This is a genomic window from Novosphingobium sp. SG751A (assembly GCF_013149295.1).
In the GTDB taxonomy this organism is placed as follows: domain Bacteria; phylum Pseudomonadota; class Alphaproteobacteria; order Sphingomonadales; family Sphingomonadaceae; genus Novosphingobium.
The window spans coordinates 57,672-173,014 of sequence record NZ_JABGCB010000008.1; the positions used below are offsets into that span (position 1 = coordinate 57,672).

Annotated in this window: 102 protein-coding genes and 1 pseudogene (2 of these 103 cut by a window edge); 52 read left to right on the top strand and 51 right to left on the bottom strand. The window is 63.1% G+C overall.

Translation table 11 applies throughout. The annotated features are described in order from the left end of the window. A protein-coding gene (locus FHW96_RS12220) for a LacI family DNA-binding transcriptional regulator (protein WP_172340859.1) crosses the window boundary here: on the top strand, positions 1-657 show its 3' portion. It extends 345 nt beyond the left edge of the window; only the last 657 of its 1,002 coding nucleotides appear in the window; its start codon lies beyond the left edge, outside the window; it ends in the stop codon at positions 655-657. Here FHW96_RS12220 and FHW96_RS12225 read toward each other — a convergent pair. From FHW96_RS12225 to FHW96_RS12255, 7 genes are all read right to left on the bottom strand, one after another. Further along, positions 654-1,040: a VOC family protein gene (locus FHW96_RS12225; RefSeq protein WP_172340860.1), complete on the bottom strand. Its 387-nt coding sequence runs from the start codon at positions 1,038-1,040 to the stop codon at positions 654-656. The genes FHW96_RS12220 and FHW96_RS12225 overlap by 4 nt on opposite strands. A gap of 20 nt (positions 1,041-1,060) precedes the next feature. Further along, entirely contained in the window at positions 1,061-2,710 is a 1,650-nt protein-coding gene (locus tag FHW96_RS12230; RefSeq protein WP_172340861.1) for a carboxylesterase/lipase family protein, read from the bottom strand. Positions 2,711-2,748: 38 nt separating this feature from the next. Further along, positions 2,749-4,614, bottom strand: coding sequence for a bifunctional sugar phosphate isomerase/epimerase/4-hydroxyphenylpyruvate dioxygenase family protein (locus FHW96_RS12235; RefSeq protein ID WP_172340862.1), 1,866 nt, complete (start codon positions 4,612-4,614; stop codon positions 2,749-2,751). Positions 4,615-4,627: 13 nt separating this feature from the next. Continuing rightward, complete coding sequence (locus FHW96_RS12240) at positions 4,628-5,536, bottom strand: shikimate dehydrogenase (RefSeq protein WP_253950914.1); 909 nt, start codon at positions 5,534-5,536, stop codon at positions 4,628-4,630. A 57-nt stretch (positions 5,537-5,593) separates the two neighbouring features. Further along, positions 5,594-8,380 carry a TonB-dependent receptor domain-containing protein gene (locus tag FHW96_RS12245; protein WP_172340863.1) on the bottom strand — a complete coding sequence of 929 codons (2,787 nt, stop codon included), beginning with the start codon at positions 8,378-8,380 and terminating at the stop codon, positions 5,594-5,596. A gap of 98 nt (positions 8,381-8,478) precedes the next feature. Beyond that, a complete protein-coding gene (locus FHW96_RS12250; protein WP_172340864.1) occupies positions 8,479-9,753 on the bottom strand; it encodes an MFS transporter in 1,275 nt (424 codons plus the stop codon). Continuing rightward, a complete protein-coding gene (locus FHW96_RS12255) occupies positions 9,750-10,199 on the bottom strand; it encodes a type II 3-dehydroquinate dehydratase (protein ID WP_172340865.1) in 450 nt (149 codons plus the stop codon). Before FHW96_RS12255 ends, FHW96_RS12250 begins: the two co-directional genes overlap by 4 nt. A gap of 100 nt (positions 10,200-10,299) precedes the next feature. On the opposite strand from FHW96_RS12255, the gene FHW96_RS12260 reads away from it, so the two are divergent. Then, on the top strand, positions 10,300-12,267 hold the full coding sequence (locus tag FHW96_RS12260) for a pyrroloquinoline quinone-dependent dehydrogenase (RefSeq protein ID WP_172340866.1): 1,968 nt from the start codon (positions 10,300-10,302) through the stop codon (positions 12,265-12,267). Continuing rightward, positions 12,264-13,175: a ThuA domain-containing protein gene (locus tag FHW96_RS12265; RefSeq protein WP_172340867.1), complete on the top strand. Its 912-nt coding sequence runs from the start codon at positions 12,264-12,266 to the stop codon at positions 13,173-13,175. The genes FHW96_RS12260 and FHW96_RS12265 overlap by 4 nt, the downstream gene beginning before the upstream one ends. Before the next feature lie 246 nt (positions 13,176-13,421). Here the strand turns inward: FHW96_RS12265 and FHW96_RS12270 are convergent, their stop codons facing one another. The 3 genes from FHW96_RS12270 to FHW96_RS12280 form a co-directional block, all read right to left on the bottom strand. Beyond that, positions 13,422-13,691, bottom strand: a complete 270-nt coding sequence (locus tag FHW96_RS12270) for a hypothetical protein (protein WP_172340868.1) — start codon at positions 13,689-13,691, stop codon at positions 13,422-13,424. Between the two features lie 11 nt (positions 13,692-13,702). Further along, positions 13,703-14,713, bottom strand: a complete 1,011-nt coding sequence (locus FHW96_RS12275) for an alpha/beta hydrolase (RefSeq protein ID WP_253950915.1) — start codon at positions 14,711-14,713, stop codon at positions 13,703-13,705. A gap of 102 nt (positions 14,714-14,815) precedes the next feature. Then, positions 14,816-15,481, bottom strand: coding sequence for a TetR/AcrR family transcriptional regulator (locus FHW96_RS12280; RefSeq protein WP_371815701.1), 666 nt, complete (start codon positions 15,479-15,481; stop codon positions 14,816-14,818). Between the two features lie 153 nt (positions 15,482-15,634). On the opposite strand from FHW96_RS12280, the gene FHW96_RS12285 reads away from it, so the two are divergent. Further along, on the top strand, positions 15,635-17,386 hold the full coding sequence (locus FHW96_RS12285; RefSeq protein WP_172340869.1) for a cation:proton antiporter: 1,752 nt from the start codon (positions 15,635-15,637) through the stop codon (positions 17,384-17,386). Positions 17,387-17,477: 91 nt separating this feature from the next. Continuing rightward, positions 17,478-18,659, top strand: a complete 1,182-nt coding sequence (locus FHW96_RS12290; protein WP_172340870.1) for a cytochrome P450 — start codon at positions 17,478-17,480, stop codon at positions 18,657-18,659. Here FHW96_RS12290 and FHW96_RS12295 read toward each other — a convergent pair. Together FHW96_RS12295 and FHW96_RS12300 are read right to left on the bottom strand one after the other, a co-directional pair. Further along, a complete protein-coding gene (locus tag FHW96_RS12295; RefSeq protein ID WP_172340871.1) occupies positions 18,656-19,252 on the bottom strand; it encodes a DUF938 domain-containing protein in 597 nt (198 codons plus the stop codon). The two genes, FHW96_RS12290 and FHW96_RS12295, sit on opposite strands and share 4 nt — an antisense overlap. A gap of 40 nt (positions 19,253-19,292) precedes the next feature. Beyond that, positions 19,293-20,492 (bottom strand): LysR family transcriptional regulator, encoded by a 1,200-nt coding sequence (locus tag FHW96_RS12300; protein WP_172340872.1) that lies wholly within the window; start codon positions 20,490-20,492, stop codon positions 19,293-19,295. 251 nt (positions 20,493-20,743) lie between these two features. Between FHW96_RS12300 and FHW96_RS12305 the strand changes: the two genes are divergently transcribed. Next, a complete protein-coding gene (locus tag FHW96_RS12305) occupies positions 20,744-21,352 on the top strand; it encodes a hypothetical protein (RefSeq protein WP_172340873.1) in 609 nt (202 codons plus the stop codon). A 43-nt stretch (positions 21,353-21,395) separates the two neighbouring features. On the opposite strand, the gene FHW96_RS12310 is transcribed toward FHW96_RS12305, so the two are convergent. Together FHW96_RS12310 and FHW96_RS12315 are read right to left on the bottom strand one after the other, a co-directional pair. Continuing rightward, positions 21,396-23,585, bottom strand: coding sequence for a carboxylesterase family protein (locus FHW96_RS12310; RefSeq protein ID WP_172340874.1), 2,190 nt, complete (start codon positions 23,583-23,585; stop codon positions 21,396-21,398). Between the two features lie 113 nt (positions 23,586-23,698). Beyond that, complete coding sequence (locus FHW96_RS12315; protein ID WP_172340875.1) at positions 23,699-25,021, bottom strand: acetyl-CoA hydrolase/transferase family protein; 1,323 nt, start codon at positions 25,019-25,021, stop codon at positions 23,699-23,701. A gap of 204 nt (positions 25,022-25,225) precedes the next feature. On the opposite strand from FHW96_RS12315, the gene FHW96_RS12320 reads away from it, so the two are divergent. Continuing rightward, on the top strand, positions 25,226-26,227 hold the full coding sequence (locus FHW96_RS12320; protein ID WP_172340876.1) for a LacI family DNA-binding transcriptional regulator: 1,002 nt from the start codon (positions 25,226-25,228) through the stop codon (positions 26,225-26,227). 4 nt (positions 26,228-26,231) lie between these two features. On the opposite strand, the gene FHW96_RS12325 is transcribed toward FHW96_RS12320, so the two are convergent. From FHW96_RS12325 to FHW96_RS12340, 4 genes are all read right to left on the bottom strand, one after another. After that, positions 26,232-27,095, bottom strand: a complete 864-nt coding sequence (locus tag FHW96_RS12325) for an ROK family protein (protein ID WP_172340877.1) — start codon at positions 27,093-27,095, stop codon at positions 26,232-26,234. Position 27,096: 1 nt separating this feature from the next. Continuing rightward, positions 27,097-28,266 carry a glycoside hydrolase family 68 protein gene (locus FHW96_RS12330; protein ID WP_371815702.1) on the bottom strand — a complete coding sequence of 390 codons (1,170 nt, stop codon included), beginning with the start codon at positions 28,264-28,266 and terminating at the stop codon, positions 27,097-27,099. A gap of 94 nt (positions 28,267-28,360) precedes the next feature. After that, positions 28,361-30,409, bottom strand: a complete 2,049-nt coding sequence (locus FHW96_RS12335) for an alpha-galactosidase (protein ID WP_371815703.1) — start codon at positions 30,407-30,409, stop codon at positions 28,361-28,363. After that, on the bottom strand, positions 30,399-31,826 hold the full coding sequence (locus FHW96_RS12340; protein ID WP_253950916.1) for an MFS transporter: 1,428 nt from the start codon (positions 31,824-31,826) through the stop codon (positions 30,399-30,401). Before FHW96_RS12340 ends, FHW96_RS12335 begins: the two co-directional genes overlap by 11 nt. Positions 31,827-32,280: 454 nt before the next feature. Here FHW96_RS12340 and FHW96_RS12345 point away from each other — a divergent pair, with 454 nt between their 5' ends. From FHW96_RS12345 to FHW96_RS26740, 3 genes are all read left to right on the top strand, one after another. Further along, positions 32,281-34,812, top strand: a complete 2,532-nt coding sequence (locus FHW96_RS12345; RefSeq protein WP_172340878.1) for a TonB-dependent receptor domain-containing protein — start codon at positions 32,281-32,283, stop codon at positions 34,810-34,812. Positions 34,813-34,911: 99 nt separating this feature from the next. After that, complete coding sequence (locus FHW96_RS12350; RefSeq protein ID WP_172340879.1) at positions 34,912-36,426, top strand: tryptophan halogenase family protein; 1,515 nt, start codon at positions 34,912-34,914, stop codon at positions 36,424-36,426. After that, on the top strand, positions 36,423-37,799 hold the full coding sequence (locus tag FHW96_RS26740; protein WP_172340880.1) for a putative 2OG-Fe(II) oxygenase: 1,377 nt from the start codon (positions 36,423-36,425) through the stop codon (positions 37,797-37,799). Before FHW96_RS12350 ends, FHW96_RS26740 begins: the two co-directional genes overlap by 4 nt. Here the strand turns inward: FHW96_RS26740 and FHW96_RS12360 are convergent. Then, positions 37,790-38,638, bottom strand: coding sequence for an aldose 1-epimerase (locus tag FHW96_RS12360; RefSeq protein ID WP_172340881.1), 849 nt, complete (start codon positions 38,636-38,638; stop codon positions 37,790-37,792). The genes FHW96_RS26740 and FHW96_RS12360 overlap by 10 nt on opposite strands. Positions 38,639-38,831: 193 nt before the next feature. Here FHW96_RS12360 and FHW96_RS12365 point away from each other — a divergent pair, with 193 nt between their 5' ends. Both FHW96_RS12365 and FHW96_RS12370 read left to right on the top strand, forming a co-directional pair. Further along, a complete protein-coding gene (locus FHW96_RS12365) occupies positions 38,832-39,293 on the top strand; it encodes a (2Fe-2S)-binding protein (RefSeq protein ID WP_172340882.1) in 462 nt (153 codons plus the stop codon). Beyond that, entirely contained in the window at positions 39,290-41,497 is a 2,208-nt protein-coding gene (locus FHW96_RS12370) for a xanthine dehydrogenase family protein molybdopterin-binding subunit (RefSeq protein WP_172340883.1), read from the top strand. The genes FHW96_RS12365 and FHW96_RS12370 overlap by 4 nt, the downstream gene beginning before the upstream one ends. Before the next feature lie 36 nt (positions 41,498-41,533). On the opposite strand, the gene copD is transcribed toward FHW96_RS12370, so the two are convergent. Continuing rightward, positions 41,534-42,442, bottom strand: a complete 909-nt coding sequence (gene copD / locus FHW96_RS12375; protein WP_172340884.1) for a copper homeostasis membrane protein CopD — start codon at positions 42,440-42,442, stop codon at positions 41,534-41,536. Beyond that, on the bottom strand, positions 42,439-42,825 hold the full coding sequence (gene copC, locus FHW96_RS12380; RefSeq protein ID WP_172340885.1) for a copper homeostasis periplasmic binding protein CopC: 387 nt from the start codon (positions 42,823-42,825) through the stop codon (positions 42,439-42,441). The genes copD and copC overlap by 4 nt, the downstream gene beginning before the upstream one ends. A gap of 308 nt (positions 42,826-43,133) precedes the next feature. Between copC and FHW96_RS12385 the strand changes: the two genes are divergently transcribed. After that, positions 43,134-44,426 carry an MFS transporter gene (locus FHW96_RS12385; RefSeq protein ID WP_172340886.1) on the top strand — a complete coding sequence of 431 codons (1,293 nt, stop codon included), beginning with the start codon at positions 43,134-43,136 and terminating at the stop codon, positions 44,424-44,426. 29 nt (positions 44,427-44,455) lie between these two features. Here the strand turns inward: FHW96_RS12385 and FHW96_RS12390 are convergent, their stop codons facing one another. Beyond that, the gene (locus FHW96_RS12390; RefSeq protein WP_172340887.1) at positions 44,456-45,445 is read right to left on the bottom strand and encodes an aromatic ring-hydroxylating dioxygenase subunit alpha; all 990 of its coding nucleotides are present in this window, start codon (positions 45,443-45,445) and stop codon (positions 44,456-44,458) included. 216 nt (positions 45,446-45,661) lie between these two features. Next, on the bottom strand, positions 45,662-46,087 hold the full coding sequence (locus tag FHW96_RS12395; RefSeq protein ID WP_172340888.1) for an Rrf2 family transcriptional regulator: 426 nt from the start codon (positions 46,085-46,087) through the stop codon (positions 45,662-45,664). An 88-nt stretch (positions 46,088-46,175) separates the two neighbouring features. On the opposite strand from FHW96_RS12395, the gene FHW96_RS12400 reads away from it, so the two are divergent. Next, positions 46,176-46,601 (top strand): group III truncated hemoglobin, encoded by a 426-nt coding sequence (locus FHW96_RS12400; RefSeq protein ID WP_172340889.1) that lies wholly within the window; start codon positions 46,176-46,178, stop codon positions 46,599-46,601. Positions 46,602-46,622: 21 nt separating this feature from the next. After that, positions 46,623-47,789 carry an NO-inducible flavohemoprotein gene (gene hmpA, locus FHW96_RS12405; RefSeq protein WP_172340890.1) on the top strand — a complete coding sequence of 389 codons (1,167 nt, stop codon included), beginning with the start codon at positions 46,623-46,625 and terminating at the stop codon, positions 47,787-47,789. 3 nt (positions 47,790-47,792) lie between these two features. Here hmpA and FHW96_RS12410 read toward each other — a convergent pair whose 3' ends face one another. After that, positions 47,793-48,569, bottom strand: a complete 777-nt coding sequence (locus FHW96_RS12410; RefSeq protein ID WP_172340891.1) for a helix-turn-helix domain-containing protein — start codon at positions 48,567-48,569, stop codon at positions 47,793-47,795. 95 nt (positions 48,570-48,664) lie between these two features. On the opposite strand from FHW96_RS12410, the gene FHW96_RS12415 reads away from it, so the two are divergent. Beyond that, positions 48,665-49,858, top strand: a complete 1,194-nt coding sequence (locus tag FHW96_RS12415; RefSeq protein WP_216650877.1) for an MFS transporter — start codon at positions 48,665-48,667, stop codon at positions 49,856-49,858. Here FHW96_RS12415 and FHW96_RS12420 read toward each other — a convergent pair whose 3' ends face one another. Further along, on the bottom strand, positions 49,859-51,964 hold the full coding sequence (locus FHW96_RS12420) for a methyl-accepting chemotaxis protein (RefSeq protein WP_172340893.1): 2,106 nt from the start codon (positions 51,962-51,964) through the stop codon (positions 49,859-49,861). Between the two features lie 245 nt (positions 51,965-52,209). On the opposite strand from FHW96_RS12420, the gene FHW96_RS12425 reads away from it, so the two are divergent. From FHW96_RS12425 to FHW96_RS12440, 4 genes are read left to right on the top strand one after another with little or no spacing between them, the layout of a single operon-like run. Then, positions 52,210-52,767, top strand: coding sequence for a peroxiredoxin (locus FHW96_RS12425; protein ID WP_172340894.1), 558 nt, complete (start codon positions 52,210-52,212; stop codon positions 52,765-52,767). Between the two features lie 39 nt (positions 52,768-52,806). After that, on the top strand, positions 52,807-54,036 hold the full coding sequence (locus FHW96_RS12430) for a protein-disulfide reductase DsbD (protein ID WP_172340895.1): 1,230 nt from the start codon (positions 52,807-52,809) through the stop codon (positions 54,034-54,036). 41 nt (positions 54,037-54,077) lie between these two features. Next, positions 54,078-54,635, top strand: coding sequence for a sigma-70 family RNA polymerase sigma factor (locus FHW96_RS12435; RefSeq protein ID WP_216650878.1), 558 nt, complete (start codon positions 54,078-54,080; stop codon positions 54,633-54,635). Position 54,636: 1 nt separating this feature from the next. After that, positions 54,637-55,269: an NrsF family protein gene (locus FHW96_RS12440; protein WP_172340896.1), complete on the top strand. Its 633-nt coding sequence runs from the start codon at positions 54,637-54,639 to the stop codon at positions 55,267-55,269. Here FHW96_RS12440 and FHW96_RS12445 read toward each other — a convergent pair. From FHW96_RS12445 to FHW96_RS12470, 6 genes are all read right to left on the bottom strand, one after another. Then, positions 55,266-56,645, bottom strand: a complete 1,380-nt coding sequence (locus tag FHW96_RS12445; protein WP_371815704.1) for a trehalose-6-phosphate synthase — start codon at positions 56,643-56,645, stop codon at positions 55,266-55,268. The genes FHW96_RS12440 and FHW96_RS12445 overlap by 4 nt on opposite strands. Continuing rightward, positions 56,642-58,432 (bottom strand): glycoside hydrolase family 15 protein, encoded by a 1,791-nt coding sequence (locus FHW96_RS12450; protein ID WP_172340898.1) that lies wholly within the window; start codon positions 58,430-58,432, stop codon positions 56,642-56,644. Before FHW96_RS12450 ends, FHW96_RS12445 begins: the two co-directional genes overlap by 4 nt. A gap of 8 nt (positions 58,433-58,440) precedes the next feature. Beyond that, entirely contained in the window at positions 58,441-59,196 is a 756-nt protein-coding gene (gene otsB, locus FHW96_RS12455) for a trehalose-phosphatase (protein ID WP_172340899.1), read from the bottom strand. A 134-nt stretch (positions 59,197-59,330) separates the two neighbouring features. Then, positions 59,331-59,756, bottom strand: a complete 426-nt coding sequence (locus FHW96_RS12460; protein ID WP_172340900.1) for a hypothetical protein — start codon at positions 59,754-59,756, stop codon at positions 59,331-59,333. A gap of 148 nt (positions 59,757-59,904) precedes the next feature. Beyond that, entirely contained in the window at positions 59,905-60,210 is a 306-nt protein-coding gene (locus FHW96_RS12465; RefSeq protein WP_172340901.1) for a plasmid stabilization protein, read from the bottom strand. Positions 60,211-60,222: 12 nt separating this feature from the next. After that, a complete protein-coding gene (locus FHW96_RS12470; protein ID WP_172340902.1) occupies positions 60,223-62,331 on the bottom strand; it encodes a catalase in 2,109 nt (702 codons plus the stop codon). A 473-nt stretch (positions 62,332-62,804) separates the two neighbouring features. On the opposite strand from FHW96_RS12470, the gene FHW96_RS12475 reads away from it, so the two are divergent. After that, positions 62,805-63,245 (top strand): response regulator, encoded by a 441-nt coding sequence (locus tag FHW96_RS12475; protein WP_172340903.1) that lies wholly within the window; start codon positions 62,805-62,807, stop codon positions 63,243-63,245. A 157-nt stretch (positions 63,246-63,402) separates the two neighbouring features. Here the strand turns inward: FHW96_RS12475 and FHW96_RS12480 are convergent, their stop codons facing one another. Next, on the bottom strand, positions 63,403-64,062 hold the full coding sequence (locus tag FHW96_RS12480) for a sigma-70 family RNA polymerase sigma factor (RefSeq protein WP_172340904.1): 660 nt from the start codon (positions 64,060-64,062) through the stop codon (positions 63,403-63,405). Positions 64,063-64,378: 316 nt separating this feature from the next. Continuing rightward, positions 64,379-64,645, bottom strand: a complete 267-nt coding sequence (locus FHW96_RS12485; RefSeq protein WP_172340905.1) for a hypothetical protein — start codon at positions 64,643-64,645, stop codon at positions 64,379-64,381. 36 nt (positions 64,646-64,681) lie between these two features. Between FHW96_RS12485 and FHW96_RS12490 the strand changes: the two genes are divergently transcribed. Next, a complete protein-coding gene (locus tag FHW96_RS12490) occupies positions 64,682-66,076 on the top strand; it encodes a lyase family protein (RefSeq protein WP_172340906.1) in 1,395 nt (464 codons plus the stop codon). 21 nt (positions 66,077-66,097) lie between these two features. Here the strand turns inward: FHW96_RS12490 and FHW96_RS12495 are convergent, their stop codons facing one another. The 3 genes from FHW96_RS12495 to FHW96_RS12505 all read right to left on the bottom strand — a co-directional run bounded on the left by FHW96_RS12495 (position 66,098) and on the right by FHW96_RS12505 (position 68,807). After that, positions 66,098-66,949, bottom strand: coding sequence for an SDR family oxidoreductase (locus tag FHW96_RS12495; protein WP_172340907.1), 852 nt, complete (start codon positions 66,947-66,949; stop codon positions 66,098-66,100). Between the two features lie 79 nt (positions 66,950-67,028). After that, the gene (locus tag FHW96_RS12500; RefSeq protein ID WP_172340908.1) at positions 67,029-68,279 is read right to left on the bottom strand and encodes an NRAMP family divalent metal transporter; all 1,251 of its coding nucleotides are present in this window, start codon (positions 68,277-68,279) and stop codon (positions 67,029-67,031) included. Between the two features lie 162 nt (positions 68,280-68,441). Further along, the gene (locus FHW96_RS12505; RefSeq protein WP_172340909.1) at positions 68,442-68,807 is read right to left on the bottom strand and encodes a PRC-barrel domain-containing protein; all 366 of its coding nucleotides are present in this window, start codon (positions 68,805-68,807) and stop codon (positions 68,442-68,444) included. A 238-nt stretch (positions 68,808-69,045) separates the two neighbouring features. Here FHW96_RS12505 and FHW96_RS12510 point away from each other — a divergent pair, with 238 nt between their 5' ends. The 5 genes and pseudogenes from FHW96_RS12510 to FHW96_RS12530 all read left to right on the top strand — a co-directional run bounded on the left by FHW96_RS12510 (position 69,046) and on the right by FHW96_RS12530 (position 72,647). Further along, positions 69,046-70,230: a zinc-dependent alcohol dehydrogenase gene (locus tag FHW96_RS12510; protein ID WP_172340910.1), complete on the top strand. Its 1,185-nt coding sequence runs from the start codon at positions 69,046-69,048 to the stop codon at positions 70,228-70,230. A gap of 107 nt (positions 70,231-70,337) precedes the next feature. Next, positions 70,338-70,931, top strand: coding sequence for a DUF4142 domain-containing protein (locus tag FHW96_RS12515; RefSeq protein ID WP_172340911.1), 594 nt, complete (start codon positions 70,338-70,340; stop codon positions 70,929-70,931). Next, positions 70,931-71,491: an SRPBCC family protein gene (locus FHW96_RS12520; protein ID WP_172340912.1), complete on the top strand. Its 561-nt coding sequence runs from the start codon at positions 70,931-70,933 to the stop codon at positions 71,489-71,491. The genes FHW96_RS12515 and FHW96_RS12520 overlap by 1 nt, the downstream gene beginning before the upstream one ends. 11 nt (positions 71,492-71,502) lie before the next feature. Beyond that, a pseudogene (locus tag FHW96_RS12525) lies at positions 71,503-71,772 on the top strand (DUF2171 domain-containing protein); the annotation flags it as partial. A gap of 209 nt (positions 71,773-71,981) precedes the next feature. After that, positions 71,982-72,647 carry a Crp/Fnr family transcriptional regulator gene (locus FHW96_RS12530; protein WP_172340914.1) on the top strand — a complete coding sequence of 222 codons (666 nt, stop codon included), beginning with the start codon at positions 71,982-71,984 and terminating at the stop codon, positions 72,645-72,647. Between the two features lie 23 nt (positions 72,648-72,670). On the opposite strand, the gene FHW96_RS12535 is transcribed toward FHW96_RS12530, so the two are convergent. After that, on the bottom strand, positions 72,671-73,309 hold the full coding sequence (locus FHW96_RS12535; RefSeq protein ID WP_172340915.1) for a Crp/Fnr family transcriptional regulator: 639 nt from the start codon (positions 73,307-73,309) through the stop codon (positions 72,671-72,673). A gap of 442 nt (positions 73,310-73,751) precedes the next feature. Between FHW96_RS12535 and FHW96_RS12540 the strand changes: the two genes are divergently transcribed. Then, a complete protein-coding gene (locus tag FHW96_RS12540; protein ID WP_172340916.1) occupies positions 73,752-75,215 on the top strand; it encodes a hemerythrin domain-containing protein in 1,464 nt (487 codons plus the stop codon). A 176-nt stretch (positions 75,216-75,391) separates the two neighbouring features. On the opposite strand, the gene FHW96_RS12545 is transcribed toward FHW96_RS12540, so the two are convergent. After that, on the bottom strand, positions 75,392-75,631 hold the full coding sequence (locus FHW96_RS12545) for a hypothetical protein (RefSeq protein ID WP_172340917.1): 240 nt from the start codon (positions 75,629-75,631) through the stop codon (positions 75,392-75,394). A 179-nt stretch (positions 75,632-75,810) separates the two neighbouring features. Between FHW96_RS12545 and FHW96_RS12550 the strand changes: the two genes are divergently transcribed. The 3 genes from FHW96_RS12550 to FHW96_RS12560 all read left to right on the top strand — a co-directional run bounded on the left by FHW96_RS12550 (position 75,811) and on the right by FHW96_RS12560 (position 79,730). Continuing rightward, the gene (locus FHW96_RS12550) at positions 75,811-75,957 is read left to right on the top strand and encodes a hypothetical protein (RefSeq protein ID WP_172340918.1); all 147 of its coding nucleotides are present in this window, start codon (positions 75,811-75,813) and stop codon (positions 75,955-75,957) included. Between the two features lie 145 nt (positions 75,958-76,102). Beyond that, on the top strand, positions 76,103-78,430 hold the full coding sequence (locus FHW96_RS12555) for a glycosyltransferase family 4 protein (RefSeq protein ID WP_172341031.1): 2,328 nt from the start codon (positions 76,103-76,105) through the stop codon (positions 78,428-78,430). A gap of 61 nt (positions 78,431-78,491) precedes the next feature. Next, positions 78,492-79,730: a glycoside hydrolase family 130 protein gene (locus FHW96_RS12560; protein WP_371815705.1), complete on the top strand. Its 1,239-nt coding sequence runs from the start codon at positions 78,492-78,494 to the stop codon at positions 79,728-79,730. 42 nt (positions 79,731-79,772) lie between these two features. On the opposite strand, the gene FHW96_RS12565 is transcribed toward FHW96_RS12560, so the two are convergent. From FHW96_RS12565 to FHW96_RS12575, 3 genes are all read right to left on the bottom strand, one after another. Further along, positions 79,773-80,735 carry a hypothetical protein gene (locus FHW96_RS12565; protein ID WP_216650879.1) on the bottom strand — a complete coding sequence of 321 codons (963 nt, stop codon included), beginning with the start codon at positions 80,733-80,735 and terminating at the stop codon, positions 79,773-79,775. 607 nt (positions 80,736-81,342) lie between these two features. Further along, positions 81,343-81,519, bottom strand: a complete 177-nt coding sequence (locus FHW96_RS12570; RefSeq protein ID WP_172340920.1) for a CsbD family protein — start codon at positions 81,517-81,519, stop codon at positions 81,343-81,345. A gap of 129 nt (positions 81,520-81,648) precedes the next feature. Continuing rightward, the gene (locus tag FHW96_RS12575) at positions 81,649-82,221 is read right to left on the bottom strand and encodes an NADPH-dependent FMN reductase (RefSeq protein ID WP_172340921.1); all 573 of its coding nucleotides are present in this window, start codon (positions 82,219-82,221) and stop codon (positions 81,649-81,651) included. Positions 82,222-82,470: 249 nt separating this feature from the next. On the opposite strand from FHW96_RS12575, the gene FHW96_RS12580 reads away from it, so the two are divergent. From FHW96_RS12580 to FHW96_RS12605, 6 genes are all read left to right on the top strand, one after another. Then, positions 82,471-82,803 carry a PepSY domain-containing protein gene (locus tag FHW96_RS12580; protein ID WP_172340922.1) on the top strand — a complete coding sequence of 111 codons (333 nt, stop codon included), beginning with the start codon at positions 82,471-82,473 and terminating at the stop codon, positions 82,801-82,803. A gap of 35 nt (positions 82,804-82,838) precedes the next feature. Continuing rightward, positions 82,839-83,483, top strand: a complete 645-nt coding sequence (locus FHW96_RS12585) for a hypothetical protein (protein ID WP_172340923.1) — start codon at positions 82,839-82,841, stop codon at positions 83,481-83,483. 350 nt (positions 83,484-83,833) lie between these two features. After that, positions 83,834-84,214 carry a glycine zipper 2TM domain-containing protein gene (locus FHW96_RS12590; protein WP_172340924.1) on the top strand — a complete coding sequence of 127 codons (381 nt, stop codon included), beginning with the start codon at positions 83,834-83,836 and terminating at the stop codon, positions 84,212-84,214. A gap of 907 nt (positions 84,215-85,121) precedes the next feature. Beyond that, positions 85,122-85,667, top strand: coding sequence for a DNA-3-methyladenine glycosylase I (locus FHW96_RS12595; protein WP_172340925.1), 546 nt, complete (start codon positions 85,122-85,124; stop codon positions 85,665-85,667). Between the two features lie 198 nt (positions 85,668-85,865). Then, positions 85,866-86,498 (top strand): LuxR C-terminal-related transcriptional regulator, encoded by a 633-nt coding sequence (locus FHW96_RS12600; protein ID WP_172340926.1) that lies wholly within the window; start codon positions 85,866-85,868, stop codon positions 86,496-86,498. Positions 86,499-86,517: 19 nt separating this feature from the next. After that, a complete protein-coding gene (locus FHW96_RS12605; RefSeq protein ID WP_172340927.1) occupies positions 86,518-86,958 on the top strand; it encodes a BLUF domain-containing protein in 441 nt (146 codons plus the stop codon). 21 nt (positions 86,959-86,979) lie between these two features. On the opposite strand, the gene FHW96_RS12610 is transcribed toward FHW96_RS12605, so the two are convergent. Then, a complete protein-coding gene (locus tag FHW96_RS12610) occupies positions 86,980-87,315 on the bottom strand; it encodes a DUF1153 domain-containing protein (protein ID WP_172340928.1) in 336 nt (111 codons plus the stop codon). Positions 87,316-87,692: 377 nt separating this feature from the next. On the opposite strand from FHW96_RS12610, the gene FHW96_RS12615 reads away from it, so the two are divergent. Genes FHW96_RS12615 through FHW96_RS12645 form a run of 7 tightly spaced genes read left to right on the top strand, consistent with a single transcriptional unit; the run spans position 87,693 to position 97,540 of the window. Further along, entirely contained in the window at positions 87,693-90,602 is a 2,910-nt protein-coding gene (locus FHW96_RS12615; RefSeq protein ID WP_172340929.1) for a TonB-dependent receptor domain-containing protein, read from the top strand. A gap of 35 nt (positions 90,603-90,637) precedes the next feature. Further along, positions 90,638-91,933, top strand: coding sequence for an FAD-dependent oxidoreductase (locus tag FHW96_RS12620; protein ID WP_172340930.1), 1,296 nt, complete (start codon positions 90,638-90,640; stop codon positions 91,931-91,933). A gap of 39 nt (positions 91,934-91,972) precedes the next feature. After that, complete coding sequence (locus FHW96_RS12625) at positions 91,973-93,340, top strand: MFS transporter (protein ID WP_172340931.1); 1,368 nt, start codon at positions 91,973-91,975, stop codon at positions 93,338-93,340. An 11-nt stretch (positions 93,341-93,351) separates the two neighbouring features. After that, positions 93,352-95,028, top strand: a complete 1,677-nt coding sequence (locus FHW96_RS12630; protein ID WP_172340932.1) for a dihydroxy-acid dehydratase — start codon at positions 93,352-93,354, stop codon at positions 95,026-95,028. Between the two features lie 7 nt (positions 95,029-95,035). Beyond that, positions 95,036-95,743, top strand: coding sequence for a MarR family winged helix-turn-helix transcriptional regulator (locus tag FHW96_RS12635; RefSeq protein WP_172340933.1), 708 nt, complete (start codon positions 95,036-95,038; stop codon positions 95,741-95,743). A gap of 55 nt (positions 95,744-95,798) precedes the next feature. Continuing rightward, a complete protein-coding gene (locus FHW96_RS12640) occupies positions 95,799-97,088 on the top strand; it encodes an aconitase X (protein ID WP_371815706.1) in 1,290 nt (429 codons plus the stop codon). Further along, entirely contained in the window at positions 97,085-97,540 is a 456-nt protein-coding gene (locus FHW96_RS12645; RefSeq protein ID WP_253950917.1) for an aconitase X swivel domain-containing protein, read from the top strand. Before FHW96_RS12640 ends, FHW96_RS12645 begins: the two co-directional genes overlap by 4 nt. Positions 97,541-97,546: 6 nt before the next feature. Here the strand turns inward: FHW96_RS12645 and FHW96_RS12650 are convergent, their stop codons facing one another. From FHW96_RS12650 to FHW96_RS12660, 3 genes are read right to left on the bottom strand one after another with little or no spacing between them, the layout of a single operon-like run. Next, positions 97,547-98,125, bottom strand: a complete 579-nt coding sequence (locus FHW96_RS12650; RefSeq protein ID WP_172340934.1) for a TetR/AcrR family transcriptional regulator — start codon at positions 98,123-98,125, stop codon at positions 97,547-97,549. Continuing rightward, positions 98,118-99,464: an efflux transporter outer membrane subunit gene (locus FHW96_RS12655; protein ID WP_172340935.1), complete on the bottom strand. Its 1,347-nt coding sequence runs from the start codon at positions 99,462-99,464 to the stop codon at positions 98,118-98,120. The genes FHW96_RS12650 and FHW96_RS12655 overlap by 8 nt, the downstream gene beginning before the upstream one ends. Positions 99,465-99,476: 12 nt before the next feature. Continuing rightward, positions 99,477-101,075: a DHA2 family efflux MFS transporter permease subunit gene (locus tag FHW96_RS12660; RefSeq protein WP_172340936.1), complete on the bottom strand. Its 1,599-nt coding sequence runs from the start codon at positions 101,073-101,075 to the stop codon at positions 99,477-99,479. Positions 101,076-101,151: 76 nt separating this feature from the next. On the opposite strand from FHW96_RS12660, the gene FHW96_RS12665 reads away from it, so the two are divergent. Together FHW96_RS12665 and FHW96_RS12670 are read left to right on the top strand one after the other, a co-directional pair. Beyond that, positions 101,152-102,267, top strand: a complete 1,116-nt coding sequence (locus FHW96_RS12665) for an HlyD family secretion protein (RefSeq protein ID WP_172340937.1) — start codon at positions 101,152-101,154, stop codon at positions 102,265-102,267. Positions 102,268-102,296: 29 nt separating this feature from the next. Next, positions 102,297-103,094, top strand: coding sequence for an SDR family oxidoreductase (locus FHW96_RS12670; protein WP_172340938.1), 798 nt, complete (start codon positions 102,297-102,299; stop codon positions 103,092-103,094). On the opposite strand, the gene FHW96_RS12675 is transcribed toward FHW96_RS12670, so the two are convergent. The 6 genes from FHW96_RS12675 to FHW96_RS12700 all read right to left on the bottom strand — a co-directional run bounded on the left by FHW96_RS12675 (position 103,079) and on the right by FHW96_RS12700 (position 109,580). Then, complete coding sequence (locus FHW96_RS12675) at positions 103,079-103,978, bottom strand: PHB depolymerase family esterase (RefSeq protein ID WP_253950918.1); 900 nt, start codon at positions 103,976-103,978, stop codon at positions 103,079-103,081. The two genes, FHW96_RS12670 and FHW96_RS12675, sit on opposite strands and share 16 nt — an antisense overlap. Before the next feature lie 218 nt (positions 103,979-104,196). Continuing rightward, positions 104,197-105,045 carry an HAD-IIA family hydrolase gene (locus FHW96_RS12680; RefSeq protein ID WP_172340940.1) on the bottom strand — a complete coding sequence of 283 codons (849 nt, stop codon included), beginning with the start codon at positions 105,043-105,045 and terminating at the stop codon, positions 104,197-104,199. Next, a complete protein-coding gene (locus tag FHW96_RS12685) occupies positions 105,032-106,513 on the bottom strand; it encodes a biotin carboxyl carrier protein (protein ID WP_172340941.1) in 1,482 nt (493 codons plus the stop codon). Before FHW96_RS12685 ends, FHW96_RS12680 begins: the two co-directional genes overlap by 14 nt. A gap of 3 nt (positions 106,514-106,516) precedes the next feature. After that, complete coding sequence (locus FHW96_RS12690; RefSeq protein WP_172340942.1) at positions 106,517-107,845, bottom strand: acetyl/propionyl/methylcrotonyl-CoA carboxylase subunit alpha; 1,329 nt, start codon at positions 107,843-107,845, stop codon at positions 106,517-106,519. A gap of 11 nt (positions 107,846-107,856) precedes the next feature. Further along, positions 107,857-108,324 carry a biotin/lipoyl-containing protein gene (locus FHW96_RS12695; protein WP_172340943.1) on the bottom strand — a complete coding sequence of 156 codons (468 nt, stop codon included), beginning with the start codon at positions 108,322-108,324 and terminating at the stop codon, positions 107,857-107,859. Then, positions 108,321-109,580 carry a Tm-1-like ATP-binding domain-containing protein gene (locus FHW96_RS12700; protein ID WP_253950919.1) on the bottom strand — a complete coding sequence of 420 codons (1,260 nt, stop codon included), beginning with the start codon at positions 109,578-109,580 and terminating at the stop codon, positions 108,321-108,323. Before FHW96_RS12700 ends, FHW96_RS12695 begins: the two co-directional genes overlap by 4 nt. Positions 109,581-109,725: 145 nt before the next feature. On the opposite strand from FHW96_RS12700, the gene FHW96_RS12705 reads away from it, so the two are divergent. From FHW96_RS12705 to FHW96_RS12730, 6 genes are all read left to right on the top strand, one after another. Continuing rightward, positions 109,726-110,541 (top strand): helix-turn-helix domain-containing protein, encoded by an 816-nt coding sequence (locus tag FHW96_RS12705; RefSeq protein ID WP_253950920.1) that lies wholly within the window; start codon positions 109,726-109,728, stop codon positions 110,539-110,541. 174 nt (positions 110,542-110,715) lie between these two features. Further along, positions 110,716-111,687 (top strand): NAD(P)-dependent alcohol dehydrogenase, encoded by a 972-nt coding sequence (locus tag FHW96_RS12710; RefSeq protein ID WP_253950921.1) that lies wholly within the window; start codon positions 110,716-110,718, stop codon positions 111,685-111,687. A gap of 66 nt (positions 111,688-111,753) precedes the next feature. Beyond that, positions 111,754-112,308 carry a VOC family protein gene (locus tag FHW96_RS12715; protein ID WP_172340945.1) on the top strand — a complete coding sequence of 185 codons (555 nt, stop codon included), beginning with the start codon at positions 111,754-111,756 and terminating at the stop codon, positions 112,306-112,308. Continuing rightward, positions 112,305-113,543, top strand: coding sequence for an MFS transporter (locus tag FHW96_RS12720; RefSeq protein ID WP_371815707.1), 1,239 nt, complete (start codon positions 112,305-112,307; stop codon positions 113,541-113,543). Before FHW96_RS12715 ends, FHW96_RS12720 begins: the two co-directional genes overlap by 4 nt. Positions 113,544-113,562: 19 nt before the next feature. After that, positions 113,563-114,486: a helix-turn-helix domain-containing protein gene (locus tag FHW96_RS12725; protein WP_172340946.1), complete on the top strand. Its 924-nt coding sequence runs from the start codon at positions 113,563-113,565 to the stop codon at positions 114,484-114,486. Positions 114,487-114,617: 131 nt separating this feature from the next. Continuing rightward, on the top strand, positions 114,618-115,343 hold the beginning of the coding sequence (locus FHW96_RS12730; RefSeq protein WP_172340947.1) for a TonB-dependent receptor. 1,815 nt of this gene lie beyond the right edge of the window; only the first 726 of its 2,541 coding nucleotides appear in the window; the start codon lies at positions 114,618-114,620; its stop codon lies off the right edge, out of view.

The following is a 115,343-nucleotide window of genomic DNA, read 5'->3' on the forward strand; positions in this document are numbered from 1 at the left end:
TTGGCGGCGATGGGGCGACGGGTCGATGCGATCATTTCGACCGCGCCGCTGGGGCCGCAGACGCGCGAACTGGTCGAGCGCTTTCCCGGCCTGTTCATCCAGATCTGGGAATTGCCCGAAGACCCGCCGGGGATCGCGGTGGGCTTTTCGCACCGCGATGTAGGGCGCGATGTGGCGCGGTTTCTGCAAACGCGGGGCTATCGCCGCCCCTTGCTGGTGACGGCGGAGGGGACGCGGGCACGCATCCGTTCCGATGGTTTCGTCGAGGAATGGCAAGCCCTTGGCGGCGGCGATGTGGCGCAGGCGCAGGTCGATATCCCCTCGCGCTTTGGCCATGCGCGGCGGATCTTTGCCGATATGCGGCGGATGGCCGAATTGCCCGATGTGGTGGTCTGCGGCTCAGACTATCTGGCGCAGGGGCTGATTGTCGAGGCGCAGGCGGCGGGGCTGCGCGTGCCGGATCAACTGGCGGTGATGGGCTTTGGCAATTCTGCGCTGGCAGGCGCGATGCGGCCCACGATCACCACGGTGGACATTGACGGATCACGCATCGCCCGCGAGGCGATTGCCGCGATCCGCCATCATGCCACCGGAGCGCCTCCGCTGGCCCGCAGCATCGACGTCGGCTTCCGCCTGATCGAGCGGGAAAGCGCTTAAACCTCCGCGAATTGCAGCTCGATCTTCACCCCATTGGGGTCGAACAGGTTGAGCTGCGTCACCTCGCGTCCTTGCAAGCGCGCCTCGCGAAAATCCACGCCTTGCGCGTTCAGATGCGCGCGCCATTGCGCCAGCCCGGCGCAGGACAGCGCGAAATGGTCGAGGCGGCTTTTGACACCCACCTCGGCCACGATCTCATCGCCTGTTGGCCCGTTCACATGGATCATCGGCACGCCGTCGGCATAGAGCCAAAGGTTTTGGGGCCGCCCATGGACCGAGCCTGCCGGGCCGCGCTGCATGCCGAGGCAGTCCTCGTAAAAGCGCAGAGTTTCCTCGAACAGGGGCGTGCGGATGTTGATATGGTCGATCTTCAAAATCCGCATCGCCATCATGTCCTTATGCTTTAATCGCGGGGCCGCGACAGTCGGGGGGGCTGGGCCGAGGCGGCAGGCTTATGCGCGGCCAACCAGGTCTGTCCAGCCACATTGAGCTTTACACTCTCCACCTTGTCACCAAACCAGACCAGCGTGTCGTTCTTTGCGCTCCATGGCTTCCACGGCATGGCGGGTGTATCGGGCGATCCGGTGTTGGCCAGCGCCAGCAGCGCCTCCATCATCTGTTTCGACAGGGTGCGGTCCCATTCGGTCCACTGGCGGGTGGGGCGGATGGAATTATAGGCGTCCTGGGTGCCGAACCAATAGGGGATGTCGGCGGTGTGATAGGCGCCAACGGTGGCGGTATCCTGATCGGCCAGTTTGACACCCGGAATATAGGGGTGGCGGCGGGCATATTCGTCGATGAAGACATTCACGCCCTGAGCCGCAGTGTCGACCGCGCAGGCGCGGGCCGAGGAGGCCAGATTGGCGTCCTGCGCGGCGCGGCGGGCGGCGGCGCGCACATCAGCGTCGGTCTTGGCGGGATAGAGTTTCAGAAAAGCCGCAGCATCGGCGCCAAACAGCTTTTGCGCGCCTGCCTGATAATCGGCCACGGTTTTGGCCCCGGTGATCGCGTCAAAGCCAAACGCCATGTCATCCTCGTTGAACGAGGCGATCATCGGCACCTTGGCAAAATTGCCGCCGGCCACAGCATCGGCGGCCTGTTGCGGCAGGACCCGGCCATCGACGATCGGCCCGTTGATCCGCACGCCCGACACCGACAGGCCCAGTTGCGATTCCGACTGCGTGGCCAGAATGCGGTCGGCCGCCATGGCGCGCATTTCGCTCAGGCTTTTCGCGCCCAGCTTTTCCTGAAACGCCAGACCGATCTTTTCTGCATCCGCCAACGTGGGCTTGGCCCCGCGCAGGTTGCAGCCCGAGGACATGACCGCCGCGCGGAACAGCCCGCGTGCCGCAGGCGCCAGCACCTGCGCCGCCACCGAGCCTGCGCCCGCCGACTGGCCCATGATGACCACTTTGTCCGGGTCGCCGCCGAATTTGGCGATATTGTCGCGCACCCATTGCAGGGCAAGCGTCTGATCCATCAGGCCATAATTGCCCGATGCGCCGCCCTGTTCCTTGGTCAGTTCGGGATGGGCAAGGAAGCCCAAAGCCCCCACGCGATAGTTGAAATTGACGAAAACCGCGCCTGCCTTGGCCATGGCCTCGCCATCATAATTGGCCATGCCGGACGAACCGATGGTAAAGCCGCCGCCATAGAGAAATACGACCACGGGGCGCTTGTCACCCGCCTTGGCATTGGTCCACAGGTTGAGCGTCAGGCAATCCTCGCCGGTCGCTTCCTCGCCGAAATAGTGGTTGATGTCATGCGGGCGCAGCACTTGGATGCAGGCGGGGCCTTTGCGGTCGGCGTTGAAAATGCCGGTCCAGTGCGACGGCTTGGGCGGGGCCCAGCGGAGGTCGCCGGTGGGCGCCTGTGCAAAGGGCACGCCCAGATAGGCCTTGACCCCCGATGCCAGTGCGGTGCCCGCCACGCGGCCGCTGCTGGTTTCGACGGGGTCCGAGGCGATGGGCTGCATCGACCTGTCAGCGGCCTGCAAGGCGCCGGTTCCCAATGCAATCGCTATCATGCTCGCGGCAAAGGCATTGCCCTTCATCACACTCTCTCCTCAGTAGGGGGAAGTCCGCGCCCGTTTCAGACGAGCGGGTCGCGGTATTTGGCCTGTGCGTTCAATCGGATCGGGGCGTTGACGGCGCCATAGCCATCATAACCGCGCCGCTCGACCACCTCGAAAAACACGCGCTTGGCCACGGCGCGGGTGTAGAACTGAAAATATTCAGCATCCCCGTCGCGGTCATAGAGGATGTTCAATCGCTCCATCCGCGCGAGGAGTTCGGGATCAAGGGCATATTTTGCCTCCAGGTCCTCGTAATAATTGGGGCCGATATCCAGCATCGGCAGACCCGCATCCGCCGCCGCCTGGGCTGCGGCAAAAACGTCCTCGCTGGCAAAGGCGATATGCTGGACGCCCGCGCCGAAATAGGCCTGAATGAAGCGTGAGGAGAGCGATTGCACCGCCATCGAGCCGTTGAGGGTGAAGCGCAAAGCGCCGTCAGCCGTTTCCACCGCTTGGCTATAGACCAGCCCCATCGGATCGGCGATTTCCAGTTGAGGCGTCTTTTTGACATCCAGCAGCGCGTGGTAATAGAGCAGCCAGCTCAGCATTTCCTCATATTGCATCGTTTGGGCAATATGATCGACGCGTGTCAGCAGGGGCTTGGCGGGCGCAGCCTCAGCCGCGCGGGGGAATTCATCGGCCCACATCGCATCGCGCGTCTCGGCGTCCACCAGATAGAGCAAACTGCCCCCTACGCCGCGCAGCGAGGGGATTTCCCATTCCTCCGGCCCCACGGGCTGAGCAAAGCGTGGAATGTCCAGAGCCTGCGCCCGGTCAAGCGCCGCCTTCTGATCCGGCACCGCCAGACCAATCGCGCAGACCGATCCGCCGTGGACCATGTCGAAACTATGCGCCAGACCTTCGGGTTCGGAATTGACCACCAGATTGATCTGCCCCTGCGCCCAGCGGGTCACGTCCTTGGACCGATGCTGGCCCACGGGCGCAAAGCCCAGTGCGCGGAATACGCGGGCGAAATCCTCGGCTTCCTCGTGGGATGCGGCAAATTCGATGAATTCCACGCCCTTGGGCGCGATGCGCGGCGGCATGGGCGAGGGGCGTTTGAGCAAACGCGCCGCCTGATCCTCCAGCAAGCGCAGGGATCGATGCCCGTCCCGCGCCACCTGATGCGCGCTGCCTGCGCGGAACCGGTCGTTGAAGATCTCAAGGCTCCACCAGCCGTCATAGCCGGTGCGCGCAATCGCGGCGGCCCATTCGGCCAGCGGAAAGTCGCCTTGCCCCGGCATACAGCGGAAATGGCGCGACCAATTGAGGTAATCCATATCCAGCATCGGCGCATCGGCCACCTGGACGATGAACAGCTTTTCGGGCCGGATGTCGCCAATGCTGGCCGAAGGGATGCGCCGGGCCAGCGAATGGAATCCGTCCAGCACAAGACCGATGGCCGGGTGATCACAATCGCGAACCAGCGCCCAACTGTCGCGGTGATCAGCCACATGGCGCCCCCACGCCAGCGCCTCATAGCCCACGCGCTTGCCATGGGCGGCGGCCATCTCGCCCAGTTCGTGGAGATCATCGAGCATCCGCCCCCGATCATCCATCGCGTGGGGCGAACAATTTGAACACAGCAGCACCAGATCGGTGCCCAATTGCTCCATCACCTCAAACTTGCGCTTCATCCGCTCAAAAGCGCGGGTGCGCATATCGTCGGGCAGGCCCTCCAGATCGCGAAAAGGCTGGAACATCGTGCAGGCCAGATCAAGCTCACGCATCAGCGCGCCGATTTCCCGCGCGCTTTCGGGGGCCGATAGCAGGTCGTTCTCGAAAATCTCCGCCCCGCCATAGCCCGCCTCGGCAATCGCGCGCAACTTGTCGGAGAGGGCCCCGCTGATCGAGACGGTGGCGATAGAAGTCTTGAATGTCATCGCCTTGCCTCCCTCAATTCGCGTTTTGCTCAAACTTCGAGAAACTGTCCCACATCCTTTGCCGGTCGGGGGTCAGGCCGGTGAAGATGCGGAAAGCGTCCACCGCCTGACCCACCGCCATGCCCCGTCCCGTCATGGTGCGACACCCGAGGGCTTTTGCCGTTTTCAGCAATTGTGTCTCGAGCGGGAAATAGATGATTTCGGAAACCCAGTGATGGGGCTGCAAAGCCTCCGCCACGATGGGCATGCCGGGGAACTTGGCCATGCCGATGGGGGTGGCGTTGACAATTCCATCCACGTCGGCGGCGGCCTGCGCCGCATCGGGGGCCACGCTGGCGCGCCCTTCGCCATAGGCGGCGGTCAATTGCGCGCGCAGGGCCTCGGCCCGCACCGGATCAGTATCGGTCAGCACCAGATGCGCCACGCCATTCAACGAGAGCAGCGCATGGGCCGTAGCCGACCCCGCCCCGCCGCAGCCCAGTTGCAGCACGCGCTCCAGCTTCTCACCGCCCATCCTGTCGCCAAAGGCATGGGCAAAGCCGGTGACATCGGTGTTATAGCCAATCCGCCGCCCATCGCGAAACGCCACCGTATTGACCGCCCCGATCGCGGCGGCCTGGGGCGAGAGTTCGTCGAGCAGCGGCACCACCGCTTGCTTGAACGGAAAGGTTACATTGACCCCGGCAAAGCCGACCCGCTGAACCGCATCAAGCGCGTCGCCCAGCGCATCATCGCCCCATCCGCGATCGGAAAAATCCAGCAGGGAATAGACCATATGCAGACCCTGCGCCTGCGCCTCGCATTCCTGCATCCACGGCGTGCGGCTTTCCAGAATGCCGCGCCCCAGCAGTCCGGCCAGAACCCGTCCCTTGCCAATGCCGACCATTGCGGAAGGAGAAAGGGAAGGGGCGGGCTGTGTCATTGTATTTCCTATCAAAAAGACCCGCCCCGGAGCGATCCGGGGCGGGGCAGGGGAGGATCAGAATTTGGTCCGCAGACCGATATTGATAACGCGGCCCAGCGGGTTGGCGTTAAGCCCGTCATAGCCGACTGCGCCATTGACCGTGTAGGTGTTCACAAAAGGCGGCGCCTGATCGAGCAGGTTGTTCACGTCCAGATAGAATTGCGCTTCCTTGATCACGCTCAGGTTCTTGAACGTATAGGCAAGGTGCAGGTCCACCGTGGTGAAGGGCTTGACATAGTCGCCGCCGCCGGTGGGCACGCCATTGGTGCGGATGATCGGGTTGACCACCGAGGAGCCCCAATAGGTGTAGCTGCCCAGATAATTGACGAAGACATCGGCGCTGAGAGGGCCCTTGTCATAGCCGATATTGGCGCGGCCTTCCATCTTCACGCTGGGGAAGGTGGTGTTGAAGCCCGAAGTGCCCAGCACGCTGAACTTGGTGCCGTTGGTGCCGAAATACTGCTCGAACTGGAGCTTGCGGGTGAAGGCGGCGCCGATGTTGAAGCGGCCGACCGGCGTGTCGAACCGGTAATTGGCCGAAACGTCCAGACCCGCGACATTGAGGTTGAGCGCATTCTGCTGCTGGAAGTTATAGCTGTAATATACCGGGTTGGTGATGACGCCGGTCTGGGGCAGGCCCGCGCCCAGCGCCGCGATCTGGGCCGTGGTGGCGCCGGTGGGATAGAGTTGCAGCAGATAGGACAGATCCGCCGAGCCCAGCGCCAACGGGGCCTGAGGCGCGGTGATGCCGCCGCGCAACTGGTTCTTCCAATAGGTCACGCTGATGCGCAGGCCCGGCACCTGAACCGGGGTGAGGTCGACGCCCACGCTCCATGCGGTGCCCTTTTGCGGCTTCAGATTGCCATTGCCGCCCGTTACCAGCACGCCGTTGGTGCTGCTGCCCAGCGTACAAGCCGTGGCCGAGCAGGTCACGCCCGGAACCGAAGTGATCGAGGGGAAATTGGCGATCGAGATCGTGGGCGAACCGCCCGGAATGCCGCTGGGCACAATGCCCGAATAGCCCGATTCACCCGTCAGACCCGTCCCGTTCGACCCGATCGAGGTCAGCGCCGGGGCCACAAAGCTCTTGGCCCAGTTGGCGCGGAACTTGATGCCGCGAACGGGTTCAAAGTTCATTGCCAGCTTGGGGTTGGTCGTGCTGCCGAAGTCGCTGTAATGGTCGTAACGGCCCGAGATATTGAGGTCGAGCAGCTTTATGACGCTGTCCTTGATGATCGGCACATACAGCTCGCCATAGGCCGATTGGACGTTGCGGTTGTAATGGGTGTTGAACGCCTGCGAAGCCTGGCTGGCAATGCCCAGATTGTTGGCGCGGATGTTATACTGATCCATCTCATAGCCCATCAGCTCGCCGCCGATGGCGATCTTGGCCGGGCCTGCAGGCAGATCGAACAGGTCGCCTGAAACCTTCACATAGGCATTGCGCATGAGCTGACGCGCATATTGGAACTGGCGATTGTCGACCAGCGCGGACTTGGTGGCCGCCGACGTGCCGTTGGCCCACAGGTCGATGGCATTGGCCGTGGTCAGCGCCTGCGACACCGATTGCGAGACACCGTTGATGGCCGCCGAGGTGAAGCCGTTGAGCGCGAGGTTGAACACCGAAGCGTTCAACTGACCCACGTTGACCTGCGTCGAGCTGTCCGAACCATAGACGCCGCCTACGTTGATCTGCCACTTGGGGGACAGGTCATAGATCGCATCGGCGCGGATCGAGATGTCCTCGGCGGTGCCGGTGATGGTCGCGCCGGGGCCGAACATGCCGTCGGCGTTCCAGTTCGCCGTCGTGGTGGTGCCGCTGTAGAACGGGTTGATTGAACGACCAGCGGGCAGGACGCCGGTGTAGGCGGTGCCATAGACCGTGCCGCTGGCGCTGCCGCGCGTCACGTTCTGGACGTTGCGGCGGTTCGAATAGATGAAGTCGGCATAGAGATGCAGCTTTTCGCCCACTTCCTTGGTGATCTGGGCATAGACGTTATGGCGCTTTTCCGAAGGCAGCAGATCCCACGATTTCACCGGATCGCAGCCCGTGGCCGTGGTGATGTCATTGCAGCGGGTGGGGGTGAAATTGGTGCCGCCGCGGCTGCGCAGGTCGGCGCTGCTGGCATAAGAGCGCGAGGAGGCGGCGAGGTTGGAACGGTCTGAATAATTATACGAGACCAGCACGCTGCCCGTGTCATAGGTCTGGCCCCAGAGCAGGCCTGCGGTCAGCGAATTGTAACCGCTGGCAAAGCCCTTCTGGACGTTGGCCTCAAAGCCGTTGACCTTTTTGCGGGTGATGAAGTTGATCACGCCCGCCACCGCGTCCGAACCGTAAACCGAGGAGGCGCCATCGGCCAGCACCTCGACCCGCTCCAGCGCCATGGGGGCCAGAATATTGGGATCGGCCAGCACGTGGTTGATGCCGCTGGTGGGCAGGCGGTGGCCGTTGATCAGCACCAGCGTCGAGTTCGAGGCCGAAGCGCCAAGGCCGTGGATGGTGGGTGCGTTGGTGCCCGAACCGTCCGCCGAACCGAAGGCGCCTTGCCCCGCGCTTTGCAGGCCGACGACCGAGGGGACGGTCTTCAAGACCTGCTGCACGGTCTGCGCGCCGGTTGCTTCCAGATCGGTGCGGGTGACGGTGACGAGGTTGGAGCCGACCGGGGCGACACCCTTGATGCTGGAGCCGGTGACGATGATTTCGGCTTCGGGCTTGGCCTCCTGAGCATAGGCCGACTGGGCGCAGGCCAGAGCCACCGCAAGCACAGAGCTTTGCGCGATGAAACGCATCTTGAATTGCATGATTGTCCCCTCCCAAGGGCGTTGTAATCTGTTTGTGAACTAACTGGTACATACATGAATGGCAGGCGTCAATAGGCCTTGACACCCGCCATCGTTCTTCAGTCGATTTTCACCCGCTCGACCGGGCCCAGCACGATCAGATAGGCCAGCGTACCGATAATCCCCAGCGCGCCGATATAGGCCAGCGCGCCATAGAAGCTGCCCGTGGCACCCACGGCAAAACCGACCACCAGCGGGGTGATGATGCCAGCCATATTGGTAAAAAAGTTGAACAGGCCCGCCGTCAGCCCCATCATCTCCTTGGGCGCGACATCGGACAAAAGTGTCCAACCGAGCCCGGCCAGACCCTGACCGAAAAATGCCAGACTCATGACGGCGATCACGGCATTGTTGCTGTCCATGTAATTGGCCGAAACCATGCTGGCGCACAGCAGGAGGCCCGCGATGATCGGCACCTTGCGCCCGATGGTGGGCGAGCCGGTGGCGCGAATCAGCCAGTCGGAGAACACGCCCCCCAGCATCACTCCCGCCGCCGCCGCAATATAGGGCAGCGAGACCAGCCAGCCCGACTTGATGAAGGTCATCCCGCGTTCCTCGGCCAGATAGGACGGGAACCATGTCAGGAAGAAAACCAGCGTGGAATTCGAGCAGAATTGCCCGATCGAGGCGCCCGCGATCTGGCGCGTGGTGACCAGTCGGCGGACATTCGCCCAGCTGAAGGCGATGGGCCCTGAGCTGCTGGAGATGCCGCCCGAAAAGCCGCCGCCGGCCGCGATCAGGTCGATTTCGGCTTGATTTGCATTGCTATCCTGCGGCTCGCGATAGAGACGGTGGAACAGGAAAGCAAAAGCGATGCCCAGCGCGCCGACCACGAAGAACAGCGAGCGCCAGCCATAATGCGCCAACATCCAGCCCAGCACCGGGATCAGCAGGCCAAGCCCGATATATTCGCCTACGGTGTAAACGCCCGTCGCCTTGGCGCGTTCGTTCTGCGGAAACCATGTGGACAGCACGCGGCTGTTAGCGGGGAAGCAGGGCGCCTCGGCCAGACCCAGCGCGAGGCGGGCGGAAACCAGACCGGCCACGCCCGTCGCCAGCCCGTGCAGCGCCGTCATCGCCGACCACAGGCCCAGCGAAAGCGCATAGGTCAGGCGCGTGCCAAGGCGGTCAAGCACATAGCCGCCGGGGATCTGCGCCAGCGCATAGGTCCATGAAAAGGCGGAAAAGATCAGGCCCATAACCTCGGGCGTGATATGCAGTTCCCTGACCAGTTCGGGCTTGGCCACGCCCATCACCGAACGGTCGAGATAATTGATCAGCGTGGCCGTGGAGATCAGCGCAAGGACGGTAAGGCGCTTGGTGGTCGGCTTCATTTCGCGCGCTCCCGCGCCCACATCACATGGCGCACGCCCAGCGGATAGCCGTTGATGCCCAGGCCCGAGATGATGCCCGTGACCACTTGCGTCATGATCGAGTGGCTGCGCCATTCGGCCTCGCGGCGGTGGATGTTGCTGATGTGGACTTCGACCACCGGGCAGTCGACCATCTTGAGCGCGTCTAGGATGGGATAGGCGGCATAGGTGAAGGCGGCGGGGTTGAAGACGATCCCGGCATGGCCCTTGCGCGCGGCCTGAATCCAATCGACCGCTTCATGTTCCGCATTGGTTTGTCGAAAGTCGATTTGATAGCCCGTTCCGGCCACTTCAGCCTCACACATAGCCTGCACATCGGCCAGCGTTTCATGGCCATAAATATGCGGCTCGCGCTCGCCCAGCAAATTGAGGTTCGGCCCGTTGAGGACCAGAATCGTGCCACCCATGGCATGTCTCTCCCTTGTTTGGCCTCGGCATAATCGAAACCGCTTGCCATGGGAAGAATTATGTACGAACCAGTTCATAAATGAAAATAGGGAGAATGTGATGCGTTGGGGATTCGCCGGAATCGCGACTGCGCTCTTGTCGGGCGTTGCCTTCGCGCAAGCGCCGGGCGACTGGGCCACCTATGGCCATGACAAGGGCGGCCAGCGTCACTCGCCGTTAAAGGCCATTACGCCGGCCAATGCGGGCCAATTGGCCCCGGCATGGGTCTATCACATGCGGCCCGCGACGCCCGCGACCACCACCGACGCAAACGCCGATGCACAGCGCCGCGCCGAGGGTCTTCCTGATATGACCGCAGGCGGCGCGCCCGCAGGTCCGCGCGCGCGCCGCAGCCGTTTTGCCGGGTCCGAGGTCACGCCGCTGGTGGTGAACGGGCGGATGTTCGTTTCAACCCCCTATGGCCGCGTGGTTGCGCTCAACCCCGACACCGGCGCGGAACTCTGGGCCACCACCATTCCGGGCCCCGGCCAGCCGAGCTTGCGCGGCGTTGAATATTGGGCAGGGGACGCGCAAACGCCCCCGCGCATTGTGTTCGGCACGCGCGACGGCCGCCTGATCGCGCTGGACGCGGCGACCGGCGCCTTCGCAGAGGGCTTTGGCGATCATGGCGTGGTCGAGATGAAAACGCCCGAGATCCTGAACGGCGGCGAGGCGCGCTTTTACGGCATGACCAGCCCGCCCATCGTTTACGGCAATCTGATCATCACCGGCAGCGCGGTGCAGGAATTTCCCGCCAAGGGCGCGGCGGGCGATGTGCGCGCATGGGACGCGCGCGATGGTCATCTGGTCTGGACGTTTCATTCCGTGCCGCGCAAGGGCGAGAAGGGCTATGACACATGGGCGCCGGGCAGCGCGGAAGGGCGCAGCGGGGTCAATGCATGGGGCTTTCTGAGCGTCGATGAGAAGCGCGGCATTGTGTACATGCCCTTTGGCGCGCCCACCTTTGACCGCTATGGCGGCGACCGGGCGGGCGACAATCTTTTCGGCACATCCTTGGTCGCGGCGGATGCCAAGACCGGAAAATATCTCTGGCATTTCCAGGTGGTTCATCATGACATCTGGGATGGTGACTTAGAAGCCGCGCCGCTGTTGTTTGATGCCACGGTCAAGGGGCGCAAGGTTCCCGCCGTCGCGGTGATCTCGAAATCCGCGCTGCTTTTTGTACTGAACCGCGAAACGGGCAAGCCGATCTTCCCCATCGCCGAGCGCCGCGTTCCGGCGAGCGACGTGCCGGGCGAAAAGGCCTCGGCCACCCAGCCTTTCCCGCTGGTGACGCCGCCGCTGGGGCGCACAAGTTTTTCCATCAAAAATGACATCACCGACCTGACGCCGGAACTGCGCGACACCTGCGCCAAATGGATTGCCGACAATCAGATGGTCGAGGGTACGATCTACACCCCGATCCATCTGAACAAGGTCACGATCAGCTTCCCCGGCCTGCTCGGCGGGGGCAATTGGGGCGGGGCGACTTATGATCCGGGGCAGCACCTGCTGGTGGTCAACACGCATGATCTGGGGCAGGTGACGAAAATGGTGCCTTCCAAAGGCCCTCTGCCTTTTGAGCGCGGCCAGCCTTCGGGCCGGTTCCGCCCGGATAACAGCCGCCTGCTGTGTCAGAAAGGGCCATGGGGCCGCCTGTGGGGCGTAGATATGACCACCGGCAAGATCCGCTGGCAGGTGCCTTTGGGTATCTCCGACGAGGCGCCTGAGGGCAAGAAGCTCACCGGGCGGCCCAACATGGGCGGGGCGATCACCACGGCGGGCGGGCTGACCTTTGTCGGCGCGACCGATGACAACCGCTTCCGCGCCTTTGCCACGGCCACGGGCAAGATGGTTTGGGAGGTGAAACTGGACGCCGCCGCCCATGCCACGCCGATGACCTATACGGGGCGGGATGGGCGCCAATATGTGGCTATTGCCGCCACAGGCGGAACCTTCCTCGACAGCCCGCTGACTTCGGACACGATTACCGCCTTTGCGCTGCCTAAGAAGGATGCCGGACAATGAAAATCGCGCTTCGTTTTGCCGCCTGCGCCGGTCTGGCGCTGATGCTCTCGGGCCAGACGCCGCTGCCTGCCGCGCCCAATGGCCCGCCGCGCACCCCGCCGCCCGGCTATCAGGATGCCTATGCGGGCAAGAAGCGCCTGCTGGTGATCGCCGACCTGTCCACCGGCAATCAGAGCGCCCATATGGCCGTCAGCCACGCCGTCTCCGTCATCGAGCAGATCGGGCGCGAGAGCGGGGCCTATGTCACCTTTATCCGCACCGACATGGACTGGATCACCAAGGGCGAGACATGGGGCAAGTTTGACTATGCCAAGGGTGGGCCGAAGCAGGCGAGGGGCAAGAACCTCGACTATTTCGACGCTGTGCTGTTCTACACCAATGGCGACACCACGCTTTCACCGCAGCAGAAGCAGGATCTGCTTGATTACGTGGCCAAGGATGGCAAGGGCTTTATCGGCATCCATACCGCCACGGCCACAGCCACCAACTGGCCCGAATATGGCGAGATGCTGGGCGGGGTTTTCGATAACCACCCATGGATGATTTCGGACGCCAAGATCATCGTCGAGCGGCCCGGTTTCCCGGCCATGAAGGGGCTGAAAACCGGCATGGTGCTGAAGGACGAGCATTACCAGATGCTGCCCAACCCCTATTCGCGTGACAAGGTGGATGTGCTGGCCCGCATCGACACGTCCAGCGTCAACATGGCTGCGCCGATGGTCCATCGCAAGGATGGCGATTTCCCCGTCGCGTGGATCAAGTCCTATGGGCAGGGGCGCGTGTTCTATTCCGGCCTCGGGCACACGGACGCCAGTTGGGACGATCCGCGTATCCGCACTATGGTTCTGGAGGCAGTGAAGTGGGCGGTTAATGGGGGCGAGAAGCCGGTGCCGCATGGGATGAAGTGAGGGGTTTTATGCCTCTGGCGGGCAAAGGGACTTGTCCCTTTGCAATCCCGTTATGGGGTTGCGTCTAATACGCTAATAGGGTGATGAGCCGATAAAGTTAAAGCCTGCGGCGCGGCGATGTTGCGCTGATAAGCGCCGCAGGCTTTAAAATTTCCAACGGCGCGTCCGACACATTTGACCGAACCCATGGCGCAACAAAGACAGTAACGGGAGCGCGAGGGTCTAGACCCTCGCATCTTTAAACCCTTACTTCCCCACCCCATAATTCTTCGCCAGATAGGCCACGATCACATCATAATCAGCATCCGAAACTTTGGCGCCTTTGCCGATCATCTGATCGACCACTTCGGCCCATTTGTCGGCGTCATAGCGCTTGCTGGCGACGATGGCGGGGGGGTGGCATGCGGCGCAGGCGGTTTGCACCGCGGCCTGGCCCTCTCCGGCGGGAAAGGAGGGCGCGGTATCCTGCGCCCTCAGTCCGCCCGCCAAAAATGCCGCCAACACTGGCAGCATCATCCACAGTGGCTTCATTTCGCCGCGCTCTTCTTGTCAAGGCGGGCGTGGAAGAAGTCGAAGGTGGCGTTCATCGCGCGCAGGCTGGCCTCGCGGGTTTGCGCGGGGGTCTTGCCGATGAAGCTGTGATCGACGCCTTCGATATAGATGCTTTCGACCGGCACGCCTGCTGCTTTCAGCTTCTCCTCGGCCAGATGCGATTGGGCGACGGGAACGGTCTTGTCCTCGACGCCGTGGATCAGCAGGAAGGGCGGGTCCTTGGCGTCAATATAGGTGTTGGGACTGGCGGCGGCGAATTTTTCCGCTGTGCAGGGGCCATCGCAGCCCAGCAGCTTGCCCGCTGCGCCATCCTGTCCGCCGGGTCGGCCTGCGGAGAGGGCGGCGAAATCGAACACGCCGTACCAGATCGCGGCGGCCTGCACGCATTCGCTGCCCGGCGCGGCCTTGGTGCCTGCGGCGTCAAGCGAGGCGTCGCCGCAGCTCAGCGCCGTCAGCGCCGAAAGGTGGCCGCCCGCCGATCCGCCCCAGATGCCGGTGCGGGTGGGGTCGATGCCAAAACGGGTCGCATTGCCCTTCAGGAAGCGCAGCGCCGCGCGGGCGTCCTGCACCTGTGCCGGGAAGGGCGCTTCGGCGGCGAGGCGATATTCGAGGCTGGCCACCACAAAGCCTTCGCTCGCCAGACGCGCCAGCGCGGCGGGGAAATTGGCCAGCGCGCCCGAATGGCGCGTATGCCCCGCCACCCAGCCGCCGCCATGGATATAGAGCACCAGCGGCTTTGGCCCCACGGTCTTGGGCGGCATATAGATATCGACGATCATCGGGCGATAGCCGGGGATGGTGGAATAGGTGACATCGGCAAGGCTGGTCACGCCGCCGGGCCATTGGGTAACATGCACCGGATAGTGATCTTCCAGCACCGGCTGGGCCGCCACGGGGAACACGCGCGGGGCGGCTTTTGCGGCCCCTGCTTGCGCCACGCCCGGCAGCGCCATGGCCAGCGCCAGGGTAAGAAGATATTTGCTCATGAGGCCCTCTCAGACTGTGTTATGTGAACCGGATAGTACACATCAGTCGCGAGGGCGCAACGGGGCGCTTGGCACAAATTGTATCAAGGGTGGATAATCGCCTTATCCGGCCTTTACCCAGCGCAGAACGCAATCGATGATCTGCACCCGGCGCCGTGCCTTTTGCGCGGATTCGGCAAAGTCCACGCCAAAGTTCTGGCGGAATGTGTACCGGTTGGATACGTTGTAGAAAGACAGCGCCGAAATCGTCATGTGCAGATCGACCGGGTCGATCCCTTCGCGAAACACACCCTGATCCACGCCCTTTTTCAGGATCGCGCCCAGCGCCGCGATCACGGTGCGGTTGCGTTCCTGCATGCCGGGGATCTGGGCGATATGCTCGCCCTTGTGAACGTTTTCATTCATGACAAGACGGACGAAATCGGGATGTTCGAAGTGATAGTCGAAATTGTGCCCGATGATCGCGCGCAAAGCCTGTTCGGGCGAGAGATCCTCGAACCGCGCGGCCTGTTCCTGATTACGGATCGTTTCATAGGCGCGTTGCAAAACCGCCTGATACAGCCCATCCTTGCTGCCGAAATGATAATAGATCATCCGCTTGGAGGTCTGCGTCTTTTCCGCGATCTCGTCGATCCGCGCGCCCGCCAGCCCTTTTTCGGAAAATTCGTGGCCCGCAACCTCGAGAATATCCTCGCGCGTGCGCAGCGCGGTCAACTGGCGCTTGGAAAGGCCCGTATTTTCAGATTGGGCTATGCTGTCTTGCGTCACCTTGCTTGCAACTCCCGCGGGTCAGGGCAATCCCGTGCCTGATCCGTAATCGGCCTAGCCCAAGCATTGCCGCTTGTCATCCCCGTCGGGGTGGCAGGCGCCGGGCGGATGTGCCACAAGGCGACAAACTCTATCTGAAAGCCCGGTTAATTCATGGAAAATAGCTCGTCCCTGTTGCATGACGGATTTCTGCTGCTGGGTTTTGCCATGGTCTTTGTGCTGGTGTTCCGGCGGCTGGGGCTGGGGGCCACCTTGGGCTATCTGCTGGCGGGCGCGGTGGTGGGGCCGCATGTGCTGGGCCTTGTGGGCGAGGCCGAACAGAAGATGGGCTTTGCCGAACTCGGCATCACGCTGCTGTTGTTTCTGGTCGGGCTGGAATTGAACCCGGCGCGCCTGTGGAAGATGCGGCGCGATATTCTGGGGCTGGGGGCGATACAGGTGGTGGCCTGCGGGGCGGCGCTGGCGGGCTTTATCTTTGCGGCCACGATGCTCTCGCCCACGGCGGCGCTGGCGCTGGGGATGCCGCTGGCTTTGTCCTCGACCGCGCAGGTCTTGCCGATGCTTCAGGCGGCGGGGCGTCTGCGCACCCCCTTTGGCGAGCGCACCTTTGCCATCCTGCTGTTTCAGGATCTCTCGATCATCCCGATGATCACGATCATCGCCACGATGAGCCGCAATCCGGCCGATGCCAATGGGCCTCCGGGCTGGCAATTGGGGCTGTATACGGTGCTGGCGATTGCGGGGCTGATCCTTGCCGGGCGCTATCTGATCCGCCCGTTGTTCCGCCTGATCGGCAATCTGGGCGAGCGCGAAATGTTCATTGTCGCCGCGCTCTTCACGGTGATGGCCAGCGCGGCGGTGATGGAGCTGCTGGGGCTCTCCACGGCGCTGGGGGCGTTTATCGCGGGGGTGATGCTGGCGGATTCGCCCTATCGGCATGAGCTGGAGGCTGATGTCGAGCCGTTCCGTTCGATCCTGCTGGGCCTTTTCTTCCTTGCCGTGGGCATGATGCTCGATCTGCACACCATTGCCGAAAGGCCATTTTTCGTCCTCGGCATGGCGCTGGGTCTGGTGGCGATCAAGACGCTGGCGATTTTTGCCATCGGCAAGATGTTCGGCATGAAATGGCGCGGCGCTCTGGCGCTGGGCATGTTGCTCAGCCAAGGCGGCGAATTCGGCTTCGTGCTGTTTACGCAGGCCCAACACGCGCTGCTGATTGCGCCGGAGGCGGCCAGCCTGTTCGGCGCGATCGTCACCGTTTCGATGGCCACTACGCCTTTCCTGATGAAGGCCACCAAGCGGATGCGCGAAGAGCCGGCCATGGCGCTGGGCGAGCGCGCGGGGCCGGAAAATGCCGACCGCGCCGCCGCCATCGTCGTGGGCTATGGCCGCTTTGGCCAGAGCGTGGCGCAGATGCTGAACGCCAGCGACATTTCGGTGACCATGATCGACACCGATATCGAAATGATCGACATCGCCAGCAGCTTTGGCGCCAAGGTCTATTTCGGCGATGGCACGCGGCTCGACCTGCTGCGTCTGGCGGGGGCTGAGGATGCCAGTATGATCCTGTTCTGCATGGATGGCGATCAGCTTTCGGCCGATGCGGTCGAGGCGGTGCACCATGCTTTCCCCGAGGCCAGCATCTATGTGCGCGCTTATGACCGGCGCGCGGTGATCCGGCTGAAGAAATCGCCCGCCGCGCGGATCGTGCGCGAGGTGATGGAATCGGCGGTCAAGATGGCGCGTCTGGCGCTGGAGGACAGCGGGGTCAGTATCGAGGCGATCAACCGAGCCGAGGAAATGTACCGCGCCAATGATCGCGAGCGGTTGAAGATCCAGATCGAGGCGGGCGACGTGCGCGCCGCGCGCGGCATGATGATCGTGCGGCCATCGGGCGAGGAGTAAGCGCAGCGATCGATGCGTTTATGCAATCCTTTATGCAAGGGGTTATGATAGCGCTTGCATAGATGGCGCGCGCGCCATATCCATGGGCGCTATGAAACAGACTCGCGCCGATTTTGATCCTGCCGCCCCCGAAGATTTCGATAGCGCACATGCTGAATATGCCCGCCTGCGCGCGCAATGCCCGGTGGCCCATGCCACGGAACTGGGCGGTTTTTGGGCGCTGACCAAATATGAGGATGTGAAGAAGGCGGCCTCTGATTATGCCGCCTTCACCACCACGGTGCAGAATGTGATTCCCAAGGTGGCGTTTACCGGGCGACGGCCTCCGCTGCATCTCGACCCGCCCGAACACACGCCCTATCGCAAGGCGCTCAACCCCTTGCTTTCGCGTGAAAGATCCGACGATCTTGAGCCGCGGGCACGCGAATTGACCCGCGCCGCGCTGGCCTCGTTGGTGGCGCGGGGCGGGGGCGATATCTGTATCGAGTTTTCCTCGCATCTGCCGGTGCAGATCTTTGGCGAATGGATGCGGATGCCGGGCGAATGGCTCGAAACGCTCCACCGGCAGGGGCGCGAATTCGTGCTGGCGGTGCATCTGAATGATCCGGACAAGATGAAGGAGACCAGCCTGCGCCTCTATGACATGGCGCGCGCATTGATCGCCATTCGACGCGAACATCCCGAAGACCCCGCGCTCGACCCCACCTCCGCCTTGCTGGAGGCGCGGCATGAGGGGCAAGGGTTGCCCGACGAACTGATCGTGGGTTCGGTGCGGCAGATCCTGCTGGTGGGCATTGTCGCGCCGCTGGTGATGGTGGGCAATATGGCGGTGCATCTGTGCCGCGACCGCGCGTTGCAGGACCAGTTGCGCGCACATCCCGACCAGATCCCGGCGGCGGTCGAGGAATTCCTGCGCCTCTATACGCCTTATCGAGGCTTTGCCCGGACGGCGGTGCAGGACGTTGAAATTCGCGGCGAAAAAATCTGCGCAGGCGAGGCGGTGGCCCTGCTCTACGGTTCGGCCAACCGCGATGAGGAGGTGTTTCCCGATGGCGATCAGTTCATCCTCAACCGCCCCAATATTGCCGAGCATCTCGCTTTTGGCCGGGGGCCGCATAACTGTCCCGGCCTGCATCTGGGGCGGATGGAATTGAAGGTCGCGCTGGAGGAGATCCTTGCCGCAACCCCCAACGGTTTTGAACTGGCGGGCGAGATTGCGATGAGCCGCTGGCCCGAAATCGGCGCGCTCTCGGTGCCGTTGCGCTTCCTCTAACGGCGCAGCAGGACCGAGAGATTGTTGGCGGGCATGGGCAGAACCGTCTCGACGCGCAGTCCATGCTGCGCCGCGCAAGCGCTGACATCATCGAGATCGCGCAGGCCCCATTCCGGGTTGCGTGCCCGCAGATCCGCGTCAAACGCCGCATTGCTCGGCTCCAGCGCCACCCCCGCGCGGCGATAGGGACCATAGAGATAGAGCAGCCCGCCCACCGGCAGGATTGCGCCCGCGCCGCGCATCAATCCCTCCGTGGCCGCCCATGGGCTGATATGGATCATGTTGATGCACAAGATGGCATCGGCCTGCGCAATCGGCCATTCCCCCGCCGCATCCAGCGCCAAGGGCGGGGCGACATTATCCAGCCCTTGCGCCCATGCCGCAATCGAGGCGCGGGCATCGGGCGAGGGATCGGAAGGCTGCCAATGCAGTTCGGGCAGGGCGCGGGCGAAATGGACGATATGTTCGCCCGACCCGCTGGCCAGTTCCAGCACCACGCCCGAGGGCGGCAGCGCCCCGCGCAGCACATCGAGGATAGGATCGCGATTGCGCGCGGCGGCGGGCGCTGTGCGGCGCTGGTCTTGGTTGGTCATGGCGCAGGATTAGGCGCCAATCCCCCGCGCTGCCAAGCCATTACCGCGCGTGGCGATTGGCGAAATAATGGCTGGCGCGCTGCAACAGGTCGGCCTGCGCGGTATCCGGCTGCCAGTCGGTCCGCCGCGCCACCGCGATCCGCATCATCAGTCCCGGCGGCGAACAGGGCAGCGCGATCAGCCTGTCGCGGCGCTGGGCCAGTTCGTAGTCGGTCATCAGCCCCAGCGCCGTACTGCCCGCGATCACCTGTGCGATCAGCGGCGGCGCCTTGGTAATCAGCCGCAGTCGGGGCAGGCCGCGCCCGGCAAACAGCGCCATCAAAGCTGCGTGACGCTGGGAATCGCCCGATGAGTCCACCCAGTCATAACGCGCCAGATCGGCCGGCCCGGCATCCGCGCGGGCTGCCAGCGGATGATCGAGCGCGGCCGCAATGCGAAATTCCGCCGCGTCCAGATGATCCCACACGATCCCCTCAGGCGTTGGCAGGTCGGTATAGCCAAAGATCAGATCGACCTGACCGATCACCAACCGCGTCAGCAATTCGGGCGCGGCGGCTTCCTCCACCTGAAGGCAGGCATTGGGGTGGCGCCCCAAATGCTCGCGCGCGACCGTGCCGATGGCGGCAAGACCGGGGTCGGCGGTTACGGCCACGACAAAGGTGGCCTCGCTGTTGTCCTGAATATCGCGCGCCTTGCGGATCGCCCATTCCAGTTCGGTCAGGAAACGCGCGCATTTCTCGGCCAGCGCCGCGCCTTGGGCGGTAGGCTTCTGCTGGGCGGCGGCGCCTTGCAGCAAGGGCTGAGCCGTCCTTTCTTCCAGCGCCTGAACCCCGCGCACGATCGATCGCATCGTCACGCCCAGCGTGGCCGCCGCCTTGTCCAGCGAGCCGCGTTGGTGAATGCAGACCAGCGCGCGCATATACCGCGCCGAAATCCGCCACAGGTCAATCGGCTCCTCTATCCCCAGCGCTTCGGCCAGATGATCGAGCAGACCCGCCACATCGCGATGAAAACTCTTGCCCGCCGCGCTCAGCACCGCCCCTTTATTGCCGCGCTCGAACAGGGTGAGGCCGGTATGCTCCTGCAATTGCTGAAGCGCCTGAGTGGCGGCGGGTTGCGACAGGCCGCATTGCGCCGCCGCATCGGTGATAAAGCCCAGCCGCCCGGTCGCCTCGAACAACACAAGTTGTCGCGGGCTGATCGCGTTGATGCTCTCGTGGGACCGAACTATGTGAACCATGGGAAATACTGGTGCATCCGATACTTTCCTTGCGGTCTAACCGTATTTGGCGGGTTGGCAAGGGTGGGGGGCGCTTAAAATGCAGTCGATTGTGATCGGAATTGTTATCACAGATGTGCGGTTTTGCACCTTCAATCATTCAATGGATGGAGACAGGAAATCGATGCTTCCTGCCCAGGGGTCTCGGTCATCCTGCCCTTTCTGAACAGGCCGGGTGGCAAATCCGGCGATAGTGGAGAGGGGGAAGGGATATGCTGGAGCATCTGTTACTGGCGGGGGCCTTATCGGTCTGTACAGCGGGGCCGGATCGCGCGGCGGAGCAGGCACGGCCCGCACCGCCAAAAGGGGTGGCAGGCGTGATCGTCGCGGTGGGCGATGATCGGGTCGAATTGCGCCAGAAGGACGGCGCGCAGGTCACCGTGGCGATGGTTCCGGGCTGGACCCTGTCCTATCCGGCCGATGCAGGGGTGGATGCGCTGCGGGTGGGGCAATTCATCGGTTCGGCCAATCGGCCTCTGGGCGATGGGCATGGCGCGGCCAATGAGGTTCGCGTGTTTGAGCCGGGCTACCTTCCCGAATATGGCACGCATACGCTCAATGCGCCCGGTTCAATCGAGGGTACGATGATGACCCATGGCTTTGTGTTTGGCGCAGAAAAATCGGGCGGCAAGCTGGCGTTGCAGGTGTTCTATCCGGGCGGATGCCGGGTGATTGATGTGGATGAGGGGATGAAGGTCCATGTTTCGGTTCCCCTTGAACGCTCGCTGGCCAAGCCGGGGCTGGCGGTCTCGGCGGTGATGCGTCCGGGTGCGGATGGAGTGATGCGGGCGGCGCGATTGACGGTTCCGGCGCGGCCCTGAAACAGAAAGGGCGGCGGGAGGATCAGCTCCGCCGCCCTTTCTTTTACCACTGAGGCTGGCTGGTGAAGAACTTCTGCCAGAAAGCGATCTTGTCTGGTGCCGCCACCGGGATCGGGCCGAAATTCTCGCCCAGTTCCATCACCTGCGGCTTGGCCGGATCATACCGCGGCCATTCGGGCAGAGGCTTTCCATCAGATCCGGGGCCATTGGGGTCCCCCTTGGCGATGATATTGGCCCAATAGGAGGACATGGTCTCGCCAATCTTGCGGTCCTGATCGCTCCACGGCAGGTTCACCGCGTCCAGACTGTTGAACGCATAGGGAATTTCTGAGCCGTGGAAGGCCCCGCGCATGTCATGGCTCGGCCCCGGCTGAGCATGGGTCCAGAAATAGGTGTAGACCGGCAGGGGCGAACCCTTGCTCCACAACCGCCCCCACAGGAAGGTGGACACGCGCGAGCAGTCGCGTGCGGCGGCGTCGTTCTGGGTCGCCGCCTCGGCATCATCGGTGGCCGGATAGAGGCGCAGGAATTCCTGCGCCATCGCCCCGAATTTACGCCGCGCCGATGCGGTATAGGCCGCCAGCGTCACATTGGTCTGGGGCATCCCCGCGCGCGGCGGCGGCGGATTGGCGCGCAGCCGCTCAAAGGCAGTTTCGGGCACCGCGCCCGTCTCGTCTTTGTTATTGCCCGAAATATAGGTGACGTGATTCTGCGTTCCGGCGGCATAGGTGGCCGCATAGCCCTTGGGGATGACATAGCCATCGACCACCGGGCGGAACAGGGGCGGCTTGCCGTCGCTGCCGGTTTCCACCTCCATATCGACGGTGTTGCTGCCCTCGATGATCTTTTGCCACGGCATCGCGCGAAGGGTTGCCGGGTCTGTGCTGCCATGGGCTTCGGCATAGGCCTGCCCCGCCTTTTCCGCCGCATCGCGGGTGCGATAGGAAACGGAAAGATAGCGCAATTCGGTGTCGCCGGGGTGGCGGGTGTGGCTCTCGCTGATGCTGGCGCGGAACAGGCCTTTGGTCAGCGGCGACATCGACAGGAAGCCCACCGAACCGGCCCCTGCCGATTGCCCGCCGATGGTCACGCGCGCCGGATCGCCGCCAAAGGCGGTGATGTTGCGCTGAACCCAGCGCAACAGGGCGATCTGGTCCATCAGGCCATAATTGCCCGAGGCCCCCTGCGCGCTCTCGCGGCTGAGCGCGGGGGTGGACAGGAAGCCGAGCGCGCCCACGCGATAGTTGAAGGTGACGACGACGATGCCCTTCTTGGCCAGACCTTCGCCGTCGAATTCGGGGTTGGCGCCGGTGCCGCCGATAAAACCGCCGCCATAGATCCAGACATAGACCGGGCGGCGTTCATCGGTGCCCGGCTTGGCGGTGGTCCAGATATTGGCGCTCAGACAATCCTCGCTTTGGGCCATGCCGCGCGCCATCTCGGGGCCGGGTTGGGGACAGAGCGGGCCAAAGGTCGAGGCATCGCGGACGCCCTGCCACGCCGGGGCAGGGGCAGGCGCGCGCCAGCGCAGATCGCCCACCGGCGCCGCTGCAAAAGGCACGCCTTTATATACCGCCACCGAGGCATCGCGCCCCGTGGTTCCTTTCAAAGCGCCGCTCTCCACGCGCACCGTGCCGTCGCCGACGGTCTGGGCAGGGCGGGCAAACTGGCCGATCGCCTCGCCGCTGGCCAGCACATGGCCTGCCATGGCCGCCTTCATCGCGGCATAATCGCCGGTTTCAGGCAGGCGGATGTCGAGCGCAAAGACTTGCAGATGATAGGCATGGGAGGCTGCGTCATGGGGATGTGGCCCGGCATAGGGCGCGCTGGCGCCATGCACATTGGGCCCATAGGCCGCGCCCTTGGGCAGATCGGTCATGCCCGGCGCCAGCGAGCGCGCATCGGCAGGCAGGTTATAGGCGACCAGATGCAGGCTGGTATTGTTGGTAAGCTCGCCCTGTACCACCACAAGGATGGAGCGCGTACCCTTGGGCGCCGCGCTCCATGTCAGGCCGGGAAAGCGGTTCGCGCCATATTGCGTGGCATCGGGCGAGAGCACGCCCTTGGCGTCAATCTGCGGACTGCTGACTGTAAGGCGTGCAGGGGCGGCAAGGGCGCTGATCAGGATCTGGCTGTCATGGCCGATGCGCGCTTCCTGCCCCTGCGCATGGGCGGCCCAGAGCAGGCCCGCCGAAAGCGCCGCCAGACGCCACCTTGTCTTGTTGTTGGCCATCACGGTCATCCCCATCTGTTATGCGATTTGTCTGAGGCGACATAGCGGCGGGGGCGCCAAGCGATACCTATAGGATTTTGGGCAGGATAGATCGAATTTCCGCCCGATCAGTCCTAGCCCGCCAATCGCATCGCATGGGCCTCGCGGTAAAGCTCCTCGCGGAAATCAGGATGGGCGATAGCGATCAGGGCGTCTGCACGCTGGCTCAGCGTCTTGCCCTTCATATCGGCCACGCCATATTCAGTGATCACCAGATGCGTATCATTGCGCCCCGTGGTCACCGGCCCGGAAAGGCGCGGCGTGATGCGCGAAATCGTGCCGCCCGCCGCCGTCGAGTGGCACGCGATGATCGACTTGCCCCCCGCCGACATATAGGCCCCGCGCACGAAATCGACCTGTCCGCCGGTGCCGGAAAATTGCCGCCCGGCCACGAATTCGGAATTGCAGGCCCCGTGGAAATCGACCTGCGTTGTGGCATTGACCGAGACGACGCGATCATTGCGGGCGATGATGGCGGGGTTGTTGACATATTCGACCGGAAAGGCCTGCGCTGCGGGATTGTCGTCAATGAAATCATACAGCGCCCGGTCGCCCAGTGCGAAGGTGAAGATCGTGGTGCCCGCATGGGTCTGCTTGGCCGAATTGTCCGCCACGCCCCGGCGCACCAGTTCGGCAAGGCCGGGCGTGATCAGTTCGGTATGGATGCCGAGGCGGCGATGATGATGCAGCCCTGCGCAGACCGCATCGGGCAGCGCGCCGATCCCCATCTGCAAACAGGCGCCATCATCGACCAGCCCCGCAATGATCTCGCCGATGCGGACGTCTACCGGAGACAAAGGCGCAGGCGGCACTTCGACCAGCGGCGCGTCATTTTCCAGCAGGGCGGCCACATCCGACAAAGGTACGCGGCAATCACCACGCACACGCGGCATATGGCGGTTCACCTCAAAGATGATCCTCGCCCCAGGCTTGCGCGCTACGGCCAGCGCATAATCGGTGTTGGTGCCAAGGCTGAAGAATCCCTCGTCATCCATGGGTGAGACGGTGGCGATCAGCGTATCGACGCCGACATGCTCGACCATGGATCGCGGGATCTGGCTGAAATGAGATGGGATGTAATCGACGAGGAACTCATCGCCCCGGCGCCCCTTATCCAGCGTGCGTTCGACGCCGCTGTGGAAATAGCTCATCGGGATCAGGCGGTCGGTCAATTGCGGGTCAAAGATCGTGCGCCCGGCAATCGCGGTACAGAGCATATAGTAAAAGCTTATGTCGCGCGCCGCGCCCGCCCGCGCCCTTTCGGCCAGGGCATGCAGCAACAGCGGCGGCGCCCCCGCGCCCAAGGATAGCGCAACCCGCGCCCCATCCGGGATCATCGCGGCGGCCATGGCCGGGGTGGTCAGGCGGGCGCGATATTGCGCATTCAGATCCATCATCACCGTCTCATCCTCTCGCGCCCCGTTTCGGCGGGGTCGGCATGGCAGAGTAGAGATAGAGGCGCGCGCGGCCAAGACCTGCCAAGAGCCAATCATGCCCGACCATCGGATTATATGGACAAGCGCTGTCGCCAGAATAGTCTTGCAATTGCGCGCCTGTGGCCCGAGAAGTGCCGATCCTTCGCCAGAAAGCGCCCCTCAGGCATGAGCAGAATTCGCAATATCAAGGAACTGGCCGATCTGGCCGGAGTGTCGACAGGCACCGTTTCGCGCGCGCTGGCAGGCTCGACCCTGATCAGCCTGAAGACCCGCGAACGGATTCAGGCGCTGGCCAAGGAGCATGGATTTCGGCCCAATCTGCTGGCGCGCAATTTGCGGATTCAGCGCACGAACACGATCGGCGTGCTGATCCCGCTGGGCCATGAAACAGCCCAGCATCTGACCGATCCTTTCTTCATCACCATGCTGGGCCTGCTGGCCGATAAGCTGACCGAGCGCGGCTATGACCTGCTGCTCAGCCGCGTCATCCCCACCGACAGCGCATGGCTGGACCGGATCGCCACATCGGGGCGGGTCGATGGACTGATCGTGATCGGGCAATCGGATCAGGCGGCCACGATTGACGCGGTGGCCAAGGATTATCGTCCGCTGGTGGTCTGGGGCGGCTATGATGCCGATCAGGTGCATTGCAGCGTGGGCAGCGACAATCGCAAGGGCGGCGATCTGGCGGCCAGCCATCTGATCGCGCAGGGTTGCCGCAAGATCGCCTTCTTTGGCGATCCCAAGACGCGCGAGATTGAGCAGCGTCTGCAGGGCGTGCGCGACGCTCTGGAGCGCGCAGGGATGGGCGAGCCGCATGTCGAGCCCGCCCATCTGACGGATGATGAATTCGGGCCGGAAATCGCCGGTTTTCTGGGGCAGGCCGCCGATGGGCCGATCGGTATCGTGGCGGCCTCGGATGTGATCGCGCTCAAGACCTTGCGGGCGATGGCGGGCATGGGCCTGTCGGCGCCGGGCGATGTGCGCGTGATGGGCTATGACGGCCTGACCATCGGCGAACACACCGTACCCCAGCTCTCCACGATCTGTCAGGATCTGGTGCGCGGCGCCGAGCATCTGGTGGATATGCTCGTGCGCCGCATCGCGGGCGAGGATACGCAAAGCGTGGTGATGGAGCCGGAACTGGTCCTGCGCGCTTCGGCGTAAAGGATCAGATCCCCAGCGCCACCGCCAAAGCGCCCAAAAGGCCTGAATTCTCGCCCAGCGCGGGGGCCACGATCACCTGCGCCGGATCGCCGACGAAATAGCCCGCGCCGCTTTGCGCCGCCATGGTGCGGATCTTGTCCAGCAGGCCGGGTGTTGCCGTGACGCCTCCGCCCATGACGATGCGGGCCGGGTCCATGATTGCCTGAAACGTTACGGCGGCTTGCGCCAGATACCATGCGATGATGTCGGCGCCGGGATGGCCCTCGGGCAATTCGGAGAGCGACACGCCCCAACGCGCGATGATCGCTGGACCACAGGCCAGACCTTCGAGGCAATCGCCATGGAACGGGCAATGGCCCGCAAAATCCAGATCGCCCGGGTGGCGCGGCATGCGGATATGCCCCATTTCCGGATGCGACAGCCCGTGCAGCAAGCGCCCATCGGAGACAAAACCCCCGCCAACGCCGGTGCCGATGGTCAGATAGAGCAGCGATCCCGCCGCCTTGCCCGCGCCCCAGCGCGCCTCGGCCAGAGCCGCACCATTCACGTCGGTTTCCAGCCCCACGCGGCAGCCAAAGGCGCGCGCGAAAGGCCCGGTCAGGTCCGCCCCGCTCCAATGCGGCTTGGGGGTGCGGGTGACATGGCCCCATGTGGGCGAGGCGCGGTTGAGGTCTAGCGGCCCAAAACTGGCGATGCCGATGGCCTCGGGCTTGAGCCCCTGCTCCCGAAACCAGCCGATGGTGGCGCCCAGCGTTTCCTCGGGCGTGGTGGTGGGGATGCGGTGGCGGGCAAAGATCGTTCCTTCCTCATCAGCGATCCCCGCCACGAATTTGGTGCCGCCCGCCTCGATCAGGCCATATTGCGCCATCTTATGCTTCCTTTACCCCAGCCTGATTTACCCACGCTCGGTCGCCATCCAGCGCGATGCGGAACGTGGGCGCAGGCGTACCGCCAAAATGGGCGCGCCGCCATGCCGGATCGTCCACTTTCGTTTCCGCCGTGCAGGCCGGATAGTCGATAAAGCCCCAGACATCGAGATCGGCGTCCACCCACCAGCTATAGGTCTGGAACGGAGCGTCATCCGGGTTTGCGGCGACAAGACCTGTGCCGTTCAAAGGACGCCAAGGCCCCAGCACATCATCGGCCACCGCGCCATAGACGCCATTAGGGCCGGAGGGGCCATCGGGGGCAAAGACCTTACGCTGGGTGGACCAGAACAGGTAATAATGCCCGCCGCGATGGATGAGGAGCGGGCGCTCCTGCTCATTGTTCAGCCCGTCCGCGCTCAGGATCGGGGCCAGGATCTGCCAGTCGGTCAGCGCCTGATTGGTCGCCCGCGCAATGCCGATACAGCCGTTGAAGGCATGGGGCGAGGGTTTGAGCGAGCCGGTAAAGACGATATAGGTCGCGCCATCACGGGGATCGCGAAAATGGGCCGGATCGCGGAAACCCTTGATGAAGCCGGGCGCGCCCTCGCGCTGGTTGACCAGCACGTAATTCACATTGTCGGCAATGATATTCTCATGCGGGGCGCTCCATCCGGCGATGGTGAAATCATCGGTGTTCAGCTTGCCCGTGGTCTGGAACAGGCGCTGGGCGAAGGAGCGGGCTTCCTCGCCCGGATAGCCGGCGACCGTGTAGAACAGTGTAACCTCGCCCGTTTCGGGATGCCACAATGCGCTGCCCGCCCATTCGCGGCTGCCGGGGTTGAACCCATCGGGCAGGGCGTGACCATGGTCGGACCAGGTGCCATCGGCGGCATGGGTCATCAAGCGGATGCGCACGAAGTCGTGGCGCGCCTCGGGATCGGGCAGGGCGGGGGCGCACAGCACGAACCACAGGCTTGCCCCGTTAAACAGGGTCGTGCTGCCATCGGCATTCTGCAGCGGCCACAGATCCCACAGGTCAATGCCGGGCAGAATGGGGTGAACATCGGCCGGATCGATCAATGGGATGGTATTTTGCGCGGATGGCGCGATGGCGCGGATGTGATCGGCGCGCCACGTGGAAATCGAGGGGGGAACGCTGGGCTGCGTCACTTTCATTCTCTCCCGGTATGTCTGGCTTGTCAGGCCTTATAGGCGATGTTCAGTGAATAGGCAATCGTTTGCATTCTTATGCGAACGGGGCGGATCAGCGCGCGGCCAATTCATAGACAAGCACTTCCTCACCCTTCATCGGGGGCAGGGGCAGACCCATCCGGGCCAGCCAAGCGCCGTCCATTTCGACCGAGGCCGCGCCATCGCGCATCAGGCGATAGCGCCGCGCCGGATCGACCATGCCCAGGCGCAGATGCGGCTGATGGCGCATGGTGGTGGGCGCGGTGCGGGTGACGATCAGCAGGAGTTGATCCTCATCGCCATGCGCCTGCCAGACCACGCTGTCGCCCGCCTCGCCCTGCCACACGCGGCCATGGTGCAGGCGGTCGCGCAGGGCTTTGTAGCGCGCGATGGTGGCGGTCAGATCGTCCGTCTCGGCCTGCGTCAGTTTGCGCAGGTCAAGCTCGACCCCGAAATGGCCGGGCAGGGCGACGCCTGCGCGGAAGGGCATCGACTGCATCCGTCCGGTCGAATGGGCGGGGCAGGCGCCGACATGGCTGCCCATCACCTCGGGCGGCATGAATTGCAGAAAGCCGCGCTGGATCGAAACGCGGCTGATCGCGTCGATGCAATCGCTGGTCCAGAAACGATGCGCATGGGCGATCACGCCCGCATCGATCCGGCCGCCTCCACCGGCGCAGCTCTCGATCTCGACATCGGGGAAGGCCGAGCGCAGTCGGGCCATCAATTCATAACTACCAAGCACTTGGCTGCGGAACTTCGCGCTGTTTCCGGCATGGGTCAGGTCGCGGTTGTGGTCCCATTTGAGATAGGAAATCGGCAGATTGCGCAAATGCTGCGCCACCGCATCAAACAGATAGTCGCGCACCTGCGGCAGGCTCATGTCCAGCACGAGCTGATTGCGCGCGCCCAGCAAGGGACGGCCCAAGATATGCAGCGCCCAATCGGGATGGGCACGGTAAAGGTCGCTGTCGGGGTTGACCATTTCCGGTTCGACCCAGAGGCCGAACTCCATGCCCAGATCGACCACATGACGGGCCAGAGGCATCAGCCCATCGGGATATTTGCGCGCATCCACCACCCAGTCGCCCAGCGAGGAGGTGTCATCATCGCGCCCCTTGAACCAGCCATCGTCCAGCACATAGCGCTCAATCCCCACGCGCGCGGCGGCATCGGCCAGTTCTTTGAGCGCATCGAGATCATGGTCGAAATAGAAGCCTTCCCATGTGTTGAGATGGACCGGGCGGGGTTTCATCACGCCATCGGGCCAGGTCATCCGCGCGCGAATGGCGCGGTGAAAGGCCCATGCCAGGCCATTGGCCCCTTCGCCCGAAACGCTGGCGAGGATCTCGGGCGTGGTCATGCTTTGCCCCGGCGCAAGGCGCAATTCGCCCGGCGCCAGCGCCTCGCCCATGATCCATTGGCGGCGGCCATCGTCCAGCCATTCGATGGTCTGAAGGTGATTGCCGCTCCACGCCAGTTGCGCGCCATAGGCCGCGCCATCCGCGCAGGAGACAATCGCGCCCGGGAAGCAATCATGACTGGTCAGGCCGCGCCGGTTTTCGCGCCGCCATTGGCTGCGGGTCAGCGCATCGTCGATGGCGACGAATTCGCTGTTATGCCGCCCGCCATAAGAGCGCACATGCCCGGCATCGGCGGGCAGGGGCAGATTGCCCGAGGCCAGAAAGCCGACCTCCAGCACATCATCGCCCGCATTGGTCAGTGTGGTGGAAAGTGTCAGCGTATCGGTGGCCGGATCGAGGTGGGCGGTGATGGCGGTGGCGATGTGGGTCACATCGTCGGTCATGTGAAAGATCACGCCATCGGCGATGTGTTCCACGCGCGTTGCGGTGATTTGTTGCGCCCAATCCTGCCCGGCACGGCTGGCCATCAGGGCGCTTTGTCCGAACCAGCCCATACCCATGGTGGGAAAGATCGACAGCGGCTGATCGAAATGCAGCGAGAAGCTAGGCTCGGGCCGCGTGTTGCGCAGGGGGGCAGGTGGCATCACCCCATCAGGCAGACGCGGGCCCCAATAGCGCCACAGGGGCGCCTCATCGGGCCGCACTTCCCAGATGGCCGTGCAGGCGGGCGAATGAAGGGCGACGAATTCAGGCTGCACGGCGGTTTTCCTCAGGCATATCGCGCACGCGGAGCATGGTCAGGCCCGCGCAGAACAGGAGAAGGGCGGCAAAGCTGATCGCATGGCGCGGATCGGCATTCAGCACGTGGCGATAGATCCAGCCGAAGGTCAGCCCGTTGATGAGCATGGGCACCACAATCATCATATTGAAAATGCCCATATAAACCCCGGTCCTTTCGGGCGGGATCGCGCGGGCGAGGATGACATAGGGGTTGCCCATGATGCTGGCCCAGCCAAGGCCAAGGCCCAGCGCCGGGATCATCAGCGACAGGTGGCTGCCCAGTTCGGGCATGGCCAGCGTGGTGAAAATGGCCGGGGCATGGGCCGCACCCGGGCCAACGCCGGGCAGCATCAGCAGGCAGAGCGCACAGACCATCAGCGCGACCATATGCATCCGCGATGCGCCAAACCGCCGCGCCAGAGGCACCATGGCAAAGGCCGCGACAAAGCCGATCAGATTATAGAAGGCCCCCAATTGCTGGGTGGTCAGCACGGCGTCGCGGAACAGGGTGCTGGTTTTGTCCGCCGTGCCAAAGGCCGAGCGGCCGATGGAAAGCGCGGCATAGGACCAGTAGATTGAAAAACCATACCATTGGAACAGGCTCATCCATGCCATCTGGCGCATCGCGCGGGGCATTTCGACAATGGCCTGGATGATCTCGCGCATGGCCGCGCCTGCCGATTTTTCCGTGGCGGCGATGCGCTCGCGCTCGTCGGGCGTGGTGGGCAATTCGGGCACGCGCAGCACCGACCACAGGATCGTGCAGATCGACAGCACCGCCCCGATCAGGAAGGAAATATGCGTGATTGTGGGGATATTATGCGCATCCACCGCATTGCGATCCACCCCGAACCAATAGACGAGAATCGAAGGGCTGAGAAAGGCCAGGCATTGTGCAAGGCCGGTAAAAGCGCTCTGGCTGAGAAAGCCGATCTCGTGCTGATCGGCGTTAAGCCGGTCGGAGACATAGGCCCGATAAGGCTCCATGGTGGTGTTATTTCCCGCATCGAGCAGCCAGAGCAGGCTGGCCGCCATCAGCAGGCTGGAGGAATGCGGCATCAGAAACAGGCCAAGGCTGCACAGGATCGCGCCGATCAGGAAATAGGGCGTCCGGCGGCCAAAGCGCGAGTCGGTCCGGTCGCTCATCGCGCCCACCAGCGGCTGGATCAACAGGCCCGTCATCGGCCCTGCCAGTTGCAGGATCGGCAGGCTCGCCTCGTCTGCGCCCAGCCACGAATAGATCGGCACCATATTGCCCTGTTGCAGACCAAAGCTGAATTGCAGCCCAAGGAAGCCAAGGTTCATTTCAACAATGCGCAGCAGCGACAGATGCGGCTTTCGTGCGTCTGTGCGGGCCGGGGCAACGGCCAGATCGGCGGGGGCGGCGTGGGCCATGGGCTTCCTTTCCTGACACCCTCTTTGCGGGGCTGACTCGTTCTTCTCCTCTCGGCTTAGCCTGAGTTGCGAGGAAGTGCAACAATCGTTTGCATTGCTTCGCTACGTCTGCGATTCGCACATTCTATCTTGTGCTGGATTGGTGGTGGAGGAGTTTTCCCGCCCAGCATGGATAGATCCGATCCGGATGGGTTGGCAGGTAATCCGCAACTTGCCTTGTCGTAACTTCGACAGGTGCGCGCGAGGGTGTAGAAGTGTTATCTGAATCTACATACCGGTGATGAGGACCGGGGTGGTGTAGCCCATTTGTCACAGGAGGAGAAAAGTCAGAATTGCATTTGCACTCGATTGCAAAAGCTATTGCAACCGATTGTTTTGGGGTTTAGAGGGGTTTTTTATGAGCTGCCCGGAATAACCCGGGGGCGTTCCATACCTCTTGGGGGAGGATCTGATCATGAAGTCAGTTTTCAAGTCGTGCGTGTCGTTTGCTGCGCTGGGTTTCGCCAGTCTTTCGGCTCCCGCTCTCGCCGCCGATCAGGCGCCTGCCGCACAGGCTCCGGCCGCCGATGATGGCCTGAACGCCATCGTCGTGACCGCCTCGACCGGCGACAAGACCAAGCTGAACAGTTCGATCTCGATCTCATCGGTTTCGGCCTCGACCATCGCCGATTTCCACCCCGCCTCGCAAGGCGACCTGCTGCGCCTGCTGCCGGGTCTTCAGCCCAACATTTCGGGCCCCGGCGGTAACGGCAACTTTGCCGTGCGCGGTCTGCCCGTGGCCACCGGCGGCGCCACCTTCGTTCAGCTTCAGGAAGATGGTCTGCCGCAGGTTCTGTATGGCGACATTCAGTTCGGCAACAACGACTATTTCACCAAGTTCGATGCGCTGACCGAAAGCGTGGACGCGGTGCGCGGCGGTACGGCGGCCACCATGGCCAGCCAGGCGCCCGGTGCAGTCATCAACTATCTCAGCAAGACCAGCAAGTCCGAGGGCGGCTATGTCGAGCTGGAGAAGGGCGTGAACTTTGACTACACCAAGGTCAATTTCCGCGATTCCGGCATCATCAACGACACGCTCTATTACAACCTGGGCGGTTTCGTCGACATTGGCCATGGCCCCCGCCACGCCTCTTATAACGTTTCGAAATCCTATCAGATCCGCGGCAACATCACCAAGGAGTTGGGTGACGGCAAGGGCTATCTGCGCCTGCTCTTCAAGGTGGCCGATACGCAGGAACCCAATGACACCGGCGGCATCGCCTGCGGCAACATCAGCGGCGGCAGCGGCTGGGGCGGCAAGGTCAGCAACCTTGGGCCCTGCAGCAATTTCGACACGCGCAAGCAGTCGATCTATTCGCTCAACAACGCCTCTTTCGCCTATGTTGATGTCGATGGCACGCGCAAGACCACTCCTCTGAACGGCATCACCACCAATCAGAAGACGCTGCAACTGCAGTTCCACTATGAATTCACGCCCCAGATCAAGCTGGACAACAATGCGCGTTACAGTGCGATCAGCGGCGGTTTCTCGTCGGGCTTCTTCAACGCCGCGCCCACCTCGAGCGTGATCGGCACCGCGCCCAACGAACTGACCAGCGCCACCGTGGCACAGGTTCGCTACGCCAACGGGCCGAACGCGGGCCAGCTTTACACCGGCGCGCTGCTCAACAACAACACCAACGTCTATGCCCGCATCCGCGATCTGGGCAGCTTCGTCAACGATCTGAAACTGTCGGGCAAGTTCGACCTGACCGGCAAGATCCGCGCGAACATCTATGCCGGCTGGTTCTTCATGAGCCAGAATGTTGCGATGGACTGGCACACCAACAAGACTTTCAGCGAAGTCAGCGGCAACAATCCGGCGATGCTGGACCTGTATGACTCGGCGGGTAATCTGCTGACGGCCAATGGTATTGCCGGTTACGGCAACAACTGGGGTTCGTGCTGCGCGCGTAATTACGACTATACTTTCACCGACAATGCACCTTACCTGAGCCTCAACCTGGACGGTGGCGCATGGCAGGTCGATGGTTCGGTCCGTCAGGACTTCAACCATGGCCAGGGCACCGGTTCGATCAGCACCGGCAATGCCTATACCGCCAATGTCTATCAGTATAACCCGGTGAAGTCCGCCTATGTCACCACGGCGATCCCCTATTACCTGCCCGATGCGGCGGCCGAGGTGATCAATTACAGCAAGCAGATGACCTCGTGGTCGTTCGGCGGTCTGTATAAGCCGATGCAGAACATGTCGCTCTTTGTGCGCGCCTCGCGTGGTTCGCGCTTCAATGCCGACCGCATGACCTTCAACGGTTACTTCAACAAGGACGGCTCGCTCAACAGCACCAGCGGCGCGGCGGCTGTGGGCGATTACGTCAACCAGTATGAAGTGGGCGTGAAGAACGGCGGCAATCTGCTGGGCGGCCGCTACACGGCGGAACTGACGGTCTATCGCTCGAACTTCAACATCACCACCTATGAACTGTCGGCCACCAAGTGCGGCGGTTCGGCCACAGGCTGCATCATCGCCAACAAGTATCGCACGATGGGCGCGGAATTCTATGGAACCTATCGCCGAGGTCCGTTCAACTTCATCGCCAACCTGACGTATAACAAGGCCGAAAAGATGCCCGCAGGCACCGCTGCCTATGTGCGTTCGGATGGCATTCCTGACCTGTCCTATACGTTTGCTGCCAATTACTCGATCACCGACAATGCCTCGATCGGCGCGAACGTGACCGGCGTGACCAGCACGGTGGACAACAACGGTCTGGAATATCCCGGCGCGGCCGTGGTCGGCGCCAATGTGAAGTACAGCCCGATCAAGAACCTGCAACTGGGCGTGAATGTCCAGAACCTGTTCAACACGCTGACCGCGATGGGCCCGGGCAATGGCATTGCCAGCACCAGCGGCAACAGCTCGATCATCAACATCACCAGCATGGTGGGCCGCACGGTCATGGCCTCGGCGCGCTTCAACTTCTGATAAAGGCCTGAAAGGGTCGCAAATTAGGGAGGCGGGCATGGAAGGACACTTCCGGCCCGCCTTCTTTTTGGTCTAGAACAAGGCATAAGGGAGAGGGTGATGGGCGATTCCGATCGGAAAATCCGCAGGATTCTGGTGGTGGGGGGCGGTTCGGCGGGCTGGATGGCGGCGGCGATGCTGGCCAATGCGCTGAAACAGAATTGCGTGATCACGCTGGTGGAAAGCGAGGAGATCGGCACCATCGGCGTTGGCGAGGCGACCATCCCGCCCATCCGCATCTTCAACGAAACGCTGGGCATCGACGAGCGCGAGTTTATGGCCGCTACCAAGGGCAGCTTCAAACTTGGCATCGAATTCGTCGGCTGGGGGCGTGAGGATACGCGCTATTTTCACCCCTTTGGCCCGCATGGGCGCAATTTCGACATGGTGCCGCTGCATCAATATTGGCTGAAGGCGCGGATGGCGGGTGATGACACGCCGCTCGATGATTATTCAATGGCATGGCATATCGCGCGCGCCGGGCGGTTTTCCCATCCTTCGCCCGATCAGCGCAGCGTGCTGTCCACCTTTGAATATGCCTATCATTTCGACGCGGGCCTCTATGCCCGCTTTCTGCGCGCCTATGCGGAAAAGCGCGGCGTTGCGCGGGTGGAGGGCAAGATTGCCGATGTCGGGCTGAATGGTGAAACTGGCTATGTGCGCGACGTGACGATGGCGGACGGGCGGATCATCGAGGCCGATCTGTTCATCGACTGCTCGGGCTTTCGCGGGCTGCTGATCGAGGGGGCGCTGAAAACCGGTTATGATGACTGGTCGCACTGGCTGCCCTGCGATCGTGCGGTGGCCATGCCCTGCGCCCACCCCAAGGCCGACCCCAACCCCACGCCCTTTACCCGCTCCACCGCGCGCGAGGCGGGCTGGCAATGGCGCATTCCGCTTCAGCATCGCATCGGCAATGGCTATGTCTATTGCAGCGACTTTATGGAGGATGACCGCGCCGCCGATTTGCTGACCCAGCGCCTTGATGGAGAGGCTTTGGGGGATCCGCGCCATGTGCGTTTCACCGCAGGCCGCCGCCGTCAGCACTGGAACAAAAATGTCATTGCGGTGGGCCTGTCATCGGGCTTTCTCGAGCCGCTGGAATCGACCTCGATCCACCTGATACAGGCCAATATTTCCAAGATCCTCGCGCTCTTTCCCGACAAGGATTTTGACCCCGCCACGCGCGATGAATTCAACCGCATCGCCCATGGCGAGATGGAGCGCATCCGCGACTTCATCATCCTGCACTACAAGCTGACCCAGCGGCAGGACAGCGAGCTGTGGCGCTATGTCTCGGCCATGGATATTCCCGATACGCTGGCGCTCAAGATCGAGCACTTCCGCCGCCATGGCCGCCTGATCGCGCGCGAGCTGGATCTGTTCGCGCCGCCCTCGTGGCTGGCGGTGCATGTGGGGCAGGGGAATATTCCCGAGGGCCTCGACCCGCTGATCGACTATCGCGGGGTGGATGCGCGCGATTGGCTGGGCAAATTGAGGGGGGCGATGGCGGCCGAGGCTGCGCGGATGCCGATGCATGGCGCGGTTCTGGCCCAGCATTGCGCGGCGGCGTGAATCCAGAGGCGATCCAATGGCGCGATACGGCCCGCGCCCTGCGTGCCCAGCAGCGGATGATCGAGGCTGATGAGGCTATCGCGCGCGCCCATGCGCTGGCGCCCGATGATCGCCTGATCGCCTTTCTCCATGCGCAATCGCGCTATGAACTGGGGCACCGGGCGGCGGATCTGTTTGCGCAGGTCTGTCGTCTCTGGCCCGACAATCCCGACGCCTTGCGCAATCACGCCATGGCGTTGGCAAGCGAGGGAGACATCGGCGGGGCAGTCGATTTGCTTACCGGCGCGCTGGCGCAAAATCCGCACTGGCTTGATGGGCATCGCGTGCTTGCCTCGTTGCGCTGGGTGGCGGGGGATGCGCAGGGGTTTGACGCCTCCTATGCCGCCGCCGCGCGCGCGCATCCCCGCGCGCAGGGCCTGTGGCTGGGCTGGTTTGCCGCCGTGGCGCAGCACCGTGACTGGCCCCGCGCCCGCGCCATCCTAGACGAGGCCGAGGGCCATCTGGGGCAGACCAAACCCCTGACCGAGGCGCGTCTGTTCATTGCCAATGAGAGCGGTAATGAGGCCGAAACCGTGCGCCTACTGGCAGAAACATCGGCATGGGACGATCCCTTTATCCAGATCGCCCGCGTCCGCGCCGCTCTGCGCACAGGCGATCCGGCGCGCGCGCTGGCCATCGCTTTGCCCCTGGCGCAGGCCGCACCCGGATCGCCGCTGGCGGGGCAGGCATGGCCCTATGTCTCGACCTGTTGGCGCCTGCTGGATGATCCGCGCGGGGCATGGCTCGATGACGATTTTGTGCGCGGCATGGACGTGGGGCTGAGCGAGGCCGAACTGGATGAGCTGGGCGAATGCCTGCGCGCGCTCCATATCGCGCAATTGCCCTATCCCGAACAATCGGTGCGCGGGGGAACGCAGACCGACCGTTCGGTCCTGCTGCGCCATGAGCTGATCCTGCAACGCACCCGCGAGGCATTAATGGCGGCAGTGGAGGATTATGTCGCCGCCTTGCCCGCGCCCGATCCTGCCCATCCCCTGCTTTCGCGCCCGCGCGACCATCTGCGGATCAGCGGCAGTTGGTCCGTGCGCCTGACGGGCGGAGGTTTCAACATCCCCCATTCGCACCCGATGGGCTGGATCAGCAGCGCCTTTTACGTCAGCCTGCCGCAGGATGCCGCACCCGCGCCCGCCGGTCATTTTCACTATGGTGCGCCGCCGCCCGAACTCGGTCTCGATCTCGTGCCCTATGCCACAATTGCCCCGCAACGGGGCCATCTGGTGCTGTTCCCCTCAACCCTGTGGCATGGCACGGTGCCGACCGCCTCAGGGGAGCGGCTCAATATCGCCTTCGACGTCGTGCCTGCTCAAGCCTGAAAGGCAAAGTGATAGCGCTGGCTGCGGCGCCCTCCGGCCGGCAGGATGTCCTGCGGCCCCCATTCACCCCGGCCAAAGCTGTTGGGCGCATGGCTGACCGGTTCGACGCAGAAGAAATCATGGTCGCCGGGGCAATAGAGGTGAAATCCCGCGCCGGGGCCGGATAGGGTGACACTCATTCCCGGCGCGGCAATCACGATGCTGGGATCGGGCGCGACAAAGAAATTGTCCAGCCCTTCCAGCGCCTCGATCCCGACCGGTGCGCCGGAAAACAGGCCCGATTCCTGCGCGCAAACGGCAAGGCCTGTGGGATCGTTGAACCACATCACCTCGGCACTGGCCGCCACCGTGCTTTCCGGTGAACGCGGGAAATAGGGGTGGAGGCCAAAGCCTGCGGGCATCGCCTCGCTCTCATGCCGGTTCTCGATGGTCAGTTCGACCCACAAGCTATCCTCCTCCAGCATAAAGGCCTGCCACGCAGCATAGGGCCAAGGCCAGTCGCCCGCATCCTCGTCCAGCCGCAGCGTGGCGTGATCGGGACCGACCTGCTCCACGCTCCACGCCCGGCGCCAACCATTGCCATGGATCGCATGAGGCGCGCCCAGATAATCGACCGCAATCGCATGATCCGCGCCGTTCAGGGTAAAATGCCCATGCGCGATCCGATTGGCAAAAGGCACCAGCGGAAAACAGGCCGTATCGAGCAGATCATCCCCAACCGCGCGGCGCAGCACCGGCACGCCCCCGCAATCAAGCGCCATGATCGAGCCGCCCTGCGCGGGCGCGATACGGCAAATGGCATCGCCCTTGGCGAGGTGGAGCAGCGTTTGATCGTTCATGGCCCGCTTTCTAACCGGATGCATGGAAAAGAGAAGGGCCGTGCAAACGGATGGAATGACAAATTATATTCAGTCAGCATTGAATGACATTCATGATGAATGCTAAGGGGCAAGCCGTTAATGTTCCCACATGCGATGATGGGCCAAGCACCCCCGCCAAGGTCCTCAACTTGTCGAGAATTCAGGAAAAACCATGATCGAATTGACCATCAACGGCCAAAAACGCCGAGTCGATGCGGAGAGCGACACGCCCTTGCTCTGGGTTCTGCGCGATGATCTGGGAATGATGGGCACCAAATATGGCTGCGGCGTGGCTCAATGCGGCGCTTGCTCGGTGCTGGTCGACGGTTCGGTGATGCGATCCTGCGTCACGCCGGTCGAGGCCGTGGCGGGTCGCAAGGTGACCACGGTCGAGGCAATGGAAAAGGACCCCGTGGGCGCCAAGGTCGTCGAGGCATGGGTCAAGCATCAGGTGCCCCAATGCGGCTATTGCCAGTCGGGCCAGGTGATGGCGGCGACATCCTTGCTGAAGCAGAACGCCAAGCCGAGCGACGCGGATGTCGAGGCCGCGATGGTCAACCTGTGCCGCTGCGGCACCTATAACGCCATCAAGGCTGCGGTGCGCGATGTGGCCGGATTGGAGAAGAAGGCATGAACCTGCCGTTTCAAACGCCGGTGAATGATCCGGTCAATGTTTCGCGGCGCGGCTTTATTGCAGGCGCGGGGGCTGGCGCGCTGGTGCTGGGCTTTGGCGTGCCGATGGGTGCGGCGCGTGCGCAGGGGGCGGCCAAGGTCGTGCCCGGCACGCGGGTTCCGGCTTTTCTGGCGATCCGGCCCGACAACACCATCCTGTTCCAAAGCCCCTTTGCCGAGGGCGGGCAGGGCGTGTGGACCGCGATGGCGCAGATCGTGGGCGAGGAACTCGACGCCGATCCGGCCGGCTTCACGGTCGAAAACGCGCCTCCCGGCCCCGATTATCAGGTCGTCTTTGGCCAGATGCGGATCACCGGCGGCTCCTTCTCGGTGCGCAGTTCCTATGCCACGATGCGCAAGCTGGGCGCGACCGCGCGGGCGATGCTGGTGCAGGCCGCCGCGCAGAAGATGAGCGTTCCGGCAGGCGAATTGACCACCGAACCGGGGCGCGTGATCCACAAAGCCAGCGGCAAGGCGATGACCTATGGCGAACTGGCGCCTGCCGCGCTGGATATGCCTGCCCCCGCCAATGTGGCGCTGAAGGACCCCAAGGACTTCCGGTGGATCGGCAAGCGTCAGGCGCGTTTGGACGTACGCGCTAAATCGACCGGCAAGGCGCAATTCTCCATCGACATGAAGGTCGATGGAATGCTCCACGCGGCGGTTCAGCATGCCCCGCGTCTGGGGCAGACCGTGGGCAAGATCCGCAACGAGGCCGAGGTGAAGGCGATGAAGGGCGTGCATTCGGTGCATGTCCTGCCCGGCGCCGTGGCGGTCGTGGCCGAGCGTTTCTGGCATGCGCGCCGCGCGGTGGAGGCGACCCAGGTCGATTGGGCCGAGGCGGTGGGTGAGACTTATCGCCCGATGCCCGCCGATTTCTCGACCGAGGCTTTCGCGCAATATCTGGCCAATTATCAGGGCAAGGAAGAGGTTGCCGAAACCGCAGGCGATATGGCCGCCGGCTTTGCGGGGGCCGCCAGCACCGTTAGCGCGACCTATCACAGCCAGTTTGTCAACCATGCGCAGTTGGAGCCGCCATCGGCGCTGGCGCGGTATAATGCCGATGGCACGCTGGACATGTGGTTCCCCAATCAGGCGCCCGAAATGTTTCTGGTCGAAGTGGCCAAGGCATCGGGTCTGGCGGCGGACAAGATCAACATCCATTCGCCGCTGCTGGGCGGGTTCTTTGGCCGCCATTTCATCTATCCCCATGGCACGCCTTGGCCGCAGGCGCTCGAACTGGCCAAGCGCGTTGGGCGTCCGGTCAAGCTGATCTGGACGCGCGAGGAGGAATTCCTGCGCGATCCTCTGCGCCCGATGGCCGCGGTGCGGTTTCGCGGGGCGCTGGACGCCAAGGGCATGCCGATTGCCATCGAGGCGATCAGCGTGACCGAAGGCCCGACCGAGGGCATTGCCGACAAGCGCGCGGCCAAGTTGGACGATGCCGCTCTGGAAGGGCTGACGGGCAAGAAATATGCGCTGCCCGCCAAGCGCATCGCGCAGGTCTTTGTCAAAAGCCCGACCACGCTGGCCTATTGGCGGTCGGTGGGCAATTCGATGAACGATTTCTTTTATGAAACCTTCCTCGACGAAATGGCCGACAAGGGTGGGCAGGACCCCTATGCGCTGCGCCTGAAACTGCTGGAGGGCAATGCGCGGCTGACCAATCTGATCAAGGCGGCGGTCGATCTGTCGGGCGGCTGGAAGGCCGGGCCCTTCACCGCGCCCGATGGCAGCAAGCGCGCGCGCGGCATTGCCATGGCCTCGCCTTTTGGCACCGAAACCGCCGCGATTGCCGAGGTCTCCATCGCCGATGGCCAGATCAAGGTCCACGATGTCTGGCAGGCGGTCGATCCGGGCAGCATCGTCAATCCCGCGATCATCGAGGCGCAGGTCAATTCCGCCGTGGCGTTGGGCCTGTCCGAAGTGCTGATCGAGGAGGCGGCCTATAAGGACGGCCTGCGCGTGGCGCGCAATTTCGATGGCTATCCGATCCTGACGCCTGATCGCATGCCGCGCGTGCATGTGCGGATCGTGGAAAGCGGCGCGCCGATGGGCGGGATTGGCGAACCGGGCCTGCCCGCTGTGCCGCCTGCGGTGGCCAATGCGGTGTCGCGTCTGGTGGGCAAACGGCTGCGCAAGATGCCGCTGGCCGGGTTTGCGTAACAGAAGAGGGCGGCGGGGTAAGACCCGCCGCTTCTTTTATGCGGCGCCCATCGGGTCCATCGTGCCCGCCGCCGCAATGCACCAGATCACGCCCAGCGCCAGCAGGGTTTCGAGCGTGACGCTGCGCCGCAGGGCGGCCAGGGCGCGGTGGCGCGCGCGCGGATCGATCGCCTGTTCAAGCGCGGGCACCAGATGGAACCGGTTATGCCCAGCCAGCAGGAACATCGCGCCAAACAGCCCCAGTTTGGTCAGCAATAACCGACCATAGAGCGTACCCGCCATCACCTCCCATTGCCCCGGCGGGGCCAGAAACAGCAGATTGGCCAGCCCGCTGAGCGCGAGAACGCCGACCAGCACCGTGCCGATCAGCGCAAATCCGCCCAATTGCCGCTCCAGCCGGGCCAGCGTGGTGCGATCATTGGCCCCGCTGCTCCACACCAGCGCGGTAAACAGCAGCAGCGCGCCCAGCCATGTCAGGCCTGCCCACAAATGCGCCATATCGCCGCCCAGCCGGACCACCGAGGCAAAACCCATTGAGGCTGCCGCATGGCCGCCCCATGCAAGACAGGCCGTTGCCGCGCCTCCCAGCACAGCCACGGCCAGCAAAGGCGCATTGCGCCGCCGCCACAGGATCACCCCCAGCGCCAGCGTCAGAAATAGCCCCCGCGCGATTACCGCCCAGCCCAGCGCCGTATCGGTCAGCATCGTCGAGACCATCTCGAAATCGAGATCGGCCACCGGGCTGGCTGCCATGCGCGCGAGGATGAAGGCGAATTCGCACGCCCCCAGCACCAGCCCCAGAGCGCATCCCAGCCCCAGCACCCGCCGCCCCCACGGCGAAGCGCAACGCTGGCCCAGCAGGCGGGCCGTCAGAGCAGCACCAAACACCAGCCCCAGATCGATGAACTGAAGCCAGCGCAGCCAGACCAGCGTTTCGCCGATCACTTGACGGTAAAGTTCAGCTTGCCCGCAACGCGATGCGTGTCGGTCGAAACCACATGCCAGTTGGCCTCATAGGTGCCGGCAGGCAGCGCGCGGGGCAGCTTGGCCACCAGCGTCACCTTGTCGGCGGCAAGGGCGGTTTTAACGCCGGTCATCTTCATCGGTTCGTGGTTGGCCATGCCGGGCATGCCGGTCATCACCACGTCCATACCCGACATCGCGGCCATCAGCGGCTCGCTGAAGGTGATCGAGACCTGCGTGACATTGGCGGCGGCGGCGCTTTCGGCCGGAGTGGCCGAAACGATCTTGGGATGGGCCAGCGCGGGCGCGGCAAAACCGGCAACCGCAACGCAGGCGGCCAGCGTGGAGGCGAGAATATGGCGCATCGGATCGAACTCCCTTAGGTAAGGCTTTTGCCCGAGCATGTCATACGATCATCGGGCGCAGGAGTGAAAGAGCATTTCAGATGTGCCCGGCGCAACACTATGCCGTTTCGAGGCGGCTCTTTGGCATCGTATTCACGCCCGCCGCCATTTGACCCGGCCCCGCCGCCACCCTATCCCCGCAACAGATCCGGCAAGGGTTTCCCAGACCGGGCCACAGGGGAGAAGAACGCAGTCAGGCAGCCATGCCCGCCCGATGCGCGCGCCCGTGCGGTCCGAATGGAGCCTGCCTGCGCAACAAAGGTTCGTTCATGGAAACCACTTTCCCCTCGCTGGTCAATGCCCACCGCCTCTCGGCCTTGCAGATCACGCTGTTTGCGGTCTGCTTTATGGTGGCCGCGCTCGATGGTTTCGATGTCGCGCTGATGGGCTTTCTGGCGCCTGCGATCCGTAACGGGCTGCATCTGGCGCCGGCCGAACTGGCCTCGGTGTTTGGCGCGGGGCAATTTGGCTCGGTGGCGGGCGCGCTGATTATCGGGCCGATGGCGGACCGGTTCGGGCGCAAGCGGATGATGGTGGCATCGACCCTGTGGTTTGCGGTGATGACGATTGTCTCGTCCTATGCGCCTGATCTGGCCTCACTGTCCTTGTGGCGGTTTCTGACCGGCTTTGGCCTTGGGGGAGCACTGCCCTGCGCCACGGCGCTGACTTCGGAATATTGCCCGGATCGCAAGAAGGCGAGCCTTACCACGGCGATGTTCTGCGGCTTTACCTTCGGTTCGGCGGTGGGCGGTTTCATCACCGCGTGGGCCGAGCCGCTGGTGGGGTGGCGCATGGTCATCATGGGGGCGGGGGTGGCGCCCTTGCTGCTGGTGCCGGTGGCGTGGATGCTGGTGCCGGAATCGGTTGATTATCTGCAACGCAGCCGCAGCAATGCCCGCGCTCTTGATCGCATTGCCGAGCGTGTCGGCGGGGTGGAGGGTTGGTCGGCCCATGCTGTCGCGCCGCAGCGCGCGCAGGGTTCGATCCTGAGCGATCTGTTCCGCTCACGGCCTGCGGGCGGCATTGTGCTGCTCTGGGTCACGTCCTTCATCACCCTGTCCATCGTCTATCTGCTCACCAGTTGGATGCCTTTGCTGCTGACCGCGCAGGGTTTTTCGATGAAGCAGGCTTCGTTGGCCACCGCGATGTTTCAGGTGGGCGGGACCATCGGGGCGGTAGTGCTGGGCCTGCTGATGGACCGTTTCCGGCCCAGCCGGGTGCTGGCGGTGGCCTTTGCGTTGGTGGGGGTGTTTGTCGTGCTGATCGGGCGGGTTCCGGCGCAGAATGCGCTGCTGCCGGCGCTTATCTTCATGGCGGGGGCCACGGTTTCGGGCGGGCAGGTGGGGCTGATGGCCTATGCCGCCGGTTGGTATCCGGCCCGCGTGCGCGCCACCGGGGTCAGCTGGACCAATGCCTGCGGGCGGATCGGCTCGATTGTCGGCAGTCTGGCGGGCGGGGCCTTGCTGGGGCTGGGGTTGGGCTATTCCTCGATCCTGATGCTGCTGGCGATCCCGGCGCTGTTTGCGGCGTTGGCCATTGGGTTACAGGGGCGCGCGGCCTGAGGCGAAAAGGGCACGCGCCCCCTTATGGCTCAGGCTTCTTCGCGGCGCATCTGCATCAATCGGCGGCGCGCCCGGATCGCGGCGGCGTCCGAGGGCAGGATGATCGGGCGCAGCGCCCAGAAATCCTGATCCCCCATCGCCTCCTGCTGGGCGCGTATCATCGGTTCGTCCTCCTCCAGAAAGACCCGGCGCGCCATTTGCGCGGCTTCCTCGCCATGGTCGCGGGTGAAGAAATAATGGGTTTCGCGCACGCTCTTGGGCGTCAGGATATGCGGATTGGCCATGGGCGGCACCACCGGCGCGCGGGTGTCGGCGCGGGCCACCCCGATCATCAACGCCAGCGAGGCCGGGGCGTGCCAGCGCATATGCAGCCATTGATCGACCCGCGCGTCTCCCACCATCGGCACGGCCCATTCGGGCGGGCGCGATCCGTTCATGTCCCACTTGTTCCACACCGCGCCACTGTCATCGCTCTCGACCGTCTGTTCGCCAAATTCGAACAGCGCGCCATTCACCCCGAAGGTTTCGGTGTGCAGAAATTCGGCATGGCTCAGGTCAAGCAAATTGTCCGCGATCAGCTCGTAATTCACATCCATCAGCAGATAGTCGCGGGCATCCTTCGCATCGTCGATGAAGGAGAAATCCGGGATCGTGGCGGGATCTGCCCGCTCCGCATCGCCGGGCCAGAACCACAAGGCCCCGTGGCGCTCGACCAGAGGGCGGGTGGCCACGCGGGCTTCTGGCGGCAGCGCCTTGCCAAAGGGGTTGAAGATGCAGGCGCCATCCATACCATAGGTCAACCCGTGATAGCCGCAGGCCACGCCATCGTCCACACGCCGCCCCCGGCTGAGCGGAACGAAGCGGTGGGGGCAGCGGTCGGCCATCATCACCCATGCGCCATCGCTCGATTGCAGGATCAGCCATGGTTCGTCCAGCAGCGTGCGCGCGAGGAAGCCATCGCGGGGAATCTCGGCGGCCCATGCGGCCATGTACCATGCGTTGCGGATATAGGGGGCCATTGCAAATCTCCTCTCTGTACGAGGGAGCGGGCCATGCCGAGTGTCTTTGATTGCTGCATGCCCGCACCCACGCGCGGGACTTTTCCCGCATTAAGCTGTGGGGCCTGCAGCATGACGCCATGAGCGTCTTCCCAGACCGGCTTGCACCGGCCACCAGGCTGTGCCCGCAGAACGGGCATGGCCGGGATAAATTAGAACCGTGATTCGAGTCAAGAATCATTCGTGGATCGAAAGGCGCTCCAGCAATTTTTCGCCCTGCGGCCCCATCACATCGGCCAGCGTATAGCGCTCCAGCACGGCAAAAAACGCATCGAGCGCCAGATCAAGCGGGCCGGGCAATTGGCATGCGCCCGCCAGTTTGCATGTGCCGCAGCCGACCAGATCGATCTCGCCCTCGGTGTGGCGGATCAGGCGGCCGACGTTGATTTCCCCGACGGGGCGGGCAAGGCGCAACCCCCCGTTGCGCCCCCGCAGCGCCTGAACATAGCCATGCGCGGCCAGATCGCTGACCACCTTCATCAGGTGATTTTGCGAGATGTCATAGGCCTTTGCCACCTCGCCGATCGAACACAGGCGGTCGGTGTGCGTGGCCAGATAGAGCATCACGCGCACGGCATAATCAGAGAAGCGGGTCAGGCGCATAGGGGATCATCCTAAAGATGCATTTCACTTGCATGATATATTTCGCCCCCATATATAGCATTCAAGATGCATGATTTGGAGTCGCTCCATGATCTCCCCTGAAAACCGCCCTGATCCAGTGTCCACGCCCGCGCTGGACGACGCCGCGCTGGCCGGTCTGGTCGATGCCTTTTACGCCCGCGTGCGCGCCGACGATGAACTGGGCGCGATGTTCAACGGGGCGATCGCGCCCGAGGACTGGCCCGCGCATCTGGCACGCATGGCGCAATTCTGGTCTTCGGTGATGCTGAGCAGCGGGGCCTATCATGGCAATCCCGTGGCCGCCCACATGCGCCATCGCGCGGCAATGGACCCATCTATGTTCGCCCGCTGGCTGGCGCTGTGGGAGGATACCGCGCGCCAATGCCTGAGCCCGCAGGACGCGCTGGCCGTGCAGGCCAAGGCCCGCCGCATTGCCGAGAGCCTGCAACTGGCGCTCTTCTTCCGTCTGCCCCGCGTCCAAAACGCCGCCTGAAACCCCCAAAGGAGCCCCCGCATGACCCCCGAACAGACCGCCATTATCAAGGCCACCGTTCCAATTCTGGAAACCGGCGGCGAGGCGTTGACCACCCATTTCTATAAGATCATGCTGTCCGAATATGACGAGGTGCGCCCGCTGTTCAATCAGGCGCATCAGGCCCATGGCACCCAGCCGCGCGCGCTGGCCAATGCGGTGCTGCTCTATGCCCGCCATATCGACAATCTGGGCGCGCTGGGCGCACTTCCGGCGCAGATCATCCAAAAGCATGTCGCGCTTCAGATCCTGCCCGAGCATTATCCCATCGTCGGCACCTGCCTGCTGCGCGCGATCCGCGAAGTGCTCGGCGAGGAGATCGCCACCGACGCGGTGATCGAGGCATGGGGCGCGGCCTATTGGCAACTGGCCAACATTCTGATCGGGGCCGAGGGCGCGGAATATGACCGTCTGGCTGCGGCGCCCGGCGGATGGCGCGGGGCGCGGCCCTTCCGCGTGGCGCGCAAGCAGGTGGAGAGCGCCGAGATCGTCTCCTTCTATCTCGAACCCGTCGATGGCGGAGCAGTGGTCGATTATCAGCCGGGGCAATATCTGGGCCTGCGCCTGACCATCGACGGACAGGAAGTGCGCCGCAACTATTCTCTCTCGCAAAAATCCGATGGCAGCACTCTGCGCATCAGCATCAAGCGCGAGCATGGCGGCGTGGTGTCGAACCATCTGCATGACCATGTGGTGCAGGGCGATGTGCTGGACGTGTTCCCCCCGGCGGGCGAATTCGTGCTGGCCTCGGGCGAGGCGCCGCTGGCGCTGATTTCGGGCGGGATCGGCGTGACGCCCACGCTGGCCATGGCGCAGGTCGCGCTGGAGGAGGGCGAGCGTGATGTCACCTTCATCCACTATGCCCGCAATGGCGATGTCCATGCCTTTGGCGATGTGATCGACGGCTGGGCGCGCGATTATCCGCGCTTTACCGCGCATATCGTTTATGAGCAGGGCGGGCATGAGGATGCCCCCTCCGGTCGCCCGTCGGTTGAGCAATTGCAGGCATGGGTGCCTGCCGAGGCTGATGCCTATTTCCTCGGCCCCAAGCCCTTTATGGGCTTCGTCAACCGCACGCTGGCGCAGATCGGCCTGCCCGAGGAACGCCGCCATTTCGAATTCTTTGGCCCTGCCGAAGCGCTCGACTGATGCCTACTGGCTCCCGCCCGGCAGGTAACGGCTGGGCGGGACGCCAAGGCGGCGTTTGAACATGGTGGTAAAGGCCGCCGCGCTGTCATAGCCCAGATCGAAGGCTATGCCCGTCACCGCCTCGCCCTGCGCCAGTCGGGGCAGGGCGATCAGCACGCAGGCCTGTTGCCGCCACTCGCCAAAACTCAGCCCCGTTTCCCGGCGAAAGGCGCGGGTAAAGGCGCGCCGCCCCATGCCCAGATCCGCGCTCCACTGGTCGATGCTGTCGCGCGGGGTGGGCTGCTCCAGAAAGGCCTGACACTTGGCCGCCATCGCGGGTGTTTGCGGAAAGGGCACCGCCAGCGGCACCGTGGGCGCCAGCGCCAGTTCGGCCAACAACAGCACCATCAGCTTGCCGTCGCGCCCCTCGCGGTCATATTCGGGCGCAATCTCGCAGGCCGCCTCCAGCAGGCTGCGCAGCAGGGGCGAGACCTGAATGACCTTGGTATGATCGCCCAGCCAACCTTGCACCCCCGGTTCGATCAGGACACTGCGCGTGCTGACCGCGCCCACCATGCGCACGGCATGGGGGCACCCGCCCGGCGTCCACACCGCGCGCTCGGGCGGGGCCACCCATGCGCCTTGCGGGGTGGAGAGCACCACCACGCCGCGCGCCGCATAAAGCAATTGCCCGCGCCTGTGCTGATGCCAGTCCAGTTCGAAGGTGGGCGGATATTCATTGCCCACGCCAATGATGGGCCGGTCGATATCTTCGACTATGGCAGGGTTGTTCCACGGCATATCTGTCCCAATCGCAAAGATGAAAGACCCATACAGGAATGCGGGCCAAGGCGCGAGGCGCTATAGCGGGCGGACAACGCAAATGGAAATCAACGATGCACGGGAACAGATCCACCCCAACTCAGACCACCGCTTACGGTATCATCGCCGCGATCAGCGCCTGTCATCTCATCAATGATATGCTGCAATCGCTGCTGCCCGCGATCTATCCCAATCTGAAGGACGAGCTTGGCCTGTCCTTTGCCCAGATCGGGCTTATCACGCTGGCCTATCAGATCACCGCCTCGATCCTGCAGCCGCTGATCGGCCTTTATGCCGATAAACGCCCCACGCCGCTGGCGCTGCCGGGCGGCACGCTGTTCACGCTGGCCGGGTTGCTGGTGCTTTCGGTGGCGCATAGTTACGGGCTGTTGCTGGCGGGCGCGTCCTTGCTGGGCATGGGCTCATCGGTATTCCACCCCGAAAGCTCACGCGTCGCGCGTATGGCGGCGGGGCAAAGGCATGGGTTTGCCCAGTCGATGTTTCAGGTGGGCGGCAATGCCGGTTCCGCGCTGGGGCCGCTGGCCGCCGCGATTGTCGTCGTACGCTGGGGGCAGAGCAGTCTGGCCGCCTTTGCTTTGCTGGCGCTGCTGTCCTGCGCGATCCTGTGGAACGTCGGGCAATGGTATCGCCATCATGGTCTGGCGCGGCTTTCGGCCGGCAATGGCGCGCGCAAATCGGCCGATCCTTTGCCGCGCGGGCGGGTGCTGGGCGGGATAGCGGTGCTGCTGGCGCTGATCTTTTCCAAATATGTCTATCTGGCCAGTCTGACGAGCTATTTCACCTTTTACCTGATCCACCGTTTCGGCGTCTCGGTCGAGGTGGCCCAGCTTCACCTGTTCGCTTTTCTGGGCGCGGTGGCCGTGGGCACGATCGCGGGCGGGCCGCTGGGCGACCGGTTCGGGCGCAAATATGTGATCTGGTTCTCGATCCTTGGCGCGCTGCCCTTCACGCTGCTTCTGCCCCATGCCAGCCTGTTCTGGACCGGGCCGCTGACTGTGGCCATCGGCCTGATCCTGGCCTCGGCCTTTCCGGCCATTGTGGTTTTTGCCCAGGATCTGGTGCCCGGCAAGATCGGCATGATCTCGGGTCTGTTCTTCGGCTTTTCCTTTGGCATGGGCGGGCTGGGCGCGGCCGTTCTTGGCGAGGTGGCCGACCGCGCCGGGATCGAGACGGTCTATGCGATCTGCGCTTTTCTGCCCGCGATCGGCCTGTTGGCGGTGTTCCTGCCCAATCCGAAAAGGGGCTGATCAGGCCGCATGGCGCGTCGCAGCGGGACGATGGCTCTGCGACACGGTGAATTGGGCCATCAGCTTGCCCAGATGCTGGGCCTGATCGGTCAGATGGCGCGCGGCGGCGGTCGTTTCCTCGACCATCGCCGCGTTTTGCTGGGTAAAGCTGTCCATCTGGCGGATGGCGATATCGACCTCGCCGACATTGGTGGATTGCTGCTGCGCGCCCGTGGCGATGGTATGGGCGTGCAGGCTGATCTGACTGATGCGGGCGACGATCCGTTCCAGCGCCCCGTCCATTTCGCTGACCAGCGCGGCGCCGATCTTGACCTGCTCGGTGCTGGCGGCGATGCGACCCTTGATGTCCTGCGCGGCCTCTGATGACCGCTGGGCCAGCGCGCGCACTTCCGAGGCGACCACAGCAAAACCCTTGCCTGCGTCTCCGGCCCGCGCCGCCTCGACTCCGGCGTTCAGCGCCAGCAGATTGGTCTGAAACGCGATGGCGTCGATCACGCCGATGATCTCGCCGATCTCGCAGGATGTGCGCTCGATGCCGCCCATGGCCTCGACCGCGCGGCGGATCACCGCGCCGCTGCTCTCTATTTCCTTTTGCGAGAGTTCGACCACATGGTTGGCCTCCCCGGCCGATTGGGCGGCCTCGGACACGCGCGAGTTTATCTCGCTGATTGCGGCGGCCACTTCCTCCAGCCCGGCGGCCTGCCGCTCGGTGCGGTTGGCAAGGTCTTCGGACGCGGTGCGGATTTCGCCCGATCCATTGGTGACATCGCGCGCGCTGTGGGCCACGCCTTCCAGCGCATTGTCCAGACGCACCATGGCCTGATTGAAATCGGCCTGCAAACGCTCGAACGCGCCTGTGTAGTGCCCGTTGAGGCGCGTGGTCAGATCGCCGCCGGCCAGCCTTTCCAGACATTGCGCAAGGGCAGCGACCGTGGCGGCCTGTTCATCCTCGACATTCTTCTTGGCAAGGGCGTTCTGGCGGAACACCTCCAGCGCCTCCTGCATCTCGGCAATTTCCACGGTTTCGGCATGGGTCATCCCCATCGGGGCCAGATTGCCACCGGCCAGTTGCACCATCTCGTGGCGCAATCCGGCCAAAGGCTCGACCACTACCCGGTTGGCCGCGCGCCGCACCATCCATGCCAGCCCGACAATCATCAGCAGCGCCGACAGCGCCAGCCCGCCCTCGATCATCCGCGTCGAGGCAAAGACCGCCGACAGGGGCAGATCCACCCGCACCACCCATGGCGTATCAAAGCCGGAGAAATGCACCGGTGTCTCCACCCGGAGTACGCTGCCCAATTGCGGATGGTCGGCAAAGCCCATGGCTTCGCCCGCCGCACCCGCCGGCTTGCCCAGCAGCGCGGCATTGGCGCTGACCACATAGGCGCGGCGAGCGGAAAGGACGGAAATCTGGCCGCCAAAGGGCACTTTGATCGCCGCCATCCGCTGTTGCAGCGCGTCGAGCGCCAGATCGCTGCCCACCACGCCAAGGCTGCGCCCCTGATCCACCACCGGCATGGCAATCGAGGTCATCAGCACCGTTTTGCCGCCTACCTTATATTCATAAGGCTCGACCAGCACCGGCTTGCGCCCTTGCTGGGCCAGCAGGTAATAATCGCCCGGTCCCGGCTTGGTGTAATCGGTCAAAGGCTCCAGCGCGACGCCCGCCCCGTCGCGGTGCCAATAGGGGATGAAGCGGCCCGTGGAGTCATGGCCGGGCTGGTTGATGAATTCGCCGTCCTTGCCGTCAAAGGCGCCCGGTTCCCATGCGGTCCATGTCGCCAGCAATTGCGGACTGGCCATCAGCGTCTGACGCAGGATGCCATTGTGAAAGGCGCGCCCGGTCTGATGCTGGCGCCGGGCGGCGTCCAGCGCATCGCGCATCGCGCCCACAATGCCGATGGGGCGGTCGAACTGGCTGTTGACCTGCGCTGCGGCCTGATCGGCCACGATGCGCCCGGTTTCGCGCAATTGCGAACGGGCGGTGATTTCCAATGTCAGCGCCGTCAGCCCCGATCCCACCAGTACCATGATGGCAATGGCAGTGGCCGAACGCAGGCTGAGCGTGGCGGAAATGGTAGGCTGGCGGACAGGCGCGTGCATCGACAGTATTCTCCCTGAAGGGAAACTGTATGGCGCCACCGCCTTATATTTGGCGGACGGGGCCATGGGGGTTGCCCTTAGATGCCTGTTAAAATCCGCAAATTGGGAAAGGGTCGGGGCAGTCGAAAAAATTTTCGCGCCGCCCGTTTCGAGCGCAACTTTTTGCGATGCGCCAGCGAACTGGTTCATGGAAGGAGACGGAAATGGTCGCCTCCTCCAACCGATTTCGAGTGGGAGCACAGCAGATGAAGTTTCGGAAAAACCTTGCCGTATCGCTTGCCCTTGGGCTGTTGGCCGCCTCTGTTCCGGCGCCCGGCATTGCCGCCCTGCCGCAAGGCGCAGGCGCGCCCGACTTTACGCTGAGCGCGGCCAAGGCCGGAAAGCCCTTCAATTTCTCGCTGCACCAGTCGCTGCGCAAGGGGCCGGTCGTACTCTATTTCTTCCCCGCCGCCTTCACCGCCGGATGCACGATTGAGGCCCATCTGTTTGCCGAAGCCACCGACAGTTTCCGCAAGATGGGCGCGACGGTCGTGGGCGTGACGGCGGGCAATGTTGAGCGCGTGGCCGAATTTTCCAAGCTTGAATGCCGCGACAAATTCGCGGTGGCCGCCGATCCTGGGGCCAAGATTGCCGCCGAATACAAAACTGTGATGCAGTTCCAGGACAAGACCCTGTCCGAGCGCACATCCTTTGTGATCGCGCCCGACGGCAAGATCCTGCTCAGCTATACCGACCGCAATCCTCAGGCCCATATCGACCAGACGATGGCCGCCGTGCGCGAATGGAAGGCCAAGCACAGCTGATCGCTTTCTGGCTGCTTCTCTGTCGCAACGAGGTTTTCGATGCTTATTGCCATTCTCTCCGCTTTTCTGGGCGGACTGATCCTCAATTGCATGCCCTGCGTCTTTCCGATCATATCGCTCAAGGCGTTCGGGCTGCTGCGGCAGGGGGGCGATCAGGCCCATCTGCGCCGGGAAGGCGTTGCATTTATGGTCGGATCGCTGTTGGCGATGCTGGCGCTGGCCGGGGTGCTGATGGCGCTGCGGGCGGGCGGGCAGGCGGTGGGCTGGGGCTTTCAGCTCCAGTCGCCCGCCATCGTCGCCTTGCTGGCGCTGGTCATGATCGGCTCGGCGCTCAATCTGATGGGCCTGTTCGAGATGGGCCTTGGCCTGCAACGGGCAGGTCAGGCCATGGATGGCCGCTCGGGCCTGATCGGCACGGCGATGACGGGCGCACTATCGGTGATGGTGGCTACGCCTTGCGCCGGACCGTTCATGGCGGGCGCGCTGGGCTATGCGCTGGTTCAGCCGCCGCTGGCTGGGCTTGCCGTTTTTGCCGCGCTGGCGCTGGGTGTGGCCGCGCCTTTCACGCTGCTGTGCTTTTGCCCGCCTCTGGCGCGGATGCTGCCCCGGCCCGGCGCGTGGATGGTCACGCTCAAGCACGGGCTGGCCTTTCCCATGCTGGCGGCTGCGGCATGGCTGATTTGGGTGCTGGACGCGCAGACGGGTTCGGCGGGGTTGCCCTTCATTCTGGGCTGCGCGCTGCTGCTGGCGTTGACTGCGTGGCTCTATGGGCTGGCCCAGCGGCGCGCGATGTCGGGCAAGCCTGCGCGCGCCCTGACGCTGGCGGCGGCTACGGGTCTTGCGACGATTGGCGCGGCCTTTGCCATGCCGGGACAGGCGTTTGAAACGCGCCGGCCCGTGGCGCAGGCCGAGAGCGGCCCGATCCGCTGGTCGCCCGCGCGCGTGGCGCAGGAAACGGCGGCGGGCAGGCCGGTCTTCGTCGATTTTTCTGCCTCATGGTGCCTGACCTGCAAGGTCAATGAAAAGGCCGTGCTTTCAACCCCGGCCTTCAAGGAAGCGATGGCGCGAACCAATACAGCCTTTATGATCGCCGACTCCACCAATTATGATGCGGAAATCGAGAAAGCGATGAGCAATCTGGGACGTACCGGCCTGCCGCTATACCTTGTCTATCCTGCCGGAGGCGGCAAGCCGGTGATCCTGCCGCAGGTGCTGAGCATCGGCATGGCGACCGGCGCGCTCGATGTGGCCGCGGGCGTAAAGGGTTGAACCGATGTTGCAGACCGTTTCGGGGATAGAATAGGCGCGACGTGACGGGCGATCTTCCCCCCGAAGGCGAATGGCCCGCATTGATGCGGCGGGCGCAGGATGGCGATCAGGTGGCCTATCGCATGGTTCTGCGCGCGCTGCTGCCCGCGATCCGCAAGATGGCGCGGCGCAGGATCGCCGATGAGGCGCTGGCCGAAGATGCGGTGCAGGAGACGTTGATGACCCTTCATCGCCTGCGCCACACCTATGATCCGGCGCGCCCCTTGCGACCATGGGTTGCGGCCATCGCCCATGCCCGGTCGATCGACGCGCTGCGACGGAACGGGCGGGCGCGGCGATTTGAAATTGTCGATGAAGAAGCGATGGCCGCCGCCCCGGACCTACGCGCGCCCGAACCGGGCGAGGCGTTGGGGCATGAACGCGAGGTCGCAAGGTTGCTCGATCTGTTGCCCCAACGGCAAAGGATGATGGTGGAAATGGTGAAGCTGCGCGAAATGAGCCTTGATGATGCGGCCGATGCCAGTCGGCTGTCGGTGCCGGCGGTCAAGTCGCTTCTCCACCGCGCCCTTGCTCGGCTTCGCGAATACGGGAATTCCTGAGATGCGCGATTTCGAAACGCTGATTGACGAACTCTCGCAAGGGGCGGGGCCGGTGCGGCGGGTACTTCCGGCATCGTGGCGCGCGCTGGGCTGGGCGCCGGTGGCGCTGGGGGTGGGCTATCTGGCCACCCGGATGCTGCATCGTTTCACTCCCGATTGGGACGGCCCCTATGCGGTCCTTTCAGCAGCCAATGCTGCGCTGTCGATAGGGCTGGGGCTGACCGCATTTGCCTCGGCGCTCTCGATCAGCGTGGCGGGTGGGCGCGCCTTGGGCCGAGGCTGGATGGTGTTGGGCCTGATCGCATGGGTCGCGCTGGCCGCCGCCAGCATGTCCCTTGCGCCGCACCCCTTGGGTTATGCGCCGGGGGTGGGTCGCTATTGCTATACTTTCGTGCTGACGGCGGGTTTGCCGATGGTCGGCGTGATCATTCTGGCTTTGCGGCGGACGCGCTCGTTGCGGCCGGGGCCGTCGCTGTGGGCGGCGGGCATGGCCATTGCCTTTCTCTCTTTCGGCTTGCTTGCCTTTTGCCATCCGGCGCAAATGTCGGTGGCCGATTTTGTCATGCACCTTCTGGCCGCGCTGACCTTGGGGGCGGTGACGGTTGCCGTCGGCCACCGGGCGGTCAGGGCCTAGACGGGCGAACCGGCCAACGCTTTGGCAAAGCATTCCTGCCACCAGCGGACATCTTCGTCGCGGATATTGGCCATCAGGGAATGCCAGCGCTCCTTGCGCTCCTTTTTGGTCATCCGCAGCGCCCGGTCGATGGCTTCGGCCAGTTCGTCCGGGCTGTGGGGGTTGACGATCAGCGCGTCGGTCAACTGGCGGGCGGCGCCTGCGAATTGCGAGAGGATGAGGACGCCGGGATCTTCGGGGTCCTGCGCCGCCACATATTCCTTGGCCACCAGATTCATCCCGTCGCACAAAGGCGTTATCAATCCGATGCGCGAGGCGCGATAAATCCCCGCCAGCGCATCGCGCGGATAGCCCTTGTTGATATAGCGCAGCGGCACCCATTCGGCATCGGCAAATTCGCCGTTGATGCGTCCGGAAAGGCTGTCGAGCGTGGCGCGTATCTGCTGATAGGAGCGCACCTGTTCGCGTGAGGGCGGGGCGATCTGGAGCAGGAAAAGCTGTCCATGCAGATCCGGCCGCGAGCCCAGCAGGCGCTCATAGCCCAGAAAGCGCTCGGGCAGGCCCTTGGAATAATCGAGCCGGTCAACGCCCACGATCATGGTGCGCCCATTCGCGCTGCGCTTCATCCGCCGGCAGCTTTCACGCGCGACCTCGCCATGGGCGGCCTGGTGAAATTCGGTAAAGTCGATGCCGATAGGGCAGACGATAATCTGCGCCTGCCGGTCGCCAAGGCTGACGATGCCGTTCTGGTCGATGGTGGCATCGGTATGGCCCTGAACATATTCGATAAAGGAATCGCGCCAGTTTTCCGATTGAAAGCCGATGACGTCGAAATCCAGCATCGCGTCGAACAATTCGCCATGCCCCGGCAGCGATTCCAGCAGCCGCGCCGGGGGCCAGGGGATATGCAGGAAAAAGCCGATACGATTCTTCACCCCGCGCGCCCGCAGGTTTCGCCCCAGCAGCATCAGATGATAATCATGGACCCAGATAAGATCGCTGTCCTCGATCAGCGGCGCCACGGTTTCGGCCAGACGGTCGTTGACCCGTGCATAGCCCCCGGCAAAGCCGCGCTCGAATTCGGCCAGATCGAGCCGGTTGTGAAACAGCGGCCAGAGGGTGCAATTGGCGTAGCCATTGTAATATTCCTCGACGTCCTGCGCCTCCAGATCGATGGTGGCGGTGGTCACGCCATAGCTGCGCTGGAAATTGATGTGGCCGGTAAAGGTCTCGGTTTCCTCGCCCGACCAGCCGAACCAGATGCCGCTGCTTTCCCGCAGCGCCGCCGAGAGCGCGACGGCCAGCCCGCCCTGATTGCCCGGACCATCGCCCGTTGGCGGCGACACCCGGTTTGAGATGACGATCAGGCGGCTCACCTGACCGCGCTCCATGGTTTGCTGAGCAGGGTCGCGCAATTGATCAGGCCGACGAGTGAGTAGGTTTGCGGATAATTGCCCCATAGTTCCCCCGTATGTGGATTGGTGTCTTCGGAGAGCAGCCCCGCCGGGGTCCGGCGGGCCAGCATTTCCTCGAAAAGGCTGCGGGCGTCGCCGTGGCGGCCGGTGGCATGCAGCGCCTCGATCAGCCAGAAGGTGCAGATGTTGAAAGCGCTTTGCGGCAGTCCGAAATCGTCCTCGTCGGCATAGCGCAGCATATGCGAACCCCGGCGCAGCCCATGTTCGACCGCGCACAGCGTGCTCAGAAAACGCGGATCATCGGGCGCCAGAAAGCGCAGGTCGAGCAACTGGATCAGGCTGGCGTCGAGCAGGTCGGCGTCGAATGTGGCCGACATGCGCTGTGTGTCGTCGCGCCATGCCGCATCGATGATGACGCGGCCCATGCGATCCGCGCGCTCCTGCCATACTGTCTGGCGGTCATGCAGGCCCAGATGATGCGCCGCCTTGGCCAGACGGTCGCAGGCAGCCCAGCACATGGCCGCCGAATAGGTGTGGACGTGAAACCGGCCGCGCAACTCCCAAAGGCCGGAATCGGCCTGATCGTAGGAAAGCCAGGCCCTTTCGCCCACCCGTTCGAGCGCGCGAAAATCCTCCTCGCCCGCCATGCGATACAGCCTCTGGTCGAAGAATGCCTGAACGTTGGACAGGATGATCTGGCCATAGGCGTCGTGCTGCATCTGGGCATAGGCCTGATTGCCCACCCGCACCGGCCCCATGCCGCGATAGCCCGCCAGCCCGGCCTCGATCCTTTCCTCCAGCCGCGCCTCGCCGCCCACGCCATAGAGCGGCTGGATATGACCATGTTGGGCATTGTCGACGATGTTGCGCAGATATTCCAGATAGGATTCCAGCACATCAAGCGCGCCCAGTCGATTGAGCGCCTGCGTGGTGTAATAGGCGTCGCGGATCCAGCAGAAGCGATAGTCCCAATTGCGCCCCGACCCGGCATGTTCGGGGATCGAGGTGGTGAGCGCGGCCACAATCGCGCCCGTTTCTTCATGCTGGCACAGTTTGAGCGTGATCGCCGAGCGGATCACGGCCTCCTGCCATTCAAGCGGAATGGCCAGACCGCGCACCCAATGCCGCCATTCGCGGATGGTCAGATCGAGCATTTCCTCGACCGTGGTGGCGATATTGCCGTCAAAGCCTTCGTCGGGGCCGAGGAAGAAATACAGGGGGCGTTCGACGCGGAACACCTGCCCATCCTCGATCCATCCGATCGGCGCGGATGTGGAAAGGCGCAGGGTCATATGGCCGAGCATATAGCGGATATGGTTCGAGCCGCAGGTGCGCTCGACCTCGCGCCGGGCCCAGTCGCGCGTGGGGCGCAGCCGCACCCGGATGCGCGGACTGCCCGAAACGGGGCGCACAATGCGAATATAGGCCACCGGCCGATAGATGCGCCCATGCCTATGAAAGCGGGGGCAGAAATCGGTGACCACAATGGCGTTGCCCGCATCATCCTCGTGGCGGGTTTCCAGAATGGGCGTGTTGCGCAGATAGCGCTGTGTGGTCTTGGTGCAGCCTTCCAGCTCAATCGCCCAGAAGCCTTGCCCGTCGGGATGGACGTCATCGTCGAGCAGGGCACTGAAGGCGGGCGGGCCATCGACGCGCGGCAGGCAGCCCCACACGAAGGCTCCATCATTGTCGATCAGCGCCGAGATCTGGCAATTGCCGATCGGCCAGAGGTCGAGAGTCCCACTCATGCCGACGCTCATGACACCGGCCTTGCCATCCAGGCCAGCACGGCGGCAGGGCCGGGCAGGTTGAAGCACGCATTCGTAACCCGCGCCGGACCGACCAGCACCGAAATGCCATCCAGCGCGTTCACCGCGGCAAAGGCTGATTCATCGGTGAGATCGTCGCCCAGATAAAATGGCTTTCCCCCGATCATGGGCGCGCAGGCCATCATATTGCGCAGGGCCGTACCCTTGTCGCAGCCGCCAAAGCGCAGTTCGACCACCATCTTGCCATTTTCAACGACCAGCCCGCTTTCTATCGCCAGATGTTCGGCCAGTTGTTGCGCATAAGGGGCGCAGGCCGGATCGCCGCGATAATGGAGCGCCACGCCATAGGTCTTGATCTCGACCAGCGTGCCGGGATGGCCAAAGGCGAAATCGTCTAATTTTCGCGCCGCATGTTCGAGTTCGGCGACGGGCCGGACGGGATGGACCAATTGATCCTGCCAGCGGAACTCGCATCCATGGCTGCCCGAGATGGCGAGCGCATGCATCGCCCGGCCGAACAGATTGTCGATCTGGGCAATCGAGCGGCCGCTGACCAGCGCCAGACGGCCATGAAGCCGCGCGGACATGGTAAGGAGAAGGTCCGGCAGACCACGCGGGATCACTACCTCATCGGGCCTTTCGGCAATGTCCACCAGCGTGCCGTCGAAATCCAGAAACAGGCTCGCCCCGCCGGGCAGAGATGGCGGCGGGGCGAGCAGATCGGAAAGCGGGGCTGTAGGCATCGATGTCTCCAGAGCGGATTTCCCCTTGGTTCGGGGCATGAATGGCGCCCCAGGGGAATGGTTTCACAGCAATTTGCAGGACACCTGCCCCGGCGAAGGGAGTGCTAAAACCCGGCCCCGCCCGCGATCTGTCCTTAGTGGGCCGATTGGATCGCGGCGTCGACTTCGCCTCTGGTCATATTGATGGCCAGCCCCTTTGCCCCGGTAAAGAGCGAGGCGACAGGAATAGTGATCTTGCCGCGAGGGGTTGTCACCACGACCTGTTGGTCGGTGGTGCTGGCGATCGTGCCGATCTGTTCGCCAACTTTGTCATAGACAATGTCGCCGGCCAGAGGCTTGATCGGTTGGGCTGCCGGAGCGTCTGCGGGCGCCGAATCCAGCGGAGGTTGCGCGGATTGCGGCACGTTTTGAGCCGGCGCGCCGTGAGGAATTGCGGCAGAAAAAGTTGCCGCGATCATGTATTTCAACATTTTCATCATGGTTTCTCCGGATATTGTCCCCCCGGATGGGAAGAACCTATTTTTGATTTCCTCGCTGTCGATGCAAATGCGCTCAGGCATTGCTGATGCGCGATGAGGCGATATCGAAAAGTCGAGGGGTGATGTCTAAAATTAATTAGACTATTCATGGATATAAATTCCGATTGCGGGTAAAAGTTCCTTCGTAAGTCAGAGGTTTTCGTTATAAACCTGTTTATCGCTAAGACACTCAGGCCTTGCCTGCTGCGCGCTCACGGGCCCGGCGGGTATCCCAACCCTTGCGCGCGGCGGCGCTGCGCTGCTCGAAAGAACCCGATTTGTGGGCTCGCCCGCCGCGTGAGGATGATACATGCGTGTCGGGCTTACCCCGGCCAGAGCCCGACAGATTGCCTCCGCCGGTCTCCTTGTTCACGGTGGCCCATCCGCGCGCCTCGGCCTCGTCATGGGGCAATCCGCGACGTTCATAGCTTTCAGCTATATGGCGGGCCTGGCGCTTCTGCTTGGCCGTATAGGCACTTTTGTCTCCTTGCGGCATATCGTGTCTCCTTTAGGCCAGCAGACGGACCTTGCCTTCGCGGTCCCAATGGCGCGCGGGGGCAAGCTCTGGGAATTCTTCGAGACTGGCGATGCCGTCATCTCTGGCGATCCCCCATTCTTCCAGCAGCCGGAGAGTGGCCGGACAGGCGCCGATGGTTTTGCAATGAGCATAGGCATCGGCAAACCAGGCATGAACGGTGTGGTCCGATCGCAAATGGTCGAGGGCATCGGGGTGGATGATCGAGGCCACCGCATCAAACAGCGCCGACGGATTGCCCATCAACTGCCCCTCGGCCTTGAGCATGCCGTCATCGACCGGAATGCCGCCCACCTTTTGTGCGACCAGCACCGCTTTGCCGCCCTTGCTCTCGATGGCCGTTTTCACCGCTTCGATGGCCGTCAGGCTCGACCCTTCGGCAAACAGGATGCCGATCTTGCGCCCCTCCATAGGCGGCTGGCGGTGGCTCAGGATTGAAAGTGCAGGCGAGGGGGGCATCTCGACAATCGGGGCCGCCATATCGGCGGGCGGCGGTAATTCCATCGCGAGCCCGACAGCCACACGCCGCGCCAGATCCTCGTCCACCGCGCCCAGCAGGGTCAGCATCCGGTGGCGCACATGCTCCAGCCCCACCTTGGACAGTTCAAACACGAAGGCGCTGGCCAGATGAGCCTGTTCGACCGGCGTCTGCGAGCGATAGAACAGGCGGGCCTGCGAATAATGGTCGGCAAACAAGGCAGGGCGCACCCGCAGATGCTGATCGCTGTTGTTGGGCAACATGCCGCGCGCAAAGCTCGTAAAGCCGGTGGCCGGACATTCGCGCGGGCCGGTGGGTTCCCCCGCTTCGTTCAGGCTGTTGGGCTCGTAATTGGCGCGGCCCTTTGGGATCTCCATCTGCATCATGCCGTCGCGCTGAAAATTGCGCATCGGGCATTTGGGCGCGTTGATCGGCAGTTGGTGGAAATTGGCCGTGCCTAAACGCGATTTCTGGGTGTCGAGATAGGAGAACAGCCGCCCCTGCAACAGCGGATCGGGGGTAAAATCGATGCCGGGCACGATATTGGCCGGGCAAAAGGCCGATTGTTCGGTTTCGGCAAAGAAATTGTCCGGATTGCGGTTGAGCGTCATCCGCCCGATGATCCGCACCGGAACCAGCTCCTCCGGGATCAGCTTGGTGGCGTCCAGCACGTCGAAGGACTGTTCATGGGCCCAGCTTTCCTCAAAGACCTGCACGCCCAGATCCCATGCCGGAAAGGCGCCCGTGTCGATGGCTTCATACAGATCGCGGCGATGGTAATCCGGGTCCGCTCCGGCGATTTTGACCGCTTCGTCCCACGTGGTCGATTGCAGACCCAGCACCGGTTTCCAATGAAATTTGACCAGCTTGGACGCACCCTCGGCATTGACGAGCCGGAAGGTGTGGATGCCGAAACCTTCCATAAAGCGGGGCGAGCGGGGGATGGTCCGGTCGCTCATCTGCCAAAGCACCATATGTATGCTTTCGGGCATCAGGCTGACGAAATCCCAGAAGGTGTCATGGGCGCTGGCGGCCTGAGGATAGCCCTTGTCGGCCTCCATCTTGACCGCATGGACCAGATCGGGAAACTTGATCGCATCCTGAATGAAGAAGACCGGGATATTGTTGCCCACCAGATCCCAGTTGCCTTCCTCGGTGTAGAATTTGACCGCAAAACCGCGCACATCGCGCGGCGTGTCGACGCTGCCCGCGCCGCCCGCAACGGTAGAAAAGCGCACAAATACTGGCGTTTGCTTACCGGCGGCGGCAAACAGGCCTGCGCTGGTCAGTTCGGGGATGGCATGGGTGCATTCGAACACGCCATGGGCGGCCGATCCGCGCGCATGGACGATCCTCTCGGGGATGCGCTCATGGTCGAAATGAAAGATCTTTTCGCGCAGGACGAAATCTTCCAGCAGCGTGGGCCCTCGGGCGCCTGCCTTCAGGCTGTTCTGGTTGTCGCCGATGCGCAAACCCTGATTGGTGGTTAAATGGCTGCGGGCCGCATCCTGCTGGTTTCCATGCGGGCCATTGACCGGCACCTGCTGATGCGTTTCTCCGGCATCGCCGGTGGCGGTTTCGTAGGACGGGTGTGTGTCAGCCATGCTGCCTCCTGACCTTTGCGATCTGTCGGAAGGTGCGGCGCCCCCTCCAACTTTTTAAAAAGGTGTAAGCGCCCACTGTTCCATGCTTTGTCCCGACCTGTGCTTTTTGCGCGATGAAGCGCAAGCTCTGTCGCCATCAAGAAAAAATAGAGGAATTGACGCATGAGGGACGCTGTTGTCGGCTCTGTAATCAGCCGCGGCTTTTAAATCAGCAATCAGACTGTCGCAGTCGGTCCGACGTTTGGGCCATGAAGAGGTAAGGCGAGGAGGATGGTTGAAATTCAGGAAATTTTTATATTCATTTTTGATTTATTACGACAGTCCGAGGCGCATGACGGACAGGGCGAAGAACACAGGCTGGTGTGACCTGGAAGGGTGATTTATTGTCTGTAGCTTCGGATCGCGATGGAATCCGAAAGGCGGCCTGTTTCTCTCGCTTGGATATGGTCTGCCCTCAAACAAAGTCAGGCATTATGGGCGATCCTCAGCCGGTAACGATCATTATGATCGAAGATGATCCGGGCCATGCGCGCCTGATCGAAAAAAGTATTCGGCGCGCGGGCATCGCCAATGGCATCACCCATTTCGACAATGGCACCGCTGCTCTGGAATTTCTGGGCGATGGCACGGTTCTGCGTGATCAGGGCGGCCCTGTGCTGATCCTGCTGGATCTCAACCTCACGGATATGAAGGGCGTTGATATTCTGGCGCGGATCAAGGAAAGGCCGCCGCTCAGCCTGATGCCGGTGATCGTTTTGACAACCACCGATGACAAGCAGGAAGTGGCGCGCTGTTATGAGCTGGGCTGCAATGTCTATATCACCAAACCTCTCAATTATGACAGCTTTTCCGATGCCATTCGCCAGCTTGGATTGTTCCTGTCGGTGATGCAGCTGCCTGTCCTTCCCGTCTGAAAATCGCGCGCCTGTGCATCCCGTACCCTCCGGCGGCGCGATTGGACGCGCCGCCGGAGGAACTGCGCTCTGACCGCTCCGGGGGGAGGCCAAACGGCCAGTCGCAGTTTTCTGTTTCGCCATGCCCGGCTCGGACATTCCGTGCGGCCCCGTCATCTTATGCTGCCCATCCCAGATTGCGCGAAAGGCGGGCCAGATTGGGGCGCACAATGGTTTTGAATTTGGCGAAAAAGGCATCGACCACTTCGCCGTCAAAGGCGAAATTGCGTCGAGATCCGGGCAGCAGCCCCTTTTCCAGCGCGGCGGACAAGGCCGTGCGGGCTCGTGAGATCCGGCTTTTCACTGTGCCGATCGTTATGCCGCAGACTTGCGCGATTTCCTCATAGCTGACCGAACCGACCGCCATCAGGATGAGAACCTCACGCTGGGCATGGGGCAGCGTTTCCAGCGCGCGCAGCACATCGGCCGCCTCCAGACGCGATTCCTGATCGCCTTCGCGGTTGAGGATCTGTTCGGCCTTGGCCTCATCATAATCGCCGAACAGGCGCTGCCTGCGCAACTGCCCGAAATAATGGTGGCGCAGGATCGTGAATGTCCATGCGCGAAAGCTGGTGCCCGCAGCGTAGTGATGGCGCGCGGCCCATGCCCGCATCATGGTTTCTTGCGTCAGATCCTCGACATGGTCACGATTGCCGCAAAGGCTGCGGGCAAAGGCACGTAACGAGGGCATGGCCGCAACCAGTTCCCGGCGAAATTGCGCGTCGGGAAGGGCGGTTCTGTCCTCACCGCTATTATCGATTTGGGTCTGCTTGGTCATGGGAGCCCCCCGACAAAGACGTCAAAGACATCCGGGATATCGTAATAGGCTAAGTGGCCAAACGGAGCCGGGTTCCGGCCGGAACAGGGCAATTGGCGTCGGATGGGGTTGAAACCGGGATGACCCGAATAAGGGCGCCCGTGCTTTCCATTCATATGCGGGGCAAAGGCGCCATGGTCGCATTTTTCCCACGGATCGCCTTGCCTTGCATAGGGAGGGAGGAACTGTCCGGCTGGAGCATTCTTCCTTCGATATGCTTTGCCTCGTCAGGAGGATGTCATGACGCACACAGATCCCGATCTTTCCCCTCAGCCTGTCAAACCGCGCAAGCGGCCGAAAAATCGCGAGGTTGAAAATGAGATGATCGGCTGAGCCGGTTACTGATGAACAGAAGAATGACGAAGAATTCACGGATTGCGCCAGCCTTGAGGGAACCGATGGAGAGCGTGCCGGATGATCCGTCCTCTATGGTGTGCATCTCTGGCCATTGCCGAGCGCTTCCTGTATCTGTTTGTTTAACGCGCAATTCGGAAAAGCGGGAGCCCTCGATGAATGGCGAAACCTTGCCTGATGCCCCCTGCATGGCTTGCGGTCGGCGTGATCTGAGCCGGTGGTCGGCATGACAAGGATTGAGAGTGACAGCATGGGCAGCGTCGCGGTTCCCGCCGATGCCTATTGGGGCGCCCAGACCCAGCGCAGCCTGACTAATTTCGCCTTTCCCGCGCAAGAGCGCATGCCGATTTCCATCATTCATGCGCTGGCGATCATCAAGCTGGCGGCATGCCGCGTGAACCGAGGCCACGGACTGGACCCAAAGCTGGCCGAGGCGATGGAGACCGCCGCGCAGGAGGTGATCGACGGGCGCCATGACGATCAGTTCCCGCTGGCGATCTGGCAGACCGGATCGGGCACGCAGACCAACATGAACGTCAACGAGGTGATCGCCGGACGGGCCAATGAGATCCTGACCGGCGCGCGCGGCGGCAAGGCGCCGGTCCATCCCAATGATCACGTCAATCGCGCCCAATCCTCCAACGACAGCTTTCCCACCGCTCTTCACATCGCCGCGCAGCAGGCCATCGCCGGGCAACTCAGCCCCGCGCTGGAGCGTTTGTATGAAGACCTTTTGGGCAAACAGGCGGCATGGGCCGATGTGGTCAAAATCGGCCGAACCCATCTTCAGGACGCGGTGCCCCTGACGCTGGGGCAGGAGTTTTCCGGCTATGCCAGCCAGATCGCGCGGGCGCGTCAGACCATGACCCATGCGATGGACGGGGTATGGGAACTGGCGCAGGGCGGAACGGCGGTGGGCACGGGGCTCAATGCTCCGGCGGGATTTGGTCCGGCTGTGATTGAGGAAATCTGCCATCTGACCGACCTGCCTTTTCGCCGCGCGCGCAACAGTTTCGAGGCGTTGGCAAGCCGCGATGCGCTGGTCGGCCTGCAGGGCGCGCTGGTGCAATTGGCGGTGGCGCTGACCAAGATCGCCAATGATATCCGCCTGATGGCATCGGGGCCGCGCGCGGGGCTGGGCGAATTGCTGTTGCCCGAAAATGAACCGGGAAGCTCGATCATGCCGGGTAAGGTCAATCCCACCCAATGCGAGATGATGGCGATGGTCTGCGCTCAGGTCATCGGCAATGGCACAGCCACCACGCTGGGCGGGATGCAGGGGCATCTGGAACTCAACACGTTCATGCCGCAGATCGGGGCGAATGTGCTGCGCTCGATCACCTTGCTGGGCTGTGCGATCGACAATTTCGTCGATCACGCGCTGATCGGCATGAAGCCCGACCGCGCGCGTCTGGAAAGCCTTGTCGAACTCTCGCTGATGCTGGTGACGGCGCTGGTGCCGCATCTGGGCTATGAAAAGGCCGCCGGAATTGCCAGAGACGCGCATAAGCGCGGCGTGGGCCTGCGTCAGGCGGCGATGGAGAGCGGGCTGGTTGATGCCGAGACCTTTGACCGGCTGGTGCGCCCGCATGATATGGTCGGCCAAAGGCCGCCGGGGTAGGACCGGTGACGGGCTTCAGCCTTAGCCGTTGATCACCGTGCCGCCATTGGGGTGCAGCACCTGCCCCGACATATAACTGGAATCCTCGCAGGCAAGAAACAGGAAGGCAGGCGCCACTTCATTGGGCTGTCCGGCGCGGCCCATGGGGGTGGACTGGCCGAAATGCTTGATCTTTTCCTCGTCCGCGCCGCCAAAGGGGTTGAGCGGTGTCCAGATCGGCCCCGGCGCCACGGCGTTGACGCGAATGCCGTCCTTCACCAGATTTTCCGATAGCGAGCGCGTAAAGGCCGTGATCGCCCCCTTGGTCGCGCTGTAATCCAGCAGGTTCCTGCTGCCTTGATAGCCGGTGACCGAGGTGGTGTTGATAATGGCGGCGCCTTGGCCCAGATGCGGGCGGGCGGCCTGAACCATATAGAACATGGCGAAAATATTGGTCTGAAAGGTGCGCAGCAACTGATTTTCGGTAATATTGGTGATGTCGGGGTCGGGGTGCTGTTCGCCCGCATTGTTGACCAGAATGTCGATGCGGCCCAGACTGGCGATGATCTGGCGGACCAGCCCATCGCAGACGGATTTGTCGCCGATATCGGCCCGTATGGCCAGCGCGCGTCGCCCCTCGGCCTCGACGATGCGCTGGGTCTCCGCCGCATCCTCGTCTTCCATCAGATGGATGATGGCGATATCGGCCCCTTCGCGCGCAAAGAGTGCCGCCACCGCTCGCCCGATCCCGCTGTCGCCGCCGGTGATGACCGCGACCTTGCCCTGCAACCGGCCCGAGCCGGGATAGCGCGGCTGCCACTCCGGCTTGGGGTCAAGCTCGTGTTCATTGCCGGGCAGGGCGTCTTCGTGGATCATGCTCTGGGTTTCAACCATGGTTTTTCTCCTTTTCAAAGGAAATGGGCCGGACCGGACGATGTTCGCCGGTCCGCAGGTCAATTGTCGCGCCCGGGCCTCATCCGGGCGAAAACGGCATGGCCAGCACGGCCAGCGCCATCGCGCCTGTGGTCACCCATCCCGCGATCCGCAGCAGGCGCGGCGCGACAAAGGACCCCATGATCGCGGGCCGCGAAACGATATGCATCAGCGCGGCCAGTACGGGCACAGCCACGATGCCGTTGATCACCGCGCTCCAGAACAGCGCCTTCATCGCGTTCAGGCCAAGCCAGTCCATAGCCATGCCCAGCACCATGCCCAGCGCGATGATCAGATAGAAGGCGCGGGCGTGTTGCGGCATGTCCTGAAGGCTGGCCTTGCGTCCGATGGCCTCGCAAATGGCATAGGCCGATGCGCCCGCCAGCACCGGTATCGCCAGCAGCCCTGTGCCGACAATGCCAAGGGCAAAGACCGCAAAGGCCAGATCCCCCGCCACAGGTTGAAGCGCGCGGGCGGCATCGGCGGCCGAATTGATCTGGGTCTTTCCCGCATCGTGCAACGGCACCGCCGTGCCCAACATGATGGCCAGAGCGATGATGTTCGACACCGCCATGCCGCTCCACGTGTCGATCCGGATCCGGGCAAAGGCATCGGCGGCCTGATTGCGCGCGCGGCGAAGGGGCTTGCGATCCTCGACCTGGCGGATCTCCTCCACCTCCTGCGAAGCCTGCCAGAAAAAGAGATAAGGGCTGATCGTGGTGCCCATAATCGCAACGATGGCCGTAAGTGCGCCCGGACCGCTGATCTGGGGCACAAGCAGATTATGCAGCGCGGCGCCCCAATCCACCCGCACGATAAAAAGCAACGCCACATAGGCCAGCAACGTCAGCGTCATCCATTTCAACAGCCGGGCATAACGGTCATAGGGCACGAAAAATTGCAGCACCAGCGAGAGCACCGCAAAGCCGATGGTGAAGGCATGGCGGCCCCGACCCGCGATCATGGCCGCCGCTTCGCCCATGGCGGAAAGATCGGCGCCGATGTTGATCGTATTGGCGCAAAACAACAACAGCAGGAGAGCCGCCATGCCCCATCGGGGCAAAACCGCGCCCAGACTGTGCGAGAGGCCATGCCCCGTGACCCGCCCGACCCGCGCGCAGACCAGTTGGACCGACACCATCAGCGGATAGGTGAAGAGCATCGTCCAGAGCAGCGAGGTGCCGAATTGCGCGCCTGCTATGGCATAGGTGGCAATGCCGCTGGGGTCATCGTCGGCGGCCCCGGTGATCAGCCCCGGACCAAGCCGGTCGGTCAGCTTCATCTTACTCATGGCCGATTGCTGATCGCGTTTGCGGCATCTGTATTCTCGGCTCAAACGGTGGATGCGAAGAAGGAAGCGGCTGCTAAAGCGCGCTTCCTTCCTTTAACGGCTCCTGTCCGTCATGCGTTCCATGCCGGGTCGGCCAGATGTGGTGCCATCTCTCGATGGGCATCAGGCATAGGTCAGCCCGTAATGCGAATAGATCCGCCAGTTATAGTCGTTGTCATACGTGGGCGTGTCGGCATCGCTGTAATGGGGGGCGTTTTCCAGCTGTTCCGGGTTGATGTTGACGACATAGCCGCCCTGCGCCGGATCATAGGTCAGGATCTGCCAGGGCAGGGGGTAATAGTCGCTGCCCAGACCCAGCAATCCGCCAAATTGGAGCACCGCATACTGGGCCTTGCCGGTGCGCTTGTTGACCATGAACCGGCTGATCGTACCCAGCCGTTCGCCTTGCAGATTATAGACGACGGTGCCTTCGACCCGGTCGGAGGAAATCAGGTCGTGCGTTTCGTAAGTGTCCGTGGTTTCGGGCATGATGAATCTCCTGAAGGGTATGAAACATGCCGGCGCGTCGGTGTGCCGCGGCCTGACATGAACCGAACAGGGCGGAGCCGACCTTGTTCCACCCCGCGGTGCACTTCATCCTAATCCACGTTAGCACATGGACATGGATCATCTCGGCTCGCCGGGCGTTAACCGCAGCAGGAGATGGCCCCGGACAGGGCCGGGATAAGGGGATGACCGGAGCTATGGCGCGACAGGAGAACGGATCATGCGTGCGCTGACCTGGCATGGCAAACATGATGTCCGCGTCGATACGGTGGACGATCCCGGTATCGTCAATCCGCGCGATGCCATCGTGCGGGTCACGTCTAGCGCGATCTGCGGGTCCGATCTGCATATTTATGACGGTTTGATCCCCGCCATGAGCGCCGGAGATATTCTGGGCCAGGAATTCATGGGCGAAGTGGTCGAGATCGGCGCCGCCTCGACCCTGCGTCGGGGGCAGCGGGTGGTTGTGCCCTCCACGATTGCCTGCGGGGGATGCTATCATTGCGCCAAGCAGCAATATTCAGCCTGCGACAACGGTAATCCACCTGAAAATCAGGATCTTGCCAGCCTGCATTATGGGCTTCCCTCTGCAGCCAGATTTGGTTGCGGACGGATGGCGGGCGGCTATTCGGGCGGACAGGCGGAGTTCGTGCGCGTGCCTTTTTCCGATACCGGTCCGCTTGTCGTGCCCGACGGCGTGGCTGATGACAGGTTGCTGCTGCTCGCTGACACCTTGCCCGCCGGATGGCAGGCCGCCCAGAACGCGGACATCGAAGCGGGTGATACGGTGGCGGTTTGGGGCTGTGGCCCGGTCGGGCTTTGCGCTGTGCAGGCATCCCGCATTCTGGGTGCCGAGCGGGTGATTGCCATTGACCATTACACCCACCGTTTGGAACAGGCTCGTGCGTTGGGGGCCGAGGCAGTCAATTTCAGCCATACCTATGTCCACGAAGCGCTGATTGACATGACGGGCGGCGTTGGTCCGGACGCCTGCATCGACGCGGTGGGCATGGACGCGCATGGCACATTTTTCGAGATGATCGCCGATCCGGTCAACAGTTCGATTTCCCCGACCATGAAGCCGTCGCACGTCATTTATCAGGCGATCATGGCATGCCGCAAGGGTGGGCGAATTTCCATGTCAGGATGCTATGGAGGCATGATCGATAGCTTCCCGCTTGGGGCGCTGATGCGCAAGGGTCTGATGCTGCGCAGCGGTCAGGCCGACGTGCAGCGCCATATGCCTCAATTGCTGAGGCTGGTTCTCGATGAGGCAATCGACGGCGCTTTTCTGATCAGCCACCGGCATGATCTTGAGCAGGCCGCCGATGCCTATCTTCAGTTTCACTATGCACGCAATGAAGTGACCAAAGTGGTGCTGACCACCGGAGTTTATCGGCTGTGATCACCGCAAGGCGCGGCAGGATCGCGCTTTTCGATTTCGGCGGCAGAACATTGCATCTCCGCCGGGCGTGAAATGCCGGAGGCTCTCTGTCGGAAAGGAGACAATCCATGAAGTACAGTCTTTTGATTATCGCCCCCGTCCTGATGCTGGCGGCATGTGACAAGAAGCCGGAGAATGGCCCTCAAAATGGCAATGCGACCGAAGGCGCGGCGGCAACCGACAGCGGTCCCGATGGCACCCTGCCGCATCTGACGCTTCAGACTACAGATGCGCGCACCTATCTCGACAAGGCCGCCGCCGGGGACAGTTTCGAGATTGAATCCTCACGGGCCTTGCTCAAAACCAGCAAAAATCCGGCCGTACGCAACTTCGCCAGCATGATGATTTCGGCCCATCAGGAATCGAGCCGCAAATTGCGCCGCGCCGCTGAAAAGCTCAAACTGGCCGCCGGTGCCACCAGCCTGAGCCAGGATCAGCAGCAGAAACTGGACGTGATCAAGTCCGCTGGCGCCGCTGATGTGGATCAGCTCTACCTCACCAGCCAGCGCAGCGCGCATAATGACGCGCTCGATCTCCACCGGCATTATGCGTCCGATGGCGATACGCCTGCGCTGAAGGAGGCCGCAGGCGCGATTGCGCCGGTGGTGCAAAAACATCTGGATGAGCTGGATAAGCTGACCAAACAACAGGACAGCGCCTGATGAGCGCGTCTGAAAAAGACGATGCGCCCGTCACCTCTTCGCGCGATATCGAACCGGACCGCGAACTGTTCGCCGAAACCGTCACCATTGCCCGCTCTCGGGGAGAGCTTTACGCGTTCTGGCGGGATTTGACCAATGTGGCGCCTATCGTGGGTCCGATCGTCTCGATCGTCCCGCTGGATGGAGATCATGCGCGCTGGACCATCGAGGGACCGGCAGGCCTCCGCGCCAGCTGGATCTCGGTTATCAGCGAAGACCGGCCGGGCAACACTATCTTTTGGCAGGCGATGCCGGGCGGGGATGTTGAAAACGGTGGCAGGATCGATTTCGTCGACGCCGGCGCGCGCGGCACGATCCTGCGCATGACCATGGCTTTTGAATTGTCGGCCAAAACGGGCGGACGCGTCGCGATATTGCATCCCGGCCCGCTGGTCCGTTCGCATGTGCGCCGCATCCTGCGCAGTTTCAAACAGATGATGGAGGCACGCGAAATCGCAACGGCCGCGCGCCATCGCCGCTTGTTGAACGAGCTTCCGCAACAGAGCGGGGGCCAATGGTGAAGGACAGGAATATGACCGATTTGAGCGCAATCAGGGAACATATGGACATTGTCGGCGCCGATGACGTGCATCTGGGCACGGTGGACAGGGTCGAAGGCAACCGGATCAAGATGACGCTGTCCGACAGCGGATCGCATGCCGGCCGGCAAGGCGCATCGTCAGCGCAAGGTTCCGGAGGCCACCACCATTATATCTCGGTCGGGCTGGTCGCGGCGGTGGAAACGGACCGTGTGCGGCTTTCAGCCAATGCGGCCAACGCGGCTCTGCTGGAAGAAGAGGAAGGCGGAGAGGCGCTGGCCGACAGCAACCGAACGGCAGCGGCCGACGATGAAGCCGACCTTGACTCTTCTAAGCTCGCCTCCGACCGGAGCAGGGGGGACGCCTGAGGATGGATCAGCCGGAAGATGGACGACCAAACACACGGCGAGCTTCGGGATACGTCCCGGGGCCGTCTTTTTCGCGCAAACTGGCTCATTATGCCAATTTGACCATGCGCGATGAACAACTGCTGGACTTTCTGCTCGACGGACAGATGCTGTATGTCGGGGCAGGACAGGACATGATCCGCGAGGGGGTTCGCCCGGTCTTTGTCAAGATTGTCATGGAGGGCTGGGCCGCCCGTTACAAGATGCTGGAAAACGGTCGACGCCAGATCGTGGGCTTCCTTCTGCCGGGGGATCTGTGCATCCCTCAAGCGATCATGACGATGCCGCTGGATCATTCGATAGGGGCCATCAACGATCTGCATTGCGCGATGGTTCAACCCGGTCAACTCGATGCGGTCGAGCAGGAATCGATCGGCATCCGCCGCGCGCTGGCGATGGATGCCCAGATCTCGCTGGCCATTCAGCGCGAATGGACGGTCAATTTGGGCGCGCGTGCCGCGCCCGAGCGCATCGGTTGCCTGATATGTGAATTGTATCTGCGGCTAAAGGCTGTGGGTATGACGCAGGGGACCGGCTATTTCTGTCCCCTGACACAGATCGAACTGGCCGAAGCGGCGGGCGTCAGCGCGGTGCATGTCAATCGCGTCATTAAGCAGATGCGCCGGGAAGATCTGATCCGGTGGCGCGACCAGTTCATCGAAATCCCCGATCCGTTCCGGCTGGCGCGGGCATGCGGGTTTCGACCAAACTATTTGCAAATGTCGTTTTGAGCCCACCCGCGCGCCGCTGCGGCTCAGGCATGGGCAGGACCGCCCAGTCGCCGCAACTCGGCCGGATTAAGCAGGGCAAGCCGGCCTGCCTCCAGCGATATCACTCCTTCGCTGCGCAGCATCTGGAGCACGCGATTGACGTGTACCGAGGAAATTCCGACAATATCGGCCAGATCATATTGTGTAAGCGGCATCGGGCAGTGATCCGACACGACCTTGCCAGTAGGGCGCAGCCGCTCAACAAGATCATGCAGCAAGGCACAGATCCGCTCGGTGGCGCTCATCCGGCCCAGGTTGACGATCCATTTCTCGTGACTTTTCAAAGTGTGCATGATCGAGCCGAGCATGCTTTTCATGCCGTCGAATTCGCCGCCGCCGTGCGCGCGGATGTCTCGAAACGGAATTTCCGTCACGAACATATCGGTCAAAGCCACCACCGGCCAGTTGGCATGGCCTGTCAGCACCCATTGCGCCTCGCAATAATCGCCGGGCAGAAACAGGGCGATGATCTGTCGCCGTCCATCGGGCAGCAAGCGATACTGACATGCCCAGCCTTCCTCTACTCGAAAAATCCGGTCGGTGTTTTCATGGCGACGCGCCAGATGCTTGTGACGGCGGATCTCATTCCGCGTGGCCGTCGTTTCCAGTCTTGCTGCGGTCATTGGGACACTCCCGTACCTGATCATATTGCCCCGGCGAACGGGGCCCCCGTCTGGGGATACTGGCGTTGAACATGTCGGCGGAGAAAGGATGCCGCTCAACAGTCTGAGGGGCGATGATGGGTTGGTGACGCGCCAAAAGCATTGCGCTCGCCTGCGAAGAATGCGGTCCTCCGCCTTGCGCGCCTTTCATCATGCACCTCTCATCATGCATTGTGGACCCGAAGTCCGCCATGCGGATTCACATATGTTAAGAGCCCACCGTGGGGACGTTCAGCCGTGCAGAAATGCCGGTACGTTGATCCGGGCCTGGTTCGGGCCGGATCATGCTAACCTGTGCAAGTGTTGCGGATCGTTCATCCCGGTCGGCCGTTCTCCCCGATACCGGCAGCGCGAAACAGCCTGCCGGTCCCGGATCTTCCGGATCCAAGAAGAGGAGAGCCTGATGGCTACCAGCACGCCCGAACAGCCGGACACATTCAAAACCGCCGATGCCGCCAAAGCGCAGGGCGCCGGCCGAAAGCAGCCCAATGCGGCCGCCGCGCAGGACCCGGCCGAAGGACCCCGGCCCGACAAGGAAGAGGGGCACGCAGTTGGCGCCAAAGCCGCGTCTGTATCCGGTCAGGGGCAATCCGGCGACGAGGCAAAAAGGAAGGCGCAGCCTCAAGCGGGCGGACCTCAGGCGGGCGAAAATGTCAGCGCGTTGTTGATGGCCGACCACCGGGCCGTCGAAAAACTCTTCAATCAATATGAAGATGCCGATGAACAGCGCCGATCAGACATCATCGAACGCGTATCGCAGGCGCTGATTATCCACACGATCCTCGAAGAGGAGATCTTCTATCCCGCCTGCCGCGAGCATTTTTCCGAGGAAGACACGCTCGATGATGCTCAGGTCGAGCATGACAGCGTCAAGATCCTGATCGGCGATCTGATGCACGGGCGGTCGAATGATCCCTATCGCGACGCCAAATTCCGCGTGCTGGCCGAACAGGTGCGGCACCATGTCTGCGAAGAAGAGCAAGCGGGCGGAATTTTCCAGAAGGCGCAGGCCTGCGGCATCGACACGCCCGAATTGGCCAGACGAATGACCGCAAGACGCAGCCAGCTTGAAAGTGCCGGGCCGCTTGCCGCCACCCCGCCGATATCCCTCGGCCGCGTTGCCCTGCGACGCTCTCGCCGGGATGAAACGCGCCAGTTTGGGCGCGATGAAGAAGAACGGGGCCAATCCCATTATAGGAAGGAGAAGGAAATGGCTAGTTATCAGCAATATCGTGATCGCGATGACCGTGGTCGCTTTGTCAGCCAGGATGGCGATGATCATCGCTCGTCGCGCAGGGGCAATGACCGTCCGCGCGATGAGGAAGGACGCTTTGTCAGCCGCAGCCGCATGTCGGGGCGGGATGACAATGATGATCGCGATTACGGCCGCCGGAGCGAACAGCGCTACGGCCGCGATGATGATCGTCAATACAGCGGTCGGGGTCGCGGTCATGGCGGCTGGTTCGGCGATTCCGAAGGTCATTCGGAAGCATCGCGCCGGGGTTGGGAAAATTCCGATCATGGGCGCAGCGGATGGTATGGTGATTCCGAAGGCCATTCCGACGCGTCCCGGCGGGGCTGGGAAAATCCCGATCACGGCCGCAGCGGATGGTACGGCGACCCCGAAGGCCATTCCGAGGCATCGCGTCGTGGCTGGGACGAGCGAGGCTCATCGCGCCGTCAGGACTATGACGATGATCGCGATAACGCTCGCTCGCGCGATCATGATGAACGCGGTTATTCCTCGCGCAGCTCGTCACGCGGATCGCGCGATGATGATCGGCAGGGCGGACGGCATCAGGGATGGTCGGGCGATCCGCGCGGTCACTCCGAAGCGGCGCGGAGCGGCTGGGAAAATCGTCGCTGATATGGCGGCGATCATCAATCGGGCCGGTTCCTTTGGGAGCCGGCCCTTTGCCGCCAAGTGATCGGAGGAGGATGGGCGATATGTCGAAAAGGGCAGGGCAAACAGACAGGCCGGAGCGCATCTCGGTTCCCGGCGCAATCCGCGATCAGGGAACGATCCGCGTCCGGCCCCTGCTATCAATATTTGGCGGTGGCGTCGCTGGCCGGAAAGCTCTCGTCGGAGGCCTGATCGACCTTGTCCCAATCGTCATGCTGCGAACGCATGGCCTCGGGTCCGGCGTTTCTGACCTGCACGAAATTTTCGGGTGCTTCCTCGCCCGGTGCGAAAGCGGCCGGGGCGGTTTGCGAATAGGGCATCAGCCAGCGGTAAAGGGCATAGGCGCCTACCATTGCCAAAGCACTGTTCAACCATCGCATGACAGCATCTCCTTTTCGATTGTTCCGGTTTGTCACCATAGGAAAGCGTTGCGGCACGGCGAGGTTCGATGCGCGGCGCCATTCATGTCCCGGATAATGCACGGCCTGCCTCATGGCGCACGCGCAAGCCTTGGTGCAGGCGCGGCCGCTTCAACGCGGGCGCTGAAAGGAGAAAGATCATGAAAGAGGATGGTGAACGGATTGTTCTGGAAACCAACAAGGCGCGTGCCGGATCAACCCCGCATCTGGTTCGCTACATATTGGTGGTCAGCATGGCGCTGGCCATTGTCGGCATGGGGCTGATCTGGTGGATCGGCCATGGCTGAGCCAGGCCGATGCATCCGCAATATGGATCCGTTGCGGAGCCATATTGCGCGCCGCCGAAGTTTTTTGTCACCGCGTTTCCGGGCTTTGACGGAACATATCCGCTGCTGGTCCATTTAGATTCCAGGTTGGGAAGAGGCATTCGTGATGGGCGACCAAAATTCCGGCAATCCACTGTTGGGCGAACAGACCGCCAGCCACGAAGTGGTGCCCTTCCTCCTGCGCCATTCGCTTGGCGCCAGGCGTTTGCGCGTGGCGCTTGTGGGCACTTACGCCCCGCGCAGTTGTGGCATTGCCACTTTTTCCGCAGATGTGCGCGAACAGTTGATCCGGCATGCCGGGGGAATGGATATTGATGTCTATGCGCTCGACGGGCCGGATTCCGGGCTGGTCTATGCGCAGGATGTCCATGTCATCGGCGCCCAGAATCGAGAGGATTATCTGCGTGCGGCCCGCGCCATCAATGACAGTTGCGCCGATGTGGTGTGGATTCAGCATGAATTCGGCATTTTCGGCGGCGCTGACGGGGCGCTGATTGCCGAACTGGTCGACCGGCTCGCTGCCCCGGTTCTGATCACATTTCATACCGTGCTGGCCAAACCTTCGGCGGGCCAGCGCGCTGTGATGGAGCATCTGCTCAGCCGCTGTTCGCGTGTCATGGTGATGTCGCAACAGGGGCGGCAATTGCTGATGTCGACCTATCGCGCGCCGGGCGGGATTATTGAGGTGATTGAGCATGGCGCGCCCGACCGCCCCTTCCGCACCGCGCAAAAGGCCAAGCATCGCATGGGGCTGGCGGGTAAGAAAGTTCTGACCACCTTTGGCCTGCTGGGGCCGGGCAAGGGGCTGGAGACCGCCATTGCCGCCATGCCCGCCATCCTGCGCGAGCATCCCGACACGGTCTATCGCATCGTGGGCGCCACCCATCCCGTGCTGGTTGCGCGCGATGGCGAGAGCTATCGACAGGGGCTGATGGCACAGGCAGAGGCTTTGGGCGTTTCCCATGCCATTTTATGGAACAATCGCTTTCTGGCGATCGAGGATCTGCTCGAACAGCTCGAATGCTGCGACATCTACCTCAGCCCCTATCCCGGTCTGGACCAATCGACATCCGGCACGCTCAGCTATGCCGTGGCGTTAGGCAAGGCGGTCGTTTCGACCCCCTATGTTCATGCACGCGAATTGCTGGCAGACGGTGTGGGGTGCCTGATCGAACCCAATGCGCCCGATGCGATTGCTGAGGCGGTCAATGACCTGCTCTCCAGCCCGCAGCGCCTGCTGGAATTGCAGCGCCGGGCCTATGAACGCGGGCGGCGCACCACATGGCCCCATTTCGCACGGGCCAGCGCGCATCTTGTCCGCAATACATTGGCCGCGCGTCCGCAACGGGTTGAACCGGCCGTGGTGCCCGAACTGGCGGCCGTATGGAACATGAGCGACGGCACCGGCATGTTGCAGCATGCCGTTGGCCCGGTGCCCGACCGCCGCCATGGCTATTGCACCGATGACAATGCCCGCGCGTTGATGTTGATGAATGTGGCCAAGGGCATCACGGAGGCCGAGCGGATGCGGTGGAGCGGCATCTATGGCGCCTTCCTTTTCCATGCGTGGAACCCGGATGCGGGGCGCTTTCGCAATTTCATGCGCTTTGACCGGCAATGGTGCGAAGAGGTGGGATCCCAGGATTCCAACGGACGCGCTTTATGGGCTTTGGGTCATACCGTCGAACATAGCCCGATCCGGGAATTGCGGAACTGGGCCGGGCGGATGGTTGACGATGTTCTGCCTGGTCTCAATGATCTTGATGCGCCGCGCGCGCTTGCCTTTGGTGCGCTGGGCTGCTGCGCGCTGCTGCGCGGCGGGTGGCAGAGCGCGCAGGCCAACGAGCGGATCGCGCTTGCCTGCGAGACTTTGGCGCGCCTTGTCACGATGCACCGGCGTCCCGACTGGCTGTGGTTCGAACAAGGGCTGGCTTACGACAATCCGCGTCTGTCTCAGGCGCTGATCGAGGGCGGCGGGATGCTGGGGCGGCCGGAGTGGGTCGATGCTGGCATGGAAACGCTGGCATGGATCATGGATTGCCAGACTTCGGCGCAGGGCTTCTTTCGCCCGGTCGGATCGGAAAGTTTCGATCAACGAGGCCTTTGGAAACCGTTCGATCAGCAACCGCTTGAAGCGCAGGCGGCCGTCGAGGCGGCGCGCGCGGCTTGGATGGCGTCGGGTGACGAGGCCTGGATCCGTCAGGCGCATCAGGCTTATCAATGGTTCTTTGGCGCCAATGACCGCGGGGTGGCGGTGGCCGATATCGCCAGCGGGCGCTGTTGCGACGGCGTAACGCCGCGCGGACGCAATGAAAACAGCGGCGCGGAGTCCATCCTTGCGTTTCATCTGAGCCATTACGCACTTGCCGCAATGAACCGGGAAGCAAGGCCTTATGCGAAAGCTGGAACCGATCTTGGAAACTCTACCGGATAGTCTCGCCCGCAGTCCGCTGCGCATACTTGAACAGAGACTGCATGCCGACCCTTCGCGGGTGGTGCTGCGCCCTTTCCATCTGGGGTGGCAGGCAACCAACGCGCCCGAAGGCCGCGCACTCCGACTTGTTTGCGATGTCATGGGCCTGAGCGAGGAGCAGGTGGCCCATGAATATGATGTGGTGATCCGTGATTTCGGCAATCGCCATTGGCAGACAGAGCATTTGTTCGAGGCGCGTTATCGTGAGGTGGCCGAGAGTCTGCATCTGGATGGGCATGACCTTTCGGATGCGCGGCGTCGGCTTATCGGGGCCTTTTTCTGCCATGAATATACTTATGCGGCGGCGGCTTTGATGAACCCGTCCATCGTGCCCAGCCCCAACCAGTCGGGTATGGAGGATGGCGCCTTGCGCTTCATCCTGTCGCTGCGCGCGGTGGGCGAGGGGCACATCAGTTCGATCGCCTTTCGCGAAGGCATCATCGAGCCGGACGGGCGTTTTCTGTTGTGGCCTGAATCCGCCTTCGCCACCAGCGTCCAGCGGACCGACACCTGCGCCCGCAACGATGCCAATTGCACCGTCACCGTCCAGTGCCACCCGGAAAGTACGCTGTCGAACACGGTGATCTTTCCCATCACCGAGCAGCAGGCCAATGGTCTGGAGGATCTCCGGCTTGTGCGTATGGACCATGGCGATGGCGATTTCGAATGGCTGGGCACCTATACTGCCTATTCGGGCCGTTCGATCCGGTCGGAATTGCTGCGCACGCGTGATTTCCGCCAGTTTCAGTTGACGCCCATTCAGGGGCGCGCCGGGCGAAACAAGGGTATGGCGCTGTTTCCGGAAAAGGTCGGCGGGCAATATTGCATGATCGGCCGACAGGACGGCAAGAACCTTTACCTGTTGCGCTCGAACTGGCTGGACACGTGGGATGATGAGGGCACCCTGTTGATGGAGCCCCGATTTCCTTGGGAATTCATCCAGATCGGCAATTGCGGCAGCCCAATCCTGACGCCGGAAGGCTGGCTGGTCATCACGCATGGGGTCGGGGCGATGCGCAAATACGCGCTGGGCTGCTGTCTGCTGGACCGGGATGATCCCAGCAAGGTGATCGCCCGTTCGTCCGAACCCATTCTGACGGCGGAAAATGCCGACCGGGCGGGCTATGTGCCCAATGTGGTGTACAGTTGCGGCGGGATGCTGACCGGGGGTGATCAATTGCTGTTGCCCTATGGCATTTCCGATATCGCGGTCGGTTTTGCTTTGGGCTCATTGAGCGACATCATGGCAATCATGTCCTGAGACACGGACGCCCTCGCCCCGGCAAGGGGCGAGGGCGCAAATTCAGATCACCTGCACCTCGACGAGGGTCTGATTGAGAAGACCATGCGCAATCTCGCCAAAGGTGACGGGCCCGGCGCAACTGCCAAGAGCCTTGCCCTCCAGTTCGCCATACAGGAAATTGAGGATGCAGTTGCAGGACCACGCGACACTTTCGCGCGGCCCGCTTTCAAACCGTTTGCGAAATTCGGCGGCATAGTCGCTGACCGGCCGGGCAAAGCCATATTCGACATCGGGGAATACCGGCGCATAAAGCTCGACATTGTTGCCATGCACAGAGCGGAGCGACACGTTGGTATGCGCGCCCGCATATCCCCCGACCATGGGCAGGCGCCCATGCCCCATCCCCCTTGAGCGGATATAGTCGGCAAAGGGCAGACGGACGCCGTCGACCACGACATGACTGGGCGAGAAACTGACATCGTCGAAATGGAAAGTCTGCCCGCCATCGCGCTCGAACAGATTGATCATGTTGATGACCGGCGTAAAATCCTCGGGCAATTGGATATGCAGGACCACGGCGCGGTCGGTATAGCTTCTGCCGGTGATACCGTCGAAGACCTGCGCCTGCGCGCCTTGGTCATTAAGATCGAAACCGGCGATCCACCCGATGGCAGGCCGCAGATAGGCCTGAGGATAGCTCCCCGCCTCTTGGGCGAAGCGTTTATGGCATGACGAATGGAACGGGATGATGGTCAGGGCAAAGCCGTTATGGGGCGCTTCTGCGGTGATTTGTTGCAGATTGTCCTGATCATACCGGTTTACTCGAACCGTTCCCAGATGCGAAAAATCGGTGACAAAGAGCTGATCGGCGCCAATGATGCATCCGCCGCTTTCGGTCATCAGATAGGGGGTGGTCCCCCCGATCCAGCAACCGCGCGGCAGGCCGGCCAGGGCTTCTGCCCGGCCGGCTATGGCAAGGGGCGCGCCCGCCTCGATCAGCGCCGCTGCGGCTGAAACCGACATCAGCCCGTTGATTCGCTGTCCTGTAGAAATTGCAGAGGGAGAATATTTCATCGAAGCGGCCCCTTTCTTGCGGCGCGACCGGGTCCACGTGCGATGAGGCGGTCAACGACACAGATCGGCACAGCGATAAAGCAAAAATCTTCGATCATTTTCTGTGAGGGTCTAAGCTGAAGCCCTTAGCTTCTGACCGGCGGCATTTGCATTATGGCTTTTTATTGAAAAGGCCGGATGACAACCCCGCTCCCGCTCCCGCTCCCGCTCCCGCTCCCGCTCCCGCTCCCGCTCCCGCTCCCGCTCCCGCTGCTTTGCGTGGTCCTGCTGTTTGGGGGGTGATCGCGTGGATCGGAGCCTATGGCGAGCCCGAAAGTGTGAGGGGTCGGCCGGTGGGGACTGGACCAACATGATCCGTCTCTGTCTCCGGGCGGGCCGTTATGGCCCGGTCCACGCGATCATCAGCAGAAGGGGTGAACCATCGCGATGTTCCGCGCGGCGTGACGAAACGGTGCATTTAGCCGCCGAGACGTTGAACGAAGGCACGGTTCTATCCGAAAATCCCGTTTCGCCCGCAGGTTAAAGCAAAAGGGGGCCGGATGACGACCCCCTTGCTTTACGGCTTCAACTTGCTTTCAAGGCGGGCCTTGGCCTTTTCAGCGTCGCCCTTGGCTTCCTGAATGTCTCCCTCGGCCTCAATGTCGGGGCGGTCGATGGCCCTGCCGATCGCCTGCTTGGTCTTGCCGATGGTTTCATCCATGAAACCCTTGGCGCGGTCCTTGATCTCACCCATGGCATAACTCCTTTTTCCATGTTGATAGGATCGAAAGCGGGGATGTGCGGGCATGTTCCTTGCGCCATGATCGGTCGCTCTGCGGTTGCGGGGAAGCGCCCATGGCGCGCGGCGAGTGGATCCTGCGAATTACCCTGTAGCTGGCCGCAGCTTGGTCATCCGCGCGACGAATTGGGCGTAGGATTGCATGAAGCGGCGCAGAAAATGCTCGCATCGCGCATCGGTGACATCACCGTTGTCCGAAATCAGCCCCGGCGTAAAATGGATATAGGCCTCAGGTGCAGTCATCAGCGGGCAATCGCAAGCGGCCAGAATGGCGCGCAGATGCTGTTGGGCGATGGCGCTGCGTATTTCTCCCGGCGATGCTCCGATGATTGCAGCGGGTTTGTGGGTAAAGGAATTGTGGCCGACCGGGCGGCTGGCCCAATCGATGGCGTTTTTCAGGCCGCCCGGGATCGAGCGGTTATATTCCGGCGTGACAAGCAGCACCGCATCGGCCGCATCGAGCGCCTGTTTGAAGGCGCGCGCCGCCGGGGGAAAATCCGCGTCATAATCGTAACTGTAGAGCGGAAGGTCATGGATGGGGATTTCCTCAAGCGCCAGATCGGGGGGAGCCAGCCTTGCCAGTGCCTTGGCCAGCTTGCGGTTGATGGAGTCGGTCGCCAGACTGCCCACCAGATAGCCTATCATATACTGCGTCATGATGCGTCCTTTCGCTTGGCATGAGCGCGTTCGCGCGATGCCCGGTTGAATGCGAAAGCGGTCAGCGGCGGGATAGATCCATCACCGGCCTGTTCCTGTATGTCGGAGCATGTCCGTTCCGCCGCAGCAGGAAAATCGGATCAGCCGTTGGCATGACACGGGCGCGAGAAAGCGGCGGCATGGAACATTGCGCTGCGCCCGTTCTTTCCCCCGAACACAGCAGGAGATCGAGACATGAAGCACAGGAGAATGACACTGATCACCCTGGCCATGACTATGGCCGCGACCATGGCCACAGGGTCACAGGCCCTGGCGCAGGGCGCGCAAAAGCCCACCGCCAGCGATCATGCGCCCGCCAATCCGGCCATAAAATCGCCCGACAAGATTACATGGGGCCAACTGGGCAAAGGACGCAATTCGTTCACCGAAGGCGAGGCACGGATGCGGCTGGAAAAGGCGGGCTATACCCGCGTTGACCAACTGAAGCTTGACACGGACGGCCTGTGGCAGGCCCGCGCCCAGCTTGACGGGCAGCCGGTCCGTGTGGCCCTCGACTATAAGGGCAATGTCGCGCATCGCTGATCACAAGCCATTGATAATACGAGAGAGGATTGACCATGAGCAAGATCGTCACCCGTCTTTATGACAGTTTTGAGCAGGCCGAGAACGCCGTGCGCGACCTTGAACTTGCCGGTATTCCCGAAAGCGACATCAGCCTGGTTTCACACAGGTTTGCCTCGCGCGGCGTCAAGGGCGCCCCGGCCAGTCTGCGTGAGCCTGAGGATATGACTGCGGCCCAGGCATCGGGCCGGGATGCGGCCGCGGTTGGCTCGCTGGGCGGCATTCTGGGGGCGACCGGGGGCGCGCTGGCCGGGTTGGGTCTGCTGGCCATTCCGGGCATTGGTCCGGTGGTGGCGGCCGGATGGCTGGCCAGCGCGGCAGCGGGCGCTGTGGCCGGGGGCGTGATCGGAGCAGGCGCGGGGGGCATTGTGGGCGCCCTGTCCAATGCCGGGGTCAGCCGCGAGGAAGCCGAATTCTATGCCGAAAGCGTGCGTCGCGGCGGCACTCTGGTCAGCGCCAAGGTGCCCGAAGACATGATCGAAACCGCCCAGCATGTGCTGGCCGATTCCGGCTCTGTCGATCCTTATGAACGTCGACGCCTGTATGAAGGATCGGGCTGGAGCCGATTTGACGAAGACGCGCCGACCTATTCGGAAGCCGACATCGCCGCCGAGCGCGACAGGTGGATGCTGCGTCACTGATGCCGCATGGCGTCGCGTATCGACCGATATGCGGCGCCGATTATGCTGAGCACAGCGCGACCGGGCGATGCGCCTCGGTCGCGCGCCTGCTGTCCAGACAGCGCAGGCAGGAAACGCGCAGGAAGATGCCATGTTTGGTCCTTCACCGCGCCATTCCAGAATTTCATCTCATAATTCAGCCTTCCCTTATGCCTCTGTTTTAATGCTGTAAATGCTCAGGAATTGGGCGATTTATGTGGGATGGGCAGCCCGTCCATACCGGGCAATCCGCCGTTCATCGAGCTGCGCTATCTTTGTATCAAGGTCGTATTGATCGACCTGCTGATGAACCAAAAGAGGAAGGTCGCCTTATGCGTAAGATCATTCTTGGAGCGGCGCTGGCCGCAATTGCGCTGCCGGTTGCAACGCCTGCTTTTGCCGGCCCGCCGCCCTGGGCTCCTGCTTATGGCCGCCGCGATCATGATGAACGCCGCGATTATCGTGGGTATGAAGCGCGCTATGAACCGCGCCGGATGAACCGCGATGACCGGATCTGGCGCGGCAATGACGGGCGCTATTATTGTCATCGCAGCAATGGCACGACCGGGATCGTGGTCGGGGCCGCATTGGGCGGGTTGCTGGGCAATCAGATCGCCGGTCGGGGTGACAAGACGCTCGGCACGATCCTGGGCGTCGCCGGGGGCGGGCTGCTGGGTCGCGAGATCGACCGGGGCAATGTCACCTGTCGCTGATGCCTTTTGCCCCTAGGCGGCGGCACGACAGGTTGTAAAACCAATGGCGGCCTATGAGGATTCCATTCCTCATAGGCTCGTCGAAAGCTTTGCCCGATATTTTTCACGCCGGGCGGCGTCATGATGAAGTGCTGCTCTGCACTTTCCGGATCGCGGATCACGCGGCATTGCGCGTCCATTTTTGTCGTTTCGCGACGTCACCGTATAGGCGGGCCATCGGGGGCGCCCCTTGGCCGAGGGGTTTGCGGTATGGGCGAATTGGGCCCACAGATCAGTGATGGATTGGACCGGCGCCTCGCACCAGAGCGGCCAATGTCGGGCGTCGCGATGCGCGGGGGTGCACTGTCCATTTCCTTTGCGAATTTGCCATGCAATTGCGCGCCGCCGGATTGCTGGAGGGCGATTCCTATGAATTGCCGATGACACAGGAACAGATGGCCTATGCGACCGGCTTGACCCCCGTTAATGCGTTCGACGTGGCGATATAGAGGGCGGTCAAATTCTTCGCCGAACACGTCGGGGTCGATTTCGCGGTAATGCATAACACAGCCGTTTCACGGGCCAGCCTGTCCAGCGCTGATCGCATCCGATCCTCGCCGGCAATGATGGCGCTGTCGGTGTAAAGATGCAATTGCCCGCCCGGACGCAATCGGCGCAGCGCCCGCCGAACAGCGCTGATGCGCATAGGAAGGCAAGGATGGGGGCTGGTCGCCATATCGTGTTGGGCCATGAGATTCCCTCCTGACAACGCGAAAGGCAGCGCAGGGCAAAAGTTCCAGGCATACTGTCACAGGCTATGATCTTGGCGCCCGCGACCACATGTGACGCGCCATGGCGTGCCGGTATGAACGCGATTGTTTTTGTGTATGCTTGGCCTCTCGCAAATGCGCCTCTGGAGTGGATTTTTATGCAAGACCGGCCGCGCTGTGACTGGGCCAATTCCGACCCGATGATGCAGCATTACCACGACACTGAATGGGGCGTGCCCCAGCGCGATTCACGGATGCTTTGGGAAACGCTGATGCTGGAAGGGTTTCAGGCTGGTCTGTCCTGGGCCATCATCCTGCGCAAGCGTGAGGGGTTTCGGGCCGCTTTTGCCGGTTTCGATCCGCACAAAGTGGCAGACTTTGGGGCTGATGATGTTGAAAGGCTGATGGCCGATCCCGGCATTGTGCGGGCGCGGGCCAAGATCGAGGCTACCATCCGCGGCGCGCAGATCTTCAACGAGATGCAGGCGCGCGGGGAAGATTTTGCGCAATATTGCTGGTCTTTCACATCGGGCGAGCCGATCAGGGGGGATGTGCGAAATGTGCAGTCCCCACTCTCGATCGCCATATCGAAAGATCTGAAAAAGCGCGGTTTCAAATTTGTCGGTCCGACGATTGTCTATGCCTGGATGCAGGCGGTCGGGATCACGAATGACCACATGCCTTCCTGTTTTTGCCATTCCTGAAACAGGCCCGCTTGTTTTCCACGTGGTTCAGCCCATCTGGGACAAAGCGGCGGGCGCGGCACAGCCGGGCAGTATGAGGTCGCTTCCCAAGGCAAGGATACCGTAGTGATACGGTATCGCCTGCTAGAGGCGGGATCTAACGTCGGGTAGGTGCAAGTCAGTATGCCCGCGTGATCCGGGCTTGGATTGAGCAGAGCCGTGTTCAAAAAACGTGTGGCCTATATCGTGGATAGTGATGCGTCCTATCGACGACGGTTCGCCTTGGCTTTGCGGCATCAGGGGTTGGAAACGCGGGCCTTTTCGTCCGATGCGGATCTGGTCGAGGCGGCATCCTATCTTCCGGCCGGTTGCGTGCTGCTGGCCATTCGCGGACCCGAGCGCAGCGGGCTGGATACGATCCGCCGCCTGTTGGCACAGCGTTCGGACATGCCGGTCATTATGATGCGCGTCGATCCCACCATCCGCGAGGCGGTTCAGGCGTTGCGGGCCGGGGCGGTCGATTGCCTGCCTATTCCGTGCCCCATGGCCAAGGTGCGTCTGGCTTTAGACTATGCCTATGAAATCCTGCCCGCCAAAGTGGCCCATCAGCAATTCATCGGCGAGGCTGCCGCGCTGCGCGCACATCTGACCTCCAGAGAGGAAGAGGTGCTCAAAAGGATTGTGGGGGGCATGACCAATCGCCAGATCGCCCTTGATTTGGCAATCGGTGTGCGCACCGTGGAAATGCATCGCGGCAACATCATGCAGAAATTGCGCATGGATAATCTTGTCGCCTTGATCCGCTTTGCCACGCTGGCAGGGATTGCCGGTTCAAATGAAGATGCGGCATGAAGAGAGGATCGCTCATCCCATGACACAGTCGCCGCTTTATCGTTTTGGTCTGGCCGGTTGGCTCTATGCCAGTCGATGCGCTTTGCCCTCGGCATGGGCGCAAAGGGCGGTCGATGATATTGTTGCGAAATCCATCCCGCGCAATGCGTCGCTGGAGGTGACAGGCGCCCTGCTGTTCACCGGTTCGCGCTTTGTCCAGTTTCTGGAAGGGCCGGCCGAAAGCGTCGTGGCCATTCGCCAGAATATTCTGGCCGACAGGCGGCACCATGACATCGTGACATTTTTGAGCGGTGGCAGGGTGGAGCGAATTTTCAGCAACTGGTCGTTGGCCTATGCCGGGCCTTCGCTGTTCGTGGCCGACAAGATCGAAAACCTGTTCCATAATGGTGTCCACAACACGTCGGAGGTCATCGATCTGCTGGAGCAGTTCGTGATCATAGCAGAGGCAAACAAGCCCTGAAGCGTGATATACGCGGGCGCCTTATTCCGGCTGTGGTTCGTCCGGAGGGGTATGGTCATCGGCGGGAAGCTGGCGTTGATACAGATTGCGATAGTGCTGGGCCCGGGTTGCCCGTAATCCGTTAAGGCCGTTGCGATGGACGGCGCGCTGCCAACTGGCGAATTCCTCCGGCGAGAGGGAGTAGCGGGTGCAGGCCTCCTGTGCGGTAAGCAGGCCGCCATTGACTGCGGCAACGACTTCGGCCTTGCGCCGGGGCACCCAGCGGCGCGTTTCGGGGGATGGCAACATTTCCAGGGTGAACGGCTCACCCAAGGGGCCACGTATCACGCCGGGACGGACTTTCTGATTCTCGATCATGCAGCACCTCCGGGGAATATTTTGCGATCGCAACGTTTTATCCCAGCCTAAGGCTGGTATGCGGCTTATACGGTAAAGCCCTTAGATGCGCTTGGGGCCGAGTTCTTAAAGCGCTGTGCTGTCAAACGTTCCGATTATAGGCTGGACGGTTGGCGGGCGATCTGCGGCCTGCGTTGATCCCGAGGCGGGCGCTATTTGCGCTTTTGGGGATGGCGGCTGATGCCGGGGTATCGCGGATACTTTCATATAGTTGATACAATTCAATGTATTGCTTTGAAAATCCGAAAAATCTCCATTCGATAAAAAGTACCTTGCTACCTAAAAATAAAATTAGTAGCTTGCGCTCAACGAATCCAAAAAAGCATAAAGGAAGAGGTATGAGGAAGGCGAAAGGCGGCCTGCCTTATGGCAGGATCGTATCGGTTTTAGCTTTAGCCTGCGCGTCGAACGCGGCCTATGCGCAACAAGCGGCGGCCAACCCGCCACAGGCCGCAGAACCCGCCCAACCCATCGTCGTCACCGGTTCGCGCATCGCCACCGGCTTTGACGCGCCAACGCCGGTCTCGGTGCTGAACACCCAGCGTATGGCGGAACGAGGTGCGGCCAATATTGGCGATGCGCTCAACGAACTGCCCGCCTTTCGGTCGACCCAGACACCCGCTTCAACCGGCCTGTCGGCGGCGGCGGGCTATATTGGCGGGCGCATTCTGGACCTGCGCGGGCTTGGCTCGGTGCGCACGCTCACGCTGGTCGATGGCAAGCGTTTCGTGCCCTCCACCACGCAGGCGACGGTCGATACCAACATGATCCCTTCGATCCTGCTGCAAAGGGCCGAAGTGGTCACGGGCGGCGCGTCGGCAGTCTATGGGTCGGATGCGGTTTCGGGTGTGGTCAATCTGCTGATCGACAAGAAGCTGACCGGTTATCGCATGAATATGCAGGCCGGGATTTCCAAATATGGCGACAACCGCACCACCCAGATCGGCGGCGCGGGCGGCTGGAATCTTGGCGGCAATGCCCATCTGGTCATCGGCGGCGAATATGAGAAGAACAGCGGCGTCGAGGCGTGCCGGGTGCGCGACTGGTGCTCCAATGGGTTGATCAACTGGGGTCGCAATCCGGGCATTTCAAACATGCCCGCCAATAATATCCTCTCCAATGTCCACCCATGGACGGCCTCGTATAATGGCGTCACCACGCCGCCGTCCTCGGCCTATACCGGCAATCTGCTGCCGACTTTGCGCCCCATCGACGGCATCACGTTCAACCGCGATGGCACGCCGCGCCGGTTCCAGTTCGGCTCGATGGCCAATTCGCTCTATCAGGTGGGCGGCGAAAGCGACGGGCCGGGCCAGAACGTCTATTTCGACTTCCCCATCGTTTCGCCCACCACGCGCTATAATGCGATGGCGCATCTGAACTGGGATGTGACTCCGGCGCTGAAAATTGAATGGACCGCCAATTACGGCCATGGCGAGGGCTATCACCGGGCGGTCGCCTATCGCAATACGGCGCTGACGATCCGTTCGGACAATCCGTTCCTGCCGCGATCCAGCGATCCCACGCTGGATATTCCCACGGTCCTTGCCAACAGCGGGTTGACCAGCTTTACGCTGGGCAAGGGGTTTGACGATATCGGGCCGGGACAATTGCGCGTGCGCAACGATGTCATCCGCTCGGTGCTTCAGGCATCCTATCAACTCGGCGGCGGATGGAAGGCGGATGCCTATTACCAGTTCGGGCGCAACAGTTTCCGCAGCGATCTGACCGGGGGCACGGTCACTGCGCGGCTGCTCAAGGCCATCGACGCGGTTTCGGTGAACGGCGCGCCCACCTGCCGCGTCAATGCCGATGCCGGCACCGCCAATGACGATCCGGCCTGCGTGGCGCTCAATCCCTTTGGCTATGCCAACGGGCCCAATTTTGCCGCGGCCAAGGCCTATGTCACCGCCAATGGCTATCAGACTAACGTCACCACCGAACATGTCGTGGCGGCCAATATCACCGGCTCGCTGTTCTCATTGCCGGGCGGGCCGCTGGGTGTGGCCTTTGGCGCGGAATATCGCCATGACAGCGTGAAGGGCAGCACCGACGCTCTCTCGCAGACCAATCAGTTTTTCACCGGCGGCGGTTCGCTCATTTCGGGCCGGATCGGGGTGCTCGAAGGCTATGGCGAGATGGAGGCGCCGGTCCTGCGCGATCTGCCCTTCATCAGCGAGTTGAGCTTTAACGGGGCGATCCGCCGCACGCAGTATAACCGTTCGAGCGATTTCTTCGCTTCCAGCTCGCTGGGCGTGACGACATGGAAAGTGGGGGGCGTCTGGGCGCCGGTCGATTTCATCCGTTTTCGAATCACCAAATCGCGCGACATTCGCGCGCCCAATGTATCCGAACTCTTTGGCCCCACCACGCAAAGTCAGGGCATCCTGACCGACCCGGCGCGCGGCGGCATACAGACCGTGGCGCCGATTACCTCGGGATCGAACCCCGGACTTCAGCCTGAAAAGGCCGATACGTTCACTGTGGGCATGGTGCTGCAACCCAAGACCGGCTTTGCACGCCGGTTCCGCGCCTCGGTCGATTATTACAATATCCAGATCAAGGATGCGATCAGCACGCTGGGCCAGCAGAACATCGTCACCCGCTGCTATCAGGGCGATCCGCTCAGCTGCTCGCTGGTGACGCGCGACAGTTCGGGCATCATCACCAATATCACCGACACGCAGCAGAATGTGAACAGGCTGATCGTGCGCGGGATTGATATCGAGGCTTCCTATCGCCAACCATTGGGCCGCGACAACGCGCTGAGCGCGCGCCTGCTGGCCAGCAATGTGATCAACCTGATCACCGTCGACGCCATTGGCCCGACCGAACGCGCAGGCCAGACGGGGCTGCGCGCGGGGACGCCGCCGGGCATTCCCGACTGGACGCTTGATGGTATGCTCACTCTCGATCTGGGCGAGCGGATGAGCTTTTCCACCCATCTGCGCTGGATCAACGCGGGCTTCTACAATTCCGCCTTCGTCGGCCCCGATCAGAGCGGCTATTCGATCACCTCGGCTACCAGTTCGAACACCAACAGCGTGCCCTCGCGCACCTATGTCGACCTGATGGCCACCTTCAAGGTGCATGGCGGGGAAGGGCGCAAGTTCGACTTCTATGTCGGCGTCGACAATGTTTTCGATGTCGATCCGCCCAATTTTCCCGGTGCCAACGGTTCGGGCAACAACATCCTGTTCAACCCCGTCGGCCAGTATTTCAAGGCCGGTGTGCGGGCCAGTTTCTGATCCTTTTTTCTTCCTTTCATCAACGGATATTGCTCATGCTTGATCGCCCCTTTGACCCGGAAACCCGTATTGTCTCGCGCCGCGACGCGCCCCCCGTCATCGAACAGGAATGCGACATCTGTGTCGTCGGTTCGGGCGCATCGGGCGTTTCGGCCGCGATTGAGGCGGCACGCGCGGGCAACCGGGTCATTCTGGTCGATGGCCTGCCCTCGCTGGGCGGTCAGGCGGTCAATTCGATCATCGGCATGTTCTGCGGCCTCTATACGCCGGGGCTGAACGGGCGCCAGCTCACCCATGGCATAGCCGATGAAATCATCACCGAACTGACGCGGGACGGCAACGCCCACATCATTCAGGGCGGGGTGATGAAGGTGGTCATGTATAATGAGGTTGCGCTGGGCCGCTGGGTGGAAAAGACGGTGCTGGACGCGGGCGTTCGTCCATTGACCGGAGCGATCATCCGCAAGGTCAATCTGGACGGGCGGCGCGTGCGGTCGATTGATGTGGCCACGCGCCATGGCGATGTGCGCATCACCGCCAACGGCTTCATCGACGCTTCCGGCGATGCGGCGCTGACATGGCAGGCCGGGTTCGATTGCCGCGTGCATGGCAATGGGCAGATCTATGGCTCGCAAATGCTGATTGTCGAGGGGATCGACGATGCGCACAAGCCCGATTGGGACACGATGGCCAAGCGCATTGCCGAGCGCGGCGAGCATTACGGCATGATGCGGCGCGACGGCTTTGCCGCGACTTTCCCCGGCACCGACATCGCCATGGTCAACATGACGCATATCGAAACCCCGCTCGACCCGTTCGAGGCCGCCGAAAAGCAGATCGACGGCAAGGAGCAGGCCGACCGCACGCTGGTTTTCCTGCGCCATGAATTCCCCGAAGCCTTCGGCAAGGCGCGGGTGCGTACCTATGGCCTGCCCGGTGTGCGCCAGACCCGCTGGATCGTAGGCACGCATCACCTGACCACGCAGGAGGTGCGCGAGGCGGTTCAGTTCGACGATGCCATCGCGCGCTGCTCATGGCCGCTTGAACAGCATCATAACCGCGAGGGCTATGTCTGGGAGGTCTTTTCCGACGATCACATTCACACCATCCCGCTCGGTTCGCTGACGGTGGCGGGGGCGGATAATCTGCTGGCGGTGGGGCGGTGCATCGATGCCGATTCCGCAGCTCTGTCCTCGGTGCGAGTGATGGGGCCATGCATGGCGATGGGGGCCGCGGCCGCCCATGCGTTGACACTGGCCGGATCGGGCAGCGTGCATCAGATTGACATGGGGCAATTGCGCAGGAAAATCGCCGCAAACCTAGAGGGATAAGCGCCGCAAAGGCCGACCCCCACCACGAGAGGAACACCCGTGAGAGAGGCACCCAGAACCATCGACGTTGCCCGGATAATTGACCGGCGCGGCCTTGGCCCGTTCAATTACCGGCTGATCGTCCTGTCATGGCTGATCACCGTTTTCGACGGGTTCGACATGATGATGATCAGCTTTACCGCGCCCTATATGCGCGACGAACTGGGCCTGTCCAAGCCGATGCTGGGCAATGTGTTTTCCTCGGGCCTGTTGGGCATGATGGTGGGCGGCTTTGTGCTGGCCTATATCGGCGACCGCTATGGCCGTCGGCTGACGATCACGCTGGCGGCCACGGGTTTTGGCCTGCTGACGGCGGCAACGGCGATGGCGCACAGCTATGAGGCGCTGCTGCTGCTGCGCTTTCTCGATGGCTGCGCGATTGGCGGGATGCTGCCGCTCGCATGGGCGCTTAACATCGAATATGTGCCCTCGCGGCTGCGCGCCACGGTCGTGACGGTTATCATGATGGGCTACAGTCTGGGCACAGCCATGGCGGGGCCGGTCACGGTCTGGCTGGCGCCCGGTTTCGGCTGGCGGGCGGTGTTTCTTTGCGGCGGCGCGGCCACGCTGGTGATTGCGGCGGGACTGTTTGCATGGCTGCCTGAATCGGTGCGCTTTCTGGTGGCGCGCGGGGGTAATCCGCAGCGTCTGACCGCCACGCTCAATCGCCTCGATCCCTCGCTCGATGCCCGCCCGGACGACCGTTTCGTACTGGGCGACGAGGCGAAGTCACCGCGCCATTTCACCCTGCCGCAATTGTTCGAAGGCGATCTGCGCTGGATCACCCCGCTGCTCTGGCTCGGCTATATTGCCAGCACGCTGGCGGTCTATTTCAAGGCCAACTGGGGCCCGATCGTCTATGAGGACCTGCATTTCCCGCGCGCCACGGCGGCCTATGTCTCCTCCTTTTCGGGGATGCTGGGCGCGGTGCTGGGGCTGGCGCTGATGCGCTATACAGACCGTAAGGGCGCGCTGGCGGTGGCCTTCTTTCCGGCCCTTGCTGCGCCCGCGCTGCTGCTGATCGGTTTGGCGCCGGTGGGGCGCGACACATTTTTGATCCTTTCGGTCCTTTCGACCAGCCTGGTGGGCGGCGCGCATTTCGGCATCCTGTCCATCGCGGGCATTTATTACGCCACAGCGATCCGCGCCAACGGGGCGGGCTGGGCCACCTCCATAGCCAAGATCGGCGGGATCGCCGGGCCGCTGATCGGCGGTTGGGTGCTCAGCTCGGGCCTGCCCATCGTCAAGAGCTTCGCCATTCTGGCCATCTGCCCCATCGTGCTGGCGCTTTGCGCGCTGGGCATTGCCGCCACGGTGCGGCGGCGCGGCGATGGCGCTCATGCCCCCCTTCCTGTTCCCGCTTCGTGAAAGGTCATCCCATGTCCCATCCCGCTCCCCTGCGCAGCCTTGCCGCCAATTCTCCCGTCCGCCGCGCGCATTGGCTTGCGCTGGGGCTGAGCGAGGAGGATCTGCTCAAGCCCAAGATCGCGGTGGTCAATTCCTCGTCCGAACTGGCCGTGTGTTTTGCGCATCTCGACGGCGTGGCGCGGGTGGTGAAAGAGGCGATCCGCGCGGCGGGCGGCGTGCCTTTTGAGGTGCGCACCACCGCACCATCCGATTTCATCACCGGCGCGGGGCGACAGGGCAGCTATATTCTGGCCGCGCGCGATCTGGTGACCAATGATATCGAGGCGCAGGTCGAGGCCGCGATGCTTGACGGCATGGTATGCCTGACCAGTTGCGACAAGACGCCGCCGGGCCATCTGATGGCGGCGATGCGGCTGGATATTCCCACCCTGCTGGTCATCGGCGGCTATCAGGCCTCGGGCGAGATTGACGGCGATCCGGTCGATATCGAGGATCTGTTTTCAGGCGGGGTCAGCGAGAAGCTGGGCAAGCCGGGCAAACATCCGATTGAAGAAGTGGCCAAACAGGCCATTCGCGGCCCCGGCGTCTGCGCCGGGATGGCCACGGCCAACACCATGCATTGCGTGGTCGAGGCGCTGGGCATGTGCATCGCCGGATCGGCCCCGGTGCGCGCCAACAGCGGCAAGATGTTCGAGGCGGCCCGCGCGGCGGGTGCGCGCATCGTCGATATGGTGCATGAAGGGCTGACCCCGCGCCGGATCATGACGCCGGGCGCCTTTCGCAATGCGGCGGCGATGGTGTTGGCGGTGTCCGGCTCGATCAATGCGATCAAGCATCTTCAGGCCACCGCCGTCGAGGGCGGGATGGACACCGACCTCTTCGCGATCTGGGAGGAGATGGGCCGCAAGGTGCCGGTCCTGTCCGCCGTGCGCCCCAATGGCCCGGTGCGGATTGAGGGGTTCGAGGATGCAGGCGGCGCGCGCGCGATGCTCAAACAGCTTGAAAGCCTGCTCGACCGCGATGTGCTGGTCGCCTCGGGCCGGACGATGGGCGAGGATCTGGGCGATGCCGGGGTGGAGAATGCAGAGATCATCCGCCCGCTCGACAAGCCTATTTCGCAGGGGCCTTCCATCGCTATCCTGAAGGGATCACTGGCGCCCGAAAGCGCGGTGGTGAAACTGGGCATCCGCGATGGTTCGCGACCTGAGGCGTTTACGGGCAAGGCTCGCGTGTTCGAGGATACGGCCAGCGCGATGCAGGCCATTGCCGAGGGGCAATTGCGCAAGGGCGACGTGCTGGTCCTGCGCGGACAGGGCCTGAAGGGCGGTCCGGCGATGGGTGGCGGCGCTTCGCTGGTGCTGTTTGCGATTGATGCGGCGGGGCTGGCCAAGGATGTGGCCTTTGTCACCGACGGGCAATTGTCCGGCCTGTGCCTGAAAGGGCTGACCATTGCCGAAGTTGCGCCCGAGGCGGCAGTGGGCGGCCCCATCGGGCGGCTGCGCGACGGAGACCACATCGAGATCGACGTGGCGGCGCGGCGGATGGATGTGATGATCCCGGCTGAGGAACTGGCCCGCCGTTCGGGGCCGGGCAATGCCTTTGCCGTGCCCGCCTCGGGCTGGCTGGGGGTCTATCGCCGCGATGTTCAGCCGATGTCGACCGGCGCCGTGCTGATCGATCTGGATTGAGGCGGCGATGGCGAAGCCCCCTCCCGCGCGGCTTGCCCGCTATACTTCCGATCCGGCCTCGGGCATGGATCGGGACATGACAGACGAGCAGAACGGCGACGGGAACCACGCGGATCAGCACAAGGGCGAGGAGGTGCAGAGCGGGCGCAGCGCGCGAAAACGCGGCCCCAAGGCGGCCCCGCCCAAGATCGCCCCGCCCAAGCCGGTGCGCCTCACCAACTTTTCGCCTGATGATGCGGACCGGCACCTGATGAATTATCGCCGGTCGAGCGGCGATCAGTCGAGCGACCGGCATTTCCGCATCACCCGCTCGCTGGTGGTGGCCGCGCGGCTGTGGCGCAAGGTGGCCAATGAGCGGATCAAGCCGCTCAACCAGACAATGGCGCGGTGGGAGACGCTGTTTCATGTCGCCTATTCCGGCGCCGATCTGACCCAGAGCGAGCTGGCCCGTATGATTAATGTCGAGGGGCCGACGATGGTGCGGATGCTCGATTCACTGGCGCGCGACGGGTTGATCGACCGCGAACAGAGCGCGCAGGACCGCCGCGTGACGGTCAACCGCATCACCCCTGCGGGCAGGCTGGCGATCAAGGAGATCATGGCGATCACCAATGATCTGCGCGGTGAAATACTGGAGGACATCGATCCCGAGAGGCTGGCCGTGACCTATGAGGTGTTGAGCCAGATCCTCAAACGGCTGGGCCAGATGCGTTAGGGGCGGGCGATCCGGCCTCCGGCGCGATACTATAGAAATTACAGGAGGATGCGCTGTGGTAAAACTGACAGGCCGGGAAGAAGCCATGCTGGCGGGCGAAGAAGGCGCGGCGGTGCGGAAGGCGATGGAATTGCTGATCCGTTACGCCGACGCGCTGGGCGCGGAGGATTTTGTCGAGACCAATAATGTGGCGGGCGTGCCCGGTTCGGCCCCGCCATGGATCAAGCAATATTACGCGGCCGATGGCGGCGATTATCGCGCGGTCTTTTCGCGCTTTGACCTTGATGCCGATGAGGTGGTCGATATTCCGCGCATGAACGCCTTCAGTTGCCATCTGCAAGGGGGCATGGACCCGATGCTGTGGCGCGAACAGGGGATGAGCGAGGCCGCCTTCGACAATTTCCGTTCCGATGAGCAGCAGGTGGCCGAGCATGGCATCCAGTTGCTCAAGACTTGTACGCCCTATCTGGCGGGCAATGTGCCGGTGATGGGTGAACATTGTGCGTGGATGGAATCGAGCGCTGTGATTTTCTGCAATTCGGTGATCGGCGGGCGGACAAATTGCGAAGGGCGCGAATCCACCAGCGCGGCCATGCTGGCGCGGCGCATCCCCAACTGGGGTTTTCACCGCGACGAATATCGCAAGGGGCAGCACAGCGTGGATGTTGCCGTGCCGGTCGATGATGTGTTTGAATGGGGCATGCTGGGCTATTTCGTGGGCGATGCGGTGCAGGACACGATTCCCGTGATCGAGGGCGCCATCGCCGCGCCATCGCTGATCCGACACAAGCATTTTGGCGCGGCGGCGGCCTCGTCCGGCGGGGTGGAAATGTATCACATGGTCGGCATTACGCCTGAGGCCCCCGGTGTGGAGGCGGCCTTTGGTGGCGCGCGGCGGGGCGAGACCTTCCGCTATGACGCCGCCGCACGGCGCAGCATTTATGAAACGCTCAACAGCGTCGGGCAATGCGAGGATGTCGATTACGTGATGCTGGGCTGTCCGCATTACTCCATCGAACAGATCGCCCATGCCGCGGGCCTGATTGAGGGGCGCAAGGTTCACAGCAACAGCGCCTTGTGGATCTTTACCAGCCGGTCGGTCAAGGCGCTGGCCGATGCCAATGGCCATACTGAAACCTTGCGCAAGGCGGGGGCTTTGCTGATGACCGACACCTGTTCCGCGATCTCTCAGGCCGTGCCCAAAGGCACGCGGGTTGCCGCGCTCGACAGCGCCAAGCAGGTGCATTACCTGCCCGCGATGATGGGGATCGAGGGCTGGTATGGCACGACCGCCGATTGCATCGATGCGGCCTGCAGCGGCAAATGGCGCGGGAGGCTGGCATGAGCGGGGCAGCCATGGCGCGGGTGAGGGGCCAGACCCCCGATTACATCATCCACGGGCGCTGCGTCGTGCCCGGCTGCGTCGAGGGCGAGGCGCTGGTCACGCATGACACGATCTCGGGCTGGGGCGGGGTCAGCCCGATGACCGGCACGATCATCGAAAGCAGGCACGAATTGAACGGCGTCAGTTTCGCAGGCAAGGTGCTGGTGTTCCCCGGCGCCAAGGGTTCGTCGGGCTGGTCGAGCATATTCCACATGACGCGTCTTGCCGGGACAGCTCCGCTGGCACTGCTGTTCAATGTGATGACCACCAAGGCGGCGCTGGGCGCGGTCGTGCTGCGGGTTCCCACGCTCACCGATTTCGATCGCGACCCGCTGGAGGTCATCCGCAGCGGCGACCTTTTGCGCATCGATGCCACGCAGGGGTACGTCGAAGGATGGCGGACGATCAGGTAAACGCCTTTAGGCCGAGAGGCGATCCTTTACCGACGCCCGCGCAGCGGCCAGCGTTGCCAACGCCTGATCTCCATCGCCCAGCGCCCGCGCCAGAGCCAGCGCCCCCACCATTTCGGCCACCGCAGAAGAGGCCAGGTGGGCGGCGCGGCCGCGGTCTTTGCCCTGCTTTTCCAGCGCGGCGGCAATGGCCCCCGTCATCGCGCCAATGCCTTGCTGAAATCGCTCTCTGGCGGCATGCGGCATGCGCGGCGCCTCGCCCGCCAGCCAGGGCAGCGGGCATCCGCGATCATGGCGGCGCATGGCCTGTTCGGACAGGTAATGGTCCACCAGCCCGTCAAGATCGGGTTTCTCGCCCAGGAACCGCGCCAGCATGCCCGCGCTGTCCTGAAACATCCGGCCGATGGCATGGGCCACCAGATCATCGCGATTTTCGAAATGGGCATAGAAACCGCCATGAGTCAGTCCGGCGCGCTTCATCAAGCCCGCGACGCTCAGCCCCTCGGTGCCCGCCGCGCGCAGGGCGGCGGCGGCCTCGTCCAGAATGCGCTCTCGCACTTTGGCCTTGTGGTTGCTCTTGTCAGCCATGATGCGTCGCCTCCTGTGCGGTTTCAAATCCGCCGCCCATCGCCCGTACTGCCGCAACACTGGCCCGCGCAAGCGTTTCGCGCGACTGCATCAGCCGGTCGCTGGCATCCAGCAGGTTGCGGTCGGCATCCAGCAGATCGATCAGCGAGACGGCGCCCAGAGCATAGGCATTGCGCGCCTGATCGCGCGCGCGGGTCAGAAGGTCGACCTCGCGCTCCAACGCCGCAACTGCGTGCGCGCCTTCGTCCAGCGCGGCCACCGCATCGCCCACCTCGGCGCCTGCCATCAACGCGGTCTGGCGCCATTGAGCCAAAGCCTCGCGGCGGCCTCCGCGCGCGGCGGCCATTTCCGCATCCAGTCGGCCGAAATCGAACAATCGCCAGCGCAGCGCCGCCCCGCCGCCCGCCATCACCGAATCACTCGACGCCAGCGAGAAGCCGCCCACCGTTGCCACACCCACCAGTCCGCCTAGTGAGAGATGCGGATAATAGTCAGCTCTGACCATGGCGATGCGCGCCTCGGCCCCAGCCGCGCGCGCCTCAGCGGCGGCCAGATCGGGACGGCGGCGCATCAGGGCGGCAGGATCAGCCTCCGGCGAAGGGGCAAAGCCGGCGGGCAGGGGAGCGGGCGAGCGCAGCCGCTCGGGCCATGCCCGGTCGCCTGTCAAAACGCCAAGCCGGTCAAGATCGACCGCGATGGCTTGGCGCAGCGCAGGCATAGCGGCCATCGCGGCGGCATGGGCAGCCTGCGCCCGGTTGGCGTCGAACTGGCTGGCCAGTCCCTGACCGGCACGCTGGTTTACCAGCAAAGCCAGTTGCCCGCGCAGATCAGCCTGTTCCTGTGCCAAAGCCAACCTTTGCTGTAGCGCCCGCAGGTGGAGATAGGCATCGGCAACATCGGCCGTCACCGAGAGCCGCGCAGCCTGTTCATCGGCCAGTGTGGCCGCCGCGCCCGATGCCGCTGCTCGCCTGCCCGCTGAAAGGCCGCCAAACAGGTCAATCTCCCACTGCGCATCGACGCCTGCCTGATAGAGCCGATAATCACGCGGCAGGCCAATGGTCCGCGAGGCCGAGCCGAGCGGTGAATGCAGCGACTGGCGGGTCTCTTCGGCCGAGGCTGACAGGCTGACTGCGGGCAGCAGCGATGCGCCCGCCCGCCGGGCAAGCGCGCGCGCCTGTTCCACCCGCGCTGCGGCGACCTCCAGCGTGAGATTGCCGCCCAGCGCTCGTTCCTCGGCGGCGTTGAGCAGAGGGTCGTGAAAGGCCTGCCACCACGGTTCCTGCGCCAATGCGGGCGATGACGCGCCCAGCGCCAGCGCCGAAAGGATGATAAATCGCATTGTCATTCTCCTTCAATGGGCGACATCGGGTGGGGGAGGCGCGCCGGCCGGGCGGCAAAATGGCACCAGCGCCAGCGCGGCGATGAACATGAAGGCCATCACCCGGAACACATCGTCAAATCCTATGGCCAGCGCCTCACGCATGACCGCGCGGCCCATGGCGGCCTGCGCCTGCAACAGGGCATTGGCGGGATCGGGGGTGGTCGCGGCCATGTGGCCGGTCAGCCGGGCTGTGGCATCCAGCACCGGGTGGGCATGGTGGCCCATGGCCTCGGACAGGCGCGCGGCCGCGATACGGGTGTTGTCCTGAAGCCAACTGTTGACCACGGCAATGCCGATGGCCCCGCCCAGATTGCGCATCAGGTTGAACAGGCCCGAGGCCGCCCCCAGATCCTGAGGAGGCACACCCGCCAGCGCCATATTGACCGAAGGCACGATGCACAGCATCAGCGCAAAACCGCGCAGCATCTGGGGCGCCAGCAATTCCCAAAACCCCCAATGAGCATTCATGCCCGAGGTCAGCCACAGGCTGGCGGCAAAGAGCGAGAGGCCCACGGTGATCATGTAACGCATGTCCACCCGCTGCGACAACGCGGCGGCGATGGCGGTCGAACCCAGTTGCGCCACGCCCACGACAAAGATCGTCTGGCCGATTTGAAGCGCATTATAGCCGCGCACCTGTGCCAGATAGACCGGAATCAGCGAGATCGAGGCATACATGCCAAAGCCGATCACCAGATTGAATACCGAGGCAAAGGCAAAGGTCGGGCGCCGAAAAGGACGCAGCGAAACCACCGGCAGTGCCGAAAAGAAGGCCCGTTCGATAAACAGCACAAAGCCCACCGCCGAGGCCCATGCCGCCAGCGCGATGGTCTGATCGCCCAGCCAGTCATGACGCGGCCCTTCCTCCAGCACATATTCAAGACCAGCCAGAAACACCGCCATGGCCACCAGATGCGCCCAGTCGATCCGCCTGAGCAGCGCAGGCTCTGCCCGGTCGATGCGCAGCAGCAGCGTGCAAAGGATGGCGATCACCAGCCCAGGCAGGACATTGACAAAGAACAGCCACCGCCAGTTGAGCGCATCGGTGATATAGCCCCCCGCCGAAGGCCCCAGCGCCGGAGCCAGCACGCTGACCGTGCCAAGGATTGCGGGGATCAGCGCGCGCTGCTTGCCCGAAAAGAGGGTGAAGCCCACCGCAAACACCAGCGGCACCATCGCGCCTCCGGTAAAGCCCTGAAGCGCGCGAAAGGCCACCATGGAGCCGATCGACCAAGACAGGCCGCACAACAGGCTCGAGAGTGTGAACATGGCGCAGGAGGCTACAAAGAGCCAGCGGGTCGACAGGGCGCGGGCAAGGAAGCCTGAGAGGGGAATCATCACCAGCTCGGCCATCAGATAGGCAGTCTGCACCCAGCTTACCTCATCAGCCCCCGCAGCAAGACCCGCGGCAACTTCGCGCTGGGACGCAGACACGATCTGGATGTCGAACAGGGCAAGGAATTGTCCAAAGGCCATCAGCCCGAAAATCAGGAACTTGCGGCGTGTGGGCATGGCGGTGGGGTCGGCGGACCAGTCCTGCGACAGGGCGGTGACGGCTGGCGAGATCATGGTCGCGTTTTGCCTCTTGTTGAAATGATGATCGTCATATATATGACAGTCATCATTTCAACAAGAGGCTTTTCCGATGCTCCAGCGCACTGCCGATACCGCTTTGCAGGAGGCCCCCGCGCCCATCCGGCGCCGTGTGCCCCGCGCGGCGCTTGCCGCAGGTGTCGCATTGACTGTGGGGGTGCTGGGCGGGCTGTGGATCCTGTCCGAACCGTCGAGCCAGTCCACAGACGATGCCTATGTGGGGGCTGATGCCACCAATGTGGCGCCGCGCATCAAGGGTATCGTGGCGGCGGTGCTGGTGCGCGAAAATCAACCCGTGCGTGCGGGGCAGCCGTTGCTGCGGATCGACCCGGAGGAATATGCCGCCCGCCGTGCTGCAGCGCAGGCCGACCTTGCCGACGCGCGCGGAACCGTTGCGGCTGCCCGTGCTGCTCTGGCCCGGCAAGGGGCCGAAGAAGCGCTGGCCCAGGCCCAGACCGCCGCTGCGGCCACCGTCATTCGCGCGGCATCGGCCAATGCGGATCATGCCTCGGCCGATGCCGCGCGCTATCAGGCTTTGCTGGCCACAGGGGCGGTTGCGGCGCGCGATGCCGAAGCCTATCGCACCGGCGCGGTTGCCGGCGGACAGGCGCTTGCCCGTTCGCAGGCCGATCTTGCCGTGGCGCGCCGACAGAGCGCTGTTATACGGGCCCGCCGCGCCGATCTGGTCGCCGCTCTGGCCCGCGCCGAAGCGGGTGAGGCGAGGGCGCGCGCCGCGCTGGATCTTGCCGCGCAGGATCTGGGGCACACGACCGTGGCCGCTCCCATCGACGGCGTGGTGGCCAGTCGCCAGTTGCGCGTGGGCGATTATGTCCAGCCGGGAACGCGCGCGCTGACGCTGGTGCCGATGGACGCGCTTTATGTCACCGCCAATTTCAAGGAAACCCAGACACGCCATATGCGCCCCGGCCAGCGCGCGCAGGTCCATGTCGATGCGCTCGGCGGGGGCACAGTAAACGGCGTGGTCGACAGTCTCGCGCCCGGGTCGGCCTCGACCTTTGCCTTGCTGCCCTTTGAGCCGGGGACGGGCAATTTCACCAAGATCGTTCAGCGCGTGCCCGTGCGCATCCGCATCGATCCCGGACAGAAGGGCGCACAGGTGTTGCGCCCCGGCCTTTCCGTTACCGCTTCTGTTGCCGTTTCAAACTGACCCTTACCCCCGATCAAGGAGATATTCCGATGTCCGTCATTCCCAATTCCACTGCGCTGATCACGGGCGCTTCCAGCGGCATCGGCGCGGTCTATGCCGAGAAGCTGGCCCGGCGCGGCCATGATCTGATCCTTGTGGCGCGCGATGCGGCACGGATGAATGCGCTGGCCGAAAGGCTGCGCGACCAGACAGGCCGCAGCGTTGAGGTGCTGCCTGCCGATCTGACCGATGCGATGCAAGTGGCCAAGGTGGCCCAGCGCATTGCGCAGGCGCCCGGCCTTGGCCTGCTGATCAACAATGCAGGCATGGCTTTGTCCGGCACATTGAGCACGAGCGCGCAGGGCGATGTCGAAAGGCTGATTGCGCTCAACATCACCGCGCCTGCTTTGCTGGCCCGCGCTGCGGCTTTGCGCTTTGCGGAACAGGGCAGCGGAGCCATCGTCAATATTGCCTCGGTTTTGGCGCTGGCGCCTGAAATGTTCGAAGGGGTCTATAGCGGCACCAAGGCCTTTATCCTGAACCTGTCGCAAAACCTCTCTGCGGAATTGGGCCCTCGCGGGGTGCATGTGCAGGTGGTTATGCCCGGCGCCACGCGCACCGAGATCTGGGCCCGTTCGGGCACGGACGTGGACGGTTTCCCACCCGAAATGGTGATGGATGCCGGTGATCTGGTCGATGCCGCGCTGATCGGACTGGACCGTGGCGAAACGGTGACGATTCCTCCGCTGGCCGATGAAGCGGGATGGGAGGCGCTGAACAGAATGCGACTGGCGCTGGTGCCCCATCTCTCGCGCCGGGATGTCGCGCCCCGTTATGCGGCGGGGTGAGCAGCGCGCAATAGCCGGGTGCTTCGTTTTCGCGAAAGAAAGAAGCGGAGCATTTCGCGTGAAGCCTCCGGCCCGGCGGGGTCCGTATAAGACCCCGCCGCATGGCCGCCCGACCATCCATGCCCGCTGCCGTGAATAGTCCAGACTTCCAGCAGGACGTTTCCGCCGGAGGATTTGTAAACCTTGCGGGTGAAATCGCGCCCCTTGGCCGATCGGCCGGAAAAACTTTGCGATACGAGCTGGCCGGGCCGTGAATTTTCCAGACTGGTGAGAAATTCGGCGGCATTCGAGGGATGAACAACCCGGTCGCGATCACCTTGAAAAACGATCATGGGCAGAGGGCGGCGAGTCTTTCCCACCGGTTTGGCCGTGCCTTTGCCGCGCATGGCGGCCATGGCCGAAGTCAGCGAGTCGGCCTGACCCAACGCGACGCCGGAATGAACGCCCACCGCCACGAAAACATCGGGATAGGCAGATCCCATGATTGCCGCCGCCGCTGCCCCGGCCGAAAGCCCGGCGACATAGACACGCGAAGGATTGGCGCGGGCCAGAGCAATGGCATGGCGGGTCAGGCCCGCGATCAACGCCGGTTCGCCGCGCCCCCGCAACTGATGCTCGGGTGCGTGCCAGTTCCAGCAGCGGGCCAGATTGGCGCTATGGCTTTGTTGCGGATAGAGTACGAGAAAACCCAGTTCGTCGGCCAGCCGGTTCATATCGGTGCCGGTCGCGAAATCGGCGGCGGTCTGGGCGCATCCGTGCAGCATGACCACCAGCGGCATGCGACGACGTGTCGACCCCACCGGCGTGTAGAGCTTATAGGCGAGGGTTCCGTGGCGCGACTGAAATTCGCCGTTTATGAAACTGCCCGCAGATGGACGCGGCATGGATGAGCCCGACGATTGGCGGGGACGTTTGGGTTTGGCCGGGCGGGCTGGGACAAGCGCCCGGCGGATGGTTTCGGCAAAGGCGAAAGGACGAGCTTTACGCGCCAGACGGGAGGCTTTCGCAAAGGTCTTGAGAAAATTCGTCATGGCCTTCCCGCAAAATCCGATGTTTTCCGAAACGAACAACGGATCACATCGTTCCGGCGCAGCGATCCGCCCTAGCCCGACAGGGCCTGCGTTATCAGGCGCAATTGGTCGATCACGGCATGGGGCCGCTGCCCGGCGGGCAGGGTGTGGATCGTGTCCGGCTGCATCAATCCGGTGGTCATGCCGATGCCTATGGCGCCCGCTTTGCGCGCCATTGCCATTTCCAGCGTCGGATCATCGCCCACCACCACCATCTGCGCCGCCGCGCTGCGCGGCAGGCCCATCGCACCCATGGCCACATCCAGCGCCACCCGCGAAGGCTTGCCCAGCACCCGCGCCCGTTTGCCTGTCAGCGAGGCGATCATCTGGTTGATGGCAAAGCTGGACCCGATACCGCGGCCCGTGGCGGTGGCGAAAAAGGGCACATGGCTGGCCGTGGTCAGGCGCGCGCCGTCCCAGACGCTTTGGCAGGCGGCCTCCAGATCGGGGAAGGTGAAGCCGCGAAACCAACAGGTATAGACCGCGTCCACCTGCGCCTTGTCCGATGGCCCGATCACCTCGATCCCGCGCTCGATCAGCGGCACCTCCGTCCCCGGATCGCCCAGCATCCGCACGCGGCGCAGGCCCTGCTGCTCCAGCCAGATCGCCGCGCTGGTCGATGGGGTCATCATCTCCTCATCAGCCAGATCGAACCCGGCCGCGCGCAGGCCCCGCGCATAGGCGGCGGGGGGCTTGGCGGTGCCGTTGGTGAACACGCGAAAAGGCGTACCGCGCCGCCGCAGGGCAGCCAGCAGTTCGACCGCGCCGGGCAGGGCTTCGTGCTGGCCGCTGGCGGCATTGCCCAAGGCGATGGTGCCATCCATGTCGAAAATGAAACCGCGCGCATGGTGGATTTTCTCGACAACATCATCCGGCAACATGGGCGCCTCCGTGCAGGGCAAGGCGGGTGGAGCCGCTCTCGATCACAATGTCGCGCGCGGCGGGGCGGGCGGCCAGTTCCTTGAGCAGGCGCATAATCGCGGCGGCCTCGGGGTTGTAATGGGCGGGCGATGGTCCGGCCGCGATCATCGCGTCGATCTGATCCGACGGCATCACCGCGCGCAGCAAAAACTCTTCGTCCGACATGGCATGGCCCCATTTGCGGCGCAATTCGGCCAGCGTGGGAAAGGGCGGCTCGGCGGCGATTTCGGCGGCGCGGGGGCGGTCGAGGATCGCGGCCTCCACCGCCGGATCAAGCGGGCTGGTCGGGCGGCCGAATTTGCCCATGACATAGCGCAGGATTTCATCCGACACTTGCGCATATCGCCGCGCGCCGATGACATTATACAGCGCCTGACTCATCACCATTTGCGGAAAGGGCGTGACCATGATCGGATAGCCCAGTTCGGCGCGCACCCGCTCGGTTTCCAGCACCACCTCGTCAAAGCGATGCTCCAGCCCCAGCTCGGCCAATTGGCGGCGGGTGGTGGTCATCACCCCGCCCGCGATCTGGTGGCGCAGGAAGCTGGCATCGAAGCTTTGCGGCGTGCCCACCGGCAGCCCCTGTGCGCGGGCGAGCCGCCACCAATAGTCCGAAACCTTGGCCAGCATCGCTTCGTCGGCGCGCACGCTGTGGCCCGCCGCGCGCAGATTGGCCAGCATCCGCCCCGCTTCGGGCAAGGACGAGCCATCGCCCAGCGGACCGATGCCCACATGCACGGCATCGATAATACCGAGATCGGCGGCGGCAAGGCTGGTCAAGCCGCCATAGCCGATGGTGCAATGGGCATGGATTTCCAAAGGTTTATCGCCAATGGCGGTCTTGACCAGCGGCGCAAGGCTGCGCACCCTTTCGGGGCTCATCAATCCGCCGGGGTCTTTCAGATAGAAGCAGTCAATATCGGGGCTGGCCGCAAGCTTCCTTGCGAAATCGGCATAGAACTGGTCGGTGTGGATGGCCGAGAGTGTGAAGGTCAAAGCCCCCATCACTCGCGCCCCGCCTTCGCGTTTGACCAGCCGCGCCGCCTCGATCACCGCATCGGCATCATGCATCGGATCAAGGATGATGAATTTGCCGATCCCCGCCCTTTGCAACAGGCGATAGGCGAGAGCCATGAAATCGGGATCGGCCTGTTGCCATGCGATAAAGCGCAGGCCGGTGGTGATGAATTGCAGCGGCGTGTTGGGCATGGCCGCGTGCATTCGGCGGATGCGCTCCCACGGGTCATTGCGGAAATAGCGCACCGCCACGGCCATGGTGGTCGAGGAGGTGAAGTCGATCGCGCTGAAACCCACACGGTCCATCGCGCCCGCAATGGGCAGGATCTGAGCCGTGTTCAGCCCGGTTGCGCCCCACAGCGATTGATTGCCGTCGCGGATCGAGACATCGACAAGCGAAATGTCGGCCATGGTTTAAAGCCCTTCCAGAAAGCGCGTATCCACCCCGCCCGCCACAAAACGCGGATCGGCGGCAATGCGACGGTGGATCGGGGCGGTGGTGGCCACGCCCTCGATGGTCAGCGTATCGAGCGCGCGGGCGAGCCGCGTCACGGCGGCGGGGCGATCCTCGCCCCAGACGATCAGCTTGCCCATCAGCGAGTCGTAATAGGGCGGGATCATGCCGCCGCTGGCAATATGGCTGTCCACGCGGATGCCGGGGCCTGCGGGCCATGCCGCGCGTGTAACCTCGCCGGGGGAGGGGCGGAAATCGGCCTCGGGGTCTTCGGCGTTGATGCGCACCTCTATGGCATGGCCGCGCGGGCGGATGGCGTCCTGATCCAGGCTGAGCCGTGCGCCGCCCGCCACCAGCAATTGCTGTTCGACCAGATCGACGCCGGTGATCGCCTCGGTCACGGGATGTTCGACCTGAATGCGCGCGTTCATTTCAAGGAAGTAGAAATCGCCCGTCCGGCTATCGACCAGAAACTCCACCGTGCCCGCGCCCTTGTAGTGCAGGCTGCGCGCCAGCGCGACGGCGGCCCGTTCCAGCCCGCCGCGCGTGGCATCAGACAGCATCGGCGCGGGCGCTTCTTCCACCAGCTTTTGAAACCGCCGCTGGATCGAACAATCGCGCGTGCCCAGATGGATCGCGGTCTCGCCATCGCCCAGCACCTGCACCTCGACATGGCGGCCGCTGGCGATAAAGCGTTCGACATAGACGCGCGGGTCGCCGAACGAAGCCTGCGCCTCGGCCATGGCCATGGCGATCATCGGGATCAACTCTTCTTCGCGCTCCACCCGCTTCATGCCCTTGCCCCCGCCGCCAGCGACGGCCTTCAGCAAAACCGGAAAGCCGGTTTCACGGGCGCGGGCCAAGGCTTCTTCGGGCGTTGCAGCCTCTCCGCCCGGCACCACCGGCAATCCCGCCGCCTGTCCCACCGCGCGCGCCATCAGCTTGTCGCCCATCGCCTGAAGGCTGGAAATGTCCGGCCCGACAAAGCTGATGCCTGCGTCCGCTGCGGCTTTCGCAAACCGGGCGTTTTCCGACAGGAAGCCATAGCCTGGGTGGATCGCATCAGCCCGCGCCGCGATAGCCGCCGCAATCACCGCGTCCACATCCAGATAGCTTTGCGCCGAAGGGGCCGGGCCAACCAGCGCCACCTCGTCGGCCAGCATGGCGGGCAGGCTGGCCATATCGCCTTGCGAAGCGCCAAGGATAGCGGTCATGCCCAGTCTTTGCGCCGTGCGCGCAACGCGCAGGGCGATCTCGCCGCGATTGGCGATAAACAGCCTTCGGATCATGATTTTTCCCTTCAGGCGGAAACAGGGGCCGGCCGGATGTGGATCAGCGCGGCGCCATGGCCGATCGCTTCGGCATTGCCCGCCACAAACGCGACGATCTCGCCGCTTACCCCGGCATGGACCGGGTTCATCAGTTTCATCGTTTCGACAATGCCCACCACTGTGTCGGGCTGCGCCTGACTGCCCAGTTCGACAAAAGGCGCAGCGCCGGGCGCGGGCGCGCGATAAAACGTGCCGGGCAGGGGCGCGCGGATGGCGACAAGGCCCTCGGGCGTGTCGGGCGCGGCGACACCGGCGGTCTGGACGGGCGCGTGCTGCGCAGCCCATTGCCATTCCTGCGACCAGCCGCCTCCATCCTCATCGCGCCGCACCTTCAGGCGAAAGCGCGTGGTGGCAATGTCGAGTTCGCGATAATCGCTGCCGTCAAGGATGGCGACAATATCGCCGACATCCTCCGGGCTGAGAAAGGGCGCGCTCATGCCGCCACCATGGCGGGTTGGCCCAGCAGGCTTCGGGCATGGGCAATGATCGCCTGCGCAAAGGCGGGATCGTTGAAATGGGCGTCGATGGCGTGGAACTGTGCGTTTTGGGGCATGGCCCGGCGCATATGTTCGGCAAAGGGCGGCGGCAGGCTGGGATCATACAGGTGGCCCAGCGCGCTGTCATGGCTGGAAAAACCGCCCAGCGGGGTGAAGAAGGCCACCGGCCCCTTGGCCTGCCCCATCATCGCGGCCAGCCTGTCGCCAATGCGTTCCAGGTCGGCCAGATCGGTGCGCACGGCGGTCAGATGCGGATTGTGCTTATGATAACGCTTGCCGGGGAATTGGGCCTGCGCCGCATCAATCGGGCCGCCGATGATGAAATCGGCATTGCCCGGAGCCCAGATCGTGGGAATTCCGCGCGCCATGCCCACCGTGCCCCGCGCGGGGCCGCCATCGGCAAGACCGCCAAACATATGGTCGATGATCTCCGTCACCGACAGATCCAGCACCAGCGCCACATCGCGCTCGGCCGCAATCGCGTCCAGCGTCGGCCCGCCCACGCCCGAGGAGTGGAACACCATCACCTCGCAGCCATCGCTCTCCAGCGCTTGTCGGATCGCGCGGGTGGTCGGCTCTGTGGTGCCAAGCGTGGTCATCAGCACCAGCGGTCGCCCGGAAACCGGCATGCCGTCATAGCCTTTGGCCATGCCCGCCATGGCCAGAGCGGCGTTGCGATAGACGTCGCGGCTGATCGTGTTGATCCCGGCAATATCGGTGACGGCGTTCATCATGGCGATGTCGCGCACGCCCATATAGGGCTTGGTAAAACCCGACGCCATGGTCGAAACGATCAGCTTGGGCAGGCCATAGGGAAAGCTTTGCATCAAGGCCCCCGCCAGCGCCGTTCCCATCGATCCGCCCACCGACAGGATGCCATGGATCGGCGTATGCGCGGCATATTCATGCGCGGCGCGGATCGAGCCTGCGATCATCTTTTCGTGAATTTGGCCTTCATGGCCCAGCGCCAGAATGTCGGCAATGGTAGAACCGGCAGCCGTGGCCACCGTGTCCGGCCCGATCTCTGCGCCCCCAAAATCGCGCCGTACGCTGGGGTCGAGATGCACGACATTGACCCCGGCGCCTTCAAGATGCTCACGCACAAAACGGGCTTCTTCCTGTTTGGTATCCTGGGTGATGATAAGCATCACATTCTTGCGCGATAAATCGCCCATCGTGTCTGCATCCTCTCTCATGCCTTGCTGGTCCCTTCGGGGCCGATCCAATTGGATTTGGTCCCTGTTGGCCGCAGGCTTTTTCTGACGCCGATATTTTCATGGCCGTCCCGGATTGCCTAATGCAATTCGCGCGGTAAATTTCACACCGTGAAACGAGGGTGGCATGGCTTTGGATGGCGACAATATGGCGCGGCAATCGGGCGTCAAATCGATCCGCGCGCTGGAACGCGGGCTCGATGTGCTGCTGGCGATCCGGGCGGCGGGGGGCGAGGGACTGAGTCTTAACGCGCTGCACCAGCATCTGGGCCTGTCCAAGGCGACGCTCCTGCGCCTGTTGCAGACGCTGGCCAGCCGGCGGCTGGTGTGGCGGCGTCTGGCCGATGGCCTGTGGTTGCCGGGCGCGGCGGGCGCGGCGGCGCCTGATCGGGTGTGCCGCATGGCCGAAATCGCCTCGCCGCTGCTGGTCGAATTGTCGGCGCAGGTGGTCTGGCCCAGCGTGATAGCCATCCCCCGGTTTGACCATATGGAAATCATCGAAACCAATGGTCAGGTCGCCCGCTTTGACTTTGCCGCGCTGGGGCCGGTGGGGGCAAAGCTGTCCTATCTGCATACGGCCACGGGGCGGGCCTATCTCTCCGCCTGCGCCGATGCAGAGCGCGATGCGATCATCGCTCGCCTGACCCCGCCCGACGGCACAGCCGAACAGCGCGAGCAGATCGAGGCGATCATTGCGCAAACCCGGCAGCGCGGATGGTCCACACGCCTGCCGCATCATCCATGGTCGGACCGTGACCGGCAAACGGTGCTGCGCGACGGCAAGAATTCGATCGCGGTGGCGGTGAATGGCGAGAATGGCCCGATTGCGGCCATCAACATCACATGGCCAGCCCGCCGCGCCGTGGTGGAGGAAGTGGCGCTGCGCCATTTATCCAGCCTGCAGGGCATAGCAGCGCGCATCGGTGCGTTGGTTGTTGGATGAAGTTTCACCCAGTGAAATTTTGAGCCCTTGCGGAGCGACGCCGATTGGATGACCTATAGCAGTCAAGAGCCGGCCCGTAAGAACAAGCGGGCGCCAAAGGGATGGCAAAGCGGCCTATCGGGGGATGGGATGAAAGCCTGGATCTTGCGCAAAGGGGCGACGAGCCTCGACGCCATGCAACTTGTTGAGCAGGACACGCCTGTGGCCGGCGCCGGAGAAGTGCTGATCCGGGTGCGCGCCTGTTCGCTCAATTATCGCGATCAGATGATCCCATTGGGCCTGTATATGGGCGGGCCAGTGACGCAGGACATCGTGCCGCTTTCCGATGGCGCAGGCGAAGTGGTGGCCGTGGGCGAGGGGGTGACCGACCTTGCCGTGGGCGACCGCGTGGCGGGGATCTTTTTCCAGAACTGGATGGATGGGCCGCCAAACCCTGCGATGGGGCCTGCGCTGGGCGCGGCGGGAGCCAAGGGTATGTTGGCGCAATATGTCGCTCTGCCCGCCGGCGGGGTGGTCAAAATCGCGCAAAGCCTGAGTTTTGAGGAGGCGGCCTGCCTGCCCTGCGCCGGGGTGACGGCATGGAACGCCTTGATGGAGGGCGCGCATCCGGTTTCGGCGGGCGAACATGTTCTGGTGCTGGGCACCGGGGGCGTGTCGCTCTTGGCGCTCCAGATCGCCAAGGCGGCGGGCGCGCAGGTGATCGCCACCAGCGGTTCGGATGATAAGCTGGCCCGCGTGGCGGCGCTGGGCGCGGATGCAACGATCCAATATCGCACCACACCCGACTGGGGCGCCAAGGCGGCTGCCCTGTCGGGCAAGGCCGGGGTGGAGCATGTCGTCGAGGTGGGCGGGGCCGGTACGCTGGCGCAATCCATCGCGGCGGTGGGCTTTGCGGGCGAAATCGCGCTGATCGGGGTGTTGACGCGTGAGGGCAACACCTCGCCCCATGGGCTGATGTTCAAGGGGGCCAATCTGCGCGGCATCTTTGTCGGATCGCGCGGCATGGCCGAAAGGCTGAACGGTTTTATCGACGCCCATGGCATCAAGCCGGTGATCGACAAGGTATTTCCGCTGGAGGAAGCCAAGGAGGCCTATGCCTATCAGGCTTCGCCCGAGCTGTTCGGCAAAGTGGTGATCCGCCTGTGACCTAGGCCGCGAAGCGCAAGAACCAGAGTGCGAGGCATGGACTTCGCGCCGGTAGAGGAGAGAGCGATGCAATTGCCGAAAGGGCAAGCGATGGGCTTTGGCGCCCGCGTGGGCCAGACGATTCAGACGGCTTATGTGGTCAAGGATATTCATCAGGCGATGGACTGGTGGGTGGATGAAGCGAGGGTGGGACCGTGGTTCCTGCTCGACCATTTCCTGGCGCCCGATCATGTCTATCGCGGCGCACCGGCCACCGCCGATGTCGCCATCGCCATGGCTTTTGCCGGGTCGATGTGCATCGAATTGATCCAGCTGCTGGATGACAATCCTTCCGTTTACAAGGATCTGATCGACAAGCGCGGCTATGGTTTCCACCATATCGGTGTGGCGGTGAGCGATGTGGATGGCGAAATCCCCACCTATGAGGCGCGCGGCTATACGGTGGCGTACCGGGCTCAAGTGCCGACCGGCGGCGCGGTGGCCTATCTGGACAATGGGCGCAATGATCCGGGGATGCTGGAATTGATCCCGGCCACATCAGGCATGGACGAGGCGTTTACCCGCTTTTACGCGGCGGCGCAGGATTGGGATGGCTTTGATCGCGTCAGGCCTTTTGCGTGAGCGCGCCCGATTCCAAAGCCGCCATGCGGCGCGGCGTGGGTTATCAGATCTGGGTGGTGGGGCTGCTCAGCCTCAATTTCGGCATCGTTTTTTTCGACCGGAACGCCCCCAATTTCCTGATGCCTTTCATCCAGCATGATCTGGGCTTCAGCAACAAGGCCGTCGGCCTGCTGTCCAGCGCGCTGTCGCTGACATGGGCGATTGCCGGATTTGTGGTGGGCGGCCTGTCCGACAAGATGGGCAAGCAGAAGATCGTGGTGGTCTGGGCCAGCCTCGCCTTTTGCCTGTGCTCATTTGTATCGGGCGCGGCGGGCAGCTTTATGGTGCTGTTTGCCGCGCGTTTGTTGATGGGCGTGGCCGAAGGCGGGATCATGCCGGTCAGCCATGCGATGATCGTCGAGGAAGTGGCGCCCGCGCGGCGCGGCATGGCGATGGGCATCGGGCAAAATCTGGGGTCGAACCTGCTGGGCTCGTTTGTGGCGCCGCTGGTGCTGGTGTGGATCGCCAACACATGGGGCTGGCGCGAGGGCTTTTATCTGGCCGCGTTGCCCGGCATTGTAACGGCCGCCCTGATCGCTTTCACCCTGCGCGAACCGCCAAGGGAGGCCCATGAACATGCCGGGCGGCCCAAGGTGACGATGCGCGAGGCCTTTGGCAATCGCAATGTCCTGCTTTGCGCCGTGATTGCCGTGCTGCTGGTCAGCTATCTGGTCGTGTGCTGGGCTTTCATGCCGCTCTATCTGACCAAGGTGCGGGGCCTCGCGCCCGAAGCGATGAGCTGGATGATGGCGGTGCTGGGCATTTCGGCGGGGCTGGGCAGCTTTCTGGTGCCCGCCATTTCCGATGCCATCGGGCGCAAGCCGGTGATGATCGGTTTTTCGGCGCTGGGGATGCTGCTGCCGCTGGGCGCGCTCTATTACACGGGCGGAAGCTGGGGGCTGGCGGCGATCTTCTTCTTCGGCTGGGGGCTCAATGGCCTGTTCCCCATGTTCATGGCCACGATCCCTTCGGAATCGGTTGATCCGCGTCTGGCCGCCACATTGACCGGCATGGTGATGGGCGCGGGCGAGGTGCTTGGCGGTGTGCTCAGCCCTTTTGTGGCGGGGGCTGCGGCCGATGTCTGGGGGCTGGGCGCTCCGCTGTGGATCATGCTCGGTCTTGCTCTGGCGGCCACGGTTTTGGCCCTGGGGCTTTTGGAATCCGCGCCTGCCGTATTGGCCCGACGCGGACGTTGATCTTGCAAAGGTAGGCATCATGAGCACGATCGAACATTTCTCCACCGCCCGGATCGCCGCCAATGAGCGTCTCGATTTCTGGAACCGGCTGACCAACGAGACCTATCCCGGCACCTTGGTCGATCAGCGCAAGGATGCCTTTGAGGCGGAGATGCGGCGGTGGAGTCTGGGCGATCTGGTGATGATCCGCCCGCGTTCCTGCGGCAGCCTGGTGCAGCGCCGCCCGACCGGATCGGCGCCCGAGGCGGTGGTGCTGCATGTCCAGCATTCGGGCCGTTCGCGCCATGAGCAATGCGGAAGGGTGTCGGAACTGGGCGTGGGCGATTTCGTGCTGTCCAGCGCCAATGAGCCTTATCGCATCGATCTGCGCCAGCATGAGTTTCTGGTGGTGGAAATGCCGCGCGCCGGGTTGGAGGCGCGCCTGCCTGATCTCGATGCCGCGCTGTCGCGCCGCATTTCCGGCGCCACTCCAGGCAGCCGTCTGCTGCACAATTTCATCCTGTCGCTCTGGCAACAGGGCGATCAGGGCCACAGCGATGCCGCATGGCAGCAGGGCGTGTCCAACGTCTTCCTCGATCTGCTCAGCCTTGCGGTGCGCGATGGGCAACATCCCGTCCAACATTGCCAGCCTCTGCGTGAGAAGATCAAGACGCTGGTGGACGCCAATCTGGGCTGTGCGCAATTCGGTTCGATCGAAATCGCGGCGGAACTGGGGGTCAGCGTGCGCACGGTGCAGAACGCCTTTGCCGCGATGGGCACGACCCCTTCGGCCTATATTCTTTCGCGGCGTCTGGCGCGCGCCTGCGAATTGTTGATCGTCAATCCGACGACGAGTGTGACCGCCATCGCATTTGATCTCGGCTTTTCCGACAGCGGTTATTTCGCCCGCTGTTTTCGCGCCGCCTATGGTGCCACGCCCTCGCAATGGCGTGGCATGCAATAATTTTGCGGCGCTGGTTTTGCGCCTCTGTCCCAACCCCTTGCGCCCCAGTGCAAGCCAAGGGTTTTTCCATCGCTAAACTCGCAATCGGACGAACCGGTAAAAGACCGGCAGTCAGGAGAGGAACCGTAACTATGCGTAGCATTTTGCTCGTGGGTGTGGCGCTGGGCGGGCTGATCACAGCCGCCCCTGCATTTGCCGCTGATGAAGCAGCCAAGGCCAAGGACAATAGCGGCATTGAGGCCATTGTCGTTACCGCGCAAAAGCGGTCGGAAAACGTCCAGAACGTGCCGATTGCCATCAGCGCCTTTACCGCCAATGCGTTGCAGGAGCGCGCGGTCACCAGCGTGGCCTCGCTTTCGGCCATCGCGCCCAACGTGACGCTGGACGCCGGCACGCCCTTTTCGGGCAGCTCGGCCGTGCTGTCGGCCTATATTCGCGGCATTGGCGCCAATGACTTCGCCTTCAACATAGATCCGGGCGTCGGCATCTATCTGGACGGGGTCTATCTGGCCCGTTCGGTCGGCGCCAATCAGGATTTGCCCGATGTGGACCGGGTCGAGGTCTTGAAAGGTCCGCAAGGCACGCTGTTTGGCCGCAACACGATCGGCGGCGCGATCAGCATCGTCACCCATGATCCGGGCAAGGAATTCCGCTTCACCGGCAGCGTGACCACCGGCAGCTTCCGAATGTTTTCGGCCAAGGGCACGGTCGATCTGCCGATCACCGAAAGCCTGTCCTCCTCGCTCAGCTTTTCGACCACCCAGCGCGATGGCTATCTGCATCGCATCCCGTTCCCCGGGGCTTCGAGCTATGCCGAGGACCCGATCACCTCGTTCAAGGCGGCCGGATATTACAAC

Bases quoted from the DNA above. Each gene is read 5' to 3' on its own strand.
- FHW96_RS12630 (WP_172340932.1), top strand. From the start codon at position 93,352: ATGTCCCATCCCGCTCCCCTGCGCAGCCTTGCCGCCAATTCTCCCGTC.
- FHW96_RS12440 (WP_172340896.1), top strand. From the start codon at position 54,637: ATGCGCGATTTCGAAACGCTGATTGACGAACTCTCGCAAGGGGCGGGG.
- FHW96_RS12245 (WP_172340863.1), bottom strand. From the start codon at position 8,380: ATGCAATTCAAGATGCGTTTCATCGCGCAAAGCTCTGTGCTTGCGGTG.
- FHW96_RS12530 (WP_172340914.1), top strand. From the start codon at position 71,982: ATGCGCGATGAACAACTGCTGGACTTTCTGCTCGACGGACAGATGCTG.
- FHW96_RS12605 (WP_172340927.1), top strand. From the start codon at position 86,518: ATGACACAGTCGCCGCTTTATCGTTTTGGTCTGGCCGGTTGGCTCTAT.
- FHW96_RS12490 (WP_172340906.1), top strand. From the start codon at position 64,682: ATGACAAGGATTGAGAGTGACAGCATGGGCAGCGTCGCGGTTCCCGCC.
- FHW96_RS12480 (WP_172340904.1), bottom strand. From the start codon at position 64,062: ATGACCAAGCAGACCCAAATCGATAATAGCGGTGAGGACAGAACCGCC.
- FHW96_RS12345 (WP_172340878.1), top strand. From the start codon at position 32,281: ATGAAGTCAGTTTTCAAGTCGTGCGTGTCGTTTGCTGCGCTGGGTTTC.
- FHW96_RS12460 (WP_172340900.1), bottom strand. From the start codon at position 59,756: ATGCCTGAGCGCATTTGCATCGACAGCGAGGAAATCAAAAATAGGTTC.
- FHW96_RS12520 (WP_172340912.1), top strand. From the start codon at position 70,931: ATGAGCGCGTCTGAAAAAGACGATGCGCCCGTCACCTCTTCGCGCGAT.
- FHW96_RS12725 (WP_172340946.1), top strand. From the start codon at position 113,563: ATGAGCACGATCGAACATTTCTCCACCGCCCGGATCGCCGCCAATGAG.
- FHW96_RS12425 (WP_172340894.1), top strand. From the start codon at position 52,210: ATGAAGTTTCGGAAAAACCTTGCCGTATCGCTTGCCCTTGGGCTGTTG.
- FHW96_RS12315 (WP_172340875.1), bottom strand. From the start codon at position 25,021: ATGATGGATCTGAATGCGCAATATCGCGCCCGCCTGACCACCCCGGCC.
- FHW96_RS12620 (WP_172340930.1), top strand. From the start codon at position 90,638: ATGCTTGATCGCCCCTTTGACCCGGAAACCCGTATTGTCTCGCGCCGC.
- FHW96_RS12595 (WP_172340925.1), top strand. From the start codon at position 85,122: ATGCAAGACCGGCCGCGCTGTGACTGGGCCAATTCCGACCCGATGATG.
- FHW96_RS12715 (WP_172340945.1), top strand. From the start codon at position 111,754: ATGCAATTGCCGAAAGGGCAAGCGATGGGCTTTGGCGCCCGCGTGGGC.
- FHW96_RS12505 (WP_172340909.1), bottom strand. From the start codon at position 68,807: ATGCCCGAAACCACGGACACTTACGAAACGCACGACCTGATTTCCTCC.
- FHW96_RS12430 (WP_172340895.1), top strand. From the start codon at position 52,807: ATGCTTATTGCCATTCTCTCCGCTTTTCTGGGCGGACTGATCCTCAAT.
- FHW96_RS12240 (WP_253950914.1), bottom strand. From the start codon at position 5,536: ATGACACAGCCCGCCCCTTCCCTTTCTCCTTCCGCAATGGTCGGCATT.
- FHW96_RS12420 (WP_172340893.1), bottom strand. From the start codon at position 51,964: ATGCACGCGCCTGTCCGCCAGCCTACCATTTCCGCCACGCTCAGCCTG.
- FHW96_RS12475 (WP_172340903.1), top strand. From the start codon at position 62,805: ATGGGCGATCCTCAGCCGGTAACGATCATTATGATCGAAGATGATCCG.
- FHW96_RS12450 (WP_172340898.1), bottom strand. From the start codon at position 58,432: ATGAGTGGGACTCTCGACCTCTGGCCGATCGGCAATTGCCAGATCTCG.
- FHW96_RS12545 (WP_172340917.1), bottom strand. From the start codon at position 75,631: ATGCGATGGTTGAACAGTGCTTTGGCAATGGTAGGCGCCTATGCCCTT.
- FHW96_RS12675 (WP_253950918.1), bottom strand. From the start codon at position 103,978: ATGCCGCGTCCATCTGCGGGCAGTTTCATAAACGGCGAATTTCAGTCG.
- FHW96_RS12510 (WP_172340910.1), top strand. From the start codon at position 69,046: ATGCGTGCGCTGACCTGGCATGGCAAACATGATGTCCGCGTCGATACG.
- FHW96_RS12395 (WP_172340888.1), bottom strand. From the start codon at position 46,087: ATGCGCCTGACCCGCTTCTCTGATTATGCCGTGCGCGTGATGCTCTAT.
- FHW96_RS12370 (WP_172340883.1), top strand. From the start codon at position 39,290: ATGAACCTGCCGTTTCAAACGCCGGTGAATGATCCGGTCAATGTTTCG.
- FHW96_RS12575 (WP_172340921.1), bottom strand. From the start codon at position 82,221: ATGACGCAGTATATGATAGGCTATCTGGTGGGCAGTCTGGCGACCGAC.
- FHW96_RS12255 (WP_172340865.1), bottom strand. From the start codon at position 10,199: ATGGGTGGCACGATTCTGGTCCTCAACGGGCCGAACCTCAATTTGCTG.
- FHW96_RS12310 (WP_172340874.1), bottom strand. From the start codon at position 23,585: ATGGCCAACAACAAGACAAGGTGGCGTCTGGCGGCGCTTTCGGCGGGC.
- FHW96_RS12495 (WP_172340907.1), bottom strand. From the start codon at position 66,949: ATGGTTGAAACCCAGAGCATGATCCACGAAGACGCCCTGCCCGGCAAT.
- copC (WP_172340885.1), bottom strand. From the start codon at position 42,825: ATGCGCCATATTCTCGCCTCCACGCTGGCCGCCTGCGTTGCGGTTGCC.
- FHW96_RS12680 (WP_172340940.1), bottom strand. From the start codon at position 105,045: ATGTTGCCGGATGATGTTGTCGAGAAAATCCACCATGCGCGCGGTTTC.
- FHW96_RS12365 (WP_172340882.1), top strand. From the start codon at position 38,832: ATGATCGAATTGACCATCAACGGCCAAAAACGCCGAGTCGATGCGGAG.
- FHW96_RS12635 (WP_172340933.1), top strand. From the start codon at position 95,036: ATGGCGAAGCCCCCTCCCGCGCGGCTTGCCCGCTATACTTCCGATCCG.
- FHW96_RS12470 (WP_172340902.1), bottom strand. From the start codon at position 62,331: ATGGCTGACACACACCCGTCCTACGAAACCGCCACCGGCGATGCCGGA.
- FHW96_RS12700 (WP_253950919.1), bottom strand. From the start codon at position 109,580: ATGAGAGAGGATGCAGACACGATGGGCGATTTATCGCGCAAGAATGTG.
- FHW96_RS12465 (WP_172340901.1), bottom strand. From the start codon at position 60,210: ATGCCGCAAGGAGACAAAAGTGCCTATACGGCCAAGCAGAAGCGCCAG.
- FHW96_RS12275 (WP_253950915.1), bottom strand. From the start codon at position 14,713: ATGAGCAAATATCTTCTTACCCTGGCGCTGGCCATGGCGCTGCCGGGC.
- FHW96_RS12320 (WP_172340876.1), top strand. From the start codon at position 25,226: ATGAGCAGAATTCGCAATATCAAGGAACTGGCCGATCTGGCCGGAGTG.
- FHW96_RS12400 (WP_172340889.1), top strand. From the start codon at position 46,176: ATGATCTCCCCTGAAAACCGCCCTGATCCAGTGTCCACGCCCGCGCTG.
- FHW96_RS12250 (WP_172340864.1), bottom strand. From the start codon at position 9,753: ATGAAGCCGACCACCAAGCGCCTTACCGTCCTTGCGCTGATCTCCACG.
- FHW96_RS12660 (WP_172340936.1), bottom strand. From the start codon at position 101,075: ATGATCTCGCCAGCCGTCACCGCCCTGTCGCAGGACTGGTCCGCCGAC.
- FHW96_RS12710 (WP_253950921.1), top strand. From the start codon at position 110,716: ATGCAACTTGTTGAGCAGGACACGCCTGTGGCCGGCGCCGGAGAAGTG.
- otsB (WP_172340899.1), bottom strand. From the start codon at position 59,196: ATGCCTACAGCCCCGCTTTCCGATCTGCTCGCCCCGCCGCCATCTCTG.
- FHW96_RS12415 (WP_216650877.1), top strand. From the start codon at position 48,665: ATGCACGGGAACAGATCCACCCCAACTCAGACCACCGCTTACGGTATC.
- FHW96_RS12615 (WP_172340929.1), top strand. From the start codon at position 87,693: ATGAGGAAGGCGAAAGGCGGCCTGCCTTATGGCAGGATCGTATCGGTT.
- FHW96_RS12295 (WP_172340871.1), bottom strand. From the start codon at position 19,252: ATGACCAACCAAGACCAGCGCCGCACAGCGCCCGCCGCCGCGCGCAAT.
- FHW96_RS12225 (WP_172340860.1), bottom strand. From the start codon at position 1,040: ATGCGGATTTTGAAGATCGACCATATCAACATCCGCACGCCCCTGTTC.
- FHW96_RS12650 (WP_172340934.1), bottom strand. From the start codon at position 98,125: ATGGCTGACAAGAGCAACCACAAGGCCAAAGTGCGAGAGCGCATTCTG.
- FHW96_RS12535 (WP_172340915.1), bottom strand. From the start codon at position 73,309: ATGACCGCAGCAAGACTGGAAACGACGGCCACGCGGAATGAGATCCGC.
- FHW96_RS12305 (WP_172340873.1), top strand. From the start codon at position 20,744: ATGCTGGAGCATCTGTTACTGGCGGGGGCCTTATCGGTCTGTACAGCG.
- FHW96_RS12655 (WP_172340935.1), bottom strand. From the start codon at position 99,464: ATGCGATTTATCATCCTTTCGGCGCTGGCGCTGGGCGCGTCATCGCCC.
- FHW96_RS12360 (WP_172340881.1), bottom strand. From the start codon at position 38,638: ATGAACGATCAAACGCTGCTCCACCTCGCCAAGGGCGATGCCATTTGC.
- hmpA (WP_172340890.1), top strand. From the start codon at position 46,623: ATGACCCCCGAACAGACCGCCATTATCAAGGCCACCGTTCCAATTCTG.
- FHW96_RS12500 (WP_172340908.1), bottom strand. From the start codon at position 68,279: ATGAGTAAGATGAAGCTGACCGACCGGCTTGGTCCGGGGCTGATCACC.
- FHW96_RS12235 (WP_172340862.1), bottom strand. From the start codon at position 4,614: ATGACATTCAAGACTTCTATCGCCACCGTCTCGATCAGCGGGGCCCTC.
- FHW96_RS12285 (WP_172340869.1), top strand. From the start codon at position 15,635: ATGGAAAATAGCTCGTCCCTGTTGCATGACGGATTTCTGCTGCTGGGT.
- FHW96_RS12325 (WP_172340877.1), bottom strand. From the start codon at position 27,095: ATGGCGCAATATGGCCTGATCGAGGCGGGCGGCACCAAATTCGTGGCG.
- FHW96_RS12570 (WP_172340920.1), bottom strand. From the start codon at position 81,519: ATGGGTGAGATCAAGGACCGCGCCAAGGGTTTCATGGATGAAACCATC.
- FHW96_RS12690 (WP_172340942.1), bottom strand. From the start codon at position 107,845: ATGATCCGAAGGCTGTTTATCGCCAATCGCGGCGAGATCGCCCTGCGC.
- FHW96_RS12610 (WP_172340928.1), bottom strand. From the start codon at position 87,315: ATGATCGAGAATCAGAAAGTCCGTCCCGGCGTGATACGTGGCCCCTTG.
- FHW96_RS12580 (WP_172340922.1), top strand. From the start codon at position 82,471: ATGACACTGATCACCCTGGCCATGACTATGGCCGCGACCATGGCCACA.
- FHW96_RS12340 (WP_253950916.1), bottom strand. From the start codon at position 31,826: ATGGCCCACGCCGCCCCCGCCGATCTGGCCGTTGCCCCGGCCCGCACA.
- FHW96_RS12270 (WP_172340868.1), bottom strand. From the start codon at position 13,691: ATGATGCTGCCAGTGTTGGCGGCATTTTTGGCGGGCGGACTGAGGGCG.
- FHW96_RS12665 (WP_172340937.1), top strand. From the start codon at position 101,152: ATGCTCCAGCGCACTGCCGATACCGCTTTGCAGGAGGCCCCCGCGCCC.
- FHW96_RS12705 (WP_253950920.1), top strand. From the start codon at position 109,726: ATGGCTTTGGATGGCGACAATATGGCGCGGCAATCGGGCGTCAAATCG.
- FHW96_RS12410 (WP_172340891.1), bottom strand. From the start codon at position 48,569: ATGCCGTGGAACAACCCTGCCATAGTCGAAGATATCGACCGGCCCATC.
- FHW96_RS12565 (WP_216650879.1), bottom strand. From the start codon at position 80,735: ATGTCGGTTTCAGCCGCAGCGGCGCTGATCGAGGCGGGCGCGCCCCTT.
- FHW96_RS12555 (WP_172341031.1), top strand. From the start codon at position 76,103: ATGGGCGACCAAAATTCCGGCAATCCACTGTTGGGCGAACAGACCGCC.
- FHW96_RS12390 (WP_172340887.1), bottom strand. From the start codon at position 45,445: ATGGCCCCCTATATCCGCAACGCATGGTACATGGCCGCATGGGCCGCC.
- FHW96_RS12290 (WP_172340870.1), top strand. From the start codon at position 17,478: ATGAAACAGACTCGCGCCGATTTTGATCCTGCCGCCCCCGAAGATTTC.
- FHW96_RS12670 (WP_172340938.1), top strand. From the start codon at position 102,297: ATGTCCGTCATTCCCAATTCCACTGCGCTGATCACGGGCGCTTCCAGC.
- FHW96_RS12590 (WP_172340924.1), top strand. From the start codon at position 83,834: ATGCGTAAGATCATTCTTGGAGCGGCGCTGGCCGCAATTGCGCTGCCG.
- FHW96_RS12230 (WP_172340861.1), bottom strand. From the start codon at position 2,710: ATGAAGGGCAATGCCTTTGCCGCGAGCATGATAGCGATTGCATTGGGA.
- FHW96_RS12300 (WP_172340872.1), bottom strand. From the start codon at position 20,492: ATGGTTCACATAGTTCGGTCCCACGAGAGCATCAACGCGATCAGCCCG.
- FHW96_RS12585 (WP_172340923.1), top strand. From the start codon at position 82,839: ATGAGCAAGATCGTCACCCGTCTTTATGACAGTTTTGAGCAGGCCGAG.
- FHW96_RS12350 (WP_172340879.1), top strand. From the start codon at position 34,912: ATGGGCGATTCCGATCGGAAAATCCGCAGGATTCTGGTGGTGGGGGGC.
- FHW96_RS12385 (WP_172340886.1), top strand. From the start codon at position 43,134: ATGGAAACCACTTTCCCCTCGCTGGTCAATGCCCACCGCCTCTCGGCC.
- FHW96_RS12645 (WP_253950917.1), top strand. From the start codon at position 97,085: ATGAGCGGGGCAGCCATGGCGCGGGTGAGGGGCCAGACCCCCGATTAC.
- FHW96_RS12515 (WP_172340911.1), top strand. From the start codon at position 70,338: ATGAAGTACAGTCTTTTGATTATCGCCCCCGTCCTGATGCTGGCGGCA.
- FHW96_RS12540 (WP_172340916.1), top strand. From the start codon at position 73,752: ATGGCTACCAGCACGCCCGAACAGCCGGACACATTCAAAACCGCCGAT.
- FHW96_RS12260 (WP_172340866.1), top strand. From the start codon at position 10,300: ATGCGTTGGGGATTCGCCGGAATCGCGACTGCGCTCTTGTCGGGCGTT.
- FHW96_RS12265 (WP_172340867.1), top strand. From the start codon at position 12,264: ATGAAAATCGCGCTTCGTTTTGCCGCCTGCGCCGGTCTGGCGCTGATG.
- FHW96_RS12485 (WP_172340905.1), bottom strand. From the start codon at position 64,645: ATGCAGGGGGCATCAGGCAAGGTTTCGCCATTCATCGAGGGCTCCCGC.
- FHW96_RS12550 (WP_172340918.1), top strand. From the start codon at position 75,811: ATGAAAGAGGATGGTGAACGGATTGTTCTGGAAACCAACAAGGCGCGT.
- FHW96_RS12685 (WP_172340941.1), bottom strand. From the start codon at position 106,513: ATGGCCGACATTTCGCTTGTCGATGTCTCGATCCGCGACGGCAATCAA.
- FHW96_RS12695 (WP_172340943.1), bottom strand. From the start codon at position 108,324: ATGAGCGCGCCCTTTCTCAGCCCGGAGGATGTCGGCGATATTGTCGCC.